Source organism: Acinetobacter rudis, from assembly GCF_000829675.1.
Taxonomy (GTDB): Bacteria; Pseudomonadota; Gammaproteobacteria; order Pseudomonadales; family Moraxellaceae; genus Acinetobacter; species Acinetobacter rudis.
The window spans coordinates 1-115343 of record NZ_BBRX01000018.1; the positions used below are offsets into that span (position 1 = coordinate 1).

A 115343-nucleotide genomic window follows, 5' to 3' on the forward strand; every position below is an offset into this window, starting at 1 on the left:
TTGGCGACAATAGCAAGAGTGAACCACCTGATCCCTTCCCGAACTCAGAAGTGAAACCTCTTCGCGCTGATGGTAGTGTGGGGTTACCCATGTGAGAGTAAGTCATCGCCAGCTCATTATTCCTAAAGATCCCTCCGATAGTACATCGGGGGGATTTTTTTATGTGATAAATTCTCCAGATAACCTCTCGCCAAAAGGGAGAGGTATTAAAGATAGGTGTTTTAAAGCTGTTTGAATGCTCGGACAAGTGCAGTTCTGAGGCCTTCTTCTAACGTTGGGTGATAAAACGGCTTTGTTAGAACCTCATCGATCGTCAAATCTTCGGCAATGATCCATGAAAGTAAATGTGCCATGTGTTCTGCTGACTCAACAAAGAGTTCAGCGCCAAGCAATTTACGGCTTTGCATGTCAACATAAACCTCAGCAGCGCCTTTGTTCTTACCGAGGACAGTTGCACGTCCTTGAGTTTCAAAAGAGACTTTTCCTGTAGCAAAAAGAATATTTTTTTGAAGTAACTGCTTATGGCTTAAGCCTGCAATAGCCATTTCTGGGGCGCTAAATACAATTGAAAGCGGGCTAGGTGCATCTAGAGTTTGGATATTTGGAAAGTTGAGGCAGTTTTGGACGACATTACGTCCATCTGTAGCAGCAATATGCTGAATTGGATTTTGTGTATGAGCATCGCCAATGATAAAAATAGGATAATCCGCAAGTTGTTTACTTGCATCATTAATTTTTAAGTTTTTAATATCCGCAAAAGTTGGGTCAATATTTTCAAGTTGAAGGCTACTTAATAGACTTCTGCGACCAGTGGCAGAAAGGACATAGTCGACTTCAACTGTATGATCTTGATTGTTTTGCTTGAAGTTTAATATGACTTTTTCATTTTCTAAACGAACATGTTCTGGTAATACTTCAAAACGAATATCAAGCTCTTGGGACAATACATCTTGAGCGACTTGCTGTAATTCAGGACTGGTTAATGCGCCAACTTTACGACTACGCGCAAATACAGTAGTTTTCACCCCTAAACGTGTCATGGCTTGAGCAAGTTCGATAGCAATGACACCACTGCCAATGACTGCCATAGATTGAGGAAGCTCTGTGAGCTCGAAGATATCATCAGAAGTAATCAAACGATCTTTTAGAATATTCTTCCAATCGGTATCGTAGTTAGGCGTGGAGCCAACGGCAATAATAAAAGTTTTGGCCTGATAACGTTGACCTGCGGCCTCAACAGTATTCTCATTAATAAATTTTGCTGAAGCTGAAATTTTATGTTCTGGATTCCAACGATCAACATCTTTAATGGTTGCAGCAGTAAATTGATCACGAAGTTTGCGGACATGTGGCATGACTTGAGAGGTGTCAATTGTCCCTGTACTTGATAATGCAACCTCATCTGCATGTTCAATATCATGCATACGGTTTGCAGTCGAGATCAGGACTTTGCTTGGCATACATCCAACACGTGCACAAGTTGTATCCCAAGGCCCTTGGTTGATGATGAGAATATTTTGAGTATGTTTTACTGCTTCTTTATAGGCACTAATTCCTGCCGTACCTGCACCAATGATAATAATATCGTACATTGTCCAACCCTAAATGCGATGACTGAATAAGAATGATTTGAAGCTATGAATATGTTGAGTTCATTACAGTTTTGTTCAAGAATAAAATGTAGTTAGTACTTTAGTTGTTAACTTAGCATGATTTATATATTTTTGAAGTCCCGTATAAAGCCTGTTTAAAGTATTTAGCGCAGACTTAATGTACAGCTGTGCCCATACTCACACCAACAGTTGGACGTACATTCATTGAACTACAAGCAGAAACGAATATTAAGGTTGTGAGGATGATCATCAATTTTTTCATGTGCTTAGACTCCATTAGATACTAAGACTCTAAAGGAATTATTATTTTTGATTGTTGGAGATCAGTTACTAAAGTTGAGATAAAACATATAAGTAAGTTAACCAATTTGTTTTAAACCGATCAGTCGAGTTAAATGACTTTGTTTAATTGCTAACTTACTCATATGTCCAGTATTTTAGATCAGATGACTAGTCATCTAATAAATCCATTTGTTTCGCAATCTGATATAAATTGTTAGAGCGATTGCCTGTACGACAAAACATCAGGATTGGTTTTGGTAAGGTATTGTAGTGGTTGGCAAAAGTTCGAACATCTACCTCTGTAATTTGTCCCGCAATAATGGGTTGAAAGACGTAATCTAAACCAGCTTGACGTGCAGCTTCTTCGATTTGAGCACTACTAGGTTGCTCTGAACCACCTTCAAAGTCTGGTCGATTATTAATGATCGATTTAAACCCTTTTTCAACCACTTGATTGACATGTTCAGGTCCAATTTGACCAGCAAAGCCGACAGATTCACTCATTTTTTACAAACCATTATGTTAAAAATACTATGTTGGTATCATAGCACTAAGCAGGGATCTCAGTTGAGCTGCTTGTGAAAATTTATAATGGAAAGTGTTCGGCGATATACTCATGGAGAAAGAATGTACTCTTACACTGTAGAGCCGCTCTATATACAAAGCGGTAAGGATGTAATCGCAGCCGATTTTTATCGACCTAAAAATATTAAAAAGCCCGCGATTATTGTTATGGCACATGGTTTTGCAGCATTAAGACAATTTAAGCTGGTTGCTTTTGCTCAGCGCTTTGCACAAGCAGGTTATGCCGTCATTTTATTTGACTATCGTTATTGGGGAGGAAGTACAGGGACACCTAGAGAGCTGGTTTCTCTTGATGAGCAGCAAAATGACTGGAAGACAGTAATTCAATATCTACATGCACAAAAAACATTAAATACAAGAAAAATAGTCCTGTGGGGTACTTCTCTAAGTGGGGGCTATGTTTTAAGTTTGGCCTCAGAGCTTCAACGTATTCATGCAGTCATTGCACAAATTCCTTATGTAGATGGCACTGAAACTGTTAAGAATTATCCTATTCAATATCTGCCTAGAGCCCTAAAACTGTCAAGTCAGGATTATATGGGGGCGAAAGTTGGGCTAACCGCGAAAACATTGCCCGTCGTAAGTGCACAATCATTGTGTATAATGCCAAACAAAGATTGTTACCAAGGGTTTAAGTCTATTCTTCACGCTGATTATTATTGGAGTGGTGAAGTTCCTGCTCGGGTGTTCTTTAACTTAATCCGTTATAGACCCATTACCAGCCTTCGTAAGATTAATATTCCAGTGTTATTTATTGCGGCAAAACAAGACAGTTGGATCCCAATTGAATCTAGCCGCGAGGCAGCAACCAATATTGCACCTTTTGTAGATTATTACGAATGGGATATGGCGCATTTCGATATTTATCATGGCCAGTGGTTGGAAAAAGCTATCTCGACCCAATTAGAGTTTTTACATCAGCATATTGGAGTGAATTAAATGATTGTTGTGTGTCCTGCATGCCTAGCAAAAAATCGAGTGCCTCAAGAGCAACTTGAAGCAAATCCAACATGTGGCCAGTGTAAAGAAGCTTTAATTCCTTTAGTTCCAATTGAGTTAAATGAAAAAAACTTTAGTCAATTTATTCAAAATAGTGACTTGCCGATTTTGATAGATTTGTGGGCTGAGTGGTGTAATCCTTGTAAAATGATGGCACCGCATTTTCAGGAGTTGGCACAACATTATCCAAATGTGGTTTTTGCTAAAATAGATACTGAAAATAATCCTCGGCTGAGTCAGGCTTTTAATATTCGTAGTATTCCAACTTTAGTTCTTATGAACAAAACAACTGAGGTTGCTCGTGTCAGTGGCGCGATGCGATCTCAACAGTTAAAACAATGGCTAGATCAACAGCTAGCCGCCAACACGTGGAGTTAATGTGTCAGATTCTCATCTTATGCCAGAAGGGACCTTGTCGCTTCAAACCATCGCTATGCCTGCAGACACCAACTGGAGTGGTGACGTTTTTGGTGGATGGATTGTATCGCAAATGGATTTGGCAGGAGCAATTCATGCAGAGCGTTTTAGTCAAGGACGCTGTGCAACCATTTCGATTAATCAAATGAACTTTTTAGTTCCTGTGAAAGTCGGTAATGTGGTGAGTTGTTATACGAAAATTTTGCATGTAGGGAATACCTCAATTCAAATGCAAATTGAAGTATGGGAAAGTCATGATCGCTCACGTGCGCCTATTCAGGTCACAGAGGGCGTATTTACCTTTGTTGCTGTAGACAGTAATGGCTCAAAACGCCAAATACCAGCAGAAGCAAAACAGCAATTTTTAGATGCTCAAGCAAGCTAAGTTTAAAAACCCCAAAAGATAATTTTGGGGTTTTTAGTCAATATTTTTAGATTGCCAATTATTTTTTACGTTTAGGCAGCCAAGCCCAAAGCATTTGACATTGAATTGGCTCATTACCTGCATCATCTATCACTGTGACAGGGATGAGAAGTTCACCTTTTTCATGCTCTAAAATAAACTGTTGCTGCTCAGCACTTAGTGTTGCTGTTGCTGTAAGCCCACCACTGGCTACCTTTAAGTAGTCAATATGCAAAGTCTTAATCAATAAAATTCGCTCATCAGGAACATGTAAACCAGTCAGAAATCCTGTTGCTGTTTCAGCTAAAAGCGCCATAGCAGCTGCGTGTACACCTTTGATATGGTTTTGCATACTTCGCTGATTTTCAATGCGAACCTTAACGTGATCTGCATCTACTTCCAAATAACGAATATTGGCTGTACCGACCATAGGAACGACGCGACCAAAAGCTTTACTCCATAGCGTACTGCGAAGGCCTTTGGGAAATTTGGATGTTGCTTTAACCAATTTGGATAAGCGGTTGGACTGTGTCATAGAAATCATTCCCATCAATGAGCAAAATCTAAGCTATTAATCTTTAAAGTTATTGAACTGTAGGGGAACACCAAACTGCTGTTCTTTCAAAAATGCCATGATTTGTTGCAAAGTATCACGTTTTTTATCTGTGACTCGAATTTTGTCACCCTGGATAGAAGACTGCACTTTAACACCGCTTTCTTTAATGGCTTTATTAATTTTTTTCGCAGTATCTGAGTCAAGACCATCTTTAAGTTTGATGACTTGGATAACATTTTTGCCTGAAGCTGTCATTTTTTGTGGATCAAGTGCTTGGATATCTACTTTACGTTTGAAAAAATGATTTTCAAGCATGCTATAGACTTGCTCGCATTGGAAATCGCTTTCGGTACTGATTTTAATTTCTTTGGCTTTTTCATTAAGTTCAATAGAAACATCTTGACCACGGAAGTCAAAGCGGGTCGCAATCTCTTTTTGAGTGTTTTGAACGGCATGATTTACTTCAAAAACTTCTAATTCAGATACAATATCGAAAGATGGCATGGTTTAGACCTTTACAAATGGAAAGAATATCTGAGATGCTAAGGGCGGTTTCTTCTTTTGCCAAGTGTTTGTTTACATCAAAGGAGTACGTAATGATCCGTAAGCAAGAAATTACCACATTTGAGTTCCCAGAAAACGCTGTAATTTGGGATGTTCGCGATATAAAAGCTTTTTCTGAAGGACATATTCAGGGGGCTGTAAATCAGCCGATTGATCATCTTGATGAGGAGTGTCTAACTCAGGTGTCATCGGATCAGACAATTTATATTTTATGTGGCGGTGGTAGCAAAGCTCCACGAGCAGCTGAAAAATTAGAAAGTTTGGATAGTTCAAGAGATTATGTTGTATTGATGGGGGGGACTCGTGCCGCCCGTGATGCAGGCTTAACTTTGGTCGAAGGTGCTTAAGTCATCAATTCAACAGTACTGATCTAAACAATGAAGCGAACAGATTGTTCGCTTCATATAAAACTAGAAAAATAAATTTATAAATAAAAAATTAACTGCGACTCATCACAATATGCTGTTATTTACTTATTCACTTCATTTTAAAAAATCACGTTATTCTAAATCGCAGCTCATTGCGCGTTATTGGCACGATCGACCAACATGGCATCACCATAGCTAAAGAACCGATATTGTTGCGCTACGGCGTGTTTATACGCATTTAATACATGGTCTCGGCTAGTGAGTGCCGAAACTAGCATAAGTAAGGTGGATTCAGGAAGATGGAAGTTGGTAATTAAGCGATCTACTACACAAAATTGGTATCCAGGGTAGATAAAGATTTGAGTATCACCCGTCCATGCGCCAATTTTACCATGACAAGCCTGTGCAGCACTTTCCAGCGCCCGCGTTGCTGTCGTACCAACCGCGATAACTTTATTGCCACGCGCTTGTGTTTCTTGAATTTTTAGGGCTGTTTCTTCAGTTACTTCACACCATTCACTATGCATAATGTGATTTTCGATGTCTGTGGTTCGTACAGGAAGGAAAGTACCAGCACCAACATGTAAGGTGACAAATACAGTGTTTACACCTTTGGCAGCAAGCGCTTCTAATAAAGCTTGATCAAAGTGCAAACTTGCAGTTGGGGCAGCAACACTGGCCAGCTTTTCTGGATTGTTAAAAACGGTTTGATAACGAACCGTGTCGATCTCTTCTGCTTCACGATTAAAATAAGGTGGGATCGGTAACTGGCCGTATTGATCAAGCACTTGTAAAATTGGTTGAGAAAACTCAACGATAAATAAATTTTCATGGCGACCCGTCACTGTTACAGGAACCTGATCTGGGCCAATAAATAATTCTGCACCAGCTTTGGGAGAGTTACTGGCCTTAATGTGACAGTGTGCAGTCGTCTGATTAAAAATACGTTCAACCAAGAGTTCAACTGAACCACCTGTGGCACGTTTACCTTTTAGACGAGCCTTCATGACCTTCGTGTCATTAAGCACAAGTAGATCACCGGCTTCAAACAGCTCTAAAATGTCTACAAAGTGTAAGTCATGATGACGGCCATCAGCGCCTAAATGAAGTAGACGTGAGGCACTGCGGTTGTCTAAGGGATAACGAGCAATCAGCTCATCAGGGAGATCGAAGCTAAAATCAGAGAGTTGCATGAGCAGGGGGAAATATGAATAAAAATTAGCGCCAGTATAAACTTTTTTAATTTTTTTCGCTTATTTTGCTGATTTGTTAGTCAAAGAAAAGTTTTTTGCTTTAAAAATATTCAATTAAAAAAACTTGTCGTTGACAACCCAATAAATTCCGCTATCATACGCTACATAACGAAGCACACACCTTCCCGAGGTGGTGAAATTGGTAGACGCGGCGGACTCAAAATCCGCTGTCAGAGATGACGTGTCGGTTCGAGTCCGACCCTCGGGACCATATTAAGAATCATGAGATTCTGTAAACAACCCCAAGCATATTCAGCCTTGGGGTTTTTTATTGCCTGTTGTTTGGGTTTTTAATCGGGATGGATATTCTCTAGCTTTCATCCAGTATCAGCTATTACATTTGTATCAGTAGCAGCATACTCAAACTAGATGTTTTAGAATCTTAAAAAGTGTTAAAGGACTGTTGAAAATAATGTTGTTGTAAGGAGGATATAAGTGTTTTTGTAGATTAAATGTAGTTACTGAATTTTGGATATATTGGTGTTTATTTTTGATATAAAACACTTTATCTAATAATTATTAAAAATTAATGGCTTTAATTTAATGAATCCGGTTGGTATGCGCAGGAAGTGAAAAAATCTGAATTGCCCTTGGTCAGTACTAAATTGTAGCCTCTGAAATTTCGTGTTAGTTTTTTAAACTACGTTATTTAAAAATAAAAAATGATGAACGGTTTTGCAATTCATAACGCCCCAACGGATCACGGTGGAATAATTCCTGCTACCCAAATGAGAAGTTCTCAGATGGGTAATTTATTTGTGGTGGCTGGCGATGGTCATTTTTGTCCAAAGTGTAAATGTTGGTCAATAGTCCTTAAGAGTCATGATCGTGTGATTTTTGATGGTAAAGCAGTTGCTTATGCAGGAGATCAGCTTAGTTGTGGGGCACGCATTTTGCTTCAGCAATCTCATGTGGTTGGGGGTGGTCAAAGTGCTAATTATAACAACTTCACAGCATCAAATTTGCAGCTTAGTAATTCTTGGAAAAATGTAACCAATAGTTTGCTAGCTGAGGATAAAAAACGATTAAATGGCCATTACTATAATATTGAAACGGGCTCTTTTGAGGGCAAAGTTACTGATGGTATAGGGCAGATAGAAGATTTATATGCATGTAATGGAAAGGACGGAAATGACTATAAAGATAAGAAAAAATTAGAAATGACTCATTCTGATTTCCAAAAAAATGCTTTTATTCTAGCAGAAGAAGCAGGAGATTCTGGGCAGGAGTGTATTTGTTTAGGGTTCACAGCTTCGAATAGAGCTAAGGAATTAAGTTGGGCACTATTTAAGCTTCTTTCTACTACTTATTCTTCTGTTCCAAAAAGTCTAAAAGGGACTTTATTGGCCTCAGCAAGAGCTGACATTAAATCAAAAAATACTCGTAAAGGATTGCTACAGTCTTTATCTGGTTATGAAGATCCTACTAAAGGAGCTACTTTCTGGGATGGTACAGATTTTTTAGCATGGGGGTTAAAAAGCCCGTTTCAAGGAGGTGTGCCGCATGCAAAATTTAGAGAATATAAAAAAATCACGATAAATAAGCATATATATGAAAAATATAGAGCAGCAACTTTAAAGATTTACCCTAAAGGTAGTGTTGTATATACAAAATATAATTATATTTCTTCAGTACCATCTCAAGTCTTCATTGATCCTAAAAACTGGAGTACAGGAAATTTTATATATATTACCAATGCACGGAATGCGAGTAAAAGCATTATAGCTACTGTCTGTGAGGGACATACAGTTTTTTGGAAGACTTACTAATGAGAATTTTTATATATTTTTTATTGACTTGTATTGTGGTACCAGCGTATGCCGAGAGTAAAATATATGCAAAGTATGATGCTACATGTGATGAAAAAAATGAAAAATTTTATAAAGAAAAAAAATTATTAATATCAAATAGATATAAAATATTATCAGTCTTGAATTTAGATAAAACAAGAAAGATCTATATATTGGATAGAGGTTTTTCTCCGAAAAAGTCTGAGGAATGTCGTTACTCAGATCCCACAATACATAGTTATGTATTTGTTCTGCAAAAGGGGCGTGCTTCCCCCTATATTAATGAAAAAATTTTATCAAATATGAACTATATCTCAGATATTTCTATAGAGAAAAGTATTAGAGGTTTTATAATTTCTTTTGTATATGGGCAGAGCTCTACTTTCAAAAAAATGATGCATTTTGAAGAGGTTGAAGGTAAAGGATTTTTTTTAAAAAAAGTTATTACTGAAAAAGTGGTTCCTGATGGTATGAATGGTAATCAGACCATACAAAATTTACCTCTTGAAATGCAATATGAATTAACGCATGTGGAGCTCTATCAGTTCTTTTAATTCAAAGACGTTCTTAATGAAAAACCCAAGCATATTAAGCCTTGGGGTTTTTTATTGCCTGTTGTTTGGGTTTTTATTAGATATCGATTGAGTAATTTAAAAATTAAAAGACAACCTTTTTTGCTGTTGTTTCTTTTGGGGTGCATAGAAGGCGATCTGGTTTGTGCTTAAATCTATGTACTTGATAGCAATGGGTTAAACTCATTATTTAGATAAAACAGTAAGAGTCTGGGAGATTGAGAAATATAGAAGTGTAAAATAATTTAAAAATTATAATATGATTTAGATTAATTCAATGCGTTTTGAAGAGAGAGCCATATAACCTTGTTGGGTAAACTTGCATGTGGTCGATCGTCTAAAGTCACTTAAAAATATAATGAGTCAAAAATGAATGATTTTATCTTGAAATGGCTGAAAGAGTATATTGCAATCTTAGTTATAATTCCGGCTACCTTAGGCGGAATTTATCAGGTTATAAATATTTGGTATTACGCAGGTTTTTCAAATATACGATATTTTTCAGTTTCTCAAGTTATTCCAGATGGATTAATTGTAATTATTTTACTGGGATGGATTATTGGAAATTTATTGATAACGAAGTGGTTAATAGATGTTGTTGAATTGTCTTTATTAGGGGTGTTTAAAGAAATAAATTATGTTGCCTATATTGTACTTTCGATCTTGTGGATTGTAATGTTTGGCTATCATTTTTATAAATTTGAATCTGATTCATATATTAATTATATGATGGTGAGCTTTGGGTGTGTCAATCTAATCTCGATAGGCGTGTATGTCTTGTTATACTGTGGCTTAAATTTCTTTTTTAATCCGAGTTATCAAGTAGTTAAAGGCTTTACATTTATATTTTTTTACTGTGTTTTAGGTTTTTGGGGGATTAAAATAGAAGGAAATGTAGAAGCTTTCAATAATAAAATAGTCAATGATAGTGAGCTTTACAATTATGAACTGCTTCAAGAAAAAACCATTAAAAAATTCAATAACCCCAGCGTGAAAATTTTATATTCTAATAAAGATTATATTTTTTACGAAATAAATATAAATGGTGTGAACAGGACGTTTGTCGATGATGCTAAAGAGTTAATCCCAGATTCAGCTAATTTAAAATCAAAAAATTGAGTCATAATTTTTTTAAAATTTTATGTTTTAAATTGATTTATTAAATTTTTTCTTATAAATAATTTTACGCTATAAAACCCAAGCATATTTGGTCTTGGTTTTTTTGTTTTCTGTAGTTTGGTGTATGACTATCGATTACCTAAATCATCAGACAGTAATGGCTCAATATTTTGTTTTAGTATCTCTACGATTTTACTGAGCGCTAAGTGTAGATCAGGCCAGCTTTGTTCATTTCCTCGTCCTGTATATTCATCGATCATGAGCTGCAATAAGGCTTGATTGTCTTGATCTAAAAATTTTAAACACCACATTGCCGCAGTATCTTTGGAAACAATGGTTTTTTTGTTGAGCGTATAGGCAATGCGGCATAGCGCTAGAATTTGATTGCGTTCATCCTGATCGTCTTTCCAGTGTGCAATAATTTCTGGATAGGTTTCTCGTAGAGCATCTTTGACTTGCTTGTGGCTGATCGCGGGGAGCCAATGGTTCAGATCTGGCCCTAAAATAGTGACATGCTGTAGTTGTGCTTGCTTGAGTAAGATACTGATGTCTGGATCATATTGACTGTTTAACTGTGCGCCATTGAGTAATTCATCTCTTAACCATTCACCATATTGCAGTTGATACGGGTAGGGTGGTTGAAGCGCAGTAATACTGTTTTTATCGAGTATTGTTATTTCCAAGGCGCGCGCTGAAGCATGGCCGACTGGAACGGAGATTTGCAAAAGCACTTTTGCGATTTGTTGTCGTTCGGAAGCAGTGATTGCACGTTCAATAATAACCAGAATATCGAGATCACTTTTACGCTTTAAGCCACCATCAACATATGAACCATATAAGTAAATTGCGTAGAGTTTGTCTTGGAACACTTGCTGTAAGAGTTGTTTAACAGATTCAAGTTGATGGCTTTCATCATGGTTTAAAGATTGCATGGTGGTATTCATTGAAATAAGTGGATCAACTACAGCATATCTTGCTTGCTATGCAATAGCTTCTGATAAAAATTAAATATAGCCTTTAAATATCATATTATATTGACATTATTTTTAATAATTAGGGGCGGGGGAGCTCATTTGATGAAATTTATTGTCTTTTTATTTGGATTGTTATTGTCCGGATGGGTATCTGCACAAGCAGCAGTGAAGTTACACAGTAAATGACAATTTCTACAAAGGCTTCCAACAAGTTGTTCTGGTAGGATTTATTGGCTTGATTTTGTTTTATGAATAGCATGGGGTTGAGTCATTAGCACAAACTGATTAGTACTACATAGTTTTATTGAAATTGAAGTTACATTTTAAGTTGAGAGTTTTTAAGGATGTATATTTAATTTTTTGTTGAAATTTAATATGTTATTTATATTATCAATAATATACTATTGAAATTATTTTTGGAGCTGGTTTTTATTATGGGTAATAATATAATTAAAGTTGGGATGCTAAGATCTAGTGGAAAGCCTGCTAGTAGAGCTAGAGCAATGTCTTATGTGGGACAGCACACTGGTGTTGATATCTATTTTTTTAGTGTAGATGATGTTGATATTGAAACAAGAAAAATAAATGCAAAAAGATTTTTTAACAGTTCCTGGGTTACTGAAGTTATTGATTATCCTTTGATTATTGATAATGATAATAACTCATCAATGAAAAATAAAAATGTAATTAATCAATTATCTGAATATTGTTATTTGACGACACAGGTGTTAGGTGGAAAGTTAAAAACCTTAAATTTATTAAGAGATAATAATATATTTCGTGAGTGTCTAATTCCACAAGAGGTAATTAGAAATAGAGATGATTTTACTTCTTTTTTAGAATTGTACGATTACTCTGTATTAAAGCCTATTCGTGGAAACCAAGGTAAAGAAATTTATTTTATTAAAAAAAATAATAATAAATTTTATGTAAATTTTGAAGGTGAAACTAAGGAAATAGCTAGCTTGGATAATTTTTACGATCAGGTGATCAGAGGGAGAAATTTTATTATTCAAAAATATATAGAGTCTACAACCATACATGGTGCACCTTTTGATATTCGTGTACATGTACAAAGGAATGGTCAAAATAAATGGGTTAATACTAAGACTTATGTTCGAGTTGGTACGAGTGAAGGTATGACTGCAAATATTGCAACAGGTGGAGGGATAGCAAATGTAATATCTTTTATTAAGAGTAGATATAAAGAAAAAGCCAATGATGTATTGCGAAAACTTAACGAATTAACAAATCATCTTCCAACTCAGTTTCAACAATTTTATAGTCAAGATATTGATGCTCTAGGTATAGATCTTGGCGGTGATGCAGATGGAAATCTGTGGATATTTGAAATCAATAGTTTTCCAGGGACACAGTTTTTTGAATTAGACGAGGCAATTATAAGAATCGAATATTTAAAATATCTTCATGATAGAGAGATTGGTAAAAAAAATAATTTAGTTAATTTATATAATTTAAATGAACTATGGGATTCCAACTTAGTAATTGATTCACAAATAAATAATAATAAAAAAAATGTTGCAGTTCTTCGATCTTCTCATTCTAAAGTTGGGGTTACAGAAAAATTTATTAAAGAGCATGATGACAATATTGAATTTATTATCTGTGATGAAAAGCCTATTATTGATTTTCCTGAAAATAAAATAATTTTATTGAAAGATAAAGAAAAAGAAATTATGTCGGTTTCTCTGGAAAAGCGACAGAAATATAAACCATTTGTTTACTCTATTATAGGGAGTGTTGGAAAGACAAGTGTGTTAGCGCTTTTAGGTCGATCTCTTAGAAGGATTGATAAAAATGCTTATATTAATGATTTTGGAAACACTCCATTTTATGTTGCCAAAGGTATTTTATCAGCTCCAATTAACAGTAAAAGCTGGGTTTTTGAAGTTGCGGGGGCTAGTAGCTTTAGAGATGAGCCAATTAGCGTTCATTCGCATCAAATGCTTCAACCTAATGTATGTATATTTACTAATATTGCAGAGGCTCATGTTGGTGAAATTGGATCGCTGGAAGATGTTGCAATTCTTAAATCTAAGGCTTTAGTTAATATACCTAATAATAGTATTGTAGTTTTAAATGGTGATATGCCCTATCAAAAACTAATAAGAGAAAATGTAAATCCTTTAGCCAGTATTTATACTTATGGGGAGTCTGAAAAAGCTGATTTTCAATTGTTGGATACTTCTGAGCCAGTTTTAAAGTTTAATTATAAAGATAATATTTATGAAATAGATATTCCTGCTGACCTATCCCTTGAAATAAAGCTCAATTTCTTGGCAGTTGCTGCTGCTTTATTCCTCACGCAGGTTGATTGGATAATTGCTTCTAAGTATTTCTCTGATTGGAAACCTGTAAAAGGGAGAGGTAATTTAGAAACTAAATTCATAGAGAATAAAAAATTAACTATTATAAATGATGCTTATAATGCAAATCCAACTTCAATGAGATTAGCGATTTCTAATTTAGAGAAACGATCGCATTCTGGTAGAAAACTTGTAGTTTTAGGGGAAATATCTGAATTGGGAGACCATAGTTTTAGAATTCATAAGGAATTATTAAATTTTGTGTCAATAGCTAAGATAGATCAAGTCATTGTAATTGGTTCTCTTTATTTGGAACACCAAAATTATTATATGGATGATATTGTATTTTATGAAAATTTAACTGATTTTGAAGAAAATATTTCAAAAATAGTTGAAGATAATGATCTAATTCTCTTTAAAGGATCTCATTCAAGCTTATTATATAATTTTCTCAATAACTTGTAGTTGTTTTATTCAATGAAAATAAATTTAGACTTTTGAAAATAATTTAGATTTAACCTGGCGGAAATTATTGAAAATGATAGCTGTCAGGTATTTTAAAATGTACTATTCTTTACCAATATGGAGGTGACTTTTAATTACATAAATATTTTTTCATAAAAACATATTAATTTATAGATTGTATTTTTTGTTTTTGCTGTTTAGTTGTTTATATTAAATATTTTAATAAGTTGTATTTTAATTATGTTGGATTTTTTTAAATTTTATTTATTAATAATAATTTTTATATGAGTGTGAGTGTTGTCTATAAGAATTATGGTATCTATATAAAAATGATAAAATGATAAAATGATAAAATTTTTTAAGTATTGTTGTTATTTTATTATCAAAAATAAATGATAGATATTCTGTATTTGACTTTTTTGATGTGGGGTAATTGTTATTTTGTTAAATTAATAATTATTCAATATGGGGCGAGTAAAAAGAAAAATACTACTTTAATTGGTATTTAAGATATTGTTAGTAGATAACTAAATCTCTTTTCTTAATTTTATTGTAAAATAATTTAATATTAATGTAAGCGAGGAAGCTCATTTGATGAAATTTATTGTCTTTTTATTTGGATTGTTATTGTCCGGATGGGTATCTGCACAGCCTGTAGTAAAGTTTGACCATACTGGAATACAAAAAGGGGCTTATGTAGAGACTTGTTATCATAATCCTTGCTCAGTAGCTAAAGTGCAATCTTTTAAACAACTTAAACAGACTAATACACAATCCAATATTGAGTTGACTTTAATCGGTGGATCTAAAGCTTGGGACAGTAAAAAGATTGATTGGGACAAACAACCGCATAAAGTCAAAGTTTATTGTTCGATTACACATCCAATTGTGCAGATTGATCGTCAAAAAACACTATTGCCGATCAATGAAGGATTTGGGGTGCCAGGAATATTGATGGTTGATGCTGAGTTGTATTTACAAGCCTGTCATAACTTCCATAGCTCTGTACAAAAAGCTGCAGAAATATATGGCTATGATGTCCACGATGAAGAATAAAAAAACGGTGCATAAGCACCGTTTTTTAAATTAGTGAACTAAAAAAATTAAGCTTAATTTCTTCTTTTTTGTATTTGAAATAAGACTTAATTTGTTCACTTAATAATACTTATAGAGTGGTATTTAAATATTGTAAATTAATCATTTAGAGGATATCTTTCACACTTAATTTTAAATTGTAATATTCATTTAAATAGAGTGAGTAATGGATAAAAAGTATCTTAATTTAGAGGTTTCTGGTAGTAAAATTCGGATTGATGAGATAGAGTTTGATAAAAACAATCTCTATGATTATATATTTCCATTTAATTTTTTTATAGATCTTGTGAATGGTATTGTGGATGGTGATGAAACTAATAAATCAATGTGTTTAATTAATTTTAATAATTTAATAAAATTAATTAATGTTATTCAGTTTTATGAAATGGATTTTAATGGATTGTCTGAAAAATTTTTGCATATATTTAACAGTATCTTTCCTTACATTAAAAAGAATTATGAGGGAGAGTTAGGTGTTGATATGTTTTTAAAGAACTTATGTGATATTTTAAATAAAGAAGTATCAGATATTTATAGTAATCACCTTACTGGCGAATTTATTTTAAAACTATCTTTATATAATGGTGTAAATGAAATTCAAGAAAAAAATAATTCTTTGAGGCTAGGGAGTGAGCTGGATAGTGTTAAGAGAAAATATAATCAGGCTCTTATTGATTTAAAAAAATATGAAAATTCTTTAAAAAATAAAACATCAGTTGAGTTGTATAGTGAGATTGGTAATTATTTTAAAAAATTAGAGAATAAGTATAGGCGTAGTTTTTTAATTTTCTTGTTTCTAACACTTATCTTAACTGTTGGGTATAATCCTCTAGTTGGTGTTTGGGATAATTTTTTGAGCTTATTTTGTAGTTTGTCTATTAATATAAACACAACCTGCATGGTATTAAATGATCAACCTTTATATCCATTTAATGGAAATACTCTAAAATATATAATTTTTAAGATTGCAATTTTATTAGTTGGGGTGACGCTGGCAACTTATTTCTTAAGGCTAACTAGCTTTTATCAATTGAGACAAGAGCAATCGAAGCAGACCAAACTTGAGTTGGAAGCATTTCCTGACTTTGTATCTGGTATGAGTAAAAGTGTAGCTAATAATATTCGTGAAGAATTGGCTTTAAAATATTTTGGGAAAGATGTAGATAAAACGCAACTTGATAAGTCTGGCAATTTGTTACAGGAACAATTATTAGCAGGAATTGAGTTAATTAAGGTTAATACTGAATTGATGAAATTGAAGAACACCTCGAATGAAGCTAATAAGGCGGAAGAAAATAATCATATTTAAAAATTAGAATTCTTTTATGTGTTGTGGATGATTTTATTGTATATTTATAATGAAGAATAAAAAAACGGTGCATAAGCACCGTTTTTTAAATTAGTGAACTAAAAAATTAAGCTTCAGCTGCCGCAAGTGCTGCATTGAACGTTGCACTTGGACGCATAACTGCGCTAGTTTTTTCTTGATCAATAGCGTAGTAACCACCGATGTCAGCTGGTTTGCCTTGAGCAGCAGCAAGTTCTGCAATGATTTTGTCTTCATTTGCAGCAAGCTCTTTTGCAAGCGTAGCAAATTTAGCTTTAAGCTCAGCATCTTGGTCTTGAGCAGCGAGTGCTTCAGCCCAGTACATCGCAAGGTAGAAATGACTGCCACGGTTGTCAAGTTCGCCAGTACGACGAGAAGGAGACTTATCGTTATCGAGAAGTTTACCCGTTGCTTGATCAAGTGTAGTTGCAAGTAATTTCGCACGTTCGTTATTTTCTTTGATGCCTAGCTCTTCTAGAGAAACAGCAAGTGCAAGGAATTCACCTAAAGAGTCCCAACGTAAGTGGTTTTCTTCAACAAGTTGTTGTACGTGTTTAGGTGCTGAACCGCCTGCACCAGTTTCGTACATACCACCACCTGCCATTAATGGCACGATAGAAAGCATTTTTGCAGAAGTACCAAGCTCCATGATTGGGAACAAGTCTGTGAGGTAGTCACGTAAAATGTTACCTGTAACAGAAATTGTATCTAAACCACGAGCTACACGTTCAAGCGTATAACGCATTGCACGTACTTGTGACATGATTTGAATATCAAGGCCAGTTGTATCGTGTTCTTTTAGATACTCTTGAACTTTTTTGATCAATTCATTTTCGTGTGGGCGGTATGGGTCAAGCCAGAAAATCGCAGGCATGCCAGAGTTGCGTGCACGAGTTACTGCAAGTTTTACCCAGTCACGAATCGGTGCATCTTTCACCTGACACATACGCCAGATATCACCTTCTTCAACTTGTTGAGCCATTAAGACTTCACCAGTTTCAAGATCAGTGATTTGAACAGTACCAGGTTCAGTGATTTCAAAAGTTTTGTCGTGTGAACCGTATTCTTCAGCTTTCTGTGCCATTAGGCCAACGTTTGGAACTGTACCCATAGTACGTGGGTCGAAGTTACCATTCCATTTACAGAAGTTGATCATTTCTTGGTAGATACGAGCAAAGGTAGATTCTGGCATAACTGCTTTACAGTCGTATTGTTTGCCATCAGCACCCCACATTTTACCACCACCACGGATCATTGCTGGCATAGATGCATCTACAATGATGTCGTTTGGAGAATGGAAGTTGGTAATGCCTTTTGCAGAGTCAACCATTGCAAGAGCAGGACGGTGCTCTTGACATGCATGTAAATCACGAATGATTTCGTCATGTAGTGATTCTGGTAATGTTGCAATTTTTTCATACAACACTGACATACCGTTATTGACGTTAATACCTAGCTCGTCAAATAATTTACCGTGTTTTTCGAAAGCTTCTTTATAGTAAATTTTTACACAGTGACCAAAAACGATTGGGTGTGAAACCTTCATCATTGTTGCTTTAACGTGTAATGAAAATAAGATACCTGCTTCACGACAGTCATCGAGTTGTTTTTCGTAGAAATCACAAAGTGCTTTCTTGCTCATAAACATTGAATCGATGATTTCGCCTTCAAGTAATGCAACTTTAGGCTTAAGTAAAATGCTCTCACCACTCTTAGTGATAAGTTCCATTTTTACATTGCGCGCACGGTCAAGTGTCATTGACAACTCATCGTGATAGAAATCGCCGTGTTCCATGTGTGAAACATGAGTTTGTGACCACTGTTTCCACTCAGTCATCGAATGTGGATGTTTTTTCGCGTAATTTTTTACTGCAGTTGGTGCACGACGGTCAGAGTTACCTTCACGAAGTACAGGGTTAACAGCAGAACCCAAACATTTGCCATAACGTGTTTTGATGGCAATTTCTTCATCAGTTGTTGGGTTTTCTGGGTAATTCGGAAGTGCAAAGCCTTTTGCTTGCAGTTCTTTAATACATGCAATTAACTGACCAACAGAAGCACTGATGTTAGGTAGTTTGATGATATTTGTATCTGGATCTTGTGTAAGGCGACCAAGCTCAGCGAGGTTGTTCGGTACCTTTTGCTCATCGCTTAGGCAGTCCGCGAATTCTGCGAGCACGCGAGAGGCTACTGAGATGTCAGTTTTGACTATCTCTACGCCGGCCGGCTTAGTAAAGGTCTCAATGATAGGCAGTAGCGAGTATGTCGCTAACAATGGCGCCTCGTCGGTCAGTGTGTAAATGATTGTTGACTTTCCACCAGCCATATATAGCCCCTTGCTTGTGATTGAATTTATTGAGGTCGAGGTGGTAACTCAGACCTCTGCGTACTGGTTTGCTTTAGCAAAACATTGGAAGTATCGGCCTTCATCGCACGACAGTCAATGATATATCTTTCCTTATTACTATTTGGCGAAAAATAAAGCAAAATTGTCATTTTTTTTGCCATTATATCTATTTGAAAATCTCGTTATTTTTTAATTTGATAGTGGTCTTTAATCACTATATAGCCCCGCATTCAGGCAATTTAATACAGTAGAAATGATTATTTTTTAGCCTAATGAATCGGTGTTTTTTAGCAATTTTGACGGCATTGTTATTGAAGCTAAAAGGTATTAAAAATCGTCATTTTTGCAGGTTTTAAATACTAATTTATGGGTATGTGTTCTTGTTTAAATTTGCATCTAATGAATATGAGAAATCCCTGTGATTTTTTTAAACTTCTTTAAGAGATTACTCATAAGGGGAACAAGAACGCATAGATCTATGCGTTCTTGTTTTTGTCCTAAGCCTGATATTCTTGGCCACGTTCAACTAGGGTCAAAATATCGTAAGTCGCAACAAGTTCTCCTCGTTGGTTTTTGACTTTGATATCCCAAACCACAACACCATGAGCTGCTTGAGTTGGATCTTTCTGCGGTTTTGGTGTTTTTTGTTTACAAGTAAGTTCGACTTGAATTGAATCACCAATCTTAACAGGTTCAACAAAACGGAGATTATCCATTCCATAGTTTGCAATCACAGGACCTTTAGGTGCATCGACAAAAAGTCCAGCGGCTGCTGAAACGACAAAGTAGCCATGCGCAACACGCTCACCAAAGAAGGTTTCTGCTGCAGCGATTTTGTCCGTATGGGCATAAAAATGATCACCACTTAAGCAAGCAAAGTTAACCAGATCAGCTTCAGTCACTGTACGACGTGCTGTAAGTAGGCGCTCACCAATAACCAGCTCATCAAAACTCTTCTTAAATGGATGTACACGATCCTCATTGATTTGAGAGCCTGCAGTCCAAGCATGTGTCACTTGAGTTAGGCTGTCAGGCGAACCTTGTATCGCGGTACGTTGCATATAATGTTTAACCGCACGTATACCACCCAGTTCTTCGCCACCACCAGCTCGGCCTGGACCACCGTGAACCAAGTGCGGTAAAGGTGATCCGTGACCTGTACTTTCTTTTGCTGATGTTTCATCCAAGATATGTAAACGACCATGCCAAGGTGCAATTTTAGCAACGATATCTTCGATATTGGCATGTTGATCTTTAACGATAGAAGCCACTAAGCTGCCTTCACCACGTGCGACCAAGTCACCAAGCTCATCAATCGATTGGTATGGCATCAAGGTACATACTGGGCCAAAAGCCTCAGTATTGTGTACATACTGCGCTTGGATTGGTGTTTTACATAGCAGTAAAGTTGGAGGGTAAAATGCGCCATTTTCAGGATGAGCTGCATTGAACTGTATATTTTGTTGTAGGTGACCACCAAAAATGATTTCCGCATCTTGTGCGAGTTGTTCTACCTTTTCTGCAACATCATACTTTTGCTTGATACTCGCGAGTGCACCCATGCTGGTGTTTTCAAGTGTAGGATCACCTGTAACAACTTTATTAAGTTTGGCAACGAGCTTTTCTTGAACATGGATTAATAGTTCCTGTGGAACAAATGCGCGGCGAATTGCAGTACATTTTTGCCCCGCTTTTGTAGTCATTTCACGGATGACTTCACGTACAAAAAGATCTACAGCCGTTTCAGATGATCCTGTTGCCAAAATTGCACTGTTGACTGAGTCTGCTTCCATACTAAATGGTACAGAGTATTTATTGAGATTTGGATGTTGGCGTAACTGTTGGCCAGTATATGCTGAACCTGTAAATGTTACGCAGTCTTGTGGGCCTAAGTAGTCAAATAAATCATAGGTTTGACCACAGATCAGTTGCAATGCACCCTGAGGGAGAAGCTTACTTTCGACAATGGCTTTTACAACGGCTTGAGTAAGTTGAGCACCGTCAGTTGCTGGTTTAACGACACAAGGGACACCTGCGAGTAAGGTCGGTGCAATCTTTTCTAACATGCCCCAGATTGGAAAGTTAAAGGCATTGATATGTACAGCTACGCCTGCTTTAGGTGACAAAATATGTTTGGCACCAAAACTATTGTGTTTTGATAATTGTATCCAACTGTCTTCTGTAATGATTTTTTCATCACTGAGTTCGCGACGTACCATGCTTGAATAAGCAAACAAGGTTTGAATTCCACCTTCGATATCAATCCAAGCATCTTTACGAGTCGCACCTGTAGCTGTCGCCAAAGCATAAAACTGTTCTTTTTTTTCTAATAGCATTTGTGCAATGAGTTTGAGTGCGTTAGCACGTTGGTGGAAAGTCCACTGTGCAAGCGTTGAGCCATGCTGCTTGCCATAAGCCAACACTTTTTGCATGTCGATGCCTTGGCTTGAAACGCGATAAATTTCTTCACCACTAATCGCATGATAAACAGGTCTAAAACCTGCATTTGCATGATACCAAGTACCGTAAACATATGATTCAAGCACCGTCATAGGGTGGGCTGAGTCTTGTTGGTGAGGTTGTGACTGAGAAGATCCATTTTCGTGAGTATGCTCAAGCATAGTCAGACTCCATTTGTGATACAGAAAAAATTTCTTATGGTAAATAGTGATACATATAATCCATAAAAATATCAATAATGTCTATGAAGAAATTAATTATCTTAAAATTTGGATGATTTTATTATTAATAAAATTGTTTAAAATCATGTATTAATGATAATTATGTTGAGTTGTAAAATTATGATACGTAAATATTGGTTGACATTTGTTTTAATGTATCAAAAAATAAAGATCAAGTGCTTAAGTATCAAAATAAGGGAGTGGTGGTATGGAAAGCCAGTTTGAGAAATTTAATAACAACATCGCCAATGATGTCAGCATTGAAGCCAAAGACCAGATGCCAGATGGCTATCGTAAGACATTGATTCGTCAGATTGGTCAGCATGGGCATTCTGAGATTATTGGGATGTTGCCTGAAGGTAACTGGATTACCCGTGCTCCGACCTTGCGTCGTAAGGCTGTGTTGTTGGCCAAAGTTCAAGATGAAGCTGGACATGGTTTGTATTTGTATAGTGCAGCTGAAACTTTGGGTGCTGATCGTGATGACATGATGGATAAACTCATTGCAGGCAGAATGAAATACTCATCTATTTTTAACTATCCAACATTGACTTGGGCCGATGTGCCAGCCATTGGCTGGTTGGTTGACGGTGCTGCAATTGTTAACCAAGTTGCATTGTGCCGTACATCTTATGGTCCTTATGCCCGCGCTATGGTTCGCATCTGTAAGGAAGAAAGTTTCCATCAGCGTCAAGGTTTTGAAGCCATGATGGCCTTGGCTCAAGGTACGCCAGAGCAAAAACAAATGGCTCAAGATGCGGTCAATCGCTATTGGTGGCCAGCACTGATGATGTTCGGCCCAAGTGATGATAATTCGCCAAATAGTGCACAAAGCATGGCGTGGAAAATTAAGCGTTTTAGTAATGATGAGCTTCGTCAAAAGTTTGTTGATAACACCGTACCACAAATGCAAATGATCGGTCTTGAAGTGCCAGATCCTGATTTACGTTTCAATGAAGAGACTGGTCATTATGAGTTTGGTGAAATTAACTGGACTGAGTTCTTTGATGTGATTGAAGGTCGTGGTCCATGTAATCACGAGCGTATTTCAGCGCGTAAAAAAGCATGGGAAGGTGGTCAGTGGGTGCGTGAAGCTGCGGCAGTCTATGCCAAGAAACAGCAAGCAAAAACACAAGCGCAAGCACAAAGTAAAGTTGCCTAATTAGGACAAAATTAGTGAGAGGAATAGATTATGGAAGATAAAAATAACTGGTCACTTTATGAAGTGTTTGTACGTAGTAAACAAGGTTTAAGCCACCGACATGTAGGCAGCTTGCGTGCGCCAGATGATGAAATTGCACTGCAAAATGCACGTGATGTTTATACCCGTCGAAATGAAGGGATTAGCATTTGGGTGATTAAGTCAGAATTGATTACTTCATCTCAACCTGATGAAAAACCAGAGTTTTTTGATCCATCTTTAGACAAGGTTTATCGTCATCCAACTTTTTATACCATCCCTGATGGCATTGAGCATATGTAAGCTAAGGAGTTGATGATGAGTGATTTAGTCTTATCCAAATTTGTATTGCATATTGCGGATAGCCAATTGATTTTGGCGCAGCGTTTAGCCGAGTGGTGTGGTCATGCACCAGAGTTAGAGATTGATATTGCGCTCGCCAATATTGGTTTGGACTTGTTGGGTCAAGCGCGTAATTTTTTGACTTTGGCTGGTGAGTTAGAAGGTCAGGGACGTGATGAAGATCAATTGGCATATTTCCGCGGTGAGCGTGAATATCTCAACCTCTTATTGGTTGAACAACCTAATGGTGACTTCGCACAAACTATCGTTCGTCAATGGTTAATGGATCAATACCATCATGTATTGATCAGTGGTTTAACCCAAAGCAAACATGCTGGTTTAGCTGCGTTGGCAAACAAGGCACTAAAAGAAATTAAATATCATGTACGTTTTTCAACAACGTGGATGGAGCGTCTGAGTTTAAGTACTGATGAAGCAAAACAGCGTACACAACAAGGTTTAGATGAATTGTGGCGTTTTACTGCTGAGTTATTTGAGTTAAGTGATGAAGAACAGCAGTTAGTTACTGCAGGCATTATTGCTGACCCAGTGCGAGACTTTGCAGTCTGGGAACAACATGTCAAGTCAGAACTACAACGTTTTGAGTTGAATTTACCCGCTACAGCTGCGTTCCGCCGTGGTGCTAAACAAGGAATGCACACGGAGAATTTGGGCTTTATCTTGGCAGAAATGCAATATCTACAGAGGACTTATCCAAACATGGTTTGGTGATGACAAGGAGCTGTGTCATGCAAACAATTGGCCACTGTGTTGATCAGTGTTGGAAGATTTTAGAGCAGGTTGCTGATCCAGAAATTCCAGTGTTATCCATCTTAGATCTCGGCATGGTTCGTGGTATCGAACTCAATGCAAAGGATGAAATCGTGGTGCGGTTAACACCAACTTATAGTGGTTGTCCTGCGACTGATTTGCTCAAAACACAAATTGTTGAAGCACTTACAGCAGAGGGCATGACACCAGTTCAAGTGGTCGTTGACCTATCTGAGGCATGGACCACAGATTGGATGTCTGAGTCTGGAAAGAAAAAATTACAGGCGTATGGCATTGCACCACCCCAAGGTGAGGCACAGCACTGTGGTACGCATGTCGCATTAAGCGATGGTGTGCCATGTCCACATTGCTTAAGTAAAAATACCAGCATATTGAGTGAGTTCAGTTCCACAGCATGTAAGGCACTGTACCGTTGCCAAAGTTGTCTAGAGCCATTTGATTATTTTAAATGTATTTAAATCAATGGATAAGGAAATCAGCCATGAGCCATTTTATTCCGTTAAAAGTCAAAAATATCGCAGCACAAACGCCGCAAGCAATTTGTATTTCTTTTGAAGTAAGTCCTGAACAACAAGCACAGTTTGAGTTTCAGCCAGGACAACACTTGACGATCCGACACCAAACAGATGAGGGTGAAATTCGTCGTTGTTATTCGATTTGTAGTTATGCGCCACAAGAAGATATCAGTATAGCTGTTAAAAAACTTGATCAAGGTCAGTTCTCTAGCTGGGCCAATAGCGTGCTAAAAGTTGGTGATGTTTTAGAGGTCATGCCACCACAAGGGGTGTTCTTTAAAAAGGCAGCACAGATTGGTGGGAAAAACTATTTAGGAGTGGCTGCTGGTAGTGGTATTACCCCGATCTTATCGATTTTAAAAGCAGTACTGCACGAACAACAAGATGCTAAGTTTACTTTGCTTTATGGTAACCGTTCTTGGAAGCAAACCATGTTTTCAGAACAGATCATGGATCTAAAAGATCAGTTTAAAACACGCTTTCAGCTAATTAACATCTTTTCACGCGAAATGAATGACAGTGAGCTGATGAATGGTCGCATTGATCACGACAAACTTAAACAACTCTTAGAACATCAGGTGTTGGAGCGTGATTTTGAGCATTGTTTTGCTTGTGGTCCAGAAGAAATGATGCAAGCAGTAGAAAGCGTATTGCCCGAGTATGGTATTGATGCGAGCAAAATTCATACTGAGCGCTTTAATACTGGTACGGTGAAAAAACGTAGCACTGAAGTTGATGCCAATCGCCAGTTGGAAAAAGTGAGCATTGTGCTCGATGGTCGTGAATTGTTAATCGATGTAGAAGCTGAAGATGACAGTATTTTAGATGCTGCCCTGCGTGCTGGTGCTGATTTACCTTATGCCTGCAAAGGTGGGGTATGTGCAACGTGTCGTTGCAAGGTATTGGAAGGCGAAGTGGATATGGCGATTAACTATAGTTTGGAAGCTGATGAGCTTGCCAAAGGCTATGTATTGAGTTGTCAGGCATTACCTAAGACTTCCAATGTTCGCATTAGTTTTGATGATTAATGGATCAGCACATGGAAATGCTTATACAGGCCACACAGCCGAGTCCAGCTGTATTGCTGTTGAAATTAAACCGTCCTGAAAAACGTAATGCACTGAATAATGCAACATTGCAATATTTGGGGCAATTATTACAACAGGCAGAGGGTAATCCTGAGATTAAAGCCGTTGTATTAACAGGAAATAACCAATGTTTTGCAGCAGGTGCTGATCTTACGGAACTAGCACAGATGGATGCGGTTGCGCTACGTGCAGATATACGTCCTCAGTTATGGCAGGTGATTGATCAGTTTAGTAAGCCATTGATTGTTGCGGTAAATGGTTATGCATTGGGTGCTGGTTTTGAACTGGTGTTACATGCCGATATCGTGATTTGTGGGGAAAATGCACAGTTTGCATTACCTGAGATTAACTTAGGTATGTTGCCAGGTGCAGGGGGTACTCAGCGTTTAGGTCGTTTGGTTGGACAACAATTAACTATGCGCTGGGCCATGACTGGTGAAATGATTTCAGCCCAACAGGCGTTACAGCATGGGATCTGTTGTCAAATTTCACCTAGTGCTCTCACCGTGCAATACGCCGTAGAGCTCGCTGAAAAAATTGCTCAAAAGGCACCCCTCGCGATTGGTGTAATTAAACAATCGGTGAAAAGCATTGCAGAGACCAGTTTGTCGCAAGGTTTGAAACTAGAACGGCAAAATTTTGTCTGGTTAGCTGCAACACAAGATCGTCAAGAAGGAATAACGGCTTTTTTTGAGAAAAGAAAAGCAAATTTTAAAGGTGTGTAATGGATTATCAAAGCATATTGGTCGAAGTTAAACAGGCCGTGGGTTATTTGCGTCTTAATCGCCCTAAACAATTAAACAGCTTCAATGTGCAAATGCATGAAGAAGTTGCACAGGTGTTAAAGGCTTGGAGTAAAGATCCTGAGATTCGCTGCGTAGTGATTAGTGGTGAGGGCCGTGGTTTCTGTGCTGGTCAAGACTTGGGTGATCGAGTAGTCGATCCAAATGCCGATGCACCAGATCTGGGTCAATCTATTGAAAAGTTTTATAACCCATTAATTCAAACCATCGTCAATATGCCAAAACCAGTGATTTGTGCCGTAAATGGCGTAGCTGCAGGTGCTGGTGCCAACATTGCTTTGGCTTGCGATATTGTGATTGCTGCAAAATCAGCAAGTTTTGTACAGGCATTTTGTCGTTTAGGTTTAGTGCCTGATTCTGGGGGAACGTGGTTCTTACCTCGCGCAGTTGGACATGCCCGTGCTATGGGACTTGCTTTACTAGGTGACAAATTACCTGCTGAACGTGCCAAAGACATAGGCATGATTTGGGATGTTGCAGAGGATGTTGAGCTGCAAGACAAAGTACAGCAACTCGCAGAGCATTTGGCCAAACAACCTACCATTGGTTTGTCGTTGATTAAAAAAGCATTACATCAATCGAGTGATCATAGTTTGCAAGAACAACTTACTCTAGAGCGTGATTTTCAGCGTATTGCTGGCCGTTCTGATGACTATCGTGAAGGCGTTCAAGCCTTTATGCAAAAACGTGAGCCGATGTTTAAAGGTCAGTAAGCGTAAAGAAAAGGAAAGCTAAAATGGATTTAACTCCAGCTAAAATTGCAGTCATTGGTTGCGGTACTATGGGAATTGGTATCACGCAATTGGCAATGTTCAATGGCCATCAGACTTTTGTTTATGATCTGGATTCCCAAAAGCTAAATGCGGCGATGACTGGACTACGCCAGACTGTAGATAAACTGATTGCAAAAAACAAAATCAGCGCACAAGACGCAGAACTTGCTTTTGCACGGTTACATGTCGTTGAAGATATTCAAGCTTTGCAAGTTGCAGATCTGGTCATAGAGGCTGTGGTTGAAAGACTTGAAGTGAAGCAGGCATTGTTCCAACAGCTCGCCGAGATTTGCTCAGTTGAAACTATTTTAGCCAGCAATACCTCGTCTATTTCAGTAACTGCAATTGCAGCCCATGTACCACAGCCTGAACGTGTTGTTGGCTTACACTTTTTTAATCCAGCACCAGTAATGAAGCTCGTTGAAATCGTGCAAGGCTTAAAAACGTCTAAACAACTTTGTCAGGCTTTAAAAGCCTTGATGCTCAAATGGAATAAAGTTCCTGTACTGACCAAATCTACACCAGGCTTTATTGTGAACCGTATTGCACGACCATTTTATGCTGAAGGATTTCGTGCGCTACAAGAACAAGTCACTAGCTATGAACGTTTAGATTTTGCGATCAAAGAATGTGGTGGCTTTGCTATGGGCCCATGTCAATTGACAGATCTTATCGGTCAAGATGTCAATTTTTCAGTGACTGAAAGTGTATATAAAGCTTTTTTTGCTGAACCACGTTATCGCCCAAGTTTGGTACAAAAAGAGTTGGTTGATGCAGGGTGTTTGGGTCGTAAAACGGGTCAAGGTTTTTACGATTACCGTGCTGATGTCGTGGATCAGCTCAATGTTAAATTGGATACAACACAAGCATTTAGTCAAGCAGTACAGCTTTATGGTCAGTGGGAGAATATGCCGACATGGCTCGACAGAGTACAGCAAAAATACCCACAGACCGTTCAAGCAGCATCAGTTGATTACGTGCAAATTGGTTCAATACGTTTACAACTGAGTCAGGGTGAATCCGCTGATTTGAGTTATGCACCAGAAAAAGTGGTTTTGATGGATTGGCATGCAGACTTTAATCGAGCGAAGGCAGTTGTTCTTAGTCATACACATACTTGTGATGCAACTGATCGCGCAATAATCGACGCTTTTTTTGCGACACTCGGTTTGGCGGTATTATGGATTAAGGATTATCCGGGGATGCTCACCTTGCGTACGCTTGCAATGTTGGTTAATGAAGCATGTGAAGCCACTTTGCATGGTATTGCAAGTTCTGAGGATATAGACCGTGCCATGCGTTATGGCGTGAATTATCCACAAGGTCCATTTCAATGGTTGGCACAGATTGGGGCCGAACGTATTTTGACTTGTCTTGAGCAGTTATATCAAATCTATGCTGAAGAAAAATATCGCCCAAGTTTGTATTTAAAACAATATGTTGCACAGCAACGCACTGCATAAGCCTCACTAGGTAGAAAAGGAATGATGAACATGGAACAGGTCTATATTTGTGATGCAATCCGTACGCCAATTGGTCGCTATGCTGGTGCTTTAAGTCATGTACGAGCTGACGATTTGGCTGCATTGCCCATAGAGTATCTTAAAAACAAATATCCAAATTTGCCGTGGGCAGAGCTGGATGAAGTGATTTTAGGCTGTGCTAACCAAGCAGGTGAAGATAACCGTAACGTGGCACGTATGGCGGCATTATTGGCAGGTTTGCCTGAGCATGTGCCTGCGCTTACCGTAAATCGTTTATGTGCCTCAGGTTTAGATGCCGTTAGTTTGGCTGCTCGTGCGATTAAAGCAGGAGAAGCACAGTTTGTTTTAGCTGGTGGGGTGGAATCGATGAGTCGCGCGCCCTTTGTACAATCTAAACCTACTGAGGCATTTAGCCGTACACCAGAAATTTTTGATACGACTATTGGTTGGCGTTTTATCAACAAAAAACTCAAAGTTGCTTATGGTGTGGACAGCATGCCAGAAACTGCAGAAAACGTGGCGGAGAAGTATCAGATTAACCGAGCCGACCAAGATGCCTTTGCTGTAAAAAGTCAGCAAAAAACAGCAAAAGCACAGCAAGACGGTATTTTTGATATCGAGATTTTACCTGTAGAGCTTGTTGATCGTAAAAAAAATGTCACTGTATTTGCTCAAGATGAACATCCTCGTGCTAGCACCAACTTAGACAGTCTAAGTAAATTGAAAACACCATTTCGTAAAGAGGGTGGTACGGTTACAGCAGGAAATGCCTCTGGCGTAAATGATGGTGCAGCATGTTTGCTTTTAGCAAGCCAAAGTTTCGCACAGCAACATGATTTACCTGTATTGGCCAAAGTTGTGGCGACGGCGAGCGCAGGAGTTGAACCGAAATATATGGGCATTGGTCCTGTGCCAGCAGTACATAAGGTCTTGAAACAGGCAGGTTTAAGCTTAGATCAAATGGATGTGATCGAACTCAACGAAGCGTTTGCATCACAATCTTTGGCTGTAATCCGTGAGTTGGGCCTCAAAGATGATGATCAGCGTATCAATCCAAATGGTGGTGCTATTGCACTTGGTCATCCATTGGGCATGAGTGGTAGCCGCTTAGTGATTACAGCAGCACACGAACTACAGCGTCGCCAAGGTAAATATGCACTTTGCACGATGTGTGTTGGTGTTGGGCAGGGTGTGGCACTGATCTTGGAACGCGAAATGTAAAAATAAATGAGCTGTTTAGCATGAAGGATTAAACAGCTTGCATGGATATTAAAAGCAATAATGGAGATTCGAAATGGAACTACGAGACATGGAACAAGTGGGAAAACTGAGTGTCGCTGAGCTACGCGACTTACAATTGCAACGAATGCAGCAAACTCTGCATCATGCTTATCAAAATAGTCCTGTATATAAACAAAAGTTTGATGAAGCTGGTGTACATCCTGATGATCTAAAAACTTTAGCGGATCTTGCTAAATTTCCATTTACCACGAAAAAGGACTTACGTGACAACTATCCATTTGGCATGTTTGCAGTACCTAAAGAAAAAATCGTTCGAGTACATGCATCATCAGGGACTACAGGTCAGCCAACCGTGGTGGGATATACACAAAAAGATATCGACAACTGGGCGGATATCGTTGCACGTTGTTTACAAGGCGCTGGCTTAAGCGCCAAAGATACAGTACAGGTTTCATATGGTTATGGCTTGTTTACTGGAGGATTAGGTGCACATTATGGCGTAGAGCGTTTAGGTGCTACTGTGATCCCGATGTCAGGTGGACAGACAGACCGTCAAGTTCAGTTGATCAAGGATTTTGAACCAACAGCGTTGATGGTGACACCATCATACTGTGTCAATATCATTGAAAACTTAGAGAAAAACTTTGGTAGTGCAAAAAATACTAGCCTAAAAGTCGGTATTTTTGGTGCAGAGCCTTGGACCAAAGAGTTACGTCAAGAGATTGAAGAGCGCTTAAATATCAAAGCACTTGATATTTATGGTTTATCTGAGGTCATGGGGCCAGGTGTTGCAATGCAATGTTTGGATGATGGTGATGGCTTAACAATTTGGGAAGATCATTTCTATCCTGAAATCATTCATCCTGAAACGGGTGAGGTTCTGCCTGATGGTGAAGAGGGTGAGTTGGTTTTCACCACGATTACCAAAGAAGGCTTACCGATGATTCGTTATCGTACCCGTGATTTGACTCGTTTATATGCAGGTGAAAACCGTGCCATGCGCCGTATGAACAAAGTCGTTGGTCGTAGTGACGATATGTTAATTATTCGTGGTGTCAATGTGTTTCCAACGCAGATCGAAGAGCAAATTTTAAAAGTTGAGCATTTGATTCCAAATTATGAAATTCATGTTTGTAAAAAAGGTCATATGGATTCTTTGCATATTCGTACTGAAATGATGCAATATAATGACTTGTTAGCACAAACAAGAATGCAGCAGCTACAAAGAAATATTAAAATTATGATTGGTATTTCGGTGACTGTGGAAATTGTTCCAGAGAACACTTTACCTCGTTCTGAAGGTAAAGCAAAACGGGTATTTGATCTGCGTAAAACAGCCTAGTGGATTGGGCGTTTTATTGCGTGAGATTCAGGGGTGGGTGAGAAAGCAATGGGTTCCAAGTTACAGCAAGTGATTGATTCACTCATCAAGAATGAACCATTAAGTGGAACTTCGATTATCACCACCATTTTTGGTGATTCCATTTTACATCGTGGTGGTTGTATTAGTTTGGCAAGCCTGATTCAGCTTATGGCTGACTTTGGTTTTAACGATCGTGCTGTGCGCACTGCTGTGTTTCGCTCAGTCAAAGGAGGCTGGCTCGACTCGGAAAAAGTGGGACGGACCAGTTTCTATCGGATTACTGATCCGAGTCGTACGCGTTATCTTCATGCTGAACAACGTATTTATAATGCCAAAATGCGTGAATGGGATCAAAACTGGGATTTGGTTTTAATGTCTTCGCTGGATGGGGACAATAAAATTTTATTGAAAAAAGAATTAGAATGGTTGGGGTTTTCAAATATTTCAACTAATTTAATGGCTTATCCTGGATGTGATCGCATTCAATTACAAAAGTTGCTTGTTGATCTTGATATGCATGATCAGGTCGTTGTGTTTCAGGCACAGACCCTCGCGCTGTTTAATAACTCTCAAGAGGTTGTTATGCGTATGTTGCATAGCAATTGGCCAATAGAGGAAATTAAGCAGCGTTATAGTATGTTCCTTGATCAATTTCGTGAAATTTCAAATTTACTTGAAACAGAAGCTGAAGATATTACTCCACAGCAAGCCTTTCAAATTCGTATATTGCTCATTCATTTATATCGCCGAATTCTTCTTAAAGATCCATCGCTACCTCTGGAATTACTGCCGACCGATTGGCCTGCAGTAAATGCACGAAATTTATCTTTAAATATTTATAAACGTATTTTTGAACTGGCGGATGAGTATTTTCTTTCGATTGCACGTACTGCAGAGGGAGAAATGCCATTACCAAGTACTCAGTTTTATCGCCGCTTTGCAGGATTAACAGTGAATCATATGGAGATGATGAATTAATTATGCCGTGCTATGCCATTGATGGGGTGATTCCCGTTGTCAGTCCTGATGCTTTTGTGCATCCGAGTGCTGTCCTTATTGGTGATGTGATTATTGAAGCTGGGGTATATATCGGCCCTTTCGCTGCTTTAAGAGCTGACTTTGGACGTATTCATGTTAAACGTAATGCCAATGTGCAGGATAACTGTACTATTCATGGCTTTCCCAATAGTGTCACCATGATCGAAGAAATGGGGCATATTGGTCATGGAGCAATTTTGCATGGTTGTCATATTGGCCAAAATGTATTGGTTGGTATGAACAGTGTGATCCTAGATTATGTTGATATTGGTGAAAATAGTATTATTGGTGCCAATAGCCTAGTCAAAACTAAAGATAAAATTCCTGCCAATGTTTTGGCAATGGGAAGTCCTGCTAAAGTGGCACGAGAGCTATCAGAATCTGAGAAAGCTTGGAAAACCAAAGGGACTGAACAGTATATTCATTTAACTATGCGTTGTTTGAATACCTTCCAAGAGGTTGAGCCCTTGACCTCTGAACATGCATCACGTCGAAGTTATCTAAACTTTGATGCACCACAATACAAAATCAAAGCAGATTCAATCTAAAACGAAAAATGACCGCAGGGGCTACGAACATTTATGTCAGTTGCCTCTGCTGTTATGATCGTGTAGACGCTTTTGTTTTAAAAAAGGATTTACTATGTCTTCGTACTATCAAAGGATTTCTCGCCAACATACAGAACTTGGGCAAGTTAGCCATTATCGTTGTACTGAACTGGTACAAGGTGCATGGAATCCACATGAACAGCATATGGCTGCAGCATCTGGTGTAATTTGTGCTGAATTGGATCAATTTATGCCACGTCCAGAGATGCGCATTGGTCGGATTAGCTTTGATATCTTAGGTTTAATTCCAGCAACTGATTTTGAAATTAGTACGCAAGTCATTCGAGCAGGGCGTACTATTGAATTGCTAGAAGCTAAAATGAGCTCACAAGGCAAAGTCTGCATTGTTGCTCGCGTCTGGCGTATGATTATGCAGGACTCTAGTGCTGTGAAGGGCTTAGAAGATGCAGAGCAGAAGCGTCCAGTGCATATACCTATTCATAATATTTTAGGGGATTGGGACGGTAAGTTTATTCAAACCTTAAAGTCTCAAGTTGAACCATCAGCGCATCGTGCTGGTAAGGGCATGGTTTGGCTCAATACCGATGTTGAAATGGTTGAAGGTGAAGCGACTTCTGATTTTGTGCATTTGATGGGTATGCTTGATACTGCAAATGGCATTGTACCGCGTCTACCCGATCTCTCTTGGGCTTTTCCAAATCTTGATTTACAAATACATTTACTACGTATGCCACGAGGTCGTTGGTTAGGTCTAGAGACTCAACAACAATATGGTGATGATGGTATTGGGTTAACCAGCTCAGTGTTACATGATGATTATGGTGTGTTTGGTCGTAGTGAACAGATTTTAACGTTAAGAAAGATGTAGATCCCTCAGCCTATAACAGTGAAACTGCAAAGTTATCGCTGTTTTTTTGCGACATTATATTTATCAATTAAATATTTTTAAAATTTCCCCCTTGCGCGATGCATGGTTTACCTTTGCCAAAGGGGAAATAACAGCGCTCTGTAACTCAAGTTATCCAAAATTTATCTGGAATCATTTCCATGAAATAAAGGCATATCGCTGCTTTCTATTTCACAAAACCTTGCTATTTCTCTACTGCAATTAATACATAATTTCTTAAATAAGCAGATAAGCTCTAGGTCATATGAGTCTTTTAAAATAATTCTAAGAACAGATATTGTTTTAGTTTTACAATTTAATTATAGAGTAATAAAAATGGCTGGTAGTTCCCAAATTGTCATTAATGATCAAGGTATAATAGTTATAACAAATGGAAAAATTATTTTTAAAGCTGGGCAACATATTTTTGAACGAGGGGAGAGAATAATTTCTCCTGTGATTCAATTGCCTATCTTGGGAGATACTAATAAATATAATATAAGGTATTTAATGAAAGATAACGAAGGAAATATATTTTCAAACTATAGATATGTCGCTTTTTTGCAAAATGGTCACTCTGTTGAAGGACACACAGATGAAAATGGATATACAGATTTTTTTGAAACAATCCAGCCTGAAGATGTAGCGATACATTTATTTAAAGATGAGACCTTGGATATAGACTAATCATGGAAAATTACTATCCTTATGCTGTCGTAGAAACAAATGTAGATCCTAAATTTTTAAAATATAATTTAAAAATTATAAATGCAACAACTGGTAAAATTCTTAATGACATTGATGCCAGAGTAAAACCGAATGTAGATTATGATTTGCTCAAAATTTCAAGTGAGTTATATAAAACACAAACAATGAAAATATCTTTCTCTGAAAAAAATATTGAAGATTTGAAAGACTGTGTAATTATTTTTGATTTATTTAGGTTGTCAAGTTCTGGTGTGAAATCTAAAGTGGTAAATACATATTATATTCATAACACTCTTGAACAATTTGATGAAAAAAAATTTAAAAATGTAGCTGTTGATAAAGTTAGATATTTCGAAAAGAAAATAAAAACTCAAGTGGTTATTGACCAGACAACATCGAATACTTTTGATTTAATATTAAGAAGTAGTCGGATTTTTCAGTGTATTGATCCTGAATGTAGACCCGGGGAACCTAAAGATCCATTTTCTAAAGCAAGAATTGAAGCTGGTTTACAATCCAGGTTAAATGAACCTTTTCCAGATCAAAAATATACATCTCTCTGTGGTCCAGCGGCATTCTTCTTTTGTTTAATTAATTTAGCTCCTTCTAAATATAAACTTACAGTTAAACAGCTCTGGGAAGCTGGGCAAACAAAGATTGGTGAGCTTTCAATTCAACCATCTCAAGATGGGTGTAGGTGTGTTAAGAATTTTTATAATGCAACTGATGGTAGCCTACAAATTTCTCCTATTGATTGGATTACCCTTGCAAGTTTACGTGAGTCAGAAAACACGTCTTTAAAACTCAATGATCCTACTCAGGAGGTTGCAGGTATTACCCTCTGGAGTGAAATGTATGACTGGTTTAAGAAGTCAGGGTTTAAAATAGAAAAAGAGTTTCCATTTAAGCCTTTAGGCTATAACGATATTTCAGTTGCTGGAATTAACCGATATGCGGGAAGTAATTACTACGTTGTCACTTTAATTTCAGCCACAATTCTTGATTCTGGAGCGAGTTCTGGAACCAGTATTATTCCAGACCATTGGATAGTGTGGACTGATAAATTACGTTTAACAAACGGTAGTATTGTTAACGAAATAACAGATCCAGCAGCTGAAGTAAGGTTAAAACTCTTTTCTTGGGGAGAGAATAGACAGAGCATTCGCGAAAAAACATCTTTATCTAATTTAGCAAAAAAAGTGTTCTATGCACTAATTATTAAAAAAGAAAATTTTTGATGAAAAAATACCTTATAGTTATATTATTTTTCATATTATGTATTTCTGGATGTGGAAAAAAATACACCATAACTCCAGATGTGCTTCCAGTCGCGCATGTGAATCAGGAGTATCGTCAACTTGTTCATATTTCTGGGGGCAAGGTTATAGATAAGTATGCTGAATTAACTACAGATATTCCAGAGGATCTCGGAGTTACAGTGGAACCAGAGAATGATTTATCTAGATATAACATTATAGAGATCAAAGGAAAGCCCAAATATAAAGGAACATTTTTTATAAAAATTTGGGCTGGATTTTATGCTGGTGGTAACTCTGAAATAGATAAAACCTATATATTTAAAGTTGAATAACGAGAAATATAATTAAGTATTTATGCGTAATCTTCTCAAAATAAGTATCATATAGCTTATGTGGATTATTAATATTAAATTGATTTATCAATCAGATTTCTTGTACTTTCAACCTGTTCAATGAGTAATATTAAGATCAGTTTTTCTGTTTTAGATTTGATTTAAACTAACTGTTTTAAAAAGATCATTAAAAAAAGTATCGTGATCTCATTTAGATTAGAATTGACCAATTCATGTACTTAAGCATATTGAACATCAAAATCTAAGGCCTTGGGCTAACTGGTTTTGCTAAAAAAGTGTTCTATGCACTGATTATTAAAAAAGAAAATTTTTGATGAAAAAATATTTTATAGTTATATTGTTTTTCATATTATGTATTTCTGGATGTGGAAAAAAATACACCATAACTCCAGATGTGCTTCCAGTCGCTCAAGTGAATCAGGAGTATAGACAACTTATTCATATTTCTGGGGGGAAAGTTGTTGATCGAGATGCTCAATTAACTACAGATATTCCAGCAGGTCTCGGGATTACAGTTGAACCGGAAAATGATTTATCTAGATATAATATTATAGAAATCAAAGGAAAACCAAAGTATAAAGGAACATTCTTTATAAAAATTTGGGCTGGATTTTATGCTGGTGGAGATTCCAGAATAGATAAAACCTATATATTTAAAGTTGAATAATAAGAAATATAATTAAGGAGTTATGCTTAAGTTCCTTTGAAACTAACCATCAAATTTTCCTTTGTTCTACGGATATAACGAGATCAAGCTTACTTTGATGCTTTTACTACTCATGTAAGAGCATGCTTCTTTTAAAATGTAGATAATATGAAAAATAAACGTTAAGTGATTTATTTCGTTATTATGGTAATCGTAATAGCTCTTGTTGCATACGTTATTTTTGCCAGAAAAAGTGAGAATGTAGAAAGTAAAGAGCCGGTGAAAATTAAAGAAAATATCAGTTCTAACAGTAATACTCCTGATGCTCATGATCTTGTTATTGAAGACCATCCGCCTAGTCATCCCTGATGCAACGCCCCTAAATGGACGGAAAGTATAATTTTGATTAATGATAATCCTAGATATTCATGAGAAGATAAAACTCCAGAGCTCCTTGCTTTGTTGGAACAAATGAATCGAATCTAGAAACATGAGTAAAACGAGTATTAATGTCTACTTATACTGAGACAGAGCTTTGTGTAAATGGTGAATAGCCTTTAGTTTTGTAGATACTTTCACTGGTTAGACTCTTAGTGGAATACAAAAAAGGCATATAACCTGTTCAAAGATGATTGATCCTTGGTGTAAATATCTAAGATTAGATTGAGTTTGCATTATGACTTTGCATAGCATTCATTGTGTTAAATAGGCTTAGAGATTTCATATAAAACATGTTTTTCAAGTTCAGGAGCGAATGAAAATTCAGGATGATTGAATACTTTAACTTTCGTCATTCCTATTTTTTTCATGACTGATTCTGATGGTTGATTGATGCAAGCTGTAAATGAAACAACTTTTTCTAGGTGCAGTACATTAAAAGCGTGTTCTAAAACAGCTTTAGCACCTTCAGTTGCATAACCTTTGTTCCAGTGTTCTTTTGCTAAACGCCAAGCAATTTCTACGCATGGAGAAAAATCAAACTGTAGAGGTTGATCATGAAGTCCTATAAAGCCAATAAATTTGTGATTTTCTTTTAATTCGACAGCCCAAATTCCCCATTTATTTTTATCAATAATTTCTGAAACTGTTTGAATGAGTTTTAGGCTGTCTTCTTGAGTCAGATCATTGGGAAAATATTTCATTACATCAGGATCTTGTCCCATTTTAATAAAAGGTAAGTGATCACTGTCCTGCCATTGTCGAAGTATTAGACGTTCTGTTTCTAGCATCAGCATAATTCTCTATTTTCAATTTCTCTCCAAATTAACACAATACGTCTTTCACTTGTTCCACTCTTGTGGAGTAGAATGCCAGATAGTTAGCAAGACTTTGGTTTTTATGTCGTATTTCGTGTTTGAGTCATATTGGCCAGACATCTTAATCAATAAGATATCATCCAAATCGTCAATCTATTTGGCATTGTGCACTACACCGTAGTGACAACAAAAAAGCCCTCAATTTTTAAAGAGGGCTTTAATTAGGATTAGATCATTTCCAAATAAATGGTGATTTTTTCTGTTGTTCTTCAGCTTCTAGACCCAGTGCAATCCCTGTCCGGTCTTTCATGAGACAAATAGCAGTGAGAGCAAAGATCGCCATGGCGGTTAGATAAATACTGACGGAAATGATATCTCCACTGGTACTGATTAACCATGCTGCAATGAGTGGTGCAAAAGCCCCACCAATAATCGAACCGAGTGCATAGGTAATCGAGATGCCTGAAAAACGAATGGATGCTGGGAAGAGTTCTGCATAGAACACTGCTTGTACGCCATAGGTCATACCAATACCCATAGAAAGTAGTGCAAGCCCCATCATAATATAAGCATAACTACCTGTATTGATGAGCGGGAACAACGCAATCGCACTAAGGATCTGGATACATGAACCCACGATATAAATCGGTTTACGACCAAATTTGTCTGAGAGTGAAGCTGAGAACCATGTGAAGAAGGTCCAGATGATCGCAGATACACTGACCAAGGCTAAGATTACTGGACGCTCTAAATTAAGCCCTGTTGGATTGGTGGTATAGCTTTGGATAAAACCACCCGCAGTCATATAACCAAGTGCCGTGGTTCCAGCAACTAAAAGTGCAGAGCAGAATACTGCTGCTTTATAGTTTTTAAATAACTCACGAATGGGTTTTTGTGCTGTTCCTCGATCTTTAATTTCTTCAAAAATGGGACTTTCATCGACTGAACGACGAATCCAATAACCTAAGCCAAATAAAAAGATACTCAAAATAAAAGGTACACGCCAACCCCACTGCATAAATGCTTCACCAGGTGAAACGTATCCTGTCATGATGACAAGCACTAAAGAAGCCAAGAGTAAACCGAGAGGTACACCCAATTGTGGGAAAGCACTAAATAGACCTCGTTTATTTTTAGGTGAATGCTCAACAGCCATTAATACTGCACCGCCCCATTCACCACCAGCGGAGATACCTTGCATGATGCGTAGGAAAATTAAGAGAATCGGTGCAGCAATACCAATTTGGTCATAGGTCGGCAGTAGACCTATGACTGTGGTTGCAATCCCCATCATAATCAGGGTGGCGGCAAGGACTGTTTTACGACCAATTTTGTCACCAAAGTAACCTGCAATAACCGCACCGAATGGGCGAAATACAAAGCTAATACCGACAGAGGCAAAGACCAAAAGCGTCGCAAAGAATGGACCTGCGGGTTTAAAGAACAATTGGTTGAAGACTAAGCCTGCAACAGCAGCATAAATAAAATAGTCATACCATTCGATAGTTGTGCCAACGATAGTGGCAAGTGCAATTTTTTGCGTGTGCTTGCGACAAGGGGGCGCATGGTCGTGCGTAAGCACTGCACCTGTTTGAGCATTTTCCATTTCAAACATCCTGTAAGAAATCCATGACTAAACATCAACTACAACGCTTGAGTTGAGTTTTCCATCCGTAATATTTGTTGATTTATCAAACAAAAATAGTATGTGATATAAAATTAAAAAAAGATACTTAAAAATAATAAAAAAATAAATAATGTATCTTTTTATATTTTTTATAAAATATTTTTAATAAATAAACTTTTTAATTACAGTTGCTTGTGTTTGGGTTTGAGTTATGGTGTTTTGTTTTTATTGTTAATTTGATATGAAGTATATAGATTATTGTTTATAAGTGTGTCGCTTGTTGGGCGCTGAATTTATCTGTAAGAAATAAAAATACAGTTGTTTTGCTTCCAAAGGATACAGAATCATAATCACAATCAAGGAGAGTAAAGATGTCGGCATATGTAATTTTTATTTGTAAGAAACTGAATTCCAAAGTGCATTTTGATCAGTACAATCGTTTGGCTCGTGCTGCAAGTAAGGGGTTTGAGATTAAACCCTTGGCATTTTATGGGCAGGCTGTGGCACTTGAACAGATCGAAACGGAGGGCGTTGCGATTTTAGAGTTTCCAAATTTAGAGCAAGCGCAGGCGTGGTATCAAAGCGATGCTTATCAAGAGGCCAAAAAACAACGTGATCTGGCTGGGGACTACATGGTACTGATCACAGAGGGCTTGAATATACCAAGTTGATTACAGTAGTTTAGGAAAAAGACTGTAAAGTATTTCAATATAGAACAACATGGATGTTGTTGTGTTCAGGGCTTAATGGCTAACTGATCACAAATCAAGGGAAGAGTCATGGATTTTCAAACATGGTCGGGTTTTGTCGACCGCTTTACTCAAGCTATATGTCAAAGTATGTCTATAGATGCTTTCTTTAGTTATAAGATTGAACAAAACCTTGAGACGAGTGAGCATTATTTCGGAAACTTGTCAGTGACTTTAGTGGATCAATATTTATCTAAAATGCAGCGATATGATCCATTGTCGATGCTTAATCATCAAGATCGTTCGCTAAAAATGCGTGTTTTATCCGAGCAAGTGGTTCCTGAACAATACGCTGATTTTATTAAAAAATATCAGTTTGGTGACAATATCGAATTGTACTTTAATCATGAACATAGCCCTGTTCGTGGAATCAGTTTAATTCGTAGCAACAAGCAGGGACGATTTTTAGCACAGGATATAACGACATTAAATAGTTTGTATCAGCTTGCGGACTTTTGTATGCAGCAAAATTTTCAATCGACCTTTCAGTCAAATATGGCCGTAAATTCAACATTTTTACAATCATTCCAACTGACAAAAAAACAATCTGAGGTATTGTATCTCATGAGTCAAGGCAAAGATAATCAACAAATCGCACAACAATTATTTATTAGTTTATCGACAGTAAAAACCCATATACAACATATTTTTCAAAAGCTTGAAGTACAAAACAGGGCCCAGTTATTGTCTAAGCTGTTGCAGCTACAGACTGCTTTATAACACATGTATTTATTCGTTGTTGTGCACTTAAAAATATCGAAAAATCGTACCTGAGTACGATATTTATTTACAAGTAAATTAACTAACTTAGATAGCTATTGAAGTGCTAGATAAGGTTTAACAATGAAGTTAAATACCCTAATGAATGGAATCAAATTAAATACACAGCTCAAAGCTTATTTACTCAGCTTGCCCATGCTTATGATGGGACAGCAGGCTTTGGCACATGGTCAGGCTGCCGAAATGTTGCCATTACAGCAAGCGATGCAAGCTGTGGGAGCAACTGTAGAACATGATCGTTATTCAGGTATTTATACCATTAGTAAAAACTCAACCTATGTCAAAGTTAAAGCTGATGCTGCATCTATCTTAGTGAATGGTCAGCCATTAAATATTACTGTGCCAGTGATTGAGAAAAATGGTCAAGCTTATGCTTCATCAACTTTGGCCAATGAGATATTTCAATCAGGATTAGATCAAACTTTTGTTGCTGAAACAGTCCCTCATCCGCTTAACAGTTTATCTGCAAATGAGATCAGTCAGGTTCGAGCGATTGTTGCTGCGGATCGTCGTGCACCAAAACTTTTACGTTTTAGTCGTTTAGCACTTAAAGCACCAGATAAATATCAAGTGTGGAACGATGTTCTTGCCAATAAACCTTCAAAACAATTGCGTGAAGCGAACTTTTCACTGTTACAAGGCAATCAGATTATTGAAGGGGTGGTGAACTTAAAAACAAATAAAGTCACCGAGTGGAGAGTGATCAAAGATACGCATGGGATGGTTTTACTTGATGATTTTGAGTTAGTACAAAAGGTGATTAAAGAAAGCCCTGAATTTGCAGCAGCACTAAAAAAGCGAGGTATTTCTGATCCAAATAAAGTCGTGGCAACACCATTGACCGTGGGTTATTTTGGTGGGGAAGATGGCTTAAGTAAAGAGTTTAACTATCTAAAAATTGTCTCTTATCTCGATGTTGGCGATGGAAACTATTGGGCGCATCCGATTGAAAATCTAGTTGCCGTTGTGGATTTGGATCAGAAAAAGGTGGTTAAAGTTGAAGATGGTGATTTGGTTCCTATTCCAATGGCTGCACGACCTTATGATGGTCGTGATCGACAAGTCTCTAAAACTAAGCCCTTACGTATCACTGAACCTGAAGGTAAAAACTTCCAAGTATCTGGTCAATATGTGCATTGGAACAATTGGTGTTTTCATGTGGCATTAGATTCACGTGTTGGTTTGCAGTTATCCACAGTCTCTTATAAGGATAAAGGCGTAAAGCGCAAAATCATGTATTCAGGTAATTTGGGTGGAATGATTGTACCTTATGGTGATCCCGATCTAGGCTGGTACTTTAAGTCTTACCTAGACTCAGGCGATTATGGAATGGGGACTTTAACCGCCTCACTTGATCGTGGAACTGATGTCCCTGAAAATGCTGTAATGTTTGATGCTGTGATTGCAGATTATCAGGGAAATCCAATGACTATTCCCCGAGCTTTCGCTATTTTTGAACGTTATGCCAATCCAGACTATAAACATCAAGAAATGGGGCAGGCCAATGTTAGCGTGGCGCGCCGTGAATTGGTGGTGCGATGGGTGAGTACCATTGGTAATTATGACTATATTTTTGATTGGGTCTTAGCTGAAAATGGTACGATTGGTATTAATGCAGGCGCATCGGGTATTGAGGCTGTCAAAGGTGTTAAAGCCAAGACAATGCATGATCTAACTGCAAAAGAAGATACACGTTATGGCACATTAATCGATCATAATATTGTTGGTACGACACATCAGCATATATATAATTTCCGCCTAGATCTTGATGTTGATGGGGATAAAAATAGTTTTACCCATATGAATCCTGTAGTTAATCGCAATGATAAAGGTATTCGTAAGAGTGCAATGGAGATTGAAACCTCTAAAGTAACAACCGAACAAGCAGCAAGTGAAAAATTTGATCCAAGCACCATTCGACTCATCAGTAACGATAACGTTGAAAATGCCATGGGAAATCCCGTGTCATATCAGTTGATTCCTTTTGCAGGAGGAACACATCCTATTGCGAAGGGGGCTAACTTCTCTGCTGATGAATGGTTGTTCAAACGTCTTAATTTTATGGATAAGCAAATTTGGGTAACCAAGTACAATCCAAATGAATTGTACCCCGATGGTGAATACCCAAATCGTTCAAGTCATGATACAGGACTCGGACAGTTCACTGGCAATAATGACAATATTGAAAATCAAGACTTGGTGGTATGGTTAACGACAGGAACAACACATGTCGCACGCTCTGAGGAATGGCCCATGATGCCAACAGAATGGGTTAATGTGCTACTCAAACCTTGGAACTTCTTTGATCAGACCCCAAGCTTGAAACAGAATGAGTCCAATAAATCGCATCATTGATGCGAGTATAAAACCCTTAACGACGCTGTTAAGGGTTTTTAAATTGGATTTTAAACAAGAAACGATGGTTTAAGGAACTTATCATGCTGAATCAAATGATTTATAACGGAAAAAATCAACAAGGTCAGGGTGAAGCAATCGCTGTTTTAGATCCAGCTTCCTTGCAAGTGATTACAACTTTTCATAGTGCAACAGTAGCTCAAGTAGATGCTGTAGTAGCCACTGCACAACAGGCCTTTTTACAGTGGCAACACTGTAGTGATCAACACGTTGAACAAAGCTTGGCTGCGATTGCGGCGGACCTACTCGACTCACGAGATGAGTTAGCTCGATTAATTTGTCAAGAACAAGGAAAGCCGTTGGCACTGGCTCAGCTTGAAGTGGATATGGCTATTTATTGGCTTAATGTTACTAATGCTTTAGAAATTCCAGTTTTGCGACAACAAGATGAACATGGCAAAGTGATGCAGACCTATCATCGACCTGTAGGTGTTGTTGCTTCAATTACGCCATGGAATTGGCCATTAATGATTGCAATATGGCATATTATTCCAGCCTTGAAAGCGAAGAATTGCGTCATTAACAAACCCTCAGAATATACCCCATTAAGTACTATTTTCTTGGTAGATATTATTAATCGCCATTTACCTGCTGGGGTATGTAATATCGTATTGGGAGAGGGTGAAATTGGTGCGGCTTTGACTCAACATCGTGGGGTAAATAAAGTCACTTTCACAGGATCGACCGTTGTTGGACAACAAATTCTGAGTCATTCAGCGCAAAGCTTAACTCCTGTTATTTTAGAACTGGGTGGAAATGATGCTGCGATTGTATTAGATGATGTCGATGTTAATGCGATTGCCGAAAAGATTTTTAATGGCGCTTTTTTAAATGCTGGACAGACCTGTGCGTGTATTAAACGGCTTTATGTTCATGAAAATATCTATGATGCAGTATTAAATGCCCTGGTAACTTTGGCCGATCAGCAGGTTTTAGGCCATGGTCTTGAGGCATCAACGACAATGGGGCCTATACAGAATATAAAGCATTACCATAAAGTAAAAACGATGCTAGCTGCTGCTCTAGAAGAGGGGGCTGTGATTGCCAATCGGGTCGTGCCTGCTGTACCACAACAGGGTTATTTCATTGCTCCTTTGATTTTGACTGAGGTTAAAGAGCAGAGCCAAATTTTTGCGACAGAGCAATTCGCACCCATTTTACCTGTTGTGAAGTTTAAAGATATTGCACAGGTGATCCAGCAGAGCAATGATACAGACTATGCGTTAGGAGCCTCGATTTGGACGCAAGATTTAGACCAAGCAGCGCAACTTGCTGGCCAATTACAAGCAGGTACAGTTTGGATTAACAGTCATGCGGATGTCTCTCCTCATGCTGCTTTTTCAGGATGGAAAAAGTCTGGGCTAGGCTCTTCATTTGCTTTAGATGGTCTGTTGCAATTTACCCAAAAACAAGTGATTCATGGCGTGGTCTAGCTTGTAGACATGATTATAAAATTTACAAAAAGACGGGTTCTCAACACCCGTTTTTTTTATGATTTCTCATGGAGGAGGGGAAATATTTTGTATGAACTGGCTCAACAGTAATCTAGCTGATCACGACGTTTAACTGATTGATGGTCAGTTTACATGGTGGCGATGTGTTGTTTTATTCATCAAGTGATGGGGGCTGTAAATCGCAGCTTAAACACAGCGATGAAGAAAAAGTTGGAGTGACCCTTTTAAAAGTCATGATGCTCCTGTTATAACTGATCAATCAGATCGAGAGTTGACTATATTGTGATGAATGCTGCGCAGTTACAAAAGACCTTAACCGCAAGTGAATATGCGGAGCGTGTACTCAGATTACACCAGACTGAGATTGAACAAGATTATGCTCTCGATCAATTTTTAAAGCCTTTATCGACTGCGCAAATTTATCAGTATGTTGAAGACAGTATTGCTGAGATCAGTGATGAAAAGCGTTGGATGCAGATCATGCGGATTTTACGTGCGCGCTTAATGTTTCGTTGGATTTGGCAAGATGCCAATCAGCTGACTGATGTTATTGGGCTGACACGTGAGTTATCAGACTTTGCTGATGCCTGTATTTGTGCCGCAAAAGCCTTTGCTAAGATTCCTTTAGTTGCCAAACATGGTGAACCCTACAGTTATAATGGTAAGTTGCAAGATTTAATCGTGGTTGCAATGGGGAAGTTGGGAGCTCAAGAACTTAATTTATCTAGTGATATTGATCTAATATTTGCCTTTGATGAGCAAGGTGAAACCAACGGGCGCAAGTGCATAGATGTACAACAATTTTGTATTCTATGGGGGCAAAAGTTAATTTATTTACTTGATCATATTAGTGCGGAAGGCTTTGTTTTCCGTGTTGATATGCGTTTAAGACCTTGGGGAGATGGATCAGCATTGGCGATTAGTCATGCTGCTTTGGAAAAATACCTGAGTCAACATGGTCGTGAGTGGGAGCGATATGCTTGGATTAAAGCGCGTATTGTGACTGGTGGTGCAGAAGGTGATGATCTACTTCGTATGACTCGACCATTCGTATTTCGTAAATATGTTGACTACACCGCATTTGAAGCTATGCGTGAAATGAAGTCGATGATTGAGCGTGAGGTTAATCGTCGTAATATCACAGATGATATTAAATTAGGTGCTGGTGGTATTCGAGAAGTTGAATTTATTGTTCAAGTATTTCAGTTGATTTACGGCGGTTCTAAGCTTGAGTTACAAGATCGTCAGTGTTTGGTGAGTTTGGCGCATTTGGGTGAAGTTGGCTTACTGGATATCGAAGCTGTTTCAGATTTAGAAGATGCTTATTTATTTTTACGTAGAGTTGAACATGCAATCCAAGCTCTCAATGATCAGCAAACACAATCTTTACCACTTGATGAAGATCATCGCCAACGAATGATTGATACTTTGGGTTTTGAGAGTTGGGAAGCATTTTTACAGGTCTTAAATAATAAACGGACCAAAGTGGTTTTTCAGTTTGAGCATTTAATTAAAGAAAAAGGTATAGATTCACCTACTGAAAACTTTAGCCAGTTAGAACAACAACTTGATCCATTGCTTGATGAACGCGCTAAAAACTTAGTGCATGAGTTTTGGCATGGCCATGCCATTAAAAAACTGCCAGCAAAAGCAGTCAACCGTCTTACAGAGTTTTGGCCCCACTTAGTTCAGGCTGTACTACAGTCTAATGATCCACAAACAGCGCTGATTCGTCTTATGCCTTTAGTTGAATCAATTATGCGACGTAGTGTTTATCTGGTCATGTTGATTGAAAGCAAAGGTGCACTACAACGTTTGGTAAAAATGGCTACGGTAAGTCCATGGATTTGTGAAGAATTGACACAATATCCTGTTCTATTGGATGAGTTTCTTACCATGGACTTTGAGCTGCCTAAACTACAAGACTTAGAAGACTCCTTGCGTCAACAATTACTGCGCATTGAGCTTGAACAGATTGAAGACCTGATGCGGGTATTACGACTATTCAAAAAATCCAATGTATTAGCTGTTGCTGCAAGTGATGTTTTGGCAGAAAGCCCGTTGATGAAAGTTTCCGATGCCTTAACAGATATTGCAGAGGTTTCAGTAATCGCGACATTAAATCTAGCTTATCGGACAGTGGCAAAAAGACACGGCTATCCATTGAATATGGAGGGTGGGCGCTGTAGTTTAGAGGATCTTGCTTTTGCTGTGATTGGTTATGGTAAAGTCGGTGGCATTGAGTTGGGCTATGGCTCAGATCTTGATTTAGTGTTTATTCATTATATGGATGAACAAGCAGATACGGATGGTCATAAGCCAATTAGTGGCTTTGAGTTCGCGATGCGAGTTGCTCAAAAGTTTATTTCGTTTATGACCACACAGACCTTAGATGGTCGTGTATATGAAGTAGATACACGACTACGGCCTTCTGGTGAGGCAGGACTATTGGTCACTAGTCTCAAAGCTTTTGAACAGTATCAATTGAAAAATGCATGGATATGGGAACATCAAGCTTTGGTCCGTGCACGTTCGATCGCAGGTGATGTGCTGTTAAGGGCTAAGTTTGAGCGTTTACGCCGTGAAATCTTAACTATTCCACGTGATGAAAATAAAGTACGTCAAGAAGTACTGAACATGCGTGAAAAAATGAAAGATCATCTAGGTTCTTCTAACGAGCAAAAAAAACATGGAATTTTTCACCTAAAACAAGATGCTGGTGGTATCGTTGACATTGAATTTATGGCACAGTATGTAGTGCTAGCATGGAGTGGGACGAAACCAGATCTCGCCCATTATCCAGACAATGTAAGAATCCTAGAAGATGCAGCAAAAGCCGATTGCTTATCCAGTGACGACGTTTCTGCTTTGATTCAGGCTTATCTCAGTGAACGAGCCGAGAGCCACCGCCTAGCCCTTGCAAATCAATCCATGCAAGTGAGCGCTGCGGACTGGCACGATACCCGTGAGATCGTTTGCAAGTTATGGCAAAGATTAATTGATCCTACGGCGAGCTTCGCCGTGGGTCGTGAATAATTATGTTAAATTTGGAGAGTGTGCCATGAACTTGGCTGATCGTGATGGTTTTATTTGGCAAGACGGACAATTAGTTGACTGGCGTGAAGCAAAAATTCACGTATTAACGCATACATTGCATTACAGTATGGGTGTGTTTGAAGGTGTCCGCGCTTATGAAACGCCAAATGGAACGGCTATTTTCCGCCTACAAGACCATACTAAGCGTTTATTAAACTCTGCAAAAATTTATCAAATGAAAGTCCCATTTGATCAAGCAACTTTAGAACAAGCACAGTTAGATGTTGTACGTGAAAATAAACTGTCATCATGCTATTTGCGTCCAATTGTTTTTATTGGCTCAGAAAAATTAGGAATTGCGGCAACTGATAATACGATTCATGCCGTAGTTGCTGCTTGGAGCTGGGGTGCGTATTTGGGTGATGAAGCGATGGCTAAAGGTATTCGCGTGAAAACATCATCATTTACTCATCACCATCCTAACGTGACGATGTGTAAAGCAAAAGCTTCAGGTAATTATACTGTATCGATTCTTGCGCATCAGGAAGTGGCTCATTCAGGTTATGATGAAGCGATGCTGATGGACCCACAAGGCTTTGTATGTCAAGGCTCTGGTGAGAACGTCTTCTTAGTGAAAGATGGTGCATTACATACACCAGATTTGGCTGGTGGTGCATTAGATGGTATTACACGTCAAACGATCATTACCCTTGCCAAAGACATGGGCATTGAAGTGATTGAGCGTCGTATTACTCGTGATGAGTTCTATATCGGTGATGAGGCGTTCTTTACTGGTACAGCAGCAGAAGTTACACCAATTCGCGAGTATGATGATCGTGAGATTGGTTGTGGTTCTCGCGGCCCAATTACTGAGAAAATTCAAAAAGCATTCTTTGATGCAGTTCAAGGTAAAGACCCTAAATATGCTCATTGGCTAACTTATGTAAAATAAGCATTGTTATAAAATGAGATGTTCAAAAAGGCGAAACGTAGTATTCGCCTTTTTTAATATGATTTGGCTGATTAATTGCCAGAGTAAAGGAAATTCTTATGCACATTGTCTATGTGAGTGATGGTAAAGCTGGTCATCGAGCTCAAGCACTCGGGCTTTGGCAGGCCATGCAACGCGCATTATCGCTTGAAATTAGTTTTCAAGAGATCAATATTGCTGAAATGGCAGTTTTTCCTTTATTTGTTGCTGCTTTTCGTGGACAGCATAGTGCTGTAACTATTCAGCCTGATTATATTTTTTCTGTTGGAAGTCATACTCAGCTACGTGCCTTGTTACTTGGACGAGTCTATCCGCAAGCAAAAAAAGTGGTTTTAATGAAACCTAATTATCCTTTTGCTTGCTTTGACACGGTGGTCGTACCGAAGCATGATGCAGTAAAGCAAAGCAACAATGTGATCGAAACCCAAGGTGCACTCAATCCAATTGTGAACCAACATGAGCACCAAGCTGAGCGCATTTTAATTGCACTCGGGGGTGGCTCAAAACGTCATCAATGGCATACAGATCGTGTTTTAACAACAGTGACGCAGATTATTCAAGCCAATCCGAATGCGAAAATTATTATGACAACTTCTCGGCGGACACCCGCAGATGTTCTGCGCTCGCTTGAAGCTACTTCTGATCTAAAACGTTTAGAAATATATCCAGTAGAACAAACCCCACAGGGCTGGATATTCCAGCAGATGCAGTTGGCAGAAGCTGTATGGGTGACAGAAGACAGTGTTTCTATGCTATTTGAAGCATTGACAGCAGGCTGCAGAGTAGGACTGATTCAACTTGAGCGTTTGAAGCAGGATCGTATTACTCAATCTGTAGATTTATTAATAAATGAGCAATGGGTCAGTAGGGCATTTTCTATGAAAGATTTACCTCAAGCACAATATATTAACGAAGCCGACAGAGTTGCACATTTGTTATTATCTAAATAATCACGAGATGCGGTAGAGGAAGTACGCTGGTTACAAAAAATACTATAAATTGAAAATATTGAGTCCATATAGCGCTTGTAAACTCAGTTTATTGTTGTAGCATTGGCGCTTTATTTTTATATTTTTTTTGTCATGCAACAATTTATAAAATACGGTTTGCCACTGCTTATTGCAGTAGGTTTAATCATTGGTTTAGGTTTCTGGGAATTTTTTTTTAAGCTTAGTGATTTTGTTGTCTTTCTCGTTATTGTGTTATTTAGCACCAGTTTTTTAATTTTAGTTAAGTGTGCAGAATGGCGTTGGGCAAAACACATCGGTTTTGTTCTCTCTGCTTGTATTTGTCTTTATATTGCAACTGGTACAGGTTTTTTACAAGGACGAATGTCAATAGGTATTATTGCCTCTGTATATCAAACTAATCATAACGAAGCATTGGAGTTTTTATCTGTAGTTCAGTACAAGTATATTGCTTATTCTTTGGTTTTATTGGCGTTATCTGCATATTATTTTTATAAGCTGCCAAAACCTTATCAGTTTAAATTTCCACGTTATCTTGCCATTTTATTAATTGTACTCAATGTGTTTAACTTGTTTTTTGTACAAACTGCAAGAGCAGTGATTAAGTATAAAAAAGAAGAAGCTATTCTTTATGCAGGGCAAGAGATTAAACCTGATTGGCAGGTGAGTAAGGTTACTTATCCCTATAACAATCAAATTGTGATTATTGGAGAGAGCGTACAACGCAATTATTTGTCACTCTATGGTTATCCTGAGAAAACGACACCTTTTTTAGATCGTATGCCAGTAACCGTGGTGGATGATTATGTATCAACTTCAGCAAATACAGCGACTAGTTTGCCTAGAACTTTGGCGTACATGGACGATAAACGACATATACGTTCTTCAATGAATGTTGTTACTCTTGCCAATCAGGCAGGTTATAACACGATCTGGATTTCTAATCAGGGCTTTGTTGGTAAGAATGATACTAATATTTCACAAATCGCAATTCATGCTAAACATCAGTTCTTTTTAAAAAGCGGCAATTATATGTCTGAGGATATTGATGATGATCATATGTTAAACATCTTATCAAATCAGCTAAAAAAATATAAAGGTGAAAAAAATATTATTTTTATTCATATGATGGGTTCACATCCTGATGCTTGTGAGCGCCTATTTAAAAGCCCACGCTTATATCCTAAAAAAACTGAAGCAATGAACTGCTATTTATCAAGTATTAATAAATTAGATGGTTTTATTGAGAAGGCTTATAAGCAGTTACAAAAGACAAAGGGGAGCTTTAATATTACGTATTTTTCAGATCATGGTATGACTGTCAGTGACTCTGGTATTTATGTCGATAACGATCATAAAGAAAATTATCAAGTCCCATTTTTTGTATTAAGTAGTGATGCAAAAGCAAAAAAATACTTAGATAAACGTGTAAGTGCTTATCAGTATTTGGATATCTACGCTGGGTTGATTGGTGTTGAAACACCATTTTTAAACAAAGAAAATCAACTGGAAAAGCTCAAAAATAACGAAGATGTTACTGTTTTTGATTGGGAAAACTACGTGCCTTATCGTCATTTAAAATGAGTTTTTCAATGATATAAATTGTTTTTGAAAAGACGAGTTAAACCAATATAAAAAAGGGGAAAATAGCATGGCTATTTTCCCCTTTATGTTTTGCATCTATTGGCTTTATTGTTTTTTACAGAATGTTTTATTGGTCAAATCGTGGTCAAACTTTTTATAACCATTGGCATCATCATAAGGTAGAGTAATGTTAACAAAATAGTCTTTAACTTCATTTGGGTTGTGAATATCCCAACCGATACTTGAGGCAACAAATTTACCCAGTTGATAATTGCCCAGTACGCACTCATTGGCAAGAACAGGAGATTGAAATAACTTTTCAGCACCATTTAACGCATACATAAAGATTGGAACACCTGCAGTTTGTAAAATTGGTGCGCCATGTCCCCATAAACCATCAAATCCAAATAGTTCACTATGATCTGAAGTGTAAACAATTAGAGTCGGTTTATTAGTAATTTTTTCAGTCGTTTGTATTAATGACTTGATGAAATCATCTTGGAAGCGCATAGAGTTATCGTATGTATCTACCAGTTTCTCTTTTTCAGATTTACCTGTTTTATAAATATCATAAGACTCAGGGTAGTTATCAGCATAAGCAAAATGATTATTTCGCTGATGTAACACGACAAAGAAAGGTTTGGAGAAATCATTCTGTTTTGACATGTTTTCAAGAAACTTAATTAATCTTAGGTCAGTCAAAGTATCTTGAGGAATGATCTTTGAGTTTACATCATGAAACTCATCAATATCGGTTGCATTTACTAAAGAAGCTAAAACACCAGATTTCTGGTTAGATAAATAGTAAGTAGAATATTTATTTTGTTTAGCTAAATGGAATAAATTAGTTTTTAAGGACAGTAGCTGCTTTGTATTGTCTGGTTCTTGGATCACATTTAAAGTCAGTGGTACACCAATTCGGGTAGAGAAACCACGTGATACGCCAGAAAAGTATTTGAATTGCTGAGCGTGTTGTTCAGCTAGAGATTTTAGATAAGGCGTAGTATCACGCTCATAACCATATAATGACATATGTTCAAAGTTTGCACTTTCACCCATAATAAAAATGATATTCACTGCAGAATCATTTTTACTTACGCTATAAGCTGGATAGTCTTTTGCTTGAGTTTTATTATTTTTAAATAGATCTCCAAGATAATGTGTATATACACCGATACTATTTCTGACCACGCTATAGTGAAGACTCACTTCGAATTTTTTATGGTTGATTACCGGAATAAAAAAAGCAATAGTAAACAGGATCGATAAAACTGTATTGAGAATGCCAAGCTTGGTATTGCTTTGAGCAGGCACTTTGAAAATAATGTAAAGCGTATAAAAATAAAGTACTAAATACCAAAGTAAGGGTTTGATGAAAATTTGGATACCCGATAAAAGTCCCTTAGTTGTATCTTCAATTTCTGTGAAAAACATGGCGATATCATAGGGCATAAGATATCGACCAAAATATTGATTAAAGACTACATTGACCCCCGTTCCTAATACAATGAGGCTACTGAGGATAACTGCAATCGTTTTATATCTTGAACAGAACGCAACAAACAGCACGATGAAAACAAGTAGATAGGTGCTGACGTAGTTTGAAAAAGAAAGTTTTAATGAGTCATTGGTGCTAAAAATATATTCACCAATAGCCATTAAAAGTACGGTAATAAATATATGTAGTACTTTTACTGCAATCGAATTTTTCATAAGTACTGTTTGTCACAAAACTGTAAAAATGCAGCATTTTCTAATAATTCTTTCTTTTAAGCAACCATTGTTGAGGCGCTTCAGCGCACACATTAAAGCAGTGTGATCGGTGTCTGATTGTGATAAAGCAATTAAAAATAAGGAAGCTATTGTTTTGTTTCGATACTTTAAAAGAGTTGGCGTGTATGGCAACATAGCTTGATAACTCTATAATTGGTTGCAACAGTGATCTATATTCTGCTCATTCTTTTTCTATTATTCATTGGATTTAGCTATAAATATGCATGGTGGAAAACTCCTATGGATTGGAAAAAACCCAGAGTTTTGATGTATCACATGGTGCGTGAACATATTCCAGGAGCGAAATTTAATAAACTGAGAGTGAAGCCTGCAGAGTTTGAGAAGCAGGTGGTCTGGATGAAACAAAACGGTTTTAATTTCGTTACCATGCAGCAGTTAGAAGACCATTGGGGGCAGCATCCAGAAAAAACAGTGGCGATCACCTTTGATGATGGTTATCTGGATAACCTCGAACAGGCATTTCCAATTTTAAAAAAATACAATGTGCCTGCCACAATCTATGTGGTGGTAGATCGACACGAGCGAGATTGGTCAACCTATAAGAAAGCGCACCATAATAGTGGTGAGTTGATGCGCGAAGCTAAATTGACAGATGAACAAGTTGTACTTCTAGCTGAAAGCTGTTTAATTGAAATTGGTTCACATACCTTAACTCATGCAAACCTAGCGCAATTGGATGATAAAGAATGTTTGACTGAATTGGTTCAGTCTAAGCAACTGTTAGAGCAAATGATCAATAAACCTGTAAATAGTTTTGCTTATCCCTTTGGTATTTATTCTGCTCGTGATGTTGAGATGGCAAAACAAGCAGGCTACAGCAATGCTGTTACTACAGTTGAAGGCATAGATCGGGACGACGCTGACTTATTACAATTAAAACGAATTAAAATCAGTGGAAAAGATTCACTGTTTGCAGTGAAGTGTCGCTTACGTTTAGGCCAACGAGGATTATAAATAAATGCATATTTGTATGGTCATGGCGGGTGATGAAGAAGGTGGCTTAGAAAAACATGTTGTTGAGTTGGCGAATGCCTTAGTGCGCAGTGGACAGCAGGTGACTCTGATTGCACATCAAAAATATGCTGAACGAGTCCATGGTGTAATATTTAAGGCCTTGGATTTGAGTAAAAGTCGTAAAAACCCTATTTTGCTTTGGAAATTATATAAAACGATTCAAGCAACTCAGGCAGATCTAGTCCATGTACAGGCCAGTAAAGCAGCCTCTATGGTTGCACCTTTACTACGTTGGTTGAAACAACCCAGCGTTGCAACGGTGCATGGATTGAAAAAAAATACCCGAGCATTTACACAGTTCAATCGCATAATTGCAGTGAGTCAAAACGTCGCACGATTATTTTCTGATGATTCTAAAGTTCGCATTGTATTTAATGGCGTGAAACAACCAGAGTTTGATGTAACAAGCAGAAAGGTACAACAGCCCTTACAGGCGATTGCCATTGGACGTTTAGTTTCAGTAAAAGGCTTCGATTTATTAATTGATGCTTGGAAAGATGTGGATGCCCAATTATGGATCGTTGGGGATGGAAGTGAAAAAGAGGCTTTACAACAGCAAATAGATGGTTTGGGCTTGGCTCAAAAAATCCGTTTATTGGGGCAACGTGATGATATTAACCAACTATTGCAGCAAGCCGATTTTTTAGTGATTTCATCGAGAAAAGAAGGTGGGCCTTATACATTGGCAGAAGCATTATTGATGCATTGTCCTGTGATTTCTACTGACGTAGGGATGGTGTCACAGATTTTACCCGATGCAATGATCTGCCCAGTTGAAGATACTCGTGCTTTACAACAGTTAATTCAGCAAAGTGTGAATAACTATTCAACACTACAACAGCATTCACAAGCCCTATACACATTGGCTCAGCAACAGCTTACTTTAGAGGCAATGACGGCAAATACACTTGAAGTTTATAGAGAAATAGCAAATGACTGAAACACAAAAAGCGCCTAAGGTCGTCTGGGTGATTAGTGATGGTGTGCCAGGGCATTATAATCAGTCTAAAGGCGTCTTATTTGCTTTATCACAGCATTATCAACTTGATGTTCATTGGATTGAACTTAAACTGAGCAAGCCTTTTTTACGTCGCCCTTTAGCTTGGTTACTGAATAAGAGTATTCCGAGTTTAAGTAAACTTTCACATTTTTATCAAGGTGATGCCTTAGCTGCACAGCGACCTGACGTTGTGATTGGTGCTGGCGGAAATTCAGCTTATGCCATTGCATGGATTAGTAGAGCGTATCAGGCTAAAAATATTTTCTGTGGCTCACTGCGGCACTTAAAAGCTGAATTGTTTGATGCAATTTTAGTCCTTGAACCTGATATGCCCGCACCTTTTATTAGCTTAAAAGTTTCTCCTGTTGCTTTGGATCAGACTGTATTGCAACAGCAAGCTGAGCAATGGCGTAAAGAACATCCTGATGTTGAACATAAACTTTGGTCAATGTTAATCGGTGGTGATGGTGCAGGTGCAGAGTATACGGATGAGGATTGGATTAATCTTGCGAAACAGATGAATTTAGTCGCAAGGCAACAAGGCATCAAATGGCTACTCAGTACTTCTCGACGTACAGGAGCGGCTGCTGAAAAGTTGCTACAGCAATATCTTAATTTTGAATATATTGCTGATGTGGTCTGGTGGAGCGAGGTTCCAAGAACAGTGTTGCATCAGTTTATCGCTGTAAGCGACCGTGTCTATTGTGGGGCAGACTCTATGTCAATGATGATGGAGAGCTTAACCGCTATGCGTCCTTTGGTGGTTTATCATCCTGCTAAGTTCCAACCTGATGAAAAGTTTAGTCAAGTGCTGCATCGCTTGAGCAGTGAGCGCTATATTAATGTTCGATATTTAACACAGTTATCACATAGTGATGCGGAAGACTTAACACTAAAAGCTTTAGAATACTCTCCAAGTCTACAATTAGCTCAATATTTTGAGGATAGGTTATTCTCTTGAAAACTTTAAAAATCATTAATACCGTATACGGTGATGCAACAGGTGGTCGTTGGCAGGCTGTTTTAGATATTGCGAATACTTTAAAAGGCTATGGTCATCATATCGTCCTGCTGCGTGGTGAAGAAAATGCACATTTAAGTAGTGGAGAATGGCCAATAGACGTCATTGCGAATACTGGTTTTTATAGTATTACAGCAGCAATGAAAGTACGTCAGTATATTCAGCAACAGCAACCAGATGTGATTATTGCACATAGTGGTAAAGCAGTATGGTTATTTAAAAATGCTATGATGGGGATGAAAAAGAAAGTACCTATTATTGCAGTGAATCATAGTCATAATGTGAAACGAACTATAAGGGCAGATGCCTTCCTCCATATTACTCCTTATGTACAGTCCTTAGTTCAGGGATTACAGACAGAATCGGATCGTAAAAATAAACCTCAACGTGTTATTTCAAATCTAACTTATTTACCTCAAGTTAAAGCTGAACCTCAACGATTGAAAAGCCCTGTAAATATCGCGATGTTGACTCGTATGGTGCCCAATAAAGGTGTTCATATACTGATAGAGGCTTTGGCTCTATTAAAAAATCGTGGTCTTGAGTTTAATGCTATTTTAGCAGGTCAAGGTGAGCAACTTGATCATTATAAGTTGTTAGCTGAAAAGTTAGGCTTAACTGAACAGGTAAAATTTCCTGGTTGGATTGGTGGTGATGAAAAGATAGAAATTATACAAAACTCAGATATTATGACTTTACCATCTATCACCGAAATTCAGGGAATTGGCATACTTGATGCTTTTGCTTGGGGTAAGACATTAATTACAACGGATGATATTGGTATTCAACAAACTGCCAAGCATCAGATTAATGCTTGGTGTGCCAAAGCTGGAGATGCTCAAAGTTTAGCAGATGGTTTGGAATATTTGATAACACATCCAGATGAAGCATTAAAACTGGCTGAGCAAGGTAAAAAAGAAGCTTTGGAAAAATATTGTTTTGAGCAAATAGCAAAACAACATCATGCTTTAGTTTCAGAAGTTTATGCTTACTATCAAGAACATCCACTTTGAAAAAGTATTATTAAATTTTAGTTGTAAAAAGATCGCTTAAATAAGCGATCTTTTTTATAAGGGCAATGACTAATTTACTTGAGTTATTTGTTGTTACGGTAACCTTCTTCTCCAACTTTGCTAAAGAATTGTGTTAAGGACATACAACGTTTAAATACAATGAGGATTTTAAATCGAGCAAGAAGATCTTTGCCAATTTTAGGTAAATTTTTCTTTAATCGATCCATTGTTTTGGTAGGTTTAAAATCAACTCTATTACTGCCAATGGTGCTGTCATCTTCCCCCCCTTGTTCAAAACAAAAATAGTGGGGAACTTTAAAACGATATTTGAGTAAATATTGCCAGTCATCCACAAAACTTGGCTTTAAAATAAGTTTATATAAAAATTCAGTCGCAGCTGATTTATTCAAACTGTAGGCACATGCTGTACTATACAAGTAGGAAGGACCTAACATATTAAAATATAATTGGTTATCAGAAGGATAACCATGAATTCTAGTTCTAGATTTTAAAGCATGTCCCCCTAAGAACATAAAGTCTTCTTTAGAATCTAAAATATCGATGAGTTTTTCATTAATTTTATTGGTGTTTAAATACACATCATCTTCAATAATGATGACGCGTTGATATTGATCATATTCACCATTAATCAAACGTTGCCAAACAAATAGATGACTCAATAAGCAGCCAATTTCACCCGCAACTAGAGTCCGTTCGCATAATCCAGCTTGCTCTCGTGCAATATTGATAAACGATAAATATTCAGGAGCGAGGTCTTTACCATAAATCCCATCGAAAAAATCAAAGTCAATGGATAGATCAGGACAAAGTTGAATTAAACGCTGTATTTCATCTGATACATTGTTCCGACGCGAGCTAGATTGTTTTAGTGATATACAAATAATTAATATAGATGCTTTAGACATATTGGATTCTTTGACCTTTGTAATAAACCTCTTGTTGCCATGGAGAGTTTAAAGGATGCTGATATAAAAGGTTAATCCATTGTTGTAGTATATTTTTTGCTTCGAAAAGTGTATGTGCCAGTGCATAGCCTCTTTGTGCAACTTCAATAGCACGTTCAGGATGCTGATGGTAGTAAGTCAGTTGTTTAATGACATCATCTAAATGGTCGAAATAAACAATGCTATCTGCAGGGAATAACAACTCTAAACCCGGTGTCTTTGCAGTAAAAACCAAACTTCCCATGCCAGTTAACTGTGCGAGTCGATCACTACTGTACATATAAATATCATTATACTTTGAGTAGTTAATACTCATTAGACTCTGTTGAACCGCAGTTTGATAGTTATGCCCAAAGAGTGCAGGTTGGCCTAAACAAGCACCTAATTTAAATTTCAGTTCAGGAAGCTGTTCAACTAAAGATTGAATAAACTGTTCACGCTCAGGATACTTTGAATTAGACCCACAAAAAATAACATCGTGCTGATAGTCATGCCAATCAGCACGGGGATGTTCAATAGACGCTAAACTTAAGTTCGGTGTAAATGCACAGGTTGGGTGCTGCAAGTTTTCTGATAGCTGTTGTAAATATTCGCCTGCAGTGGTGGCAAAAATAGCATCGACCTCAGATTGCATGATTTTGAAATGTTCTAATCGATGTGGTTCATTAATCGGATCAACAAACCACATGGCAATTTTACATGGATGAATTGTTTTGAGTTGTTTTAATAAATCAACAGGAAGTTGAATATGACCAATTAAAATTAAATCAAAGTGTATGTTTTCGCAAAGATCGATTAATTGTTGGTGAGTTTTTTTATGTGATAAAGAGGTGGTATTAAAGATATTACTTTTACGGACCATATATTTGTAATCAAAACCATGAACATAATGTCCAAGCTCTATAAGGCCATGCTGAATTTTAGTATCAGTATTGTAGAACATACTGCCATGATGTTCAGTTTTGAAGTTAGCAATATGTAAAATTTTTAGTTTATGGGACATTTATTATCTCACTGCTGTGATGACTAAGCATAATTGGGATCTTCCATAGGATGATGTACGGTATCAAAAAAACCAGTCATACAAAAGGGGGCACTATTCACGTCATGCTTTCAACCTTCCTATTTTGGTAAGGATCTTGTTATATTGAATAAAATTGAATAAAAATCCCCCACTTGAAATACTGAAAAGGTGGGGGAATAGAGCATTTTAATCAGAGGTTTGTTTGAAAAGTTGTTAACTTCTAAGTGTTCGTCGACTTTCTACGTCGATGTTTTAGGGGTTAAACGGATGGCATCCACCACGATAAAATCATCATGGACATCAATAGTATGGCAACCATCATCCATACTATTCCAGTCTGCTTGAATATTCTCAATACATTGCTCGTGATAATCAGTCGGGCTTAAGATAGTAATGTGATTGAGCTTAATCTGCCCACCATAGCGTTTTAATGAGTCCTGACTTGGACGAATCAGCTTACCTTGACTGTAAAAGGGTTTACCAGCCATACGGTGTTCTACTTTACCCTTGCACACAGGGTTTTTAGGATGCTCTTGCCAATCTGGATTTAATATATCTTTGGTATAGAACACATCGAGGCGATCACCAAATTTTTTACAGTTACGACGTGTAGAGGTAAATAAATACCACATGCCTTCATGATAAAACGGTGTTGTGTCCGCGGCTGCTATATCTTCCATCAGATTTGAATGTTTTTCCCATGTATAGGGGAAACTTACAGCTTTCCATAGTTCAATGGTTTTATTTACACAGGTTTCTGGGATCATGTACCAGTCTTGATCGACTTGAAATATGCAAGGATAAGACAGATGTGAGTCAAGTTTGAGTACGGGTTGAGGTTGACTATAAGTACCATCTTTAAAAACTTCGAGAACCGATAAAAATCCAACTGGATGTTGATCGTCAACTTCCTCAAAAAAAATATAATGGCGATCTTGATGCTTTGCATAGAAACAGTCTGCAAATGTAAACTTTCGAGGTGAATGAATTTCATGCAGCGTGTTTAATTGGTCTAGACTTGAAAATGGTTGATCCAACCAACCGAAACGAATATACCAATGTGAGTCAAATTTTTTAACAGCTCTCTTTTGTTGAAATTTATACCACTTTTTTAAAATTAAACGTTTCATAAGGTAAGTAAACATCCCCTGATATTCATCGTATTTTACACTAAATCATTTGGATGAAAGTTGAATAAGTTCCAGTATGTGTCAATTTTTATTTGACAAAAAAGTCAATATCTTAGCCATCTGATAATGACTTCACCGATTCCAAAGTTAGCACCTCATCTTCATTCCTTGGTACAACTCAATGATTTTACTGAGATCAATTGAATAATCGCTGTGGGGATTTTCTGGATCGTGAGCTTGCGCTACAAGGAATCTCATATCACATTGTACTAAAGCGGCCAAAGTCGAGAATACAGAAAATTCAGAAATTTGTTCAGGTAGCCAACTGAGTGCTTGAGTTTCAGGCTGGCTAAAAATAATGTTTGACCATGCAGCACCTGTAGGACCCACAATAAATTTTGCCTGATTAAAGATTTTGACTTGTTCTGAAAATGAATAATCTTCTAAATATAAAGCAGTGAAACCTTGTTGTTCAAAAAACTCTAAAATTTCACTTTGATTGTAGCCTCGAATAGCATTGGCTTTTCTTGCTAAGAAAATTTTTTCTGGACAACTGATTTGAGGTGAACTGATTTGAACTTGCTGTAAACAGACATTACGTATTTTATTGATTATATCTTGACTAAAGTAGGAGTAACTGACTGATGATAGTTTCTCTTTAGAGTTAAATACAAAATTATTTTGATGATTGATATAATATAATCTTTTAAATAACGAAAGCTCATTATTTTTTTTATAAATAATATTTAACTCTAGTTTCTGATGATCTATAAATAAGGTTAAAATCTCATGAAGAGAAGGGGTTTCCTTTATAGATTGATCTAGAATTAGGTTTTTGATGCTATATTTTTCTATTATCTCTGATGTAATGAGTAGTAGTTTTGGTGCAATCTCAATAAGCCAATGATAGTAATTATAAACTCCATTTCCTCCAATATATAAAGTATTTTCATTGTATTTATTAATTTTTGAATTTGATTTTGTTTTAATTAAGGCATGCGTTTGATTGTGGTATCTGATATATCCAGTTGAATAATCGCAATATTTTAAGTCTGCATTGATTACACGGTCGATCATAAAATCTTGAGATGACCCATATAAAAAATTACTTGAACGTGGATGGATTAATGCATCATCAAAAGTATATAAGGCTGTTTTATAAACTTGTTTTACAGAAAAAGAATTATCACACTTAGCACTCGGTTTCTTTGATAAAACATCACCTTCGAGTAAAACCTCTACTTGATGTGTATCCAATTGATCGATCCAGTTGATCTTTTCAATTTTAACTCTTTTCATCCAGCGTAATGAAAATTCCATGAAAGGATTAATTTTTAATTCATGTTTAAGCAAGTAATGGTTAATTAAGCGATTAATCATAATCATTTTATAAAGTAAAATACATGTTTAAAATAAGGTTTTATTTAAGAAACGTCAATTGATTTAACTACATAAAGTAAATAAATACGCTCTGATCTGCATCAGTGATAGGGTGCTAACGATATATAATGCTGCTAGGTAGCTTGTTGGATGTATATTCGTATCATGGTGGTAGAGTACGAAAATACTTAAGCAGAAGTGGGATATTGAATACTCAAGATTAATATCTTGGCGGGATAATGATTAAGATAGGTTTTATTTTAGTTGTATTATTGTAATGTAAGTTTTTTGGATATTAATGAGTTTCAATATCAATTTAATATTTTGCATATGCTTGTTATATAAATTCTTTAATATAAATGTTTAAACTATTCATTCATAAATAAAGTTGTTATAGAGTATACTGTCTTTTCTTAAAATATTTTATATTTATTGCAATGAAGAAGTATCTAATTAGTATTGAAGAGGCCGGAAGTCCACGGTTAAATAATTTTTTTATACAAGACACATTTCGACATGAGATTGAAAACTTTAAAATTTTTGGTGTAATTGGTAAACAACTCAGTGTTGGTGACTATTTTGATATGGCCGTGGCTGGTAAGCGTCGGGCTCTAACGCCTGGTGAGCTGGGTTGTAGTTTATCTCATATAGCGGCACTCAAAGATTTCATTAACTCTGATGATGAGTATGCTATTTGTTTTGAAGATGATGCAATTGAACGTTTTCCTATAGATTTAGAAAAGTTAAATGAAGAAATCATTTCTTTGCAGCTTAAGCCATGCTTTTTTTTAAGTCTTGGAGGGATTCAATTTAAAATTTGCAATCGCGTTCGGGGGCGCTACCTAGATCAGACTTTAGAAGGTCAAAAAATTATACACATTGATTCTGATTTTTTAGAAAATCTGTCCTATGCTTATGCATATATTGTTGATCGAGAAATGGCTAAACTCTTGCTTGAATATCATCAAACCCCAAAAGTATATGATCATTGGCAAGCCCTAACTGAACAAAATACAGCGTTTACTTTTTATGCGACCTATCTGTTTGATCATCCAATAGTTGAACAAAGTGCGATGCATTTGAGCTACTTAGAACAAGAACGTAAAGATTGTTCGATCCAAAAGCATAGGGACAGTGCTGGTCTACGTTACTGGCGACGTAAGTTTAAGAAAATTTGGTTGGCAGCCTATCAACCCTAATTCACTCATCTTTCTATGAGAAAGCAATAATTCGAGTTTATTTGGATATAAATAGAATCTCATGGTTTGCAGTTGAAATTTTAACTTTTGCGGATATTTACTTTAAGACTTTTCTCGTCTTCATTCACAATGAAATACTGAGCAAGCGTTAAGTGAAGCAAACCATGGGAATATCGTTTAAGTTTTATCTGGTGAGTTACCTTTAAGAACCATATATATGAAGGCGCCAAATATTAGAAATGCACCACCGAAACTACTTACACAGAAAAATAAGATACGTTGATAAGTGGTCAGGTTGAATAATTCTTGGTCAAGGATATAACGCATAAATCCCCACTGAATCATTGCAAAGGCAATAAGAACGATCGTATGACGACGTACTTCAGGACGCATAGCCATAATTAAATTCCAGCATCAATAAGGTGCACTATTATGCCATTTGTCCTGCATTGGAACAATCAATCTTTAATGTGTGGTTATATTCCATATTTATAAAAAAAAGAAACCCGCTAAAGCGAGTTTCTTTTTATTGAAAACCGATAAAACTTAGGCTTCAACTTTAGCTTTTTCACGTAAACGAATACCAAGGTCACGCAATTGATTGGCTTCAACAGGTGCAGGTGCTTGAGTCAATGGACATTCAGCAGTTTTCGTTTTCGGGAAAGCAATCACATCACGGATTGAAGATGCACCAGTCATGAGCATAACAAGACGATCTAAACCAAATGCCAAACCACCATGAGGAGGAGCGCCATATTTTAATGCATTGAGCAAGAAGCTAAATTTCTCTTCTGCTTCTTCGTCGCTAATACCGAGTGCTTCAAAAATCGCTTTTTGCATTTCAAGGGTGTAGATACGTAGTGAACCACCGCCGACTTCTGTACCATTCAATACCATATCGTAAGCAACTGAAAGTGCTTCACCTGGATTGTTTTTCACATCTTCAACGCTTGATTTTGGTAAGGTGAATGGATGGTGAACAGAAGTCCATTTACCATCATCTACTTCTTCAAACATTGGGAAGTCAACAACCCAAAGAGGAGCCCACTCGCATGTTGCCATATTCATGTCATGACCGATCTTGACACGAAGAGCACCCATAGCATCATTTACAACTTTAGCTTTATCAGCACCAAAGAATACGATATCGCCATTCTCTGCACCAACACGAGCCAATAGGTCCATAACGATCGGTTCGATGAACTTCACGATTGGAGATTGTAAGCCTTCGATACCTTTTTCAAGTTCGTTCACTTTGATGTAAGCAAGACCTTTCGCGCCATAGATACCAACAAACTTGGTGTATTCATCAATTTGGCTACGTGGAAGAGAAGCAGCACCCGGTACGCGTAGTGCAGCAATACGACCTTTAGGGTCTTTTGCTGGACCTGCAAATACTTTGAATTCTACGTCTTGCATTAAATCTGCAACATCGACCAATTTCAACGGAATACGTAAATCAGGCTTATCAGATGCATAGTCACGCATTGCTTCGCTATATGGCATACGTTGGAACTTATCAAAGTTAACACCAAGTAATTCATTGAATAGCTTAACCGTCATACCTTCCATCAAATCCATGATTTCATCATCGTTTAAGAATGATGTTTCGATGTCGATTTGAGTGAATTCTGGTTGGCGATCTGCACGTAAGTCTTCATCACGGAAGCATTTTGCGATTTGATAATAGCGATCAATACCACCAACCATCAGCAATTGTTTAAATAATTGTGGTGATTGTGGCAATGCGTAGAAGCTACCATTAGAAACGCGACTTGGCACTAAATAGTCACGTGCACCTTCAGGAGTAGCACGTGTCAAAATAGGTGTTTCAACGTCTAAGAAACCGTGATCATCAAGGTAATTACGAATAAGGTTCGTTACTTTAGAGCGGAAACGTAGGCGATCCAACATTTCTGGACGACGAATATCTAAGAAGCGATATTTCAAACGCACATCTTCAGAGATATTAACAGTGTCATCATTAAGTGGGAATGGCGGTGTTTCGGAACTGGCAAGAACTTCAATTTCTTTACCCAGTACTTCGATTTGGCCACTTGTCATGTTGGCATTTTCTGTACCAGCATAGCGGCGACGAACGCGGCCAGTAACTTTTAAAACAAATTCTGAACGTGCTTTATCTGCAGTTGAAAATGCTTCAGGTGTATCAGGATCAATAACAACCTGAACTAAACCATCACGGTCACGCATGTCGAGGAAGATTACACCGCCATGATCGCGGCGACGGTGTACCCAACCGCATAATGTCACTGTTTGGTCAATTTGGGCTTCTGTTAATGAGCCACAGTAATGAGTTCGCATCATGGCGTGCTAAGTCCACTTCTATTAGAGTCAATTAAATAAGATAAATCGTAACCGAATTTCAAGGGTTATCGATAGAAAACACTCAATTATGCCTCTTTGGGGGAGTAGTCACAAGAACTAGATAGAAAAACAACGATATTTTGCCAGAAACAATGGGCTTATTTTTGAGATGTAGCTCAAAAAAGTGATTTTTATGTTTCAGAGCCATTTGATTAGCCGCTTGAAATGTTGCGCTGAGAATGGAGATATCGAAAGAGCAGACAACCTAAGCTAAAGACCAAGAGAAAATATCCTGCAAAACGATTTAGAGAGCGACCAAGATAATAATATGGATCAGTATGAACAAGTGTGGGCAAAACGCTATTCGCAAAAAGCCAGTAACCTAAGCTACCACTCAATACACTGCAAGCGAATAATGACCAAGCGTAATATTTAATCCAACTTTGAGTTTTTCTTACTGTTACTGTATGGCGTTTTATATATTTAAAGAGCATCCAAATCAGTGGTGGTAGAGCAATAATAGAAAACAAGATTTGCAGTACAAAGTGCATGGCATAAGCATGTGTGCCGAAGTGAACTTGTTGGTCCAAAAACTCATTAAAGGCATAGGTTCGATAGTCAAGATGAGTCAGTCCATCCCAAACAAGATGGCTGCTTGCTCCTAATACAATTGAGATTGCACTAAAAAAAATAAAGCTTATATATTGCTTCAATGAATGAAGTTGTAAAGGATGTGATAGATTTAAAAAGCAATACAGCACTGGACGATACAACCAGAACCATAAAAAACTCAGCAATGCACCAAGTGCTAGGTTATAACTTATTAGGCTTGACCATTGATGGGTGATGGCTAAATCAGCAGATGTAAATAAACGATAGAGATCAGGTGTCATACAGCCTATTGCTAAAGGCGCAAGTGCTAATCGACCTCGGCTAATTTTATAGATCGGTGGTGCTAATACCATATGAGAAATGGTGAAGGGCATAGAAGGGTTCAAACAGAGAAGATAATGTCAGTCTAACTATATCATTGGGCGTGATTTTGGGTGTTTTGTAAAAATGGAATTTTAATATATTTGTTTTTTAACTAAAGTAATTTACACTGCGGCCATTAATTTTAATAAAAAATCGGTGATTATGTGTTCGGTGTTAAAGAACGTTTAGATGGAATGAGTATTAATAAGCTGAGTATCGCTTTTTCTCTTGTTATTCTATATTTTCTTTTTTCTTTTATTTTTAATACTGACTTTAGTATTAAGTTTTTTTCGATAATTTTGATATTGTTTTTTGTTTTTATTTCTATAAAAAATAAGGAAATCCAAATCTTAAAACCATTGCTCATTTTCTCTAGCATAGGTTTTCTTTGTGTAAGTTTAAATTATTATATTTTTGATCGGCTCTCTTTGATTCCTGTTGGTGGCCCATTTTCAACCTATCGCAGAATGGTTGAGCTTTATGTCTTATTGATTCCATTGGCTTTTTTACCAGCAATTATCGACTATACTGGGTATAAGGCCAAATATTTATTTAATGTAATCTTTATAGCTATTGCATTTTTGGGGTTATATACCTTTTATTATAATGTTAAGTTGAATTTTAATAGAGGTGATCTGACCGTTTTTTTTAATCCTATTGTAAGTTTTGACATTAGTTTTATTGGATTATCTATTTTATCTATATTTTATGGTTTTTATAATAAATCAAAATATTCCTATATTATTATAGTATTAAGTTTATTTTCTCTTTTTAATTTAATCTCACATGGCTCAAGAGGTGCTTGGCTTGCTCTACCATTTATTTTCTTATTATTAATCTATAATTATTTTAAAACAGAAAAGAAAAAAAGCATCATGCTGGTTGTTCTGATTGCTGTATTTTTTTTGGTCAATCTCTTCAGTGTAAATTCACCAGTAATGAGTCGTATTGAGCATTTTCAGTCAGATCAACAAAATATTACACATAATGAATATCATAACAGTACGGGGATTAGGATTTTATTGTGGAAAAATGCCGTAGAGATGTTCGAGCAAGCACCTATACTTGGGGTGAGTCTATATGGTGTGGAAGCGGAAAATTGTCGACGTGCAGAGGTCACTAAAATTCCTCAGTGTTTTCAACATGCGCATAATATTTTTTTAAATGAACTGGCTGCCAATGGTTTAGTGGGCTTCTTGGGGTTGTTGATTAGCTTGTTTTTGCCTTTATGGTACTTTATTGCAAATGCTATTCGCTCAAGGGATGAGCAACTCCGATTTTTAAGCTTGGCTGGATTCGCTTTCGTGATTCATCATATGTTAAGCGGTCTAACTGAATATTATTTGTTTTTTAGGAATCCAACATTTATTTACTACCTCATCGTAGCAATGCTCATGAGCTTTATTTATTTGCGTAAGCGAAATATACCTGTTGAACCAAGCCGAGTTGTTAGGTCAGATTGAGTAATTTATCCTTTTGAAGTGAAATAAAAAGATGTACAGATATTTCGCATTCTCTTTTAAAAAACTAAATGTTATGTTATAACGTTTCGAAAATACATCGAGACGCCAACATGAACTTATCCAAAAGCCTTCTCGCACTTTCGATTCTCAGTTGTAATAGCAGCCTTTGGGCAGTACAAGAACAACAAGCCCGAGTGCAATTGGAAACCATCACATTAACAGCAGATGCTGATCAAAAAAATACCAATACAGTTGCGACCTTAGAGCAAGACCAACTGTCTAAAGCACCGAGTACTTTAGGTGATGCGTTACAAGGTTTACCAGGCGTAGTATCTGGACAGTTTGGTGCTGGGGCAAGTCGACCTGTGATTCGTGGTCAAGAAGGGGCACGTTTAAAAGTTACAGCAAACGCCAGTGATACGATGGATGTTTCAACATTGTCACCTGATCATGTGATTACTGTCGATCCACAACTTGCCAAAAGCATAGAGGTGATTCGTGGTCCAGAATCCTTGTTATATGGTGCGGGAACGCCAGCAGGGATTGTTAATGTCACGGATAATAAAATTCCAACGCAAATGCCAGAAAAAGGATATGAAGCTCAGGCAGGCTTTCGTTATAACACTGGAAATGATGAAAAAATGACCCATGCAGGAGCAACTGTCGCATTAGGCGATCAGTTTGCTTTACGTTTAGAGGGCTTAACTCGTCGTGCGAATAACTATATTGCACCAGATTATTTAGCTGCTGAGCCGCATGGTGACCATGTTCACTATACTCCTGAACGCAGAGTTGGGGATACGTTTGCGGACTCGGATCAATTTAACATTGGCTTATCTTGGATTGGTGAGCGTGGGTTTGCTGGTTTAGCTTATAGTAAACGTAAGGATCAATATGGTTTACCAGGCCATAGTCATGAATATGAGTCATGTCATCTGCATGGTATGAGCTTACATTGTGGCGGTCATGGTGACGATGATGAACATGGTCATGATGATCATAATCATAGTCATGGCGATCATGATCATGACCATGAACATGGTGGCCCATGGATTGATTTAGTTTCAGAACGTTATGATTTTCGTTCTGAACTCAATGATCCCTTTGCAGGTTTTAAAACTTTAAAGTTACAAGCAAGTTATACAGACTATCGACATGACGAGCTTGAAGAACAAAGTATTAGTACGCGCTTTAAAAGCAAGGCCTATGATGGCCGTGTCGAACTGGTGCATTTACCTGTGGCGGGTTGGGACGGTACGATTGGCTTACAAGGAAGTCAACAGAAGTTAAATTTGACTGGTGAGGAGGCGATTATGGCGCCGAATACTACGCAAAAATTTAGCTTATTTGCTTTTGAGAAAAAGCAGTTGAGTGATGTAGTCAATGTTGAACTCGCAGGTCGTGTTGAACATCAAAAAATTGATATTGATTCTAAACAAAAGGACTATTCGGGAACTGCAGGTTCGGCATCTGCTGCAGCTCACTGGCAATTTAAACCCGATTATCTGCTCTCTTTGACCGCTTCACATCAGCAACGTTTACCTTTGGCTCAAGAGCTTTATTCAGATGGTAAGCACTTTGCAACAAATACTTATGAGGTAGGTAATGAGAATTTGAAAAAGGAAATTTCAAATAATCTGGATCTGGGTATAAGTTATAACAATGATCGTTTTGATTATAAGCTAAACGTTTATCACCAATGGTTTGATGATTTTATCTATGCGAAAACTAAGGATCATTTTCATGATTTTCGTTTGATTCAATATAGTCAAGATAAAGCAAAGTTTTATGGTGCTGAAGCTGAAGTCAATTATCAGTTCAGCCCGCGTTATAAAGCGGGTCTATTTGGTGATTATGTACGTGGAAAAATTGACAGTGAAAATGCACCGCGTATACCAGCAGGTCGTTTAGGGACTAAAGTCAGTGCGAAGTTTGATGATCATTGGAGTGGTAATGGTGAGTTTTATCATGTCTTCCAGCAAGATAAAATATCAGCATTCGAATCTGAAACACCAAGTTATAATATGCTCAATCTTGGCGTTGCTTACACAGGACAGTATAAAGTTGCTCAAGAGTATCGTGTTTTCCTCAATGCGAATAACTTACTTGATGAGAAAGTTTATCAGCATGCTTCATTCCTACCACAGATTCCACAGATGGGACGAAACTTTGTTGTTGGGGTAGATTTTAAGTTCTAATCCAAGCTTCTTCACGAAATATATATTGAAAATTAAAGTGATACCACCTAGGCTGAGTCGATTGGATTAGGTGGTTATCTATGCGTATTTTCAGAAAACTTCACAGTAAATTGAACTGGAGTAAACGTCGTTATTTCGGAGTGATTTTAAGTGTATTTGCACTCACTTATTTAGCTTCAGCGATTTATCATACTCAAAAGGCACTGCCAGTTGGTTTAGATTATAGTGGTCAGTTAAAGCCTACTCCGGTCAAATTTTTGGCTGATCGAACTTATATCGATGCGCAAGGACAGCAACAATTACAACAACAAATTTTTGATGAAACACTGAAGTTAATTGATCAGGCACAAAGTACCATTGTACTTGATATGTTCTTGTTCAATCCAACACGTGGCGATTCTAAACTTGAGTTCCGTCCTTTAAGTGAGCAGCTTACTCAGGCACTGATTAATAAGCGCCAACAAAATCCAAATATTGAAATTAAGTTTATTACTGATCCGATTAATACCGTCTATGGGGGGAATCGCTCAGAGCAATATTTTCAGTTGCGCCGTGCTGGGATTGATGTGATTGAAACCAATCTCACGCCATTACGTGCATCTAACCCAGTGTGGTCGGGTTTTTGGTATTTATGTTGTCAGGGTTTAAGTAATAATGCTGAAAAAGGCTGGTTACCTAATCCATTCAGTAGTGAAAAAATTACCTTACGTAGCTATCTCAATTTATTCAATTTTAAAGCCAATCACCGTAAAGTCATCATCGCTGATAGTGTCGATGGTTGGAAAGCGATTGTAAGCTCAGCAAATCCACATGATGGTAGTGCGCGTCATAGTAATGTCGCTTTACTGGTGGGTGGGGCAATAGCTGTAGATTTGTTAACTACAGAGCAAATTGTTGCGAAAATGTCTGGAGGAGATAGTCCTGTAGTTATTTTAGGCAACTTCAAAGAACCAGCACAAACACAAGCACAGGTCTTAACTGAAGGCGCTATTTATAAAGCTTTATTGGAATTATTAGATACAGCAAAAGCAGGTGAACAGGTTGATTTGGCCATGTTCTATCTATCGGAGCGTAAAACTGTTGAAGCACTATTGGCTGCAAAGCAACGTGGAGTGAAGCTCAGAGTCTTACTTGATCCAAATAAAGATGCTTTTGGTCGTGAAAAAAATGGCATTCCTAATCGTCAAGTTGCATCGGAATTGCATCAGGCGGGTATAGATTTGCGTTGGTGTAATACCCAAGGTGAACAATGTCATAGCAAAATGATTATTAAATCAAATGCACAAGACAGTGAGTTGATTTTAGGATCAGCAAATTTTACAGCGCGAAATTTGAAAAACTATAATTTAGAAACGGATTTACGCATTATAGGAAGCCGTGAACAACAAGTTTTTGTCGATGCGCAGCAGTACTTTGACCAAGCATGGTCTAACATAAATGATCAGCATATGAGTGTAGATTATGCAAAGTATGCAGATGAGTCTAAGGCCAAATATTGGTTGTACCGTTTTATGGAGTGGAGTGGGCTTTCCACTTTTTAGTAAGATCTAACTGATAGTAAAACAGCCAAGCAAAAAGCTTGGCTGTTTTTTTTGTTGCGATATTCGTTGAAGACCCTCTTGCATATGTACAGCAAAGAGGGTGAGGAGCTTATAGGCTTGGTGGAATCATTTGATCAAGATCTTTATCGCTAATTTCTTCTAGATCTTTAAGGTCAGTTTTGATTTTCCATTGTTCAGCATCATTGACCGGATTGGGGAGACGAGCTTCTAACCAATCACAAATAACATCTGGCCCAAAGTCAGGATGATTACACTGAATGACCCAAGCAAGGAAGTCTTGCGCAACACCATTCATATAAGGTGGTGGTGAAACAGGTAAAAATTGGGTAGGTAAACGTTCATTGGTAGAGAGATAGTTCAGCACATGACCAAGCTCTTGAACCGTTTGCCAAGCCAACTCATGTGTAGTATCAATTTGAAATTTAAACCACCAAGCATGCTGGCCATCACTGCCATAGGCATCAATCCGATCTGCTTGTACGCTGGGTACCTGACTAAAAAACTGCTGTAGGCGCTCAAAACTCATTTCAGACACAATCACATGCTCAAATTTAAGATGCTGTAAGTTTAGCATACTCCAAGTTAACTCTTGGAGCTTATCCATTGCACTTTATGCAAGTTCATCATCTTGTGGGCGTGGTGTTTTATGCGCAGGTGGCGTGGCCTCAGTATGTTTGGCACGGATTACAGAAGGGTAGTGCCAAGAAGAAAAACGAACGATTAAAATGGCCAGTGCCAAAATACAGATTGAGCCTGTGATAATGATCAAATCTATGCTGGCCTTATGTTCGTGTTGCACATTGGAAATCAACAAACGGGTCAGCGCTGTTATCGCGACGTATATTAAGAAACGTACAGGCATATGATTCGTTTTAAAATAAATACCGACCATTGCGCCTAATTCTAAATAGATAAACAGAAGTAAAATATCATCAATCGTAGCAAAGCGTTTTAGCATGTAGATTTCAATAACCGTATGTACTGCTGACCAAGCGATCATACAACCGATGATAAACAAAGCTAGGTAATGAAAGCTCTCAACAGCAATATTGCCAATTCGATCTAGTAACGATTCAATTTTATGAGTATTAGAAGGCTTTTGCATAACATGCGTACCATGTGCTGAATAAGGTTAATTAAAACTTATGCAAGTTTCATGCACATGAAAGACGAGTTCGATCCAATAGTGTATTTATGAATGATTATTTATGGATTTTGAATCAAAAAACGCCTGAATCAATCAGGCGTTTTTATTCATAGGGCATAAGCGTCTAGCAGTAGGAATCACCCCCATTTAGGGGGTGAGGATGTCAAGATTGACTGGTAAAGTAATCTTCACTAAAGCCCATGATCACTTCACAACCTGCTTTGATCTTTAAAATACGTGAATTTAGATCAGGCAAAACACGTTGGATGAAGTAATGTGTGAGTGATAGTTTATTCGTGTAGAATTCACCTTGTTTACCGTATGCAGCATTGGCAATACGCGCGAACATGTAGGTGAAGCTCAGTAGACCTACTGCATGTAAATAGTCGATTGCAGCAGCATTCGAGAAATCAGGATTTTCAGCAGCACGCTCGATAATACGCTGAGTAACCATTTCGATTTCAGTTGCAACATCTAAAGTTGCATCTTTAATGAAGTTGAGATCTGTATCAAGCTCATTGGCAAAGTCACGAATTTCTGCGATGTATTCAGCAATAAATTCGCCATCACATTTAATTGTCTTACGACCAATTAAATCTTGCGCTTGAACACCGTTGGTTCCTTCGTAAATCTGTGCAATACGTAGATCACGAACACATTGTTCCATACCCCATTCACGGATGAAGCCGTGACCACCAAAGCACATTTGCGCATCTAGTGTTGCTTGGAAAGCTGTATCGGTTAAGAAAGCTTTAGCGATTGGAGTTAAAAGGGCAACACGGTTATTGGCCTTAGCGACTGCCTCAGGATCAGTTGAGAACTTGGTAATATCGAGTTGTTGACCAACATAGACAGCAAAAGCACGAGAAGCTTCATTGTTCGCACGAGCATTGAGCAGCATACGACGTACATCGCCATGCACTAAAATACTATCTGCTGGTTTTTCAGGTGATTTTGCACCAATTGAACTACGACCTTGGAGGCGGTCAGTCGCATATTGTGCTGCATTTTGATATGCAAACTCAGATGCACCTAAACCTTGGATGCCCATAGATAAACGTTCGTAGTTCATCATGACAAACATCGCTGCTAGACCTTGGTTTTCTTTACCTACCAAGTAGCCTGTAGCACCATCAAAGTTCATTACACATGTTGCTGAAGCTTTGATTCCCATTTTGTGTTCAATTGAACCTGCGCCAACGGCATTACGCTCACCGAGTGAACCATCCGCATTGACCATGAATTTAGGCACAATAAATAATGAAATACCACGAGAACCGGCTGGTGCATCAGGTGTTTTTGCTAAGACAAGGTGAATAATATTTTCTGCTAGATCGTGGTCGCCACCTGTAATAAAGATTTTAGTCCCAGTAATTTGGTAAGACCCATCACTATTCGGTTCTGCTTTGGTTTTGATAATACCAAGATCTGTACCTGCATGAGGTTCAGTCAAACACATTGTGCCAGACCATTCACCTGAATAAATTTTAGGTAAATAGGTTTCTTTTTGCTCTTGAGATGCATAGCTGCTAAGCGCCATACCAGCACCTACAGAAAGCAATGGATAAAGCATAAAAGAAGGGTTGGTTGCAAAAAGCATTTCATCTGCAAGTACGGTCAGCATTTTAGGCATGCCTTGACCGCCCCATTCTTCATCCGCTGCTAAACCAATCCATCCACCTTGAGCATATTGGTGGAACGCTTCTTTAAATCCAGCTGGCGTGGTGACTTTGCCGTTTTCAAAATGCGCACCTTCTTCATCACCACTGCGGTTTAAAGGTAGAGTTACGTTTTGTGCAAATTTGGCCATTTCTTCCAAAATTGCTTCAGCTGTTGCAGCATCTACGTGTGCAAGATTCTCATTGGCTTGCCAAAATTGTTCAGCTTGAAAAACATCATTGAGAATAAAACGCATATCTGCAAGAGGCGCATTATAAATTGGCATAGTCGATCCACCTATATTGTTAAGTCACTCGTTTAGAGTTATATCCATCTTTCTTAGCTTAATGACTTTGGGAGTCATCTCTAAGATTGTTTTTTTATTTACAACTATAGTCGTTTTAGTTTGTCTGTATTACTACACGCTGAGTTAAAACTACAAATTAAAACAGACCTCGTTACTTATATAGAAAAAGAACGGTCATTACCATGACCGTCCCCTCAATTTACGCAATTAATGACATGTTTGTCTTAAAATGCGAAATGTTCAGCATCTAGTGCCATTAATGGCTCTAGACCACCTTCGATCACGTCAACATGTGAACGAACACGTGGCAGGATTTTCTTGAAGTAGAAGTTGGCAGTGGTAATTTTGGCATTATAGAAGTCAACTTCTGAGCTACCCGCAGCAAGTTGTTGCTTCGCAACTACTGCCATGTGTGCCCATAGATAAGCCAAAGTGACGTAGCCAGAGAAATACATGTAGTCAACTGCAGCAGCACCCACTTCATCTGGGTTTTGCATAGAGCGCATTGCGATCTTAACTGTTAAGTCACCCCATTCTTTGTTCAGTACAGCCAACGGTTCGATCAATGCTTTTACGTCAGCATTGTCTTTGTTTGCTTCAACAAATTTATGAATGATCTTGGTAAAATCTTTAAGCATCGCGCCTTGAGTTTGTAGAACTTTACGGCCTAACAAATCAAGTGCTTGAATTTCAGTTGTACCTTCATAAAGACAAGCAATACGTGTATCACGTACGATTTGTTCCATGCCATGTTCTGAAATGAAGCCATGACCACCGAAAACCTGTACGCCGTGTTTAGCAGACTCTGAACCTGTTTCAGTCAAGAATGCCTTAGCGATCGGCGTAAGCAATGACAGGATATTGTCAGCAAATTTACGCTCTTCTTCAGTTTCGCCCTGTTCAACAATATCAGCATATTGAGACAAGAGATAAACGAGGGCACGACCACCTTCAGCAAATGCTTTTTGAGTTAATAGCATGTTGCGTACAGCAGGGTGAACAATAATTGGATCTGCTTCTTTTTCTGGCGCTTTGATACCAGAAAGTGAACGCATGGCTAAACGATCTTTAGCATATGCCAATGCACCTTGGAATGAACCTTCAGATGCAGATAAACCTTGAACAGCTGTACCAATACGTGCAGTGTTCATAAAGGTAAACATACAGTTTAGACCACGGTTTTCAGGGCCAATCAAGTAACCTTTTGCGTTGTCAAAGTTGATTACGCAAGTTGCATTACCGTGGATCCCCATTTTATGTTCAATTGAACCACAGCGTACGCCATTGCGATCAAGAACATTGCCATCAGCATCAACATTGAATTTCGGTACGATGAATAGCGAAATACCTTTAGTACCTTTTGGTGCACCTGGTAGGCGTGCAAGTACGATGTGGATGATGTTCTCAGCCATATCGTGTTCGCCCGCTGAGATAAATATTTTCTCACCAGAAATTGCATAGCTACCATCAGCATTCGGTTCAGCTTTACTGCGGATAATCCCAAGATCAGAACCAGCATGTGATTCAGTTAAGCACATTGTACCTGTCCATTCACCCGTAACGAGTTTTGGCAAGTAGATTGCTTTTTGTTGATCTGTACCATGATGCTCAATGGTACGAATAGCACCATGTGATAGGCCAGGGTACATGCCCCATGCCCAGTTTGCGGTACCCACCATTTCTGAGACAACAGTACCCAGTGAACCAGGTAGACCTTGACCACCATGTTGTTCAGGTACAGCTAAAGATGGGAAGCCGAGTTCGATGTATTTTTGATAAGCTTCTTTAAAACCAGCAGGTGTAGTAACTACGCCATCATCCCATTTACAGCCTTCACGGTCACCAGTTTGGTTAAGTGGAGAAAGCTCATTTTCACAAAAGTCAGCGGCAGCTTCTAAATATTGATCTAGGAGTTCGCGGCTTACGTTGTCTTTAAACGCAGGCAGTTTTGAATAGTGTTCTTCAAAATTGAGTAATTCGTGTAAAACAAATTGCATATCACGTAAAGGCGCTTTGTATTGCGGCATAAGAGATTCCTCAACCCTGGTTAAACCAGATTTTTTTTAAAAAATGATAAACGTCATCATTGACAACTTATTTCTTGTCCTACATCGTGCAACAACTCATGGCGTGGCACAAGCTCTTCTCAGTGAAATCGTTGTGACTCTAAAGTCAAAAAAAAATTTCACATAAAGCATTAAATCCTTTAAGTGTAGATAGTTATAGCTGATTCTACCTTAAACGAAATGTCAAAATCGTAAAAATATATGTCGAAAAAAAAAGACGCATGGTGCGTCTTTTAATTTGTTCTTTAGCAAACAGATAGCTTCAAGTCTGGTCACTTAGCCACGTTGTACAGTTTTCATATGATCAGGCTGGTAACGTAATTGACATTGGCCAGTTAGATTTTGTTTGTCATATTGCACTTGTACAGTTTTGCCAATGGCTTGGCCTTGACACGCAGCTTGTAACTGTTGGCGAAGTGCTTGTCGTTCAGTACGCTTAGCCATACGTTGTTGCTTAATTTCTTCACGTTGTTCAACAGTCATTTGGTTAAATGCTTGACGTGATAGACGTTCAGTCGCTGTCAATGTTTGTTGTAATAAGGTCTTACTGCTGTCATCGAGTTTGAACATGACGTTGCATTGACCTGTTTTAGTACCTTGCCCGAATTGAAACTCAACACGGTCACCAGCAGACTTGCCATCACATGCGTGTTGACGTTGAACTTGCCATTGTTGTTTTTGTTCTTCAGTCATTCTGTGGTTGTGTTTCATACCATGCATATGACTATGTGTATGTTTGTTTTGATCTGGTTGATTGCCTGTTGATTGACAGGCGCTGAGTGTTGTCATGATGACAATACTACTACCAAGTAAGGCAAGCGCTTTTAAATGCTTCATAGACTTGAATCCTTAACGAGCTCATGGGAAATTTTGCGTTAAAGATTAAGTAATAATGATGTAGAAACAATGTAGGTATTTTACCGTGATTGTCGGGTAGAATGCTGAAATAGTAGGAATTGTGAGAGTCTATTTGAAAAATCGTCGTATCCCCATTGCCTTACGCTTCTTTGTTACTGTTTTGATGACCACTTTAGTCATTATTACAGTGAGCCTAGGGGTATTGCACTGGACGATGCAAAGAAGCTTCACGAAATACGTTGCTGATGTAGAGCTGCAGAAGCTTGGGCATTTAAATGAAAATCTGGCTGGTGTTTATCTGGCGTATCACGATTGGGGGAATGCTATTCAGGCACAAATTCTCCAAATCGAGGGGGATGCTGCACCTGATGACTACGACAAGCTCTCACAGTGGTGGTTGCGTCGTCAGTATGATATTGCTTTACAACAGCGTTATTTCTACGACCATACTTTTGTTGAGGGGGAAGCACCTGTCATCAATAGCAGTACAGCTTTACTTGATCAACAGGATCTTAAAGTATTAAAAGAAAATCTACCTTCAGAGTATCGACCTTTTGAGGGCTTAAAGTTCCCTTTAAGTGCAAATCAAAATTTCTACCGCACCAAATTTAAAGATCGACCTCGTACAGAGGAACCCGAAGCTGTTGTCAATCACGAGGGTAAGCTCAATAAGCGTATTATTGCGATGCCAGATCAGTTGGGCTTAAGTTCACGTTTATCGTTATATGATGCCGATAAAAACTTTATTGTGGGAGAGCGTTCTGAGCAGGAACTATCTTTTCAACCAATTTGGGTCGATGGCAAAATCGTGGGTTATCTTGGGCTAAAATCAGTTCTCGGTCAGGATGATGCCTTAAGCATTAATTTCTTTAGTAATCAAAAACGTTATTTATTATTGGTTTACATTTTAACTTTTTTAGCCAGTTTGACCGCAGCCTTATTACTTGCCACTTATTTTAAAAAGCCTATTCAACGGCTATTAAACGCAGCACGTGAATTGACTCAGGGCAATTACCAGCATCAGGTTAAGATTAATCGAAATGATGAGCTTGGTGATTTATCTAATGAAATTAACCAACTTGCAGAGATTCTGGATCAGCATGAACGTTCACGTAAACAATGGGTAGCTGATACCTCACACGAACTCAAGACGCCGTTAGCTGTTTTACAAGCACAAATCGAAGCCATGCAGGATGGTATTCGTAAAGCGACACCAGAACACTTAGAGGCAATGATGCGACAGGTCATGAGCTTAAAGAAACTTACTCAAGATCTTGCCGCTTTAGCACAAGCAGATGCACAGCAATTAACTTGCTATCTTGCACCTACAGATCCTTGGGAAGTTGTGGTTCAGGAGGTTGACAATTTTAGATTAAAGTTTGAAAAAGCACAGATTGATATCGAGATAGAGGGAGCTGGAGCACAGTTACTTTTAGATCGTGACCGCTTTAAACAAGTCATTGTGAACTTATTAAGTAATAGCGAGCGTTATACCGAATCGGGAGGCAAAGTTCATTTACATACAGTACAAGATCAAGACAGTTGGACGCTGTATGTCGATGACAGCCCTTATGGGCTGAGTGATGATCAGTTAACACAGCTTGGACAGCGTTTCTACCGTGTTGATGATTCAAGAACTCGAGCCACAGGAGGGACAGGTTTAGGTTTGGCACTATCAATCAAAATTGTACAAGCATTGGGTGGGACTTTAGCTTTTGAACACTCCCCACTGGGTGGACTACGTTGCAAACTTAGCTTTAAAAAAAATAATGACGTTCAGTGACCGTCATATGATCGATAAAGGATAGTGATATGAAATACGTAATGTTGGTTGAAGACGAGGTTGAATTAGCGCAACTGGTCAGAGACTATCTAGAGGCAGCAGGTTTTGAAGTCGGTATGTTCCATGATGGACAAGAGGCTTATCAAAGCTTTCAACAACGTAGACCGAGTTTAATGGTTTTAGACTTGATGGTACCACGCATGGATGGTTTGACTATTTGCCGAAAAGTACGTGAACAGTCTGATTTGCCAATTATTATGGTGACAGCACGTACAGAGGAAATCGATCGTGTGTTAGGACTCAACATGGGGGCTGATGATTATGTTTGTAAGCCTTTTAGTCCTAAAGAGTTGGTTGCCCGCGTCCAAGCAGTATTACGTCGCTTAGAACGTAAGGTCGAGCCAGAGACACATGATTTATTCCGTGTTGATAAAGCACAGCAGCGAATTTGGTTCCAGCAAAAAGCATTGAGTTTAACCCCTACTGAGTTTCGTTTATTGGAGCTGTTTTTAGAACATGTGGGGCAGGTCTATTCACGCTCTCAGTTATTAGATCATATTAACCCAGATAGTTTTGATGTTGCTGACCGAGTGATTGACAGCCATATCAAAAACTTACGCCGTAAAATTGAAGAGATTGCTGAAACTGGCAATCGTCATGAATGGGTGCAGGCTGTCTATGGGGTAGGGTATCGTTTTGAATATCCACATGAGTTATAAAAAATTTAAGAAATGACTTTAAAAATACGCTTTGTGGAAATTATTTTCTCAAAGCGTATTTTTTAGCTGAAATATAATTGTCAGGTAGGTTTTAAAATAGTCTATAGGGAGGCAATATTTAAAAATCAAAAAGAAATTCATCTTTCAGATCATCACTAACAAAACTGTTTGCACAACTAATCAGCATTGAATCATTGAATAAAAATCTAGAGAGGATGATAAATTAGTCAATTTTTTTGAAGTAAAAAGCACTGCATGGATAACATACAAAATAAAGCAAGTACCTTAATTAATAAGGCTTGTAGAAGACGTGTTTATAAATAGACACAAGTTTATCCACAGAAAATGTGTATAACTTTTCCCTACATGTTTAACATGTTTTTTATCATAAGTAAAAGCTTGTTGTGCTGATTGATCAAGAAATGGCTTGCTTAAAAAAGCTACTCTAAGAAGAGCAGCTTACAGAAATTTCGGCTTGATCACTGGGTAATGGGCCAAGGTCAGCAAGGTGTTCACGTTCTGGTTGATGAGTATAAGGTTGGCTGAGTAGTTGAAATAAACGATCCACTTCAGAAAAATCTCCTGCCTGAGCTGCAGAAATTGCTTTTTGTGCCATATGGTTACGTAAGATATAACGTGGGTTATGACACTGCATTTCAGCATCAAGCTGTTGCTGATCTTGGTTTTGGCGAATCGCATGATACTGTTCAACAAACTGATCAAATTGATGTAGGTTAAGACAATCATCGCGCAATTCTTGCCATTGTTTATGCTGTAAGCGAAGAAAACTCTGCGTATAGTCCAACTGCTCACTTTGCAAAATCGTGAGGAAGTTCATTGCACATTGGAAACTGTCTTTATGGAAGTTTGGCAGTCCCATTTTTGCAGATAGGCCTTGCTGATAATGTTCCAAGAAGGTTGGTTCAAAGTGCGCAAGCTGAGCAGATAAGTCTTGCTTGAATTGCTCTTTTTCAGTCTCTTGCACGAGTGGGAGTAGATTGTTTAACCAGACCCATAAGTTCCAGTGAGCAACACTCGGTTGTTGCTGATAAGTGTAGCGAGCATGGTGGTCAGAGTGGTTGTTGATCCAATTGGGGCGAAAGCGTTCCATAAAACCAAAGGGGCCAAAGTCTAGAGTTGAACCTGTAATATTGAGGTTATCTGTATTCATCACACCATGTGCAAATCCATGTAATTGCCAAAGTGCGATCATTTTTGCTGTACGTCGTACCACTTGTTCAGCAAAAGCTAAAATAGGCTGTTGAGCAGTTAAACATTCTGGGTAGTGCCAAGTGATGCAGTGCTGAACAAAATCCTTAAGTAGTTCAGGTGCATATTGGTTAATCCATTCAAAGTGACCCAAACGAATGTGACTATCCGCAGTGCGTAATAGCATCGCGCCAGTTTCTATAGTTTCACGTTGGATTGGCTGTGTAGAAGTAGTGAAGCCAATGGCATTTGTGGATGGCACACCAAGGGCGGTAAGTGCGTGTCCAGCAAGGTATTCACGAATCACCGAACGTAATACTGCACGGCCATCACCCATACGCGAATAGGGCGTTTTACCTGCGCCTTTAAGGTGCAAATCAATGACTTGTCGATTTTGATCTTGTAGCTGAGCAACGAGTAGCCCACGACCATCACCGAGTTGACCTGCCCATTGTCCAAACTGATGTCCAGCATAAACCATGGCTAAGCTTGGAAAATCGGCAAAACTCTTTTGACCACTGCAGTATTCAACCCACTGTTCTTGCTCTTGTGTGGTCCATTGTAATTGTTCTGCAAGCGCTTGATTGAAATGTCCTGCTTTTGCGCCAATCAAGGGCTGTGGGGACTGTTGGTGGTAGAGTTGAGGATTAAGCTCTGGGTACTGTTTGATGATATGCATAATATGCGCAGGTCGCGATAGAAGAACTTCACTATAACAAAAAAAAGGTGTAGATAAACAACAAGCCCCATATGGGGCTTGTTGATGTCTTTAGCTACTTAACTCGAAACAGCATTTTTCTTGATAGAGCGCATGAGCGTCTCAAGACGCTCACGATGGAAGCTGAGCTTCTGTTCAACAAGTTGGAAGTCGACAGTAAGTTTGAGATCCATATTATGGATTTTTTCGGCCACTGCTGCTTTCTTCACTTGAAGCTCTTGTTCTTTTAATTTAGCCCAGTCATTTAAGGTATGGGTAAATGCCTCATACTCTTGTGCGACTTTTTGTTTCATGGCATTGAGGTCAGCATTGACATCGTGCCCATAAACTGCCAAATCTTGCTCTGCATATTTAAAACGCATCGCTAATTCTGCTTTTTTAATGTTAAAGCTTGGAATACGACGCAAATTTTTTGCTAATCCCACTTTAGAACAAGACCAAATCAGCCATTTGGTCGGGTCGTATTGCCACCATTTCACACCATTACGGTAGTCATATTGGAAAATATGGTGGTAGTTATGATAACCCTCACCCCAAGTCGCAATAGCTAACCAAAAGTTGTCACGTGCAGTATTTTCGTCTGTGTAAGGACGTTTACCCCACATATGGCACAGTGAGTTAATAAAGAAGGTCACATGATGGCTCAAGATTAAGCGAACTAAACCACCTAAAAGGACGACACCCCAAAGATCACCTACAGCCCAACCCACAGTACCTAAGATGGCAACGTGAATAATGATGACTAAAGGTACATAGTACTTGTGTTGGAACATGACTAATTTGTCATTGAGTAAATCTGGTGCATTTTTAAAGTTAGGTTCTGCTGCTGGGTAGTTGCGTAGCATCCACCCCATATGAGCATACCAAAAACCGTTGTTGATTGAGTACGGGTCTTTATCGATATCATCAACGTGACGGTGATGGGTACGGTGGCCTGAAGACCAAAATAAAATACTATTTTGGACTGCAAAGGTACCAGCAATCATTAAAATGATTTTTAAAGGGAGAGTCGCTTCATAGGCTTTGTGTGCCCATAAGCGGTGATAGCCTGCAGTAATCCCAAGACTACTGACGCCTAAAAGAACGAACATGCTCAACCATGCTGCTAAACTAAAATCGTTATAGTAGGCATAAACTGGGATCGTAATCAGTGCAGCGACTGGTAAGAATACCAAGGCAAAAATCGCAATCCAGTTGATTGGGGCTTTGGGTAGGGGAGGATTCATCTCCAACAGCACTCCTAAAAACCTAAGAAGGAAGGCAAAACAGATACAAAATCATAGTCTAACGCAAATGTGATGAGTAGTGTTTTTTTGCATCATAACTTTTGGCCAGATAATACCATGAGGCAATATGCATTCACTAGTATTATTGTACATTTGTATTTATTTAAGTGTAATGAAAAAAGTACTTGTCATGATGGGAAAGTTAGTGGTTTTTCTTATGAAAAATAACTTATTGATCATCAAGAAAATTTCACTATTGATGATCAATTTTTTCACAAAATAAATCCACTTCATTGTAGTAGAGGAATGTTGTCTCTTAGATACTTTGGTTAATGTTTTTTTGCCACAACACTTCGCTTCCACCATCAATACGTTGCAGGCTGCGGGAGGCGACAAATAACCAATCTGAAAGACGATTTAAAAGCTGTAACGCAGTGCTTTCAATGTTTTGATCACGCTGCTGTAGGCTCATAAGACTACGTTCTGCACGACGACATACGGCACGAGCTTGATGAGCATAGCTACAACTTAGGTTACCAGCAGGTAAAATAAATTCTTTGAGCATAGGTAAGTGCTCGTTCATTTGATCTATTTCAGTTTCGAGATAATCAATGCAGATTGGTTGTAACAATTTGTAGTTAGGGATACATACTTCACCACCCAAATCAAATAACCAGTGTTGGATCAAGCTGAGCGATTTTTCCCATTGGGCTTGTTCAATGATTTGACTATTGACAATATGGGCACGAAGTACACCAATCACTGCATTTAATTCATCGACATCACCCAAGGCTTGGATACGAAGATCGTCTTTCGCTACACGTGAACCATCACCAAGTCCTGTGCTACCCGTATCACCTGTACGTGTATAAATCTTACTTAAACGATGTCCCATGTTGAAACTCAAAAGAAAAATTAAAGACCATATAGTATGTAGAATATTTTCAAATAAAAGAAAGTCTTTATTGTTTTTTATTGGCAATAGAGTTGGTTATTTTTATCTTGACTATAGGTTTAGTGCTAATTACTCTGCCAATGTTTTAGGTGCTTCTAGAAAAAGTGAAACTGGGAAGTTAGTTCGAATCAAGCTAACACTGCCCCCGCAACGGTGAATAACGAAATATTCGTTTAAGTCCGGAGACCGGCCTAAAACATCCTTAATTACATATAGATATTAAATGCGTTTTATTTGAAGAGCCAAAGTCGTTTACATAAGCCAATCCACGCATTTATATGTCTTTCACCAAATATTCGCACGGGCGGTGCGAACAGGAATTATGATGAATTCAATTCGATTTAGCTTCTTTGTAGTGGCTTTTGTTATGACGCCATTATCTGCTGCAATGGCACTTGAACAGTTACCCACGATTACAGTGACTGCAAACCGTACGCCATTTGATGTGGAAAAAACGATGGCTTCAGTTTCTGTTATTGAGCGGGATGAAATTGAAACTAAGCAATATCAATCAGTTCCAGAGTTACTTAGTCGATTACCCGGTATCTCTATCACCAATAGTGGCGGTGTAGGGCAACCAACTGGAGTATCTATACGAGGAACAAATTCTAATGCTGTTTTGGTTCTAATAGATGGTCAACGTTTAGGATCAGCAACTTTAGGTCAAACAGCATTTGAACATCTCCCGATTGATCAAATTGAACGAGTAGAGGTTGTTCGTGGGCCACGTTCAAGCCTTTACGGTGCAGATGCAATTGGTGGTGTTATTCAAATCTTTACTCGCAAAGCCAGTGAAGATGGGGTAAAGCCATTTGTTTCTATCGGTTATGGATCACATGAGAGTTACCAAGCAAATGCAGGCGTACATATTAAACAAGGAAATAGTTGGGGTACATTAAGTGTTGCAGGAAACAAAACTCAAGGGATAGATGCTACATTAGCATCAACTGAAACCGACCGTGACGGCCATGAAGATTATTCTGCTTCATTAAAGGCAGGACATCGTTTTAATGACAAGCTCTCTGTTGATGCAAACGTATTACATGTCAAAGGTAAGACTGAATACGATAATAGCTTTAGTACAGATCCATATAACAGAACTGAGCAAAATGTTTATGGTCTTGGTCTAAACTATAGTGTCTTGGATATGTGGGATGCCCAATTTAAATTAGGTCGTTCAGAAGATCGTTCGCAAACATTTAGCGATAAGAAAAGCACGAGTAAATATAATACAACTAAAGATACATTTTCTTGGTTAAATACTTTGAGAATAACCCCAGATCATCAAGTGCTTGTTGGCTTTGACTATCTTAATGATAAAGTTACTTCTAAAGATGAAATTGATGGAAAGCAAAGAGATAACTATGGTTATTTTGCTCAATATCTGGGTCAGTTTGGTCAGTTTAACTTACAAACTTCATTGCGTTTAGATGATAACGAACAGTTTGGAAATCATACTACAGGTAACGTATCTGTAGGTTATCAATTTAGTGATGCTTTGATGGCTTATGCGAGTTATGGTACAGCTTTTAAAACGCCTACTTTTAATGACCTCTATAGCCCATATGGCGGTGTGATAACACTTGATCCAGAAAGCTCTAAAAACTATGAGCTTGGATTTAAAGGCCAAGTCCAAAAAATTGATTGGTCGTTAACAGGTTTTTATAATGAAATTGAGGATTTAATTGTTTGGCGACCTGATAGTCCTGGTTCATATAACTGGTATGCGAGTCAAGTTGATCAAGCTCGTATACGTGGTGTTGAGTTAAATTTAGGGCAAACCCTTGATCAATTCACATGGAATATGAATTACACCTATCAAGATCCTGAAAATCGTAGTAGTGGTGAAGATCGAGGTAAGCAAATAAACTATCGTGCAAAACAATTATTTAATTTAAGTGCTGATTATCGAATTGATGACTGGAGTTTAGGTGGATCAGTGCATGCAGAAGATCAACGTTATACCAATTCAATGAATACGGGGCGCTTGGCTGGCTTTGCTACCGCTGATGTACGTGTGGGTTATCATGTCAATCCTGAGTTTAGTATCCAAGCTAAATTAGCAAATATGTTCGATGCACAGTATCAAACTAATGAAGGTTATCGTCAGGATGGGCGTACTGCATGGGTAACATTACGTTATGCAATGAAGTGATTAATTAAATAATTACATTATTGAGTGAATAAGGTCTTGAATTTATTCAAGGCCTTATTTTTTAGTCCATGAAAACTTAATAATTCATTAAAATTTTTATACAACAGCTGTAATGTGCTCGCATCTCGAACAATAATTATCTTACAATGAAGCCTCATAGAAATTTAGCTTAAGTTTTATATAGTTCAAATGGATACAACGATGCGTACCCGTGTCAAAATTTGTGGGATTACTCGTGTACAAGACATTCATGCAGCTGTACAAGCAGGTGCAGATGCGATAGGTTTTGTTTTTTTCCCACCCAGTCCGCGTGCGGTGAGCATTGAGCAGGCCAAATTATTAGCTGCGCATATTCCTCCTTATGTCAGTATTGTCGGATTATTTGTCAATGCTGATGCGGATGAAATTGCTCAGGTATTACAGCAAGTTCCAGTTGATGTGTTACAGTTACATGGCAACGAATCCCTTGAGCAATGTCAACAGATTGCAAAGCGTACTGGACGCCGTTGGTATAAGGCTTTGCAGGTTAGACCAGAACTCGATATGGCCGCTGAAATTGCTTCTTATCGTCAAGGTGGAGCGAGTGCGGTCTTACTTGATGCATGGCATCCTGAGCTTAAGGGTGGCACAGGTTTACAGTTTGACTGGGCTAAATTTCCACAGACTGATTTTCCATTGATTTTAGCTGGTGGATTACACGCCGAAAATATACAACAGGCTATTGCGCTGACAAAGCCATATGCTGTTGATGTTAGTGGTGGAGTCGAGTCTGCTAAAGGTATAAAAGATCAACAACTCATTCAACGATTTATGCAAGGAGTCCAAGGTGGATCAGCAAAATAATGTGATTGACTATAGCCAATTTCCCGATGCCAATGGACACTTTGGTATCCATGGTGGGCGTTTCGTGTCAGAAACATTAATGGCAGCATTGCAAGATTTGGAAAAACTCTATTTTCGCATGAAAGATGATGCGAAATTTCAAGCTGAGTTTGACCGTGATTTGGCGTTTTACGTCGGTCGTCCAAGTCCGTTATATCATGCTGAGCGTTGGTCGGAAGTCCTTGGTGGTGCTCAAATCTATCTAAAGCGTGAAGACCTCAATCATACGGGTTCACATAAAGTGAACAACACCATTGGTCAGGCACTCTTGGCAAAACTTTCTGGAAAGAAACGTATTATTGCTGAAACTGGTGCAGGGCAACACGGTGTAGCTACAGCAACAATTGCTGCACGTTTAGGTATGGAATGTGTTGTCTACATGGGCGCTGAAGATGTAAGACGTCAGGCCATGAACGTATATCGTATGCGTTTGTTAGGGGCAACTGTAGTCCCTGTTGAAAGTGGCTCTAAAACGCTCAAAGATGCCATGAACGAAGCGATGCGTGATTGGGTAACAAATGTTGACAATACATACTATGTGATTGGTACTGTTGCAGGCCCACATCCTTATCCGCAATTGGTTCGTGACTTCCAGTCAATAATTGGACGTGAAGCGCGCAAACAGATTTTAGAACAAGCAAATCGTTTACCAGATGCTTTGGTGGCGTGTGTGGGTGGTGGTTCAAACGCAATCGGTTTGTTCTATCCATTCTTAAATGACAGCGACGTAAAAATGTATGGCGTAGAAGCCGCGGGCTTAGGTATTCATACAGGTAAACATTCTGCACCATTAAATGCAGGTCATGTGGGAGTACTCCATGGTAACCGTACCTATTTGATGTCAGATAAGCAGGGTCAAATCATTGAAACTCATAGTATTTCAGCAGGTTTAGACTATCCTGGTGTTGGTCCTGAACATAGTTTCTTAAAAGATATGGATCGTGTGCAGTATATGCCAATCGATGATGCAGAAGCTTTACAAGGTTTCCGTGATTTGACTCAAATTGAAGGGATTATTCCTGCATTAGAAAGCTCACATGCCATGGCTTATGTGAGTAAACTGGCACCTACAATGTCAAAAGATCAAATTATTATTGCGACTGTATCGGGGCGTGGTGATAAAGATCTAATGACCGTTGCACGTGTTGATGGTGTTGAAATGGTGGATATGTAAGGAGCGTTTCACGTGCCAAGTTTGTTTTTAGTGATGTTGGGTGGACGTCATGCGCGTGCTAATACAGAAGTGCATGATGTCGTTGTTGCGACTGGTGAAAGTCTGGAGCAGGTCTATCCACAATTACGACAAGCTTGGTTTGGTGAAGCAAAGGGCCTGCACATTGATGCGTGGGCCCAAATTCAAGGTGTTCAATTCGAAGATAAGAATTACCAACTTCAGTTTAAACCCACACCTGTAGCTCAATCAGCTGAAAAGCTGTATTTAATCAATCTTGGCGGATATGACCCAAGAGAGTTTGGTGAGTTACATCGTTATGTGTTTGTGGTTGCTCAAAATGAAATGGTCGCTAAGGTTAAAGGAAAACAGTATTTTGCAGCACATTGGCAAAAGCAACATACTGATCGTGTGCTTGAAGTAGATGACTGTTTACATATTGGTGAAGTACAAGGGCAGTATGTACATTTGATTGAAGGAGACTTTTCCTCAAATCAGTGGGAAAATTGCTATTTAACGCTTTGAACCGATGATTATTTAAACAAATGCAGCTTAGAATAATTATAGATATATATCTGAGAATAAAGTAAAACTCCTGATTTCTGCATGCAAATGTTCACAAATCATGAATTATCTAGCTATTCAGCTTCTATATTAGAAAAAATTATAATAACTATTTAGAAAACATATTTATCTGATAGATGAATAATCGCTATGCTAGCCGTCTTATTCAGGAACTGACTAGCTATTCGCCATGTACTTATATACTGACTTCGATCAGCAACTTATTAATGAACGAGTTGCGCAATTTCGTGATCAAACACAACGCTATTTAGCAGGTAAATTGACGGAAGATGAATACCGTCCACTGCGTTTGCAAAATGGTTTATATGTGCAACGTTATGCACCGATGTTACGTATTGCTGTACCTTACGGCCTGATGAACTCGAAGCAACTGCGTAAAGTATCCGAGCTTGCCAAAAATTATGACCGTGGTTATGCCCATATTTCAACACGTCAGAACATCCAGTTTAACTGGCCAGCTTTAGAAGATGTTCCTGAAATGTTGGCAGAATTGGCAACAGTACAAATGCATGCCATTCAGACTTCAGGAAACTGTATTCGTAACACCACAACAGACCAATATGCAGGTGTTGTTGCTGGTGAGGTAGCAGATCCTCGTCCAACGTGTGAATTGATCCGTCAGTGGAGTACATTCCATCCCGAGTTTGCTTTTTTACCGCGTAAATTCAAAATTGCAGTTTCTGCTTTATCAGAAGTCGATCGTGCTGCTGTATCTTTTCATGATATTGGTGTGTACATCGTTAAAAATGAAGCTGGCGAGATTGGTTACCAAATCAAAGTTGGCGGTGGCTTAGGCCGTACACCAATTATTGGTGTGGTGATTCGTGAATGGTTGCCAAGAGAAGATTTAATTGCCTATTTAGAAGCGGTACTGCGTGTTTATAACTTGCATGGTCGCCGTGATAATAAATATAAAGCACGTATCAAAATTTTAGTCAAAGCGCTCACACCAGCAGTGTTTGCAGAAAAGGTTGAAGCAGAATTTCAACATACTGTGAAAACACTTAAAATTCAGGCTGATGTTTTAGAGAAAATGGATCAAGAGTTTTTCCCATTTAGCTATCAAAACTATGCAGATGAAGATTTCAGTGAGGTTTTTGCTGAACATCCTAAATTTAAACAATGGCTTAACATTAATACCCATGCACACAAAGTGAAGGGATACCGTGTAGTGACGATCTCACTCAAACGTGCTGGCGTCGCACCAGGCGATATTACTTCAGAAGAAATGAATGTGATCGCTGACTTAGCAGACCAATATACTTTTGGTGAGTTAAGAACAACACATGAGCAAAATATCGCTTTGGTGGATGTTCCACAAAAAGATTTATTTGCATTATGGCAAGTGCTTGAGCAAAACAACTTAGCACGCGCACATATTGGTTTTATTACAGATATTATTTGCTGCCCTGGTGGTGACTTCTGTTCACTTGCAAATGCAAAGTCTATCCCGATTTCTGAGGCAATCAGCCGTCGTTTTGATGATCTAGATACAGTCTACAATCTTGGACATATTGATTTAAATATCTCTGGATGTATGAATGCTTGTGGTCATCACCATGTGGGTAACATTGGGATCTTGGGTGTCGATAAAAAGGGTGCAGAGTTTTACCAGATTACCTTAGGGGGCAATGCCGATCATGATGCCTCTCTTGGAGATATCTTAGGACCGTCTTTTGCTGCTGAAGTCATTCCTGATGTGATTGATGAAATTCTCAATACTTATCTAGACCTACGTTTGGATAATGAAGAGTTTATTGAAACTTATCGCCGTGTTGGCATTCAACCATTCAAGGAGCGTGCATATGCTTAATACTGCATTGGCTGTACTTAAAAAAGATGGCAGCATAGTAGAAAACAGTTTTCAAGTCTTATCCGAAGATGGCCAAATTCCAGCGGGTGATGTTGTGATTACAACAGCGCAGCTTGATTTATTGAATCAAATTCAAGGAAAAAAGGCACTTTATATTACTGTGGATGATTCACCTGAAGCACATGAGTTTCCTTTAAATCAATTGGATACGATTTTTATCGAGTTTGCAGGTTTTAATGATGGCCGAGGCTATTCATTTGCTGCATTACTACGTCGCCAAGGTTTTCAGGGTGAATTACGTGCGGTTGGGGATATCTTTAAAGATGTCCTCAATTACCTCAAACGTTCTGGTTTTGATAGCTTTGTGATTAAAGAAGGCAAAGATATCGAAGAAGCAGCAGAAGGATTAAAAGACTTTACCCATCCTTATCAAGCTTCTACCGCAGTAACTCAGGCCAGTTATCAAACTGGGGCCTAAAAAATTGCTTCCATCATAAAAAAATCCTGCTTAGTGCAGGATTTTTTATTTGCGAAGAAACTTTAAATTATAAAATTTCAATTGCAACAGCTGTTGCTTCACCGCCACCAATACATAAGGTCGCAATGCCTTTTTTACCACCAGTACGTTTAAGCGCATGGATCAAAGACAAGATAATACGTGAACCTGTAGATCCAACTGGATGGCCGAGTGCACATGCACCACCATGAATGTTGACTTTTTCTGGATCGAGTTTGAAGTCATCAATCGGGCACATAGTGACCATGGCAAATGCTTCATTAATTTCCCATAGGTCAACATCTTGGGCATCCCATTGGCTTTGTTTCAGCACTTTTTCAATTGCGCCACCAGGAGCAATAGTAAATTCTGATGGGTGGCGAGAGTTAGAAGCATAAGCCACAATTTTAGCCAGTGGTTTTAGCCCTTTTTTCTCAGCATTTTCACTTGAAGTTAATAGTAATGCAGATGCGCCATCAGAAATCGAGCTGGCATTGGCAGCCGTAATGGTGCCATCTTTAGCAAAAGCAGGGCGCAGTGATGGAATTTTATCGATATTGGCATTAAACGGCTGTTCATCTTTGTCTACAACAACATCGCCTTTACGTGTTGAAATGGTGACAGGAACGATTTCATCATTGAAATAGCCTGCTGTAATCGCAGATTGAGCTCGTTTTAAAGAGCGAATTGCAAACTCATCCATTTGTTCACGAGTATAACCACGTTGGTTAGCCATATCTTGTGCAAATGAACCCATGAGTCGGCCAGTTTCTGCATCTTCCAACCCATCGAAAAACATATGATCTTTCACATCACCATGACCCATGCGATAACCTGCACGTGCTTTAGTGAGTAAATATGGTGCATTGCTCATAGACTCCATGCCGCCTGCAACAACAGTCGTTGCAGAACCTGCTTTAATCATATCAGCAGCTTGCATCACAGCTTTCATGCCTGAACCGCATAGTTTATTGATTGTCACTGCTGCTGTTGCATCAGGTAAGCCAGCTAAACGCATTGCTTGGCGAGCAGGTCCTTGTTTTAAACCTGCAGGCAAGACACAGCCCATAATCACTTCTTCTACTTCTTCAACAGCTAGACCAGAACGAGAAATTGCCGCTTGAATAGTGACTGCACCAAGCTGAGGTGCTGTTTGTGCTGCAAGGCTTCCTTGGAAACCGCCCATGGCTGTACGTGCACCATTTACAATTACGATCTCAGTCATTTTAATTTCTCCATTTGTTTTTAAGTCATTTTTCCATGAAGCAGTATATTAAAAAAGTGAAGTTAATACAGTGTTTTTACTGACTCACAAGCCGTTGTTGGTGTACTCCTGAAGTGACCCATCTGGCTCAGTTGTAAATCTAGGTTTAAATGAGTGTTATAGAAGTTACAGTATCGAAAACGACCATTAGAGCCTCTAGGCAAACCCGTATCAGACTGAAAAACGATTTGATCTGGATGGCTGGCGTTACCGTACCATGTCAGTGATCCATACTTAATTTCTGGATTTAAGTGTGAAATAATTATCTCGTTATTATTACGTTGGCGATCTTTATTTAGATCTATATAAACGATTAAGCCAATGGCCCATTGCTGCTTTTTACAGTTAAGCATATCGCTTGATGAGCAGATCACCACATCTTGATTGGAAATTAGGGCTTGATTGCGAGCAGCATGAATTTGTTGCTGAAAAGCACTAAATAAGTTCCTGTATTCCAGTTGCGCACTGAGTTGAGTGAGGGATGGGGATGCGACTAAGTAAATCAAGGCAAGGATAGCTAAACAGATCAGCAGTTCGAGTAGGCTGATGCCTGATATTATTTTTCTTAACGAATTTTTCATTATATTTTAGACGCAAATCATTATATGGGAGTTAAATTTTTCGTATATATCATAAATTAATTTAATTAAGTTTGAATTTTTCTATAGAAGATATTCATCTTTCTGTGTAATTAAATATAAATTGAATGTAGATTAAACTTTACATGTGCTGGGGCTAAGCCGATCGTATCTTGGTTAAGTGGTGGGCAGGGATGTCAGATTAGTAATGTTGTCTAAATTATTAAACATAGATATTCTAGAGTAGTGTTATGTATTGATCATTATGCATACAGTGATATTTAGTGTTTAACATGATTTTAAGTAAAAAAAGTTTAATTAAATAGCATACAATTTTATAGAATTAAGCTTCTTAATAATTATTGAAAAACAATAAGTTGATATATGATATGCTGAATGATAATTTTGGTTTTCACAGTAACACATAACTTTAATATAGAATGCTTTGCAATTTTTTGTTTTATTAAACAGTCGAATATGCTTTTAATTATTTATACAAGTGTTAAAGTGTAATCAAGATGAAATTATATACAGATTCTATAGTTTATCAGCGATTTTTAAGATGACTACGGATTGGGCATAAACCCGCTGTATATCTTGAATTATAAGGTGAACACTAAAATGAGTAGCTTTTGTTTTTAAAAGAAAGAATGATCGATTAGGTTAAAATTTTTTTTACTATCGCTGACGAATACTGTTAATATAGCGCGGTGGGAAAATGAGCATAAGCTATTCATATCGCCAGTCATGTGAAAAATTACGGAATTACAACGGAAATTGTAAGTAATTTTGTCAATAATTTGCATGATTAAGCTTATCAGGCACTTGGAATATCCTCTAAGTGTTTGTATGATTCAATGTGAGTAGCTTAAAAATAATACTGGGGCGTCATCATAGCGTATGGAATGCCCATCTCAGGTAGCTAAAATATTTTAGGCTGAGCTTGAACAACAATTGTTATCTCTGGAGGAAATCCATGAAACTGAGTCGTATCGCACTTGCTATGCTAGTTGCTGCGCCATTAGCTGCGGCTAATGCTGGTGTAACTGTAACCCCTTTACTTTTAGGTTACACATTTCAAGATACTAAACACAACAACAGTCGTGACCATTTAACTAACAATGGCGAAATGCAAGACGATTTATTCGTTGGTGCTGCAATTGGTGTTGAATTGACTCCATGGTTAGGTTTTGAAGCAGAATATAACCAAGTTAAAGGTGATGTTGAAACTCGTCAGGGTACAAACAATGCTGAGTACAAACAACAACAAATCAACGGTAACTTCTACGTTACTTCTGATTTGATCACTAAAGACTATGACAGCAAAATTAAGCCATATGTATTGTTAGGTGCTGGTCACTACAAATATGACTTTAAAGGTGCTACTGCTAACGAAATCGGTCGTTACAACCGTGGTATGAAAGAAGAAGGTACTTTAGGTAATGCTGGTATTGGTGCTTTCTGGCGTCTAAACGATGTATTGTCTCTACGTACTGAAGCTCGTGCTACATATAACATCGATGAAGATTTCTGGAACTACACAGCACTTGCTGGTCTTAACGTAGTTCTTGGCGGTCACTTGAAGCCTGCTGCTCCAGTTGTAGTTGTTGCACCAGTTGCACCAGTTGCTCCTGTAGTTGAAGAGCCTAAAGAAGTAATCGAAGATCTTAACATGGAACTTCGTGTGTTCTTTGACACGAACAAGTCAAACATCAAAGATCAATACAAGCCAGAAATTGCTAAAGTTGCTGAGAAACTTAACGAGTATCCAAACGCAACTGCACGCATCGAAGGTCACACAGATAACACTGGTCCTCGTAAGCTAAACGAACGTTTATCTTTGGCTCGTGCTAACTCTGTTAAATCTGCTCTTGTAAGCGAATACAACATCGATTCTTCACGTTTGTCTGCTCAAGGCTTCGCGTGGGATCAACCAATCGCTGACAACAACACTAAAGAAGGCCGTGCTATGAACCGTCGTGTATTCGCGACAATCACTGGTAGCCGTACTGTTCTTGCTCAACCACGTTAATTCGTAGTTGTGTTTTAAGACAGTAAGTCTTTGAAAGAAAGCGACTCTGATGAGTCGCTTTTTTTTATCCATTTTTTATAAAGCACTAAAGTTGTGATACAGTCTAAGCGGGGAATTTCTAATCAAAAAAAGAGATATTATGAAAAAACTAATTTTGCTTGTAAGTTCAGCAGTGATTTTTACAGCGTGTACGCAGCAACCTGTAAAAACCGTAGCAACTGGCCCTGTGGTAAAAACTTTGCCGTATTTAAAAGAATTACAACAGGGAATCGCGATTTACTTTAAAAACAACTCAACACAAATTACAGATCAAGATTTGGTCTACGTAGGTGCAGCAGCTGAAATATTATTATCCAATCCACGTGCTGTTTTATACGTTACAGGTCATACCGACTCAACTGGTAATGCAGCAGTGAATAAGCGTGTTTCTATGCAGCGAGCAAATACTGTAAAGACGCGTTTGATCACGCAGTATAATGTGAGTCCTAATCAAGTTATCGCGGAAGGGGCAGCCTCTGCACAACCGATTGCAGATAACTCTACAGCAGAAGGGCGTGCTAAAAACCGTCGTGTGACTCTGGCGCTTAAATTGAATTGATATTAAAAAAAGCGCATGGTGTAGCGTTTTGATTCACCATGCGCTTTTCTGAACTTATTAACCTTTAATACACAGTACTTGTCTAAGTGTATGTACAACTTCGATTAAATCTTGTTGATTGGCCATAACTTCGTGTATGTCCTTATATGCACCCGGAATTTCATCAACAACACCTTTGTCTTTACGACATTCAATGCCTTGAGTTTGTTGAATCAGGTCTTGCTGGCTAAAACTAATTTTAGCCTTTGAACGACTCATTTTTCGACCAGCGCCATGTGAGCATGAACAAAATGACTCAGGATTGCCTTTACCTTTTACGATAAAAGACGCTGCACCCATTGAACCTGGAATAATGCCATATTCATCTTTACCAGCACGAATTGCCCCTTTACGAGTGACATAAACCTCTTCATCGAAATGCAGTTCTTTTTGTACGTAATTATGGTGACAGTTGATCGCTTCTTTGGTCATTTGAAAACTAGGGAGGAGTGGTCGAATTGCTTCTAAGATAAGCCGCATCATCTCACGACGATTTTCATAAGCGTATTCTTGCGCCCATTCAACCGCTTCAAAGTAGTCATCAAATAAACTTGAGCCTTCAGCAAAATAAGACAAATCTCGATCTGGCACGTGGCCAAAACGATGTTGTGCTTCTTTTTTGGCGCGCTCAATAAAATAAGTCCCTATAGCATTACCTAATCCACGACTACCAGAATGCAGCATGACCCAGACATCTTGATTTTCATCAAGGCATAGCTCAATAAAGTGGTTTCCTCCACCTAATGTACCCAGTTGCTTTTGCCATGTTGAGTTAAAATGGCGCAGCATACGTGTTAAACCTGGGTGTTTACGTGTAATACGTTCTAGGCGTTTTTCCATCGGTGTTAAAGTTGAAGCTTTGGCTCGAACTTGTTTATGCATTTCAAAGCCTACAGGGACTTTGCGTTCAATTGCATTACGTAATGCACTTAGATTATCAGGTAGTTGCTCTGCCTTAAGACTTAAACGTAGGGCATTCATACCACAGCCAATATCAACGCCTACAGCCGCTGGTATGATTGCTTGTTTGGTTGGAATTACACTTCCGACTGTTGCGCCTTTACCTACATGAACATCTGGCATCACTGCAATATGCGAGTGAATAAACTCAAGTTGTGCCATTTTTCTAAGTTGCGTTAAGCTTTGTTCATCCACATCCGTGGTGAAAATTTTTACAGGTACACCATACACAGCTTTGGCGTTCAAAATCATTTTAATGCCCATTTTTTTTCTCTAAGCAAATTTATCGAATCAATGTCTTGCTGTGTACAAATTTAGGCGTAAAAAAACCTAGCGAATGCTAGGTGATGATTTCTAGATTCGAACACAGCAATGAAGCTTGTGTCCGTGAGTTGACGTCTGCTTCATTTAATTTAAATTGTTTTCCTGTAAATGCATGACGTTCTCCTTTTATATCTGGTTAAACTTTGCAGGTTATAGCAAAGTGATGGCTGCGAATCCTATAGTTCAAGATTAATTTTGTCAAGTCTTCTGTAAAATAATTGTAAATGTTTCATAAAAAATGGCTCACAAGGAGCCATTTAAGTCATTATTGATTTTTCTCAACATCGATGGGTTGTACATCCATATCTTGATAAGAAATGAGTTTGGTTTTGTGTTTCCATTTATAACCAAGCCAAATGGTTAAAAACAGTGGAATACTGATATAGGTTGAAAGTAATCCGACCCAGTCAATTTTCCCACCAGTAAGTGCTTGATAGTTTTGCCCTAAGATAATAATCGAACACAAAATGAAGGCAAACCACGGCGCGAATGGGAAGAATTTAGCAGTATAAGCCAGATCTTCAACCTTGTAGCCTTGAGCAACATAACCTTTACGGAAACGATAATGCGAGATTGCAATACCTAACCAAACAATGAATCCGCACATTCCTGACATATTGAGTAACCAAGCAAAGACTTGCTGTTCACCAATGAAGGTTGTTAAGAAGCAAAGCGCAGCAACAGCAGTTGTTGCATAAAGTGCATGCATTGGCACACCGCGATGATCGAGCTTTGAGAACCATTTAGGTGCGCGACCTTGTTTGGCCATGTCAAATAGCATACGCGTTGACGAATACATGCCTGAGTTACCTGCTGATAAAATCGCAGTTAAAATTACGGCATTCATTAGACCCGCAGCAAAAGCAAGACCTGCTTTTTCATAAAGAAGGGTAAATGGAGAGAGCGCTACGTTACCCACTGTACCTTCTGCAGCCAAGGTAAGATTTGGCTCGTTATAGGCAATTAGAGTACCAATAATAAAAATACATACGATATAAAACAGCAAGATACGCCAGAAAATCTGTTTAATGGCTAAAGGAATAGTTTTCTTTGGATTTTTTGATTCACCCGCAGCAACCCCCACCATTTCAGTTCCTTGAAACGAGAACCCAGCAATCATGGCCACACCAATCATTGCTTGTAAACCACCGACAAAGGGTGCATCACCAACGGTCCAGTTTTTGAGTACTGATTGTGTTGGATCTAACATGATTTTACCAATCATGTAGAGGCCAATAATGATAAAGAACACAATCGCAATGACTTTAACCAATGAAAAGATAAATTCACTTTCACCAAAGCCTTTGACTGTCAGCGCATTGATGGTGAAGATGATGGTTAAAAATATAGCACTCCAATAAAAACCTGGAATATCGGGGTACCAAAACTTCATGATGAACTGTACTGCAACAAGTTCAAATGCAACTGTAATTGCCCAGTTATACCAATAATTCCATCCTAAGGCGAAACCAAAGCCTTCTTCGACATATTTATTTCCATAGGTAAAAAATGCCCCAGAAGTTGGGTTATGTGTGGCAAGTTCACCTAAACTTGTCATCAAGAAATAAATCATTAATCCGATCAAGGCATAAGCCAATAGGGCACCACCTGGACCTGCTTGTTCAATGGTGCTTCCTGAAGCAAGAAATAATCCTGTTCCGATCGAGCCACCAATGGCAATCATATTTAAATGCCGCGCGCCAAGCTTGCGCTGCAGTGTTGGATGATCAGTTGCGCTCATTGTGGCTCCTTAACCGTATATTGAGAGGTACAGGCATAGATGACTTTAAATCCATTTTGATCAGCTTTGATCTGTGCTTGTCCAAACTGTTGTTCAATGATGCTGGCATAATTTAAAAACCTGTTGGCCACAATCCACAGTTCACCTCGTGTTTTAAGGTGAGATTTTGCGGTTTGGCATAGGTTTTCACTCGCCGCATAGTTGGTATGAATACCTTGATGAAAAGGTGGGTTACTAATCACAGCATCGAGTTGAGTCGGTGCATCTTCAATGCCAGTAACAGCGTGGAGATGCAAACGTGAACGATCGAGGTGATTGCGTTCAAAACTAAGCTCAGTAGATTTGAGTGCAAAGGCATCGACATCGAGGGCATGAATAATATTTTTGTCATTTATTTTTGCTAAATAACAAGACAATACACCAGCTCCACAACCAAAGTCGGCGAGTGTACCTGATTTTACCTGTTTTAGATAAGGTAAAAGTACTGCCGTACCAACATCTAAATGATCTTGACTAAATACGCCGGGCAGGGCACAGATCTCAAGACTAAACTCATCCGTCTCGATGGTATAGTTTTTGACCCAGTCCTCAAGTGGCTTTGCATCAATATTATGTTCGAGTGCGGCTTGCCACATTTGACAGTGTCTTGCACTGTCAAGTTTGAAGGTTTTACCATAATTTTTAAGTTGCTTGGCTGCGCGCTCAACACCACCTTTTTTCTCACCAACCAGAAAAATTTGTTGGTCAATAGCAAAATGGCTAATGACCTGATGCAGTACATATTCCAAGAGTACTTTTGATTTAGGGACAAAAATAACGGCTTGGTCAAAAGGTTGAGCAGGGAGCTCAACAGCAAAATGCGAGTTATGTTGCATTTTGCTGTGGTACTGATGATCTGCGTAATTCCAAGTCCAGACTGTCGCGTCAATATTGGCATCGAGCTGATCAATGAGTTGATCAGCAGGTGCATTTATAAATAGAACACGCCCAGTGAGAGCATGTTGTTGTCGAATGACAACTTCACTTCTAGGGTCCATATCTTTCACTTTTTAATGTCGTAGCGCTGTATATCGCTCAAAATCATTGTGTAGTTTTTAATATCCATTTAATTTTTAGTAGCAGGCAAAACAAAATTTAGAATCAGTGCTGCTATACCGCCAGTTGCAACGCCTGAACTAAAGATATTACGCACTAATTCTGGTAAGTGTTCTAGAATTTGTGGTACTTGTGCTACGCCTAAACCGAGCGCCAAAGAAATAGCAATAATTAATAATGCACGACGATCTAAATGAATTGAAGATAGGATATTAATACCTGAGGCAGCTACTGCACCAAACATCACCATCACAGCACCCCCTAATACAGCTTGAGGAACGGCTTGAATGACTCCAGCAACAACAGGAAATAGTCCCAGAATAATTAACAGGATTGCAATCCAAATTCCGACAAAACGGCTTGCAACACCAGTAAGTTGAATTACACCATTATTTTGAGCAAAGACTGAGCTTGGAAAGGTATTAAAAATACCTGCTAAAAAGGAATTGGCGCCATTCACCAATACACCACCTTTAATACGTTGCATCCAAGTTGGGCCATCAATTGGCTGGTTGGATATTTTTGAGGTAGCAGTAATATCACCAATAGCTTCTAAAGAGGTTACAAGATAAATAAAAGCCATTGGAATAAATAAGCCCCAATCAAAACTCAGTCCAAAGTGCATTGGTGTTGGGATTTGTACTACAGGTAATTTTGCTAAATTCGAAAAATCTAAATAACCCATGATTCCTGCGAGGGCATAACCTAAGATTAATGCAATTAATATTGCTGAACTTTTAATCCATACGACAGGAATCCGGTTCAAAATAATAATTAATCCAAGCACACTACATGACATGATCAAGTTATCAACACTGGCAAAAGTATTATTTTGCATTGCTTGATAACCGCCACCCATGCTGACAAGGCCTTCTTTAATAAGAGTTAAGCCAATAAGCAGTACCACAATACCTGTTACTAGAGGGGTAATAAAACGTTTTACCCATGGCAGAATACGGGAAACACCCATTTCAATAAATGAGCCTGCAATGACTACTCCAAATATAGCAGCCATAACTTGATTGACTGGCGTACCTGAAGCAACCATCAAACTACCAATACCAATAATTGGGCCAATAAAGTTAAAGCTTGTGCCTTGCACGATTAATAAGCCTGCACCAAGTGGCCCTACTTTTTTACATTGTAAGAATGTGGCAATCCCAGAAATAATTAAAGACATCGATAAAATCATATTGGTGTCTTGTTGGGACACACCTAAGGAAACACAAATTAATAGGCCAGGTGTGACAATAGGTACAATGATCGCTAACAAGTGTTGTAATGCAGCAAAAAAAGCAATCCACGCTTTGGGCTGATCATTTAAACCATAGATTAAATCTGAAGACGGCTCAGAGCTTTGCTCTGATGAAGAAGGTGCGGGCTTGGACATGGAACTCTGGTGTGTCAGGTGACAAGGATGCGCTATTCTAATCGACAGCAGCGATATTGGAAACAATAATGCCAATTATAAAGATGTCATTGTGGTGAAATTGCTTGCTAAGTTACTGCTATTTCAAGTTTTATCTCAATAAATATTCAAGACAAAGTGAAACTCGTTCATCGGATTTTAGTTTTTATAAGTGGTCAACAAGATACTGGTTTCACTACTACTGATGCCTGAGATGTTTCGAATCCGATCTAAGGTTTGATCAAAACTCTCTAGATCTACTGAGTGTAATTCGACTAATAAATCCCACTTACCATTTGTCGAGTGAATGGTCTGTACAGCAGGTTCGAGTCTTAAGGCTTTAATCACTAAACTGGCTCTACAGCCTTCTACTCGAATATTCATCCAAGCACGTATTAAGTCTTTTTCAAGACAATGCTGAATTTTGATGGTGTATCCCGTGATTACACCTTGAGTCTCCATGAGCTCAATACGTTTTTGTACTGTGGCGCGCGAAATACGTAGCGTATTCGCAAGTTCAGTGATTGTCATTCGTGCGTTGGCACGCAGAAGTCCTAATATTTGGCTGTCCGTATTGTTCATTTTGATATGGACTCTAATCGTTTTGAAAAAATATAGCGCATTATAGGCAAAATACTCACTTTTTTAGATCAAAATGATTAATCATACTAGATCAAAGGTGTAGGATCAGTACAGTAGTATTTGAGCTACATGAGTGTCAGAGCGCTGACAAGAGTATTCTGATATACAAATGTATTGCTTTTGCGGTAAATCAGGAAGTTTCCCGTGAGTCGCAAAGCTTTTTCCAGTGAATCTGTTTATTTTGTTTATAGCGTGGTGCGGCAATAAATCACCTTGTTAACTTCGTAGTCCTATCTTTTTTAGGGTAGAAAATGAGTTATTTAGTGGTATATCACGCTAAGCAAATTAAATGGATTACTAAAGTCAATTTAAGTCAAATTTGAGAGGATGACGATGGTTCAACAAGTAACCCGCCAAGATTTTAATGAGTTGATGGTGCCAATCTATGCACCTGCTGATTTTGTTTTAGTCCGTGGTGAAGGATCTCGAATTTGGGATCAAGATGATAAAGAATATGTTGATTTTGCTGGTGGTATTGCGGTCAATGGTCTAGGCCATGCTCATCCTGTTGCATTAAATGCGTTGACTGAACAAGCACAAAAACTTTGGCATTTGGGAAATGGTTATACCAATGAGCCAGTATTGCGTCTTGCCAAACAACTTGTAGCTCATACTTTTGCTGATAAAGTGTTTTTCTGTAACTCAGGTGCAGAAGCAAATGAAGCTGCTTTAAAACTTGCTCGTAAAGTTGGTTTAAGCAGTGGTAAAGGGCATAAAAGCAAAATTATTGCATTTAAAAATGCTTTTCATGGACGTACTTTATTTACAGTGACTGCTGGTGGCCAGCCAAAATATTCACAAGATTTTGCACCATTACCACAAGGGATTGAACATCTAGCTTTTAATGATGTAGAAGCTGCACGTGCCGCGATCGATGATGAAACTTGTGCCGTAATTGTTGAACCAATTCAAGGTGAAGGCGGTGTCATTAGTGCTACACCTGAGTTTTTACAAGCTTTGCGTGAACGTTGTGATGAAACTGGCGCTGTACTTATTTTTGATGAAGTACAAACAGGCATCGGACGAACTGGGGCACTGTATGCCTATATGAATACTGGTGTAACGCCAGATATTTTAACCACTGCAAAAGCATTGGGTGCAGGTTTTCCGATTGGTGCAATGTTAACGACAAATAAGTTTGCACAGCATTTTACAGTGGGTGATCACGGTACAACTTATGGCGGTAATCCACTTGCGACTGCTGTTGCTGGTGCAGTATTTGAGTTTATTAACCGCGAAGAAATTTTTGCAGGAGTAAAAGAACGTCATCAGGCTTTTGTTGATGGTCTCAATCAACTGAATGCTGAATATCATTTGTTTGAAGAAATTCGTGGCGAAGGCTTGTTATTGGGGATTGTTTTAAAACCAGAATATGCAGGAAAAGCGAAAGACATCGTACAGTTTGCAAGTGAAGAGGGATTATTAGCACTTGTTGCAGGACCAGATGTTGTACGTTTCACGCCATCATTGATTATTCCACAACAAGATATTTCAGAAGGGTTAACACGTTTTGGTCGAGCCCTAGCACGGTTTAGCCCTAAATAAGAAGGAAATTTGCCTATGATGGTTATTCGACATGCAGAGCATCGGGATCTCGACGATATTTATGCTTTGGTTGTCAAATCTGGTATAGGCATGACTTCATTGCCACAAAATAAGGAAGCAACGGCTGCACGCATAGCTCGGACACGAAATACATTAGAGGGGCAGCTCGCCAAAGGTGAGCAAGGCTATCTATTTGTACTTGAAGATACTGAGTTAAAGCGTGTGGTTGGTATTAGTGCTATTGAGGTTGCAGTAGGATTATTGGAACCTTTTTATAACTTTCACGTGGGTCAGCAGGTTCACGCCTCGCAAGCTTTGAAAGTTTATAAGACACTCAATACTTTATTCTTAAGTAATGACTATACAGGGTGCAGCGAATTATGCTCCCTGTTCTTAGACGCAGATTTTAGAGCAAATAACAACGGAAAATTTCTGTCTAAGGCGCGGTTATTATTTATTGCGGCTTTTCAGTCATGTTTTGAACAAAAGATTATTGCAGAAATGCGAGGTTTTTCAGATGCGGACGGCCAATCAGTGTTTTGGAATGCACTGGGACATCATTTTTTTAGCATGGATTTTGCGACAGCAGATTATTTAAGTGGAGTGGGGCAAAAAGTTTTTATTGCTGAACTTATGCCAAGATTTCCTTTATATATCGACCTTCTTCCAGCTGAAGCACAACAAGTTATTGCACAAGTACATCCACATACTCAACCTGCTTATCATGTATTGCAGTCCGAAGGTTTAGAATATCAAGGATATATTGATATTTTTGATGCAGGTCCATCTTTAGAAGCTGAGCTCAAAAACTTAAGAGCAGTTAAAACAAGTCAAATCGTTCAAGTCAAAATTGTTAAAAACCCAGAACAACAAGCAACGGTCGATTATTTGATCGCAAATGATCAGTATCATGATTATCGAGTAATTTTAAACAACAGTACGATTAAACAAGGTGTGATAGAGCTCAGCGATGAACAAGCTCAGACACTTGAAGTAAAACAAGATAATAGGGTGCGAATCCTCTCACTGAACGCATCGGAGTAAAAAATTATGTCACAAGGCAATCTATTCATTGCAGGGACCTGGAGACGTGGACAGGGACCTGAATGGATAAAACGCAATCCAGTGGACCAGCAACAAATATGGCGTGGTTATGAAGCCACAGCTGAAAATATTAACGATGCAGGTGTAGCTGCAAGATTTGCTCTCAATACTTGGGCACGCCTTCCTTTAGCACAGCGTATTACCGTGATTGAGACTTTTGCTGCTTTACTTGAGCAAAATAAACAGTATTTGGCTGAGGTCATTAGTCGAGAAACCTCAAAACCCTTATGGGAAACTTTAACTGAAGTACAGTCGATGATTGCAAAGGTTGCAATCTCGATTCGTGCATATCATCAACGAACGGGTGAAACCTCAACCCCGCTTGGAGATGGTTTTGCTTCATTAAGACATAAACCTCATGGCGTATTGGCTGTCTTTGGCCCTTATAACTTCCCCGGTCATCTACCGAATGGTCATATTATTCCAGCATTGATCGCTGGAAATACCATTATTTTTAAGCCCAGCGAGTTAACGCCGTGGACAGCAGAAGAAACATTGAAATTTTGGCAACAAGCAGGGTTACCTGCTGGTGTGATTAATCTAGTACAAGGTGGACGCACAACAGGCGAAGCCTTATTACAGTCCAAACATATTGATGGTGTGTTGTTTACTGGAAGTGCTGCAACGGGTTATGCATTGCATCGGCAGCTTGCAAATGCTCCCGATAAGATTTTGGCTTTAGAAATGGGGGGGAATAACGCATTAATTATTCATGATATTGGAGATGTTGATGCGGTTGTCAACCTTACCATTCAGTCCGCGTTCATTTCAGCTGGACAACGCTGTACTTGTGCACGTCGTCTCTTGGTTAAACGTGGTGTTGAAGGCGATGCTTTTATTGCACGTTTAGTTAACGTCGCTCAGCAGCTTGTTGTGGGTCAATGGAATGCTGAACCACAACCTTTTATGGGAGGCTTGATTTCATTACACGCTGCCGATCAGGTGTTACAAGCACAGCAAGACTTACTTAATCTGGGTGGAGAAGCTTTGTTACTGAGCCAAAAACTAGAAGAGCAAAGTAGTCTGTTAAGCCCCGGGATTTTAGATTTAACCGATGTTGCAGAAGTACCTGATCAGGAAATTTTTGGTCCGATTACCTGTATATACCGTTATGACGATTTCGAAGAAGCATTACGCTTAGCGAACAATACGCGTTTTGGTCTATCTGTTGGCTTAGTATCTCAAGACCGTGCGCTATTTGAGCAGTTATTGATTGAAGCGCGCGCAGGAATTGTGAATTGGAATAAGCCTCTCACCGGCGCCTCAAGTGCTGCACCATTTGGTGGTGTAGGTGCTTCGGGCAATCATCGGGCAAGTGCTTTTTATGCAGCAGACTATTGTGCTTGGCCTATGGCTTCACTTGAAGCTGAACAAGTGAGTTTACCGACACAATTGTCACCTGGCATTGTGCTGTAACCATTGGAGAAATGCTATGTCAGGTTATGAAATGAATTTTGACGGACTTGTCGGGCCAACACATCACTATGCGGGTCTGTCTTATGGCAATGAAGCATCTACAAAGTACAGTATGCAAATCTCCAACCCTAAACTGGCTGCAAAACAAGGCTTATTAAAAATGAAAGCCTTGGCTGATTTAGGATTGTTACAGGGGGTACTTGCCCCACAAGAGCGTCCTGATGTATCAACCTTACGTGACTTAGGTTTTAGAGGGACGGATCATCAGGTGATTGCTACAGCAATGCGCCAATCACCAGGTATTTTATCTGCACTGAGTTCAGCGTCTTCGATGTGGACTGCAAATGCGGCAACTGTTTCGCCATCAGCGGACAGTGCCGATGGTCGGATACATTTTACTGCAGCAAATTTAAATAATAAGTTTCACCGTTCAATCGAGCATACGACTACGAGCCGGATTTTGGCTGCCATTTTTAATCATGACCAGTATTTTGCCCATCATGCTGCACTTCCTCCTGTCGCTTTGTTTGGCGATGAAGGTGCTGCAAATCACAACCGTTTAGGTGGGGACTATGATCAAGCCGGCGTACAAGTATTTGTGTATGGACAACAATTTTTGTCAGGTCAGACAGGGCCCAAGCGCTATCCTGCTCGACAGTCTTTAGAGGCCAGTCAGGCTATTGCACGTTTACATCAACTTGATCCGAATAGAACTGTTTTTATTCAACAGAATCCTGATGTCATTGATCAAGGTGTTTTCCATAATGATGTAATAGCTGTCAGTAACCAACAGGTTCTATTTTATCATCAACATGCTTTTTTGAATCAAGATACAGCGCTATTAGAAATGAAGGCAAAGTTGGCAGACTTAGGTCACGTTTTTGTTCCGATAGAAGTTCCAAATGCACAAGTATCTGTAGCAGATGCAGTGTCTACCTATTTATTTAATAGTCAGATTCTCACTCGTCCAGATGGTGGTATGAGTCTAGTGATTCCAGAGGAGTCAAGACAAAATTCAGCAGTATGGGACTATCTAAATGAAATGTTGACTATGGACACCCCCATTGATGATATTCGTATTTTTGATTTGCGTGAAAGCATGCGCAATGGCGGTGGTCCAGCCTGCTTGAGATTAAGAGTCGCATTGAATAGTGCTGAATTCAATGCCATTAATCCAAAGGTGGTGATGAGTGATGAGCTCTTTCAACGATTAAATCAGTGGGTTGAGCACTATTACCGTGACAGACTCAGTCAAGCAGATCTCGCTGATCCAGAATTACTCAATGAAAGTCGTCATGCTTTGGATGAATTAACTCAAATATTAGGTTTGGGTGCAGTTTATCCTTTTCAGAGATAGAGGTGAGGTCAATGATTGATTTCCTCGCATTGCTTCGCCAAGCTCAATCTGCTGAAATGAGGCAAGGAACAAGCTCACAGTTAAATTGGTGGTGGCTGGATGACGGTATTCTGCAGTTTCAACCACAGTGTGCCAGTGAGACAACAGTGGTGATCTCCGCGGGTATTCATGGTAATGAAACAGCACCAATTGAATTACTCGCACAACTTTGTCTCGATTTATTACAAGGTCAATTGGAGCTCAAGGTTAATTTACTGTGTATTTTGGGCAATCCATATGCGATTCGGGCAGGGGTACGGTACATCGAAAATGATATGAATCGCATGTTTTGCGGTGCATATCATGATTTGGAGGATTCTGTCGAAGTTCGACGTGCTGCTGAATTGGAACAGGTGGTCAGTAAATTTTATTTATCTTATCCAGAAACTCAGCGTTTCCACTTTGATCTACATACAGCAATTCGGCGGTCATATTTGGAAACTTTTGCATTATTGCCTTATCAAGTTCAAGCTTATGATACCAAGTTATTGGAGCTCATTGATGCAGCGGAACTTGATGCTCTGGTTTACCACAATGCTATAGGAGCAACATTTACACAGTACACCAGTTTAAACTTTCAAGCCGCAAGTGTGACTTTGGAGCTGGGTAAAGCTAAGCCTTTTGGGCAAAATAATTTATTTGAGTTTTTGGCGATTGATTCCATACTTAGAAATTTGGTAGCAGCTAAAAATAATCCACCAAGAAAAAAAATCCAGATTCGTACATTTAAGGTCGTTGATTCAATTTTAAAATTTTCAGAAGACTTTAAATTAAATCTTGCGGATGATGCAGCGAATTTTAGTGTATTTCATTTGGGTGAAGTGATTGCAACACAGGTCAATAGTGACAATCAGGTCTTGGACTATGTGGCTCATTTAGACAAAGTATTTATTTTATTTCCAAATAACAAAGTCAAATTAGGATTACGTGCAGGTCTTGTATTGGAAGAAATCACAGCGTGAGTTCAGTCGTGTACTGACGCTGATTGATTCATATGGGTTAGTGCATCAGTGCCAGAGTATTTTACGGGTATTTAGGACTTAGAAACTATAGGTCATTCGGGCTAGAGCTTGTTACTGGGGCTGATCTGCCAAAGCGATGGTGTAAAGAGTATCAATGACTCAGTGCTTTGCCGTATTTTTTCCGATAGAGCAAAAATATCGATTTGATTAGGTTTACCAGTTTGATTTTCAACTGGCTTCAAAACAGTTTAATCAAGTGGCACTCATTATTGCTAAAAGCCTCTAGTGGTCGGGTATTTAGCGCTGAAATGATTTTGTTGCTATGGTTACGCTGTTTTTTCTTCGAAAATGGGTGTAACTATGCTATACTCCCCGCCCTCACACTGGGTACTGGGCGGTATTGGGCTGGTGTGAATGGACAAGACAGAATATTAATTCCCCATATTTTTTTCAATCTAGCATTCGCCCAAGCGATGCTGGGTAAGCCTAGTGGACCTCAAAAAACTTGTGATGTGTCTAAATCATTACATTGCAAATGCTTTGTAAAAAAAGTTTATTGAATTTTCGCTAGTCTGTATAATTCGCACCAACTTAATTGTATAAGCTATTGCGCAATTGAGGATTTTCATTCAATTGTGTATATATCTGGCTGAGATTTTTATGACCGATTCAAATTCTTCAAACAATATCAAGACATTGCGTAATATTGCAATCATTGCGCACGTCGACCATGGTAAAACGACGCTTGTCGATAAACTGTTACAACAATCTGGTGCGCTCGGTGAACGTGCTGGTGAAATTGAACGTGTCATGGATTCTGGCGCGATTGAGAGCGAACGTGGTATTACCATTTTGGCGAAAAACACTGCAATCAGATGGTTAGACAAACGTACCAATACTGAATACCGTATTAATATCGTCGACACCCCAGGACACGCCGACTTCGGTGGTGAAGTAGAACGTGTAATGTCGATGGTTGACTGCGTATTACTTTTAGTTGACTCACAAGAAGGCCCAATGCCACAAACTCGTTTTGTGACACAAAAAGCTTTTGCTCGTGGTCTAAAACCAATCGTAATCATTAACAAAGTTGACAAACCAAGTGCGCGCCCAGATTGGGTTATCGATCAAGTATTCGATTTGTTCGATAGCTTAGGTGCAACAGATGAGCAGTTAGACTTCCCAGTTGTATATGCATCAGGTCTTCGTGGTGTTGCAGGTCCTTCACCAGAAGAACTTGCTGAAGACATGACACCGTTGTATGAAACAATTGTAGATATCGTTGAACCACCAGCAGTTGATGTTGATGGTCCATTCCAAATGCAAGTTTCTTCACTTGATTACAACAGCTTTGTTGGTGTTATCGGTATTGGTCGTATCCAACGTGGTTCAGTAAAAACAAATACGCCAGTTACGATTGTCGACAAAGAAGGCAAATCACGTAATGGTCGTATCTTGAAAATCATGGGTTACCATGGTCTAGAGCGTATCGATGTAGATTCAGCTTCTGCGGGTGATATCGTATGTATCACAGGTATTGATGCATTAAACATTTCTGACACTATTTGTGATCCGAAAAATGTTGAAGCTTTACCACCATTGTCTGTAGATGAACCAACAGTATCGATGACTTTCCAAGTCAACAACTCACCATTTGCTGGCCGCGAAGGTAAGTTCGTGACTTCACGTAATATTCGTGAGCGTCTAGATCGTGAATTGATCCACAACGTAGCATTACGTGTTGAAGATACTGACAGTCCAGACCGCTTCAAAGTATCTGGTCGTGGTGAGCTTCATCTTTCTGTATTGATCGAAAACATGCGTCGTGAAGGCTTTGAGATGGGTGTTTCTCGTCCACAAGTAATCATGAAAGAAGTTGATGGTGTTACTCAAGAACCGTATGAAAACGTTACTTTTGATGTGGAAGAACAACATCAAGGTTCGATCATGGAGCAAATGGGTAACCGTAAAGGCGAAATGACCAATATGGAAGTTGACGGTAAAGGCCGTATCCGTATTGAAGCAACAGTTCCTTCACGTGGTTTGATTGGTTTCCGTTCTGAGTTCCTAACGTTGACTTCAGGTACAGGGATCATGACTTCAAGCTTCTCGCATTACGGTGTTGCGAAGCAAGGTGCAGTAGCTAAGCGTCAAAATGGTGTATTAATCTCTATGGTTAATGGTACTTGCTTGGCATTTGCTTTATTCACTCTACAAGACCGTGGTCGTCTATTTGCTGAACCACAACTTGAAGTGTATGAAGGTATGATCGTTGGTATGAACTCTCGTTCAGACGATATGGTTGTTAACCCAACTAAAGCGAAACAATTAACTAACATGCGTGCATCTGGTACGGATGAAGCGTTAACGCTTACACCTGCAATTAAATTCACTCTTGAACAAGCGCTTGAATTTATTGAAGATGACGAATTAGTTGAAGTAACACCTAAATCTGTTCGTATTCGTAAAAAATTCTTGACTGAAAATGATCGTAAACGTGCTGCTCGTGGCATGTAATTGATCTGATTTGGTTTGAAAAAGCAGCTCAACATGAGCTGCTTTTTTTTTTGTTTAAAACATCGTGTGATTGGTGAAAAATATAGCATTCTATAAATCATATCGTCGGGGTCTGAAGCGAGATACTGTATACTGTTTCACACTTTAAAATATGTGAATTAGAGAAGATTGAGATGAGTATTATTAAAGAGTTCCAAGAATTTGCCATTAAGGGCAATATGATTGACTTAGCTGTCGGTGTAATTATCGGTGGTGCATTTGGTAAGATCGTAGATTCGTTGGTGAAAGACATTATTATGCCGCTTGTCAGTGTTCTTACTGGTGGTGGTGTTGATTTTTCTCAAAAGTTTATTGTACTTGGGGATAACCCAAACAACTTACAGTCATTGGATGCGCTCAATAAAGCAGGCATCAATGTTTTTAGTTATGGTAACTTTTTAACCATCGCTTTGAACTTCTTAATTTTAGCGTGGGTGGTTTTTCTCATGGTAAAAATGCTTAATAATATTCGTCGTAAACATGAGCAACCTGCTGCGCCAGCGCCTGCCGCGACTCCTGAAGATATTGAATTATTACGTGAAATTCGTGATGAGTTGAAAAAGCGTTAATAGATACTGCTCATGCTGTCCTTCTGATTAAAGGAGGGAGGGGCAGCATGAGGCTCAGATGAGGAACTCGCCTCAATATTGCATACGGAATTTAATTTCAACCAAATGAAAGCCAAACTGGCTTTTCACTGGTCCATGTAATACATGTTCTGCTGCACTAAATACCAGTTTATCAATGACGGGTACCAGTTGCCCTTTTTTTACCTCTCCAAGTTCACCGCCTTTGGCTGCTGATCTGCAGGTCGAATGCTGTTTAGCAATTTTGGCGAAGTCAGCACCTGCTAAAATTTTCGCTTTTAGTTGTTCTGCAGTGACTTTATCTTTGACGAGGATATGTCTCACGATTGCTGTTTTCATGGAGATTTCCTTGGTTTCTTAGCGGTTTTGATGGATTGAACTACAGGTTTTAAAGGCTGACACTGCGGGCAAAATACGCTAGCACGCTGGCCTAATTTAATATTTTCAAGCGCAGTTTCACAGTGAACACACATTTCACCTGCACGTCCATAAGCCAACAGCGTTTGTTGAAAATAGCCATTTTCACCCATTGCATTACTATAGTCTTTAAGTGTTGAACCACCTAAGGTAATCGCCTGTTGTAAGATACGCTTAATCTCTGCAACCAGTTGAGTCATTTGTTGCATACTTAAACTCAAGGCAGGTTGGGCAGGATGTATCCCAAGTTGGTGTAAACATTCAGTTGCATAAATATTGCCAACACCGACGACAACATGATTATCCATAATGGCCACTTTAATGGCGACCTGTTTATTTTTTAATTTGTCTGCTAAATATTCTGCATCAAAAGCAGAAGAGAGTGGTTCTGGGCCAAGCGGATCAAGTAATTTGCTTTGGCTCTCAGGATTTAACCATAAGATGCAACCAAAACGACGTGGATCATGATAATGCAGATCAAAATCCTCAAAGTGTATGATGAGATGGTCATGCTTACGTCTTTGACTATTTGGCTCACAAATCCGAAAACTTCCAGACATCCCTAAATGCCACAGCATTTGATCATGCTCAAACTCTGCCAAAATATATTTCGAGCGTCGTGTTAACCCAATCAGTTTTTGTCCTTTGAGTTTGGCAATATCCTCAGGAATCGGCCAACGTAGGCTTGACTGGTGTACATCAATCGAGAGAACTTTTTGTTCCAATAAAGGCAGTAAACTGGTTTTTGTCGTTTCGACTTCGGGTAATTCAGGCATGATTCTCAGTATATTTGGTGAAACATTACCTATTCTAAGAGAGTTCTAGCTTAGGATAAAGTTGTAATATGAGATTGATCATTACACTTCGATCATGTTGCAATAACAACTCAACAATTAAAGTCTTTGCTTAGGATGGTAGACATGCCGTTATTATTTGAAAATATACGTTTTAGAGGACTGGAACTAACAAATAGAATCATTATTGCTCCTATGTGTCAGTATTCAGCGAACTTAGAGGGTGAGGCAAGTTATTGGCATGAGCAGCAGTGGGGGAGTTATGCGCTTTCAGGTGCTGGCATGTGTATCATTGAAGCAACTGCAGTTCAAGCAGAGGGACGGATTAGTTATGCAGACCTTGGGCTATGGAATGATCAGCAGACACAAGGCCTAAAAAATATTTTAGATAAAGTACGTCAAATTTCTCCTATGCCATTTGCGGTGCAGTTGGCTCATGCTGGTCGTAAGGCATCTACTGAAAAACCTTGGTTAGGGCGTGATCAAGTACCAGCTGATCATGCACATGGTTGGCAGACAGTTTCAGCCAGTAATCTACCTTTTGAACCGCAGCAACAGCCACCACATGCCCTGAGTCTAGATGAGATTCAACAGTTGATTGCAGATTTTGCCCAAGCAGCTCAGCGTGCTGTAAGTGCAGGTTTTGATTTAGTTGAGATTCATGCAGCACATGGTTATTTGATCCATCAGTTCCTGTCACCGCTGTCTAACCAGCGTACTGATCAATATGGGGGCTGTTTAGAGAATCGTATACGTTTATGCTTGGAAGTATTTCAAGCTATGTTAAATGCTGTACCTGAAGATTTTCCAGTAGGTGTGCGTATTTCTGCACAGGATTGGGTCGAAGGTGGCTGGAGTGTTGAAGAATCAATCATTTTAACTCAGCACTTAGAACAATTGGGTGCTGCATATATTCACGTTTCTTCAGGTGGGTTAGATGTAAAGCAACAGATTGAACTAAAAGCAAAGTATCAAGTACCTTTTGCTGCTGCAATTAAGCAACAGGTGAAGATTCCAGTGATTGCTGTAGGTTTGATTACTGAAGCAGAGCAAGCAGAACACATCTTGCAAGCGGGTGAAGCAGATGCCATTGGTCTTGCTCGTGCGATTATGTATGACCCGCGTTGGCCTTGGCATGCAGCTGCCCAACTCAATACTCAGATTGCAATTGCACCTCAGTATTTACGTTGTCAGCCACACCAATATAAAAATTTATTTTATGCTTATAAAACTGAACTTTGAGCATCTAGCAGAGTGATGTGATTACTTTTTAGGTGTTTTACCTTGTTCAGCAATCAATTTGTTGACCAATTCCAAACGTGCTTTGGCCTCAGGTACATTCTGCTGTGCCAAAGCCGCATAGATTTGCTGTGCTTCAGGAAGGTTTTGTTGGGTTACATTACCGTTGGTAAACATATTGGCAATTGCCATGAGTGCAGGGATATAGCCTTGTTTACCCAGTTCTTGGATTTGATTTAAGCCCTTTTCGACAGTTTTTTGATCTTTGTTTTTAAAACCCTGACTAATATCATAAAGTGCCTTGGCATGCAGTGCAGGATAATTCCCTTGTTTGATTAAAGGTTCAAGTTTTTTCAGTGCCAATTGATCGGACTTCGTGGTTCCTTCAGAAAATAATAATACTGCCAATTCCACGGTCGCATCGTTAAAACCTTGATTGGATGCTTTCTCCAAATACTCACGTGCTTTTTTATCGTCCTGCTTAAGACCTAGGCCACCTGTAGCATAGTTTTGAGCCAATACGTAGTTTGCAATTGAGTAACCTTTTTTACCTGCTTCCTCATAGAGTGCTAATGCTTTGGCGTTGTTTTGAGTTGTCCCTTGGCCGATTTGAGTCAAGTAAGCCAAGTTGTATGTTGCTTGGGCATTACCTGCTTGGGATAGACGTTCGAGTTCTTGATAAGCCCCAGTAAAGTTTTTTGCTTGGACCAGTGTTTGCACATTTTTAAAAGCAGGATCGATTTCAAGATTTTGCTGTGGTGCTGGTGCTGCAAATAAACTGTGACTAGATATCGCAACTAAAGTGGCAAGTAAAAATTTTTTCATAATGGTGCTCAGCCTAAATATAAGGCAATCCTTGAGTTAATGTTATGGATTAAGCTTTGATACTAATACAGTTATTTTACTGCGAAATCATTGAATTGTATCTTTCATGTTTAGATGCAACGATCAAACTAGATGGTCAAAATGTCTTAGTAAGCTGAGCCTGATTTTAGTCAAAATCAATGATACTGTGGCTTTGCGCACATAATTGTGATGATACACTCTGTGCGCAAAGTTGGATGTCTTATTTTGGAAGTATTTCAAAAGCAATAAATTGCGTTGTTTGTTGTTCTGAAAAGTTATTATCTGCAACCAAAATCAAACTACGATGGCCATTGGCCAATGTTGGACCCCAGCTAATGCCCTCGATATTA

The 115343-nt window shown here is 38.5% G+C and carries 97 protein-coding genes, 1 tRNA gene, 1 rRNA gene, 1 pseudogene and 1 riboswitch (1 of these 101 running past the window's edge); of the genes and pseudogenes, 63 read left to right on the forward strand and 37 right to left on the reverse strand.

Annotated features, from left to right (window positions below; all coding sequences use genetic code 11):
• Positions 1 to 114: ribosomal RNA gene (rrf, locus tag Aru01_RS03240) — 5S ribosomal RNA — on the forward strand.
• Between the two features lie 107 nt (positions 115 to 221).
• Here rrf and Aru01_RS03245 read toward each other — a convergent pair.
• Positions 222 to 1592 (reverse strand): dihydrolipoyl dehydrogenase, encoded by a 1371-nt coding sequence (locus tag Aru01_RS03245; protein ID WP_016655046.1) that lies wholly within the window; start codon positions 1590 to 1592, stop codon positions 222 to 224.
• Positions 1593 to 2063: 471 nt separating this feature from the next.
• Positions 2064 to 2399: a protein tyrosine phosphatase family protein gene (locus Aru01_RS03250; protein ID WP_016655048.1), complete on the reverse strand. Its 336-nt coding sequence runs from the start codon at positions 2397 to 2399 to the stop codon at positions 2064 to 2066.
• Between the two features lie 123 nt (positions 2400 to 2522).
• Here Aru01_RS03250 and Aru01_RS03255 point away from each other — a divergent pair, with 123 nt between their 5' ends.
• The 3 genes from Aru01_RS03255 to Aru01_RS03265 are packed head-to-tail and all read left to right on the forward strand — an operon-like array spanning position 2523 to position 4281.
• Entirely contained in the window at positions 2523 to 3419 is an 897-nt protein-coding gene (locus Aru01_RS03255) for an alpha/beta hydrolase (RefSeq protein ID WP_016655049.1), read from the forward strand.
• On the forward strand, positions 3420 to 3857 hold the full coding sequence (trxC, locus tag Aru01_RS03260) for a thioredoxin TrxC (protein WP_016655050.1): 438 nt from the start codon (positions 3420 to 3422) through the stop codon (positions 3855 to 3857). It abuts the gene before it with no gap.
• Between the two features lie 19 nt (positions 3858 to 3876).
• The gene (locus Aru01_RS03265) at positions 3877 to 4281 is read left to right on the forward strand and encodes an acyl-CoA thioesterase (protein ID WP_370736878.1); all 405 of its coding nucleotides are present in this window, start codon (positions 3877 to 3879) and stop codon (positions 4279 to 4281) included.
• Between the two features lie 58 nt (positions 4282 to 4339).
• Here the strand turns inward: Aru01_RS03265 and Aru01_RS03270 are convergent, their stop codons facing one another.
• A complete protein-coding gene (locus tag Aru01_RS03270; protein ID WP_016655052.1) occupies positions 4340 to 4834 on the reverse strand; it encodes a DUF4442 domain-containing protein in 495 nt (164 codons plus the stop codon).
• Between the two features lie 36 nt (positions 4835 to 4870).
• Positions 4871 to 5359, reverse strand: a complete 489-nt coding sequence (locus Aru01_RS03275; RefSeq protein WP_016655053.1) for a YajQ family cyclic di-GMP-binding protein — start codon at positions 5357 to 5359, stop codon at positions 4871 to 4873.
• A gap of 92 nt (positions 5360 to 5451) precedes the next feature.
• Here Aru01_RS03275 and Aru01_RS03280 point away from each other — a divergent pair, with 92 nt between their 5' ends.
• Positions 5452 to 5766, forward strand: coding sequence for a rhodanese-like domain-containing protein (locus Aru01_RS03280; RefSeq protein ID WP_016655054.1), 315 nt, complete (start codon positions 5452 to 5454; stop codon positions 5764 to 5766).
• 170 nt (positions 5767 to 5936) lie between these two features.
• Here the strand turns inward: Aru01_RS03280 and queA are convergent, their stop codons facing one another.
• A complete protein-coding gene (gene queA / locus Aru01_RS03285; RefSeq protein ID WP_016655055.1) occupies positions 5937 to 6980 on the reverse strand; it encodes a tRNA preQ1(34) S-adenosylmethionine ribosyltransferase-isomerase QueA in 1044 nt (347 codons plus the stop codon).
• 184 nt (positions 6981 to 7164) lie between these two features.
• Between queA and Aru01_RS03290 the strand changes: the two genes are divergently transcribed.
• From Aru01_RS03290 to Aru01_RS03305, 4 genes and pseudogenes are all read left to right on the forward strand, one after another.
• Positions 7165 to 7251, forward strand: a tRNA-Leu gene (locus tag Aru01_RS03290).
• A gap of 451 nt (positions 7252 to 7702) precedes the next feature.
• Positions 7703 to 7985: pseudogene (locus Aru01_RS03295) on the forward strand (PAAR domain-containing protein); the annotation flags it as partial.
• Between the two features lie 808 nt (positions 7986 to 8793).
• Entirely contained in the window at positions 8794 to 9384 is a 591-nt protein-coding gene (locus tag Aru01_RS03300) for a hypothetical protein (RefSeq protein WP_155766231.1), read from the forward strand.
• Positions 9385 to 9771: 387 nt separating this feature from the next.
• Positions 9772 to 10521 (forward strand): hypothetical protein, encoded by a 750-nt coding sequence (locus Aru01_RS03305; protein WP_016655058.1) that lies wholly within the window; start codon positions 9772 to 9774, stop codon positions 10519 to 10521.
• Positions 10522 to 10649: 128 nt separating this feature from the next.
• On the opposite strand, the gene Aru01_RS03310 is transcribed toward Aru01_RS03305, so the two are convergent.
• Positions 10650 to 11453 carry an aminoglycoside adenylyltransferase domain-containing protein gene (locus tag Aru01_RS03310; RefSeq protein WP_016655059.1) on the reverse strand — a complete coding sequence of 268 codons (804 nt, stop codon included), beginning with the start codon at positions 11451 to 11453 and terminating at the stop codon, positions 10650 to 10652.
• A gap of 476 nt (positions 11454 to 11929) precedes the next feature.
• Between Aru01_RS03310 and Aru01_RS03315 the strand changes: the two genes are divergently transcribed.
• The 3 genes from Aru01_RS03315 (at position 11930) to Aru01_RS18600 (ending at position 16691) form a co-directional block, all read left to right on the forward strand.
• Complete coding sequence (locus Aru01_RS03315) at positions 11930 to 14287, forward strand: YheC/YheD family protein (RefSeq protein ID WP_016655060.1); 2358 nt, start codon at positions 11930 to 11932, stop codon at positions 14285 to 14287.
• Between the two features lie 594 nt (positions 14288 to 14881).
• Positions 14882 to 15343: a hypothetical protein gene (locus Aru01_RS03320; RefSeq protein ID WP_016655061.1), complete on the forward strand. Its 462-nt coding sequence runs from the start codon at positions 14882 to 14884 to the stop codon at positions 15341 to 15343.
• 205 nt (positions 15344 to 15548) lie between these two features.
• A complete protein-coding gene (locus tag Aru01_RS18600) occupies positions 15549 to 16691 on the forward strand; it encodes a hypothetical protein (RefSeq protein ID WP_016655062.1) in 1143 nt (380 codons plus the stop codon).
• A gap of 106 nt (positions 16692 to 16797) precedes the next feature.
• On the opposite strand, the gene Aru01_RS03330 is transcribed toward Aru01_RS18600, so the two are convergent.
• Positions 16798 to 19035, reverse strand: coding sequence for an NADP-dependent isocitrate dehydrogenase (locus tag Aru01_RS03330; RefSeq protein WP_016655063.1), 2238 nt, complete (start codon positions 19033 to 19035; stop codon positions 16798 to 16800).
• A 518-nt stretch (positions 19036 to 19553) separates the two neighbouring features.
• The gene (paaZ, locus tag Aru01_RS03335) at positions 19554 to 21677 is read right to left on the reverse strand and encodes a phenylacetic acid degradation bifunctional protein PaaZ (RefSeq protein WP_016655064.1); all 2124 of its coding nucleotides are present in this window, start codon (positions 21675 to 21677) and stop codon (positions 19554 to 19556) included.
• A 268-nt stretch (positions 21678 to 21945) separates the two neighbouring features.
• On the opposite strand from paaZ, the gene paaA reads away from it, so the two are divergent.
• From paaA to Aru01_RS03420, 17 genes are all read left to right on the forward strand, one after another.
• Positions 21946 to 22899 (forward strand): 1,2-phenylacetyl-CoA epoxidase subunit PaaA, encoded by a 954-nt coding sequence (paaA, locus tag Aru01_RS03340; RefSeq protein WP_016655065.1) that lies wholly within the window; start codon positions 21946 to 21948, stop codon positions 22897 to 22899.
• A gap of 30 nt (positions 22900 to 22929) precedes the next feature.
• Complete coding sequence (gene paaB, locus Aru01_RS03345) at positions 22930 to 23220, forward strand: 1,2-phenylacetyl-CoA epoxidase subunit PaaB (RefSeq protein ID WP_016655066.1); 291 nt, start codon at positions 22930 to 22932, stop codon at positions 23218 to 23220.
• Positions 23221 to 23235: 15 nt separating this feature from the next.
• Entirely contained in the window at positions 23236 to 23991 is a 756-nt protein-coding gene (gene paaC / locus Aru01_RS03350) for a 1,2-phenylacetyl-CoA epoxidase subunit PaaC (RefSeq protein ID WP_016655067.1), read from the forward strand.
• A 17-nt stretch (positions 23992 to 24008) separates the two neighbouring features.
• On the forward strand, positions 24009 to 24509 hold the full coding sequence (paaD, locus tag Aru01_RS03355) for a 1,2-phenylacetyl-CoA epoxidase subunit PaaD (RefSeq protein WP_016655068.1): 501 nt from the start codon (positions 24009 to 24011) through the stop codon (positions 24507 to 24509).
• Between the two features lie 23 nt (positions 24510 to 24532).
• On the forward strand, positions 24533 to 25594 hold the full coding sequence (gene paaE / locus Aru01_RS03360; protein ID WP_016655069.1) for a 1,2-phenylacetyl-CoA epoxidase subunit PaaE: 1062 nt from the start codon (positions 24533 to 24535) through the stop codon (positions 25592 to 25594).
• Positions 25595 to 25605: 11 nt separating this feature from the next.
• Positions 25606 to 26379, forward strand: coding sequence for an enoyl-CoA hydratase-related protein (locus Aru01_RS03365; RefSeq protein ID WP_016655070.1), 774 nt, complete (start codon positions 25606 to 25608; stop codon positions 26377 to 26379).
• Positions 26379 to 27170 carry a 2-(1,2-epoxy-1,2-dihydrophenyl)acetyl-CoA isomerase PaaG gene (paaG, locus tag Aru01_RS03370; protein ID WP_016655071.1) on the forward strand — a complete coding sequence of 264 codons (792 nt, stop codon included), beginning with the start codon at positions 26379 to 26381 and terminating at the stop codon, positions 27168 to 27170. Before Aru01_RS03365 ends, paaG begins: the two co-directional genes overlap by 1 nt.
• Positions 27171 to 27193: 23 nt before the next feature.
• Entirely contained in the window at positions 27194 to 28693 is a 1500-nt protein-coding gene (locus tag Aru01_RS03375) for a 3-hydroxyacyl-CoA dehydrogenase (protein WP_016655072.1), read from the forward strand.
• Positions 28694 to 28723: 30 nt separating this feature from the next.
• Positions 28724 to 29935 (forward strand): 3-oxoadipyl-CoA thiolase, encoded by a 1212-nt coding sequence (gene pcaF, locus Aru01_RS03380; RefSeq protein WP_016655073.1) that lies wholly within the window; start codon positions 28724 to 28726, stop codon positions 29933 to 29935.
• Positions 29936 to 30008: 73 nt separating this feature from the next.
• Positions 30009 to 31298 carry a phenylacetate--CoA ligase PaaK gene (gene paaK, locus Aru01_RS03385; RefSeq protein WP_016655074.1) on the forward strand — a complete coding sequence of 430 codons (1290 nt, stop codon included), beginning with the start codon at positions 30009 to 30011 and terminating at the stop codon, positions 31296 to 31298.
• A 48-nt stretch (positions 31299 to 31346) separates the two neighbouring features.
• Positions 31347 to 32297 carry a PaaX family transcriptional regulator gene (locus tag Aru01_RS03390; protein WP_016655075.1) on the forward strand — a complete coding sequence of 317 codons (951 nt, stop codon included), beginning with the start codon at positions 31347 to 31349 and terminating at the stop codon, positions 32295 to 32297.
• A gap of 2 nt (positions 32298 to 32299) precedes the next feature.
• Complete coding sequence (locus tag Aru01_RS03395; protein ID WP_016655076.1) at positions 32300 to 32905, forward strand: carnitine operon protein CaiE; 606 nt, start codon at positions 32300 to 32302, stop codon at positions 32903 to 32905.
• 94 nt (positions 32906 to 32999) lie between these two features.
• On the forward strand, positions 33000 to 33794 hold the full coding sequence (locus Aru01_RS03400; RefSeq protein ID WP_016655077.1) for a thioesterase family protein: 795 nt from the start codon (positions 33000 to 33002) through the stop codon (positions 33792 to 33794).
• 354 nt (positions 33795 to 34148) lie between these two features.
• The gene (locus Aru01_RS03405; RefSeq protein WP_016655078.1) at positions 34149 to 34499 is read left to right on the forward strand and encodes a hypothetical protein; all 351 of its coding nucleotides are present in this window, start codon (positions 34149 to 34151) and stop codon (positions 34497 to 34499) included.
• Between the two features lie 2 nt (positions 34500 to 34501).
• A complete protein-coding gene (locus Aru01_RS03410) occupies positions 34502 to 35758 on the forward strand; it encodes a hypothetical protein (RefSeq protein ID WP_016655079.1) in 1257 nt (418 codons plus the stop codon).
• Positions 35758 to 36111, forward strand: a complete 354-nt coding sequence (locus tag Aru01_RS03415) for a hypothetical protein (protein WP_016655080.1) — start codon at positions 35758 to 35760, stop codon at positions 36109 to 36111. Before Aru01_RS03410 ends, Aru01_RS03415 begins: the two co-directional genes overlap by 1 nt.
• Before the next feature lie 334 nt (positions 36112 to 36445).
• Positions 36446 to 36799: a hypothetical protein gene (locus Aru01_RS03420; RefSeq protein ID WP_016655081.1), complete on the forward strand. Its 354-nt coding sequence runs from the start codon at positions 36446 to 36448 to the stop codon at positions 36797 to 36799.
• A 680-nt stretch (positions 36800 to 37479) separates the two neighbouring features.
• Here Aru01_RS03420 and Aru01_RS03425 read toward each other — a convergent pair.
• Positions 37480 to 38007 carry a GNAT family N-acetyltransferase gene (locus Aru01_RS03425; protein ID WP_016655082.1) on the reverse strand — a complete coding sequence of 176 codons (528 nt, stop codon included), beginning with the start codon at positions 38005 to 38007 and terminating at the stop codon, positions 37480 to 37482.
• Positions 38008 to 38266: 259 nt separating this feature from the next.
• The gene (locus tag Aru01_RS03430; RefSeq protein ID WP_016655083.1) at positions 38267 to 39640 is read right to left on the reverse strand and encodes an MFS transporter; all 1374 of its coding nucleotides are present in this window, start codon (positions 39638 to 39640) and stop codon (positions 38267 to 38269) included.
• Positions 39641 to 40032: 392 nt separating this feature from the next.
• Here Aru01_RS03430 and Aru01_RS03435 point away from each other — a divergent pair, with 392 nt between their 5' ends.
• From Aru01_RS03435 to Aru01_RS03470, 8 genes are all read left to right on the forward strand, one after another.
• Positions 40033 to 40332: a DUF1330 domain-containing protein gene (locus Aru01_RS03435; RefSeq protein ID WP_016655084.1), complete on the forward strand. Its 300-nt coding sequence runs from the start codon at positions 40033 to 40035 to the stop codon at positions 40330 to 40332.
• 108 nt (positions 40333 to 40440) lie between these two features.
• Positions 40441 to 41130 (forward strand): LuxR C-terminal-related transcriptional regulator, encoded by a 690-nt coding sequence (locus Aru01_RS03440; RefSeq protein ID WP_016655085.1) that lies wholly within the window; start codon positions 40441 to 40443, stop codon positions 41128 to 41130.
• Positions 41131 to 41253: 123 nt separating this feature from the next.
• On the forward strand, positions 41254 to 43545 hold the full coding sequence (gene tynA, locus Aru01_RS03445; RefSeq protein ID WP_016655086.1) for a primary-amine oxidase: 2292 nt from the start codon (positions 41254 to 41256) through the stop codon (positions 43543 to 43545).
• 83 nt (positions 43546 to 43628) lie between these two features.
• Positions 43629 to 45038, forward strand: coding sequence for an aldehyde dehydrogenase family protein (locus Aru01_RS03450; RefSeq protein WP_016655087.1), 1410 nt, complete (start codon positions 43629 to 43631; stop codon positions 45036 to 45038).
• A 306-nt stretch (positions 45039 to 45344) separates the two neighbouring features.
• Positions 45345 to 48095 carry a bifunctional [glutamate--ammonia ligase]-adenylyl-L-tyrosine phosphorylase/[glutamate--ammonia-ligase] adenylyltransferase gene (glnE, locus tag Aru01_RS03455; protein WP_016655088.1) on the forward strand — a complete coding sequence of 917 codons (2751 nt, stop codon included), beginning with the start codon at positions 45345 to 45347 and terminating at the stop codon, positions 48093 to 48095.
• 25 nt (positions 48096 to 48120) lie between these two features.
• Entirely contained in the window at positions 48121 to 49047 is a 927-nt protein-coding gene (locus Aru01_RS03460) for a branched-chain amino acid transaminase (RefSeq protein ID WP_016655089.1), read from the forward strand.
• A 98-nt stretch (positions 49048 to 49145) separates the two neighbouring features.
• The gene (locus tag Aru01_RS03465; RefSeq protein ID WP_016655090.1) at positions 49146 to 50036 is read left to right on the forward strand and encodes a mitochondrial fission ELM1 family protein; all 891 of its coding nucleotides are present in this window, start codon (positions 49146 to 49148) and stop codon (positions 50034 to 50036) included.
• A gap of 132 nt (positions 50037 to 50168) precedes the next feature.
• The gene (locus Aru01_RS03470) at positions 50169 to 51638 is read left to right on the forward strand and encodes a phosphoethanolamine transferase (protein ID WP_016655091.1); all 1470 of its coding nucleotides are present in this window, start codon (positions 50169 to 50171) and stop codon (positions 51636 to 51638) included.
• A 105-nt stretch (positions 51639 to 51743) separates the two neighbouring features.
• Here Aru01_RS03470 and Aru01_RS03475 read toward each other — a convergent pair whose 3' ends face one another.
• Positions 51744 to 53351, reverse strand: coding sequence for a phosphoethanolamine transferase (locus Aru01_RS03475; RefSeq protein WP_016655092.1), 1608 nt, complete (start codon positions 53349 to 53351; stop codon positions 51744 to 51746).
• Between the two features lie 225 nt (positions 53352 to 53576).
• Here Aru01_RS03475 and Aru01_RS03480 point away from each other — a divergent pair, with 225 nt between their 5' ends.
• Genes Aru01_RS03480 through Aru01_RS03495 form a run of 4 tightly spaced genes read left to right on the forward strand, consistent with a single transcriptional unit; the run spans position 53577 to position 57480 of the window.
• Positions 53577 to 54386 carry a polysaccharide deacetylase family protein gene (locus tag Aru01_RS03480; protein WP_040331060.1) on the forward strand — a complete coding sequence of 270 codons (810 nt, stop codon included), beginning with the start codon at positions 53577 to 53579 and terminating at the stop codon, positions 54384 to 54386.
• Between the two features lie 4 nt (positions 54387 to 54390).
• The gene (locus Aru01_RS03485; protein WP_016655094.1) at positions 54391 to 55386 is read left to right on the forward strand and encodes a glycosyltransferase; all 996 of its coding nucleotides are present in this window, start codon (positions 54391 to 54393) and stop codon (positions 55384 to 55386) included.
• The gene (locus tag Aru01_RS03490; protein ID WP_016655095.1) at positions 55379 to 56407 is read left to right on the forward strand and encodes an ELM1/GtrOC1 family putative glycosyltransferase; all 1029 of its coding nucleotides are present in this window, start codon (positions 55379 to 55381) and stop codon (positions 56405 to 56407) included. Before Aru01_RS03485 ends, Aru01_RS03490 begins: the two co-directional genes overlap by 8 nt.
• Positions 56404 to 57480 carry a glycosyltransferase family 4 protein gene (locus tag Aru01_RS03495; RefSeq protein ID WP_016655096.1) on the forward strand — a complete coding sequence of 359 codons (1077 nt, stop codon included), beginning with the start codon at positions 56404 to 56406 and terminating at the stop codon, positions 57478 to 57480. Before Aru01_RS03490 ends, Aru01_RS03495 begins: the two co-directional genes overlap by 4 nt.
• Positions 57481 to 57563: 83 nt before the next feature.
• On the opposite strand, the gene Aru01_RS03500 is transcribed toward Aru01_RS03495, so the two are convergent.
• The 4 genes from Aru01_RS03500 to Aru01_RS03515 all read right to left on the reverse strand — a co-directional run bounded on the left by Aru01_RS03500 (position 57564) and on the right by Aru01_RS03515 (position 61979).
• Positions 57564 to 58406 (reverse strand): glycosyltransferase family 25 protein, encoded by an 843-nt coding sequence (locus tag Aru01_RS03500; protein ID WP_016655097.1) that lies wholly within the window; start codon positions 58404 to 58406, stop codon positions 57564 to 57566.
• A complete protein-coding gene (locus Aru01_RS03505; protein WP_016655098.1) occupies positions 58399 to 59448 on the reverse strand; it encodes a glycosyltransferase family protein in 1050 nt (349 codons plus the stop codon). Before Aru01_RS03505 ends, Aru01_RS03500 begins: the two co-directional genes overlap by 8 nt.
• A 260-nt stretch (positions 59449 to 59708) precedes the next feature.
• The gene (locus Aru01_RS03510) at positions 59709 to 60599 is read right to left on the reverse strand and encodes a glucosamine inositolphosphorylceramide transferase family protein (RefSeq protein ID WP_016655099.1); all 891 of its coding nucleotides are present in this window, start codon (positions 60597 to 60599) and stop codon (positions 59709 to 59711) included.
• 147 nt (positions 60600 to 60746) lie between these two features.
• Positions 60747 to 61979 carry a glycosyltransferase family 61 protein gene (locus Aru01_RS03515; RefSeq protein WP_040331048.1) on the reverse strand — a complete coding sequence of 411 codons (1233 nt, stop codon included), beginning with the start codon at positions 61977 to 61979 and terminating at the stop codon, positions 60747 to 60749.
• Positions 61980 to 62416: 437 nt separating this feature from the next.
• Here Aru01_RS03515 and Aru01_RS03520 point away from each other — a divergent pair, with 437 nt between their 5' ends.
• The gene (locus Aru01_RS03520; protein ID WP_016655101.1) at positions 62417 to 63178 is read left to right on the forward strand and encodes a glycosyltransferase family 25 protein; all 762 of its coding nucleotides are present in this window, start codon (positions 62417 to 62419) and stop codon (positions 63176 to 63178) included.
• Between the two features lie 177 nt (positions 63179 to 63355).
• Here Aru01_RS03520 and Aru01_RS03525 read toward each other — a convergent pair whose 3' ends face one another.
• The 3 genes from Aru01_RS03525 to Aru01_RS03535 form a co-directional block, all read right to left on the reverse strand.
• On the reverse strand, positions 63356 to 63577 hold the full coding sequence (locus tag Aru01_RS03525) for a hypothetical protein (protein WP_016655102.1): 222 nt from the start codon (positions 63575 to 63577) through the stop codon (positions 63356 to 63358).
• A gap of 147 nt (positions 63578 to 63724) precedes the next feature.
• Positions 63725 to 65503 carry an aspartate--tRNA ligase gene (gene aspS / locus Aru01_RS03530; RefSeq protein WP_016655103.1) on the reverse strand — a complete coding sequence of 593 codons (1779 nt, stop codon included), beginning with the start codon at positions 65501 to 65503 and terminating at the stop codon, positions 63725 to 63727.
• Positions 65504 to 65715: 212 nt separating this feature from the next.
• Positions 65716 to 66489: a DUF4184 family protein gene (locus Aru01_RS03535; RefSeq protein ID WP_016655104.1), complete on the reverse strand. Its 774-nt coding sequence runs from the start codon at positions 66487 to 66489 to the stop codon at positions 65716 to 65718.
• 153 nt (positions 66490 to 66642) lie between these two features.
• Between Aru01_RS03535 and Aru01_RS03540 the strand changes: the two genes are divergently transcribed.
• From Aru01_RS03540 to Aru01_RS03550, 3 genes are all read left to right on the forward strand, one after another.
• Entirely contained in the window at positions 66643 to 67941 is a 1299-nt protein-coding gene (locus Aru01_RS03540) for an O-antigen ligase family protein (RefSeq protein WP_016655105.1), read from the forward strand.
• A gap of 110 nt (positions 67942 to 68051) precedes the next feature.
• Positions 68052 to 70139, forward strand: coding sequence for a zinc piracy TonB-dependent receptor ZnuD (gene znuD / locus Aru01_RS03545; RefSeq protein ID WP_016655106.1), 2088 nt, complete (start codon positions 68052 to 68054; stop codon positions 70137 to 70139).
• Between the two features lie 80 nt (positions 70140 to 70219).
• Positions 70220 to 71680: a phospholipase D family protein gene (locus Aru01_RS03550; RefSeq protein WP_016655107.1), complete on the forward strand. Its 1461-nt coding sequence runs from the start codon at positions 70220 to 70222 to the stop codon at positions 71678 to 71680.
• Between the two features lie 109 nt (positions 71681 to 71789).
• Here the strand turns inward: Aru01_RS03550 and Aru01_RS03555 are convergent, their stop codons facing one another.
• The 5 genes from Aru01_RS03555 to Aru01_RS03575 all read right to left on the reverse strand — a co-directional run bounded on the left by Aru01_RS03555 (position 71790) and on the right by Aru01_RS03575 (position 77717).
• Positions 71790 to 72236: a hypothetical protein gene (locus tag Aru01_RS03555; protein ID WP_040331063.1), complete on the reverse strand. Its 447-nt coding sequence runs from the start codon at positions 72234 to 72236 to the stop codon at positions 71790 to 71792.
• 75 nt (positions 72237 to 72311) lie between these two features.
• On the reverse strand, positions 72312 to 72806 hold the full coding sequence (locus tag Aru01_RS03560; RefSeq protein ID WP_016655109.1) for a phosphate-starvation-inducible protein PsiE: 495 nt from the start codon (positions 72804 to 72806) through the stop codon (positions 72312 to 72314).
• Positions 72807 to 73011: 205 nt separating this feature from the next.
• Positions 73012 to 74793 (reverse strand): acyl-CoA dehydrogenase C-terminal domain-containing protein, encoded by a 1782-nt coding sequence (locus Aru01_RS03565; protein WP_016655110.1) that lies wholly within the window; start codon positions 74791 to 74793, stop codon positions 73012 to 73014.
• A 245-nt stretch (positions 74794 to 75038) separates the two neighbouring features.
• Positions 75039 to 76841: an acyl-CoA dehydrogenase C-terminal domain-containing protein gene (locus Aru01_RS03570; protein WP_016655111.1), complete on the reverse strand. Its 1803-nt coding sequence runs from the start codon at positions 76839 to 76841 to the stop codon at positions 75039 to 75041.
• Between the two features lie 315 nt (positions 76842 to 77156).
• Entirely contained in the window at positions 77157 to 77717 is a 561-nt protein-coding gene (locus Aru01_RS03575) for a hypothetical protein (protein ID WP_016655112.1), read from the reverse strand.
• A 133-nt stretch (positions 77718 to 77850) separates the two neighbouring features.
• On the opposite strand from Aru01_RS03575, the gene baeS reads away from it, so the two are divergent.
• A complete protein-coding gene (baeS, locus tag Aru01_RS03580) occupies positions 77851 to 79521 on the forward strand; it encodes a sensor histidine kinase efflux regulator BaeS (protein WP_016655113.1) in 1671 nt (556 codons plus the stop codon).
• Between the two features lie 29 nt (positions 79522 to 79550).
• Positions 79551 to 80240 (forward strand): response regulator, encoded by a 690-nt coding sequence (locus Aru01_RS03585; protein ID WP_016655114.1) that lies wholly within the window; start codon positions 79551 to 79553, stop codon positions 80238 to 80240.
• A 445-nt stretch (positions 80241 to 80685) separates the two neighbouring features.
• On the opposite strand, the gene Aru01_RS03590 is transcribed toward Aru01_RS03585, so the two are convergent.
• From Aru01_RS03590 to Aru01_RS03600, 3 genes are all read right to left on the reverse strand, one after another.
• The gene (locus Aru01_RS03590) at positions 80686 to 82128 is read right to left on the reverse strand and encodes a protein adenylyltransferase SelO (RefSeq protein WP_016655115.1); all 1443 of its coding nucleotides are present in this window, start codon (positions 82126 to 82128) and stop codon (positions 80686 to 80688) included.
• Between the two features lie 98 nt (positions 82129 to 82226).
• The gene (locus Aru01_RS03595) at positions 82227 to 83393 is read right to left on the reverse strand and encodes an acyl-CoA desaturase (RefSeq protein WP_016655116.1); all 1167 of its coding nucleotides are present in this window, start codon (positions 83391 to 83393) and stop codon (positions 82227 to 82229) included.
• 316 nt (positions 83394 to 83709) lie between these two features.
• Positions 83710 to 84288, reverse strand: coding sequence for a cob(I)yrinic acid a,c-diamide adenosyltransferase (locus Aru01_RS03600; RefSeq protein WP_016655117.1), 579 nt, complete (start codon positions 84286 to 84288; stop codon positions 83710 to 83712).
• A gap of 130 nt (positions 84289 to 84418) precedes the next feature.
• A riboswitch (cobalamin riboswitch) is annotated at positions 84419 to 84557 on the forward strand.
• Positions 84558 to 84673: 116 nt separating this feature from the next.
• On the opposite strand from Aru01_RS03600, the gene Aru01_RS03605 reads away from it, so the two are divergent.
• From Aru01_RS03605 to Aru01_RS03630, 6 genes are all read left to right on the forward strand, one after another.
• A complete protein-coding gene (locus Aru01_RS03605; RefSeq protein WP_016655118.1) occupies positions 84674 to 86503 on the forward strand; it encodes a TonB-dependent receptor domain-containing protein in 1830 nt (609 codons plus the stop codon).
• 201 nt (positions 86504 to 86704) lie between these two features.
• Positions 86705 to 87346, forward strand: coding sequence for a phosphoribosylanthranilate isomerase (locus Aru01_RS03610; RefSeq protein WP_016655119.1), 642 nt, complete (start codon positions 86705 to 86707; stop codon positions 87344 to 87346).
• On the forward strand, positions 87330 to 88559 hold the full coding sequence (gene trpB, locus Aru01_RS03615; protein ID WP_016655120.1) for a tryptophan synthase subunit beta: 1230 nt from the start codon (positions 87330 to 87332) through the stop codon (positions 88557 to 88559). The genes Aru01_RS03610 and trpB overlap by 17 nt, the downstream gene beginning before the upstream one ends.
• A 12-nt stretch (positions 88560 to 88571) precedes the next feature.
• A complete protein-coding gene (locus Aru01_RS03620) occupies positions 88572 to 89081 on the forward strand; it encodes a DUF1543 domain-containing protein (protein ID WP_016655121.1) in 510 nt (169 codons plus the stop codon).
• A gap of 229 nt (positions 89082 to 89310) precedes the next feature.
• Positions 89311 to 90954 carry a nitrite/sulfite reductase gene (locus Aru01_RS03625; protein WP_016655122.1) on the forward strand — a complete coding sequence of 548 codons (1644 nt, stop codon included), beginning with the start codon at positions 89311 to 89313 and terminating at the stop codon, positions 90952 to 90954.
• Complete coding sequence (locus Aru01_RS03630) at positions 90947 to 91432, forward strand: DUF934 domain-containing protein (RefSeq protein ID WP_016655123.1); 486 nt, start codon at positions 90947 to 90949, stop codon at positions 91430 to 91432. Before Aru01_RS03625 ends, Aru01_RS03630 begins: the two co-directional genes overlap by 8 nt.
• 67 nt (positions 91433 to 91499) lie before the next feature.
• Here the strand turns inward: Aru01_RS03630 and Aru01_RS03635 are convergent, their stop codons facing one another.
• Complete coding sequence (locus Aru01_RS03635) at positions 91500 to 92675, reverse strand: thiolase family protein (protein ID WP_016655124.1); 1176 nt, start codon at positions 92673 to 92675, stop codon at positions 91500 to 91502.
• Between the two features lie 62 nt (positions 92676 to 92737).
• Positions 92738 to 93295, reverse strand: a complete 558-nt coding sequence (locus Aru01_RS03640; RefSeq protein ID WP_016655125.1) for a GspH/FimT family protein — start codon at positions 93293 to 93295, stop codon at positions 92738 to 92740.
• A gap of 973 nt (positions 93296 to 94268) precedes the next feature.
• On the opposite strand from Aru01_RS03640, the gene omp38 reads away from it, so the two are divergent.
• Positions 94269 to 95324 carry an outer membrane protein Omp38 gene (gene omp38 / locus Aru01_RS03645; protein ID WP_016655126.1) on the forward strand — a complete coding sequence of 352 codons (1056 nt, stop codon included), beginning with the start codon at positions 94269 to 94271 and terminating at the stop codon, positions 95322 to 95324.
• 139 nt (positions 95325 to 95463) lie between these two features.
• Positions 95464 to 95922: an OmpA family protein gene (locus Aru01_RS03650; protein WP_016655127.1), complete on the forward strand. Its 459-nt coding sequence runs from the start codon at positions 95464 to 95466 to the stop codon at positions 95920 to 95922.
• Positions 95923 to 95979: 57 nt separating this feature from the next.
• On the opposite strand, the gene Aru01_RS03655 is transcribed toward Aru01_RS03650, so the two are convergent.
• The 5 genes from Aru01_RS03655 to Aru01_RS03675 all read right to left on the reverse strand — a co-directional run bounded on the left by Aru01_RS03655 (position 95980) and on the right by Aru01_RS03675 (position 102071).
• Positions 95980 to 97185 carry an RtcB family protein gene (locus Aru01_RS03655; protein WP_016655128.1) on the reverse strand — a complete coding sequence of 402 codons (1206 nt, stop codon included), beginning with the start codon at positions 97183 to 97185 and terminating at the stop codon, positions 95980 to 95982.
• A 325-nt stretch (positions 97186 to 97510) separates the two neighbouring features.
• On the reverse strand, positions 97511 to 98986 hold the full coding sequence (locus Aru01_RS03660) for an amino acid permease (RefSeq protein WP_016655129.1): 1476 nt from the start codon (positions 98984 to 98986) through the stop codon (positions 97511 to 97513).
• Positions 98983 to 100023, reverse strand: coding sequence for a methyltransferase (locus Aru01_RS03665; protein WP_016655130.1), 1041 nt, complete (start codon positions 100021 to 100023; stop codon positions 98983 to 98985). The genes Aru01_RS03660 and Aru01_RS03665 overlap by 4 nt, the downstream gene beginning before the upstream one ends.
• Positions 100024 to 100091: 68 nt before the next feature.
• Positions 100092 to 101471 (reverse strand): uracil-xanthine permease family protein, encoded by a 1380-nt coding sequence (locus tag Aru01_RS03670; RefSeq protein ID WP_016655131.1) that lies wholly within the window; start codon positions 101469 to 101471, stop codon positions 100092 to 100094.
• 177 nt (positions 101472 to 101648) lie between these two features.
• Complete coding sequence (locus Aru01_RS03675; RefSeq protein ID WP_016655132.1) at positions 101649 to 102071, reverse strand: Lrp/AsnC family transcriptional regulator; 423 nt, start codon at positions 102069 to 102071, stop codon at positions 101649 to 101651.
• A gap of 393 nt (positions 102072 to 102464) precedes the next feature.
• Here Aru01_RS03675 and Aru01_RS03680 point away from each other — a divergent pair, with 393 nt between their 5' ends.
• The 7 genes from Aru01_RS03680 (at position 102465) to mscL (ending at position 111679) form a co-directional block, all read left to right on the forward strand.
• Positions 102465 to 103676: a bifunctional succinylornithine transaminase/acetylornithine transaminase gene (locus Aru01_RS03680; RefSeq protein ID WP_016655133.1), complete on the forward strand. Its 1212-nt coding sequence runs from the start codon at positions 102465 to 102467 to the stop codon at positions 103674 to 103676.
• Between the two features lie 15 nt (positions 103677 to 103691).
• Positions 103692 to 104720: an arginine N-succinyltransferase gene (gene astA, locus Aru01_RS03685; RefSeq protein ID WP_016655134.1), complete on the forward strand. Its 1029-nt coding sequence runs from the start codon at positions 103692 to 103694 to the stop codon at positions 104718 to 104720.
• Between the two features lie 6 nt (positions 104721 to 104726).
• Positions 104727 to 106196 carry a succinylglutamate-semialdehyde dehydrogenase gene (astD, locus tag Aru01_RS03690; protein ID WP_016655135.1) on the forward strand — a complete coding sequence of 490 codons (1470 nt, stop codon included), beginning with the start codon at positions 104727 to 104729 and terminating at the stop codon, positions 106194 to 106196.
• A 16-nt stretch (positions 106197 to 106212) separates the two neighbouring features.
• Entirely contained in the window at positions 106213 to 107553 is a 1341-nt protein-coding gene (astB, locus tag Aru01_RS03695) for an N-succinylarginine dihydrolase (RefSeq protein ID WP_016655136.1), read from the forward strand.
• 11 nt (positions 107554 to 107564) lie between these two features.
• Positions 107565 to 108554, forward strand: coding sequence for a succinylglutamate desuccinylase (gene astE / locus Aru01_RS03700; RefSeq protein ID WP_016655137.1), 990 nt, complete (start codon positions 107565 to 107567; stop codon positions 108552 to 108554).
• 660 nt (positions 108555 to 109214) lie between these two features.
• A complete protein-coding gene (typA, locus tag Aru01_RS03705; RefSeq protein ID WP_016655138.1) occupies positions 109215 to 111071 on the forward strand; it encodes a translational GTPase TypA in 1857 nt (618 codons plus the stop codon).
• A gap of 173 nt (positions 111072 to 111244) precedes the next feature.
• A complete protein-coding gene (mscL, locus tag Aru01_RS03710) occupies positions 111245 to 111679 on the forward strand; it encodes a large conductance mechanosensitive channel protein MscL (RefSeq protein WP_016655139.1) in 435 nt (144 codons plus the stop codon).
• A 72-nt stretch (positions 111680 to 111751) separates the two neighbouring features.
• Here mscL and Aru01_RS03715 read toward each other — a convergent pair whose 3' ends face one another.
• Both Aru01_RS03715 and mutM read right to left on the reverse strand, forming a co-directional pair.
• Positions 111752 to 112036: a peptidylprolyl isomerase gene (locus Aru01_RS03715; protein ID WP_016655140.1), complete on the reverse strand. Its 285-nt coding sequence runs from the start codon at positions 112034 to 112036 to the stop codon at positions 111752 to 111754.
• Positions 112033 to 112890 (reverse strand): bifunctional DNA-formamidopyrimidine glycosylase/DNA-(apurinic or apyrimidinic site) lyase, encoded by an 858-nt coding sequence (gene mutM / locus Aru01_RS03720; RefSeq protein ID WP_016655141.1) that lies wholly within the window; start codon positions 112888 to 112890, stop codon positions 112033 to 112035. The genes Aru01_RS03715 and mutM overlap by 4 nt, the downstream gene beginning before the upstream one ends.
• 144 nt (positions 112891 to 113034) lie before the next feature.
• Here mutM and Aru01_RS03725 point away from each other — a divergent pair, with 144 nt between their 5' ends.
• Positions 113035 to 114150: an NADH:flavin oxidoreductase/NADH oxidase gene (locus tag Aru01_RS03725; protein WP_016655142.1), complete on the forward strand. Its 1116-nt coding sequence runs from the start codon at positions 113035 to 113037 to the stop codon at positions 114148 to 114150.
• A gap of 21 nt (positions 114151 to 114171) precedes the next feature.
• Here the strand turns inward: Aru01_RS03725 and Aru01_RS03730 are convergent, their stop codons facing one another.
• Together Aru01_RS03730 and Aru01_RS03735 are read right to left on the reverse strand one after the other, a co-directional pair.
• Positions 114172 to 114972, reverse strand: coding sequence for a tetratricopeptide repeat protein (locus tag Aru01_RS03730; protein ID WP_016655143.1), 801 nt, complete (start codon positions 114970 to 114972; stop codon positions 114172 to 114174).
• Between the two features lie 241 nt (positions 114973 to 115213).
• Positions 115214 to 115343, reverse strand: the 3' end of a protein-coding gene (locus Aru01_RS03735) for an esterase-like activity of phytase family protein (RefSeq protein ID WP_016655144.1). 1037 nt of this gene lie beyond the right edge of the window; 130 of the gene's 1167 nt are visible here — the last part of the coding sequence; its start codon lies off the right edge, out of view; its stop codon occupies positions 115214 to 115216.

What these genes read in the sequence shown, in the direction of transcription:
- pcaF (WP_016655073.1), top strand. Translation starts at nt 28,724, where the DNA reads ATGGAACAGGTCTATATTTGTGATGCAATCCGTACGCCAATTGGTCGC.
- aspS (WP_016655103.1), bottom strand. Translation starts at nt 65,503, where the DNA reads ATGATGCGAACTCATTACTGTGGCTCATTAACAGAAGCCCAAATTGAC.
- Aru01_RS03460 (WP_016655089.1), top strand. Translation starts at nt 48,121, where the DNA reads ATGAACTTGGCTGATCGTGATGGTTTTATTTGGCAAGACGGACAATTA.
- Aru01_RS03640 (WP_016655125.1), bottom strand. Translation starts at nt 93,295, where the DNA reads ATGAAAAATTCGTTAAGAAAAATAATATCAGGCATCAGCCTACTCGAA.
- Aru01_RS03670 (WP_016655131.1), bottom strand. Translation starts at nt 101,471, where the DNA reads ATGTCCAAGCCCGCACCTTCTTCATCAGAGCAAAGCTCTGAGCCGTCT.
- astB (WP_016655136.1), top strand. Translation starts at nt 106,213, where the DNA reads ATGTCAGGTTATGAAATGAATTTTGACGGACTTGTCGGGCCAACACAT.
- Aru01_RS03680 (WP_016655133.1), top strand. Translation starts at nt 102,465, where the DNA reads ATGGTTCAACAAGTAACCCGCCAAGATTTTAATGAGTTGATGGTGCCA.
- Aru01_RS03430 (WP_016655083.1), bottom strand. Translation starts at nt 39,640, where the DNA reads ATGGAAAATGCTCAAACAGGTGCAGTGCTTACGCACGACCATGCGCCC.
- Aru01_RS03485 (WP_016655094.1), top strand. Translation starts at nt 54,391, where the DNA reads ATGCATATTTGTATGGTCATGGCGGGTGATGAAGAAGGTGGCTTAGAA.
- Aru01_RS03450 (WP_016655087.1), top strand. Translation starts at nt 43,629, where the DNA reads ATGCTGAATCAAATGATTTATAACGGAAAAAATCAACAAGGTCAGGGT.
- Aru01_RS03610 (WP_016655119.1), top strand. Translation starts at nt 86,705, where the DNA reads ATGCGTACCCGTGTCAAAATTTGTGGGATTACTCGTGTACAAGACATT.
- Aru01_RS03415 (WP_016655080.1), top strand. Translation starts at nt 35,758, where the DNA reads ATGAAAAAATACCTTATAGTTATATTATTTTTCATATTATGTATTTCT.
- typA (WP_016655138.1), top strand. Translation starts at nt 109,215, where the DNA reads ATGACCGATTCAAATTCTTCAAACAATATCAAGACATTGCGTAATATT.
- paaA (WP_016655065.1), top strand. Translation starts at nt 21,946, where the DNA reads ATGGAAAGCCAGTTTGAGAAATTTAATAACAACATCGCCAATGATGTC.
- Aru01_RS03630 (WP_016655123.1), top strand. Translation starts at nt 90,947, where the DNA reads ATGCTTAATACTGCATTGGCTGTACTTAAAAAAGATGGCAGCATAGTA.
- Aru01_RS03400 (WP_016655077.1), top strand. Translation starts at nt 33,000, where the DNA reads ATGTCTTCGTACTATCAAAGGATTTCTCGCCAACATACAGAACTTGGG.
- Aru01_RS03470 (WP_016655091.1), top strand. Translation starts at nt 50,169, where the DNA reads ATGCAACAATTTATAAAATACGGTTTGCCACTGCTTATTGCAGTAGGT.
- Aru01_RS03550 (WP_016655107.1), top strand. Translation starts at nt 70,220, where the DNA reads ATGCGTATTTTCAGAAAACTTCACAGTAAATTGAACTGGAGTAAACGT.
- Aru01_RS03725 (WP_016655142.1), top strand. Translation starts at nt 113,035, where the DNA reads ATGCCGTTATTATTTGAAAATATACGTTTTAGAGGACTGGAACTAACA.
- Aru01_RS03565 (WP_016655110.1), bottom strand. Translation starts at nt 74,793, where the DNA reads ATGCCAATTTATAATGCGCCTCTTGCAGATATGCGTTTTATTCTCAAT.
- paaE (WP_016655069.1), top strand. Translation starts at nt 24,533, where the DNA reads ATGAGCCATTTTATTCCGTTAAAAGTCAAAAATATCGCAGCACAAACG.
- trxC (WP_016655050.1), top strand. Translation starts at nt 3,420, where the DNA reads ATGATTGTTGTGTGTCCTGCATGCCTAGCAAAAAATCGAGTGCCTCAA.
- Aru01_RS03605 (WP_016655118.1), top strand. Translation starts at nt 84,674, where the DNA reads ATGAATTCAATTCGATTTAGCTTCTTTGTAGTGGCTTTTGTTATGACG.
- Aru01_RS03255 (WP_016655049.1), top strand. Translation starts at nt 2,523, where the DNA reads ATGTACTCTTACACTGTAGAGCCGCTCTATATACAAAGCGGTAAGGAT.
- Aru01_RS03585 (WP_016655114.1), top strand. Translation starts at nt 79,551, where the DNA reads ATGAAATACGTAATGTTGGTTGAAGACGAGGTTGAATTAGCGCAACTG.
- Aru01_RS03575 (WP_016655112.1), bottom strand. Translation starts at nt 77,717, where the DNA reads ATGAAGCATTTAAAAGCGCTTGCCTTACTTGGTAGTAGTATTGTCATC.
- Aru01_RS03435 (WP_016655084.1), top strand. Translation starts at nt 40,033, where the DNA reads ATGTCGGCATATGTAATTTTTATTTGTAAGAAACTGAATTCCAAAGTG.
- Aru01_RS03440 (WP_016655085.1), top strand. Translation starts at nt 40,441, where the DNA reads ATGGATTTTCAAACATGGTCGGGTTTTGTCGACCGCTTTACTCAAGCT.
- Aru01_RS03395 (WP_016655076.1), top strand. Translation starts at nt 32,300, where the DNA reads ATGCCGTGCTATGCCATTGATGGGGTGATTCCCGTTGTCAGTCCTGAT.
- Aru01_RS03660 (WP_016655129.1), bottom strand. Translation starts at nt 98,986, where the DNA reads ATGAGCGCAACTGATCATCCAACACTGCAGCGCAAGCTTGGCGCGCGG.
- Aru01_RS03595 (WP_016655116.1), bottom strand. Translation starts at nt 83,393, where the DNA reads ATGAATCCTCCCCTACCCAAAGCCCCAATCAACTGGATTGCGATTTTT.
- Aru01_RS03425 (WP_016655082.1), bottom strand. Translation starts at nt 38,007, where the DNA reads ATGCTAGAAACAGAACGTCTAATACTTCGACAATGGCAGGACAGTGAT.
- Aru01_RS03600 (WP_016655117.1), bottom strand. Translation starts at nt 84,288, where the DNA reads ATGGGACATCGTTTAAGTAAGATTTATACACGTACAGGTGATACGGGT.
- Aru01_RS03410 (WP_016655079.1), top strand. Translation starts at nt 34,502, where the DNA reads ATGGAAAATTACTATCCTTATGCTGTCGTAGAAACAAATGTAGATCCT.
- Aru01_RS03535 (WP_016655104.1), bottom strand. Translation starts at nt 66,489, where the DNA reads ATGCCCTTCACCATTTCTCATATGGTATTAGCACCACCGATCTATAAA.
- Aru01_RS03315 (WP_016655060.1), top strand. Translation starts at nt 11,930, where the DNA reads ATGGGTAATAATATAATTAAAGTTGGGATGCTAAGATCTAGTGGAAAG.
- Aru01_RS03490 (WP_016655095.1), top strand. Translation starts at nt 55,379, where the DNA reads ATGACTGAAACACAAAAAGCGCCTAAGGTCGTCTGGGTGATTAGTGAT.
- Aru01_RS03265 (WP_370736878.1), top strand. Translation starts at nt 3,877, where the DNA reads ATGCCAGAAGGGACCTTGTCGCTTCAAACCATCGCTATGCCTGCAGAC.
- Aru01_RS03650 (WP_016655127.1), top strand. Translation starts at nt 95,464, where the DNA reads ATGAAAAAACTAATTTTGCTTGTAAGTTCAGCAGTGATTTTTACAGCG.
- paaG (WP_016655071.1), top strand. Translation starts at nt 26,379, where the DNA reads ATGGATTATCAAAGCATATTGGTCGAAGTTAAACAGGCCGTGGGTTAT.
- paaK (WP_016655074.1), top strand. Translation starts at nt 30,009, where the DNA reads ATGGAACTACGAGACATGGAACAAGTGGGAAAACTGAGTGTCGCTGAG.
- Aru01_RS03250 (WP_016655048.1), bottom strand. Translation starts at nt 2,399, where the DNA reads ATGAGTGAATCTGTCGGCTTTGCTGGTCAAATTGGACCTGAACATGTC.
- znuD (WP_016655106.1), top strand. Translation starts at nt 68,052, where the DNA reads ATGAACTTATCCAAAAGCCTTCTCGCACTTTCGATTCTCAGTTGTAAT.
- Aru01_RS03320 (WP_016655061.1), top strand. Translation starts at nt 14,882, where the DNA reads ATGAAATTTATTGTCTTTTTATTTGGATTGTTATTGTCCGGATGGGTA.
- paaB (WP_016655066.1), top strand. Translation starts at nt 22,930, where the DNA reads ATGGAAGATAAAAATAACTGGTCACTTTATGAAGTGTTTGTACGTAGT.
- Aru01_RS03310 (WP_016655059.1), bottom strand. Translation starts at nt 11,453, where the DNA reads ATGCAATCTTTAAACCATGATGAAAGCCATCAACTTGAATCTGTTAAA.
- Aru01_RS03330 (WP_016655063.1), bottom strand. Translation starts at nt 19,035, where the DNA reads ATGGCTGGTGGAAAGTCAACAATCATTTACACACTGACCGACGAGGCG.
- Aru01_RS03390 (WP_016655075.1), top strand. Translation starts at nt 31,347, where the DNA reads ATGGGTTCCAAGTTACAGCAAGTGATTGATTCACTCATCAAGAATGAA.
- Aru01_RS03525 (WP_016655102.1), bottom strand. Translation starts at nt 63,577, where the DNA reads ATGGCTATGCGTCCTGAAGTACGTCGTCATACGATCGTTCTTATTGCC.
- Aru01_RS03275 (WP_016655053.1), bottom strand. Translation starts at nt 5,359, where the DNA reads ATGCCATCTTTCGATATTGTATCTGAATTAGAAGTTTTTGAAGTAAAT.
- Aru01_RS03515 (WP_040331048.1), bottom strand. Translation starts at nt 61,979, where the DNA reads ATGATTAATCGCTTAATTAACCATTACTTGCTTAAACATGAATTAAAA.
- tynA (WP_016655086.1), top strand. Translation starts at nt 41,254, where the DNA reads ATGAAGTTAAATACCCTAATGAATGGAATCAAATTAAATACACAGCTC.
- Aru01_RS03675 (WP_016655132.1), bottom strand. Translation starts at nt 102,071, where the DNA reads ATGAACAATACGGACAGCCAAATATTAGGACTTCTGCGTGCCAACGCA.
- Aru01_RS03625 (WP_016655122.1), top strand. Translation starts at nt 89,311, where the DNA reads ATGTACTTATATACTGACTTCGATCAGCAACTTATTAATGAACGAGTT.
- astD (WP_016655135.1), top strand. Translation starts at nt 104,727, where the DNA reads ATGTCACAAGGCAATCTATTCATTGCAGGGACCTGGAGACGTGGACAG.
- paaZ (WP_016655064.1), bottom strand. Translation starts at nt 21,677, where the DNA reads ATGCTTGAGCATACTCACGAAAATGGATCTTCTCAGTCACAACCTCAC.
- Aru01_RS03280 (WP_016655054.1), top strand. Translation starts at nt 5,452, where the DNA reads ATGATCCGTAAGCAAGAAATTACCACATTTGAGTTCCCAGAAAACGCT.
- Aru01_RS03375 (WP_016655072.1), top strand. Translation starts at nt 27,194, where the DNA reads ATGGATTTAACTCCAGCTAAAATTGCAGTCATTGGTTGCGGTACTATG.
- Aru01_RS03245 (WP_016655046.1), bottom strand. Translation starts at nt 1,592, where the DNA reads ATGTACGATATTATTATCATTGGTGCAGGTACGGCAGGAATTAGTGCC.
- Aru01_RS03590 (WP_016655115.1), bottom strand. Translation starts at nt 82,128, where the DNA reads ATGCATATCATCAAACAGTACCCAGAGCTTAATCCTCAACTCTACCAC.
- Aru01_RS03560 (WP_016655109.1), bottom strand. Translation starts at nt 72,806, where the DNA reads ATGCAAAAGCCTTCTAATACTCATAAAATTGAATCGTTACTAGATCGA.
- Aru01_RS03505 (WP_016655098.1), bottom strand. Translation starts at nt 59,448, where the DNA reads ATGTCCCATAAACTAAAAATTTTACATATTGCTAACTTCAAAACTGAA.
- mutM (WP_016655141.1), bottom strand. Translation starts at nt 112,890, where the DNA reads ATGCCTGAATTACCCGAAGTCGAAACGACAAAAACCAGTTTACTGCCT.
- Aru01_RS18600 (WP_016655062.1), top strand. Translation starts at nt 15,549, where the DNA reads ATGGATAAAAAGTATCTTAATTTAGAGGTTTCTGGTAGTAAAATTCGG.
- Aru01_RS03305 (WP_016655058.1), top strand. Translation starts at nt 9,772, where the DNA reads ATGAATGATTTTATCTTGAAATGGCTGAAAGAGTATATTGCAATCTTA.
- paaC (WP_016655067.1), top strand. Translation starts at nt 23,236, where the DNA reads ATGAGTGATTTAGTCTTATCCAAATTTGTATTGCATATTGCGGATAGC.
- Aru01_RS03635 (WP_016655124.1), bottom strand. Translation starts at nt 92,675, where the DNA reads ATGACTGAGATCGTAATTGTAAATGGTGCACGTACAGCCATGGGCGGT.
- Aru01_RS03730 (WP_016655143.1), bottom strand. Translation starts at nt 114,972, where the DNA reads ATGAAAAAATTTTTACTTGCCACTTTAGTTGCGATATCTAGTCACAGT.
- Aru01_RS03655 (WP_016655128.1), bottom strand. Translation starts at nt 97,185, where the DNA reads ATGGGCATTAAAATGATTTTGAACGCCAAAGCTGTGTATGGTGTACCT.
- Aru01_RS03520 (WP_016655101.1), top strand. Translation starts at nt 62,417, where the DNA reads ATGAAGAAGTATCTAATTAGTATTGAAGAGGCCGGAAGTCCACGGTTA.
- glnE (WP_016655088.1), top strand. Translation starts at nt 45,345, where the DNA reads ATGAATGCTGCGCAGTTACAAAAGACCTTAACCGCAAGTGAATATGCG.
- Aru01_RS03475 (WP_016655092.1), bottom strand. Translation starts at nt 53,351, where the DNA reads ATGAAAAATTCGATTGCAGTAAAAGTACTACATATATTTATTACCGTA.
- Aru01_RS03465 (WP_016655090.1), top strand. Translation starts at nt 49,146, where the DNA reads ATGCACATTGTCTATGTGAGTGATGGTAAAGCTGGTCATCGAGCTCAA.
- paaD (WP_016655068.1), top strand. Translation starts at nt 24,009, where the DNA reads ATGCAAACAATTGGCCACTGTGTTGATCAGTGTTGGAAGATTTTAGAG.
- Aru01_RS03365 (WP_016655070.1), top strand. Translation starts at nt 25,606, where the DNA reads ATGGAAATGCTTATACAGGCCACACAGCCGAGTCCAGCTGTATTGCTG.
- Aru01_RS03570 (WP_016655111.1), bottom strand. Translation starts at nt 76,841, where the DNA reads ATGCCGCAATACAAAGCGCCTTTACGTGATATGCAATTTGTTTTACAC.
- omp38 (WP_016655126.1), top strand. Translation starts at nt 94,269, where the DNA reads ATGAAACTGAGTCGTATCGCACTTGCTATGCTAGTTGCTGCGCCATTA.
- Aru01_RS03665 (WP_016655130.1), bottom strand. Translation starts at nt 100,023, where the DNA reads ATGGACCCTAGAAGTGAAGTTGTCATTCGACAACAACATGCTCTCACT.
- astA (WP_016655134.1), top strand. Translation starts at nt 103,692, where the DNA reads ATGATGGTTATTCGACATGCAGAGCATCGGGATCTCGACGATATTTAT.
- Aru01_RS03510 (WP_016655099.1), bottom strand. Translation starts at nt 60,599, where the DNA reads ATGAAACGTTTAATTTTAAAAAAGTGGTATAAATTTCAACAAAAGAGA.
- Aru01_RS03270 (WP_016655052.1), bottom strand. Translation starts at nt 4,834, where the DNA reads ATGACACAGTCCAACCGCTTATCCAAATTGGTTAAAGCAACATCCAAA.
- Aru01_RS03715 (WP_016655140.1), bottom strand. Translation starts at nt 112,036, where the DNA reads ATGAAAACAGCAATCGTGAGACATATCCTCGTCAAAGATAAAGTCACT.
- queA (WP_016655055.1), bottom strand. Translation starts at nt 6,980, where the DNA reads ATGCAACTCTCTGATTTTAGCTTCGATCTCCCTGATGAGCTGATTGCT.
- Aru01_RS03420 (WP_016655081.1), top strand. Translation starts at nt 36,446, where the DNA reads ATGAAAAAATATTTTATAGTTATATTGTTTTTCATATTATGTATTTCT.
- mscL (WP_016655139.1), top strand. Translation starts at nt 111,245, where the DNA reads ATGAGTATTATTAAAGAGTTCCAAGAATTTGCCATTAAGGGCAATATG.
- Aru01_RS03500 (WP_016655097.1), bottom strand. Translation starts at nt 58,406, where the DNA reads ATGTCTAAAGCATCTATATTAATTATTTGTATATCACTAAAACAATCT.
- astE (WP_016655137.1), top strand. Translation starts at nt 107,565, where the DNA reads ATGATTGATTTCCTCGCATTGCTTCGCCAAGCTCAATCTGCTGAAATG.
- Aru01_RS03405 (WP_016655078.1), top strand. Translation starts at nt 34,149, where the DNA reads ATGGCTGGTAGTTCCCAAATTGTCATTAATGATCAAGGTATAATAGTT.